The organism is Modestobacter versicolor (genome assembly GCF_014195485.1).
In the GTDB taxonomy this organism is placed as follows: Bacteria; Actinomycetota; Actinomycetes; order Mycobacteriales; family Geodermatophilaceae; genus Modestobacter; species Modestobacter versicolor.
In genome coordinates, this window is sequence record NZ_JACIBU010000001.1 from 3101175 (window position 1) to 3216517 (window position 115343).

Here is a 115343-nt window from a genome sequence, read left to right on the forward strand (position 1 = left end):
TCCGGGGTCGACATGGGCGGGGTCGCCTCCGGGATGGTGCCGAGCTTCGCCGGCAGCGACAGCCTGCTGCTGGCCACCGGCATCCTCGGCGCCACGGTCATGCCGCACGTCATCTACGTGCACTCCGCGCTCACCCCCGGCCGGTACGGCGACGCCGTCACCGCCGGGAAGACGCACACCGGACGGCGCCGCCTGCTGCGCGCCCAGCGGCTCGACGTGCTGCTGGCGATGGGCCTGGCCGGGCTGGTCAACGCCGCGATGCTGGTCATCGCCGCGCAGCTGTTCACCGGCGACGCCTCGATGGACTCGCTGGAGGCCGTGCACGCCGGGCTCGGCGACCAGCTGGGCACCGGTGCCGCGCTGGCCTTCGCGCTGGCCCTGCTCGCGTCCGGGTTCGCCAGCTCCTCGGTCGGCACGCACGCCGGCCAGGTCGTGATGGCCGGGTTCCTGCGCAAGCACATCCCGGTGCTGGTGCGCCGGCTGGTCACCCTGGCCCCGGCGCTGCTGGTGCTGGGCCTGGGCGGCGACCCGACCACCGCGCTGGTCTGGTCCCAGGTGGTGCTCTGCTTCGGCATCCCGTTCGCGCTGGTGCCGCTGCTCTGGCTCACCTCACGCAAGGACCTGATGGGCGGGTGGGTGAACCGGCGGGTCACCACGCTCACCGGGTCGGTCGTCGCCGCCCTGATCATCGGGCTCAACGGCTACCTGCTGACCAGCACCTTCCTCGGCTGAGCGTCAGATCGGGACGACCGGGCCCTCCGCGCGGGGGAAGAGCGGGAAGCGGCTGACGATGCCGTGCCGGGCCAGCGCCTCGTGGAGCCCGCCCGCCGCCTCGACCACCTCCGGGTGGATCATCACGTCGATCCCGTCGTCGCGGGGCGACGTGCTGGTGACCGCGGGGTGCTCCGTCAGCAACCGGCCCGCCTCCTCGAACACCTCTCCCGGCGGGAACGGCACCGAGCGCACCTCGACGGTGAACGGGGCGCCGGCGTACCGGTCGACGACCGCTTGGACGGCCGCCGGAACCGGGCCGTGCCAGCGGAGGTACACCTGGGTGCGGTCCAGGCTGATCCCCGGCCCGCCCGAGTCCGGGGAGTCCCCCGCGGCGGCCCGCAGGCGGTCGACTGCCTCGATCATCGCCATGGTCACCGGCGGGGCCTCCAGGCTCTCCAGCAGCTCGTCAGGCAGCGGTCGGACCAGCTCCTCCGGGGCCCGCACCGGCTCCGAGGGCATCGGTCGCAGCTCGACGTACCGCGGGGTGCCCGCGGGGCCGCCGGGACGCTGCCCGGGCTGCTGCGCACACGCGGCCAGCCCCAGGAGGGCGGCGGACACCGCCGCGCAGCGCACCAGCCGGCTCGTCACGCCCGGGATGCTGCTGGTCAGGCCGTCGCCCGGCCACCGATCGGACGGATCCGTGACCGAACGGAGACCAGCGCACCGATGAGAAGCTGGCGCACCCGCCGTCTCAACGGGTGACCCCACCGGCACGGCCGGTCCTGACGCTGAGGAGCACTGCACATGGGCGCCATCAAGGTCCACGAGTTCACCACCGTCGACGGCGTGGTCGACGTCCCGATGTGGACGGTCGACTACGGCTTCCCCGACGACCTGTCCGCCTCGATCGGGCAGCTCACCGGGTCCTCGGCGGGCATCCTGCTCGGCCGCACCACCTTCGAGATGTTCGCGCCCGCCTGGTCGACCCGCACCGTCGAGGACGACCCGGGCGCACCGTTCTTCAACGACACCCGCAAGTACGTCGTCAGCTCGACCCTCACCGACGCCGAGTCCGTCTGGCGGAACTCCACCGTGCTCGGCGGCTACTCCGCCGACCGGGTCCGCGCGCTCAAGGGCGAGGTGGACGGCGACCTGTACGTCAGCGGCAGCGCCACGCTGGTGCGCGCCCTGCTGGCCGACGGGCTGGTCGACGAGCTGCACCTCTACGTCTACCCGCTCGCCACCGGGACGGGGATCCGGCTGTTCCCCGAGGGGACCGCGCAGCAGCTGTCCCTGGTGGGGGTGGAGAGCCTCAGCAACGGGGTGGCGCACCTGACCTACGGACCGGCCGCCGCCTGACGGCTCACTCCGGGGCGACCTCGGCGGACAGCGGGAAGGCGCTGGCCACCCCGGCCAGCGCCTGCTCCGCGCCGCCGGCCGCCCCGGCCACCGCCGGCGGCACCAGCACCTCGATGCCGTCCCCCTCCGGCCGGGCGGTGGCCGCCTGGACGACGTCCGGGTGCTCCCGCACCAGCCGCTCGGCCTCGGCGCGCAGGTCGCCGGGGCGGAAGGCGGTGGGCTGCACGGTCACCGTCACGCCCTCGGCCGAGTCGACGACCTGCCGGACGGCGGCCGGGAGCTCGCCGGACCAGCGGACGGTGAGCCGGCTGCGGTCCAGGCTCAGCCCCGGGGTGCCGAAGTCCGGCGAGTCGCCCGCGGCGGCCGACAGCCGCTCCAGCAGGTCGTAGACCTCCGCCCGGGTGCCCGGGTAGACGACGTACTCGCCGTGGCCCAGCCCCGGCGCGGCGGGCGCCGTCCTCTTCGCCGACCCCTTGCGCGCTGCCATGCCGCCATCATCCAGGCTGGGCGCCATGGAGATCGCAGGAGCACGGATCTGGGTCACCGGCGCCTCGACCGGGATCGGCGCGGCGCTGGCCCGCGAGCTGGCCGACCGCGGGGCGCGGGTGGCGATCAGCGCCCGCAGCGCCGACCAGCTCGCCGAGGTGGCCGGTGACCGGATGGCCGTCGTCCCGGTCGACGTCACCGACCGGGCGGCCACCGTGGCCGCGGGCCAGGCGGTGCGGGACGCGCTGGGCGGGCTGGACGTCGCGGTGCTCAACGCCGGCACCTGGTCGCAGTTCCACGTGGAACCGTGGGACTCCTCGCTGTTCGCCGACCACCTGCAGGTCAACCTGATGGGCGCGGTGCACACCATGGAGGCCGTCGTCCCGCGGATGCTGGCCGAGGGGCGCGGCCGGGTCGTCGGGATGGCCTCGGTCGCCGGCTACCGCGGGCTGCCGGGCTCGGAGGCCTACGGGGCCGGCAAGGCGGCGCTGCTCAACCTGCTCGAGGCGCTGCGCGGGTCGCTGGGGCCGCGCGGCGTCGTCGTCCAGACGCTGTCGCCGGGGTTCGTGCGCACCCGGATGACCGACCGCAACCGCTTCCCGATGCCGTTCATGGTCGAGCCGGAGGCCGCCGCCCGGACCATCGCCGACGGCATCGCCCGGGACAAGGCGGAGATCGTCTTCCCGGTGCCGATGATGCTGGTGATGAAGGCCGCCCGGCTGGTGCCGACCCGGGCCTGGACCGCGCTGACGGCGACGATGGCCCGCCGGGGCCTGCACGGCGGGCCGAGCCGCCGTGCAGACCCCAGGTGAGGCGCTGGACTGGCCCCCTCGCAGGGACCCGGCCCGAGCGGAGCGAGGGTCGGGGGGCGAGGGGGTCCTTCTTCAGTCGCGGGGGCCGCCGGCGACGTAGATGACCTGACCGGAGACGAAGCCGGCGCCCTCGCTGCAGAGGAACGACGCGGTGTGCGCGATGTCCTCGGGCTGGCCGACCCGGGCGACCGGGATCTGCTTGGCGGCCATCTCCTTGAACTGCTCGAACGGCACGCCCACCCGCTCGGCGGTCTGCGCGGTCATCTCGGTCTCGATGAAGCCCGGCGCGATCGCGTTCGCGGTGACGTTGTAGCGGCCCAGCTCGATGGCGAGGGTCTTGGTGAACCCCTGCATGCCGGCCTTGGCCGCGGAGTAGTTGACCTGGCCGCGGTTGCCCAGCGCCGAGACGCTGGACAGGTTCACGATCCGGCCGTACTCGGCCTGGACCATGTGCTTCTGGGCGGCCTTGGTCATCAGGAACGCGCCCCGCAGGTGCACGCCGAGCACGGCGTCCCAGTCCTCGACGCTCATCTTGAACAGCAGGTTGTCCCGGGTGATCCCGGCGTTGTTCACCAGCACGGTGGGGGCGCCGAGCTCCTGGGCGACCCGCTCCACGGCGGCGTTGACCGACTCCTCGTCGGCGACGTTCGCGCCCACGGCCAGCGCCTCGCCGCCGGCGGAGGTGATCGCCTCCACGGTGCCCGCGCAGGCCGCCTCGTCGAGGTCGAGCACCGCGACCTGCATCCCGTCCTGGGCGAACCGCCGTGCGACGGCCGCGCCGATCCCGCGTGCCGCTCCGGTGATGATCGCCGTCCGCTGCTCTGCCACTGCGTCTCCTCGTCGAGTTCGCCAGCGGGCCGCCGCGGATCCCCGCCGCGGCCCGTCTTCCTGGCTCACTGCATAGCACCAGGCGCCCGGACGGCGCGCACCCGGCCGGTCGGCGGCAGGATCGGCGCGTGGCCTACCTCCTGCTCGCCTGCGCCATCGCCACCGAGGTCGCGGCGACCTCGCTGCTGCCGAGGACGGCCGGGTTCACCGTGCTGCTGCCCAGCCTGGCGGTGGTGGCCGGCTACGCGCTGTCGTTCGTGCTGCTGTCCCAGGTGGTGAAGACGGTGCCGGTGGCGGTGGCGTACGCGATCTGGTCGGCAGCCGGCACCGCGGCCGTGGCGGCCATCGGCGCCACCTTCCTCGGCCAGCCGCTCAGCCCCTGGCAGGTGGCCGGCCTGGCGCTCGTCATCACCGGCGTCGTGCTGCTCCAGCTCGGCGGCGCCACCCACTGACCGGAGACACCGGTCGAGGATGAGGTGTGAGTCACAGGTTGGTCGAGGTTTGGCCCGCTCCTGCCGGGCCAAGACAGGGGTTCGCCGTTCGTCGGTCAGCGGCCAGAGTGCGAGGAGACGTGGTGACGGGCGAGTCGGCGGGCCTGGCGTGGCCGTCGTCCCCACCGCCGCCGGCGGTCGACGGCTGGAGCTGGGAGCTCGAGCACGTCGCGCAGCTGCCCGGGGTCCGCGCCCAGCTGCGCCGGGGCCTGGCCCAGCACTCCGCGGGCGACCCGGTCGCCACCGAGCGCGACGAGGCCGTCGTCCTGGCCTTCGACGAGATGGCCTCCAACGCCCTGCGGCACGGCGGTGGGGGTGTCCGCGCCCGCGTGCAGCAGACACCCGACGCGTGGCTGATCGAGGTCCGGGACTCCGCCCCGCAGACGCCGCCCCGGCCGGCGGTCGGCCGCGACCCCAGCCAGGGCGGCCTCGGGCTCTACCTGATCGCCGAGATGGCCCACGACCACGGCTGGCACCTCACCGAGGGCCAGAAGGGCGTCTGGGCGCTGCTCCCCCGCCGCTGACTCAGGGCGTCGGCGGCACGACCTCCGGCCCGGCCTCCGCCGGGCGCGGCCCGTCCTCCCAGTGCAACCGGACGGCGACCAGCGCGACGTCGTCCTCCGAGCCCCGCGGTCGCATCCGGGTCAGCACCTGGTCGCAGAGCTCCTCCAGCTCCAGCTCCCCGAGCTCGGCGAGCAGCTCGGCCAGCCGCGCGACGCCGTCGTCCAGCGGCAGGTCCGGCCCCTCGACCAGGCCGTCGGTGTACATCAGGACCGTCGCTCCCCGGCTCAGCACGACCACGTGCTCGCGGCGGACGGCGAGCGGGTCGACGCCGAGCATCAGGTCCGCCCGCTCGGTGGCGAGAACCTGCACGTGGCCGTCGGGGTGCAGCACCAGCAGCGGTGGGTGGCCGGCGTTCGACCAGCGCAGCCGGGTCTCCCCGCGCTCCCGGTCGACCGCCTCCTGCTCCAGCCGGGCCACCGCCGCGGTGGCCAGGGTGTGCACCTGCAGCCCCTCCATCGCCCGGTCCAGGGCCGCCAGGACGGCGGCCGGGCCGTTCCCGCCGCTGTAGGCGATCCCGCGCAGCAGGCTGCGCAGCTGGCCCATCGCGGCCGCGGCGACCGTGTCGTGGCCGACGACGTCGCCGATGGCCAGCACGGTGGCCCCGCCCGGCTGGAGGAACGCGTCGTACCAGTCGCCGCCGACCTGGGCGGCCTGGACGGCGGGGACGTAGCGCACCGCGACCTGCGAGTGGTCGGGCTCGGGCGGGTCGGTGAGCAGGCTGCGCTGCAGCTCCTCCGCCATCCGGCGCTGCTGCTCGTGCAGCGCGGCGCTGTCCAGGGCCAGGGCGGCCCGGTCGGCGACCTCGCGCAGGGTGGCCCGGTCGACGGCGTCCATCGGGTCGCGGCCCTTGTCCCGGTACAGGCTCATCGCGCCGAGCACCCGGCCGCGGGCGACCAGCGCCAGGGCGACCGCCGTCCCGGGGTCCAGCTGCCAGTAGACGTCGCGCGCCGGCCCGTCGGGCAGCCCCCGGCCGACCGCGGCGGCGACGTCGGGCACCACGACGACCTCGCCGGTGGCCAGCGCGTCGACGATCGGCGCCGTCGAGTTCAGCGCCCCCAGCCGGACCCGGGCGTACTCGGCCGCCACCGGCCGGAGCTCGGGGTCGGCGTGCCAGCTGCCGACGTCGTGCAGCCGGCCGTCCTCCCCCACCAGGCTGGCGATCGCCCAGTCGGCGAGCTCGGGGACGACGGCGTGCAGCAGCTCCTGCAGCGCCCCGTGCCCGCCGCGCCGGTCGATCAGCGCGGTGGAGAGGGTGTCGGAGACCCGGGCGATGAGCGCCAGCCGGCGGGCGTCCCGCCGGGCGGTCTCCTCCGCGCGCCGGCGCTCGGTGATGTCCAGGAAGTAGACCGACAGGCCGTCGGGGGCCGGCCACACCCGCAGCTCGTACCAGCCGTCCAGCGGCGGCGGGTAGTAGGCCTCGAACACGGTGGGCCGGCCGGTCTCCCGCGCGGCCCGGTAGTGCTCCTCGAACGGGCTGCCGACGGCGGCCGGGAACAGCTCCCAGATCGACCCGCCCAGCAGCTCTTCCCGGGACCGCCCCAGCAGCCGCTCGGCCTCGGCGTTGACGTAGCTGAAGGTCCAGTCCTCGGCGAGGGAGTAGAAGGCCGCCGACATCGACTCCAGCACCCGCGCCACCTGCGCCTCGCCCTCCCGGCGCCGGGTGGTGTCGTAGGCGGCGCCGAGCATCCGCACGCCGGCACCGCGCTCGTCGGGCAGCACCCGGCCCCGGCTGACCATCCAGCGGGTGCCGCCGGTGGGCAGCTGGACGCGGTACTCGACCTCGAAGTCGCCGCACCGGTCGATGGCGGCCTGCAGCACGTCGCCGACCCGGGTGGCGTCGTCGGGGTGCAGCCGGTCGGTGAAGGCGTCGATGCTCGCGGAGAAGCCGTCGGCCCCGTACCCGAACAGCTCCAGCAGCCGGTCGTCCCAGGCCAGCCGCCCGGAGACCAGGTCCCAGTCGAAGCTGCCGATGCCGGCCGCGTCGATGGCCAGGCCCCAGCGCAGCCGGCTGGCCTCGAACTCGGCGGTCAGCGCGGCCAGCTCCAGCTCGGTGGCCACCGGCATCGCCAGCTGGCCCAGCAGGACGACGTCGCCCTCGGTCCAGGTCCGGGGCTCGGGGCCGAAGACCGACAGGACGCCGATCACGTGGTCGCGGGCGGGGTCGACGAGCGGGACGCCGAGGAAGGCGACCGCGGCGCCCTCGCGGACCAGGGCCAGCTGCGCCGTCCGGGGGTCGGCGCGGGCGTCGCTGACGGCGAGGGGCGCCCGGTCGGCCGCGACCAGGCCGCTGAGGGTGTCGCCCGGGGGCAGCACGGTGCCGAGGGGACGCACGTGCGGCCCGGTGCCGCCGGCCATGGTCTGCACCTCGCCCACGACGGCGACCCCCGCCGACGGCATGCCCAGCAGGGCGGCTGCCAGGTCGGTCAGCCGCTGCAGGCCCGGGGAGCCGACCGCCGTCGTCGCGACCCGGCGGGCCGCGGCGAGCCGCTCGGGGTCCAGCCGCACCATGACCCCCTGCTCCCGTGGTCGTCCGGTGCGGGGGTCCTCCCCGCGCGTGCCGACCCGATCATGCCTGGTCCGGTCAGCGGCCGACGGCGTAGCCCTGCATCCCGCGCGGGTTGGCCGCGGCCCGCAGCACCCCGGTCTCCGGGTCGATCGACACCGCCGACAGCCGGCCGAGCGACCAGCCGTCGGAGACGGTGACGGTGTGCCCGCGGCGGCGGAGCTCGGCGATGGTCTGCTCGCCGAGCCGGTCCTCCACGACGATCTCGCCCGGCGTCATGTCCCTCGGGTAGAACGAGGACGGGAAGCTCGTCGTGTGCCAGGCCGGGGCGTCGATCGCCGCCTGCAGGTCCAGGCCGCCGAGCACGTGGGCCAGCCAGAAGCAGAGCTGCCACTGCTCCTGCTGGTCACCGCCGGGCGTGCCGAAGGCGAGGGTGGGGACGCCGCCGCGCAGCGCGAGCGACGGGGTGAGCGTGGTGCGCGGGCGCTTGCCCGGGAGCAGCGAGTTGGGCAGGCCCGGCTCGAGCCAGAACATCTGCGCCCGGGTGCCCAGCGCGAAGCCCAGCGACGGGATCACCGGCGAGCTCTGCAGCCAGCCGCCCGAGGGGGTGGCCGAGACGATGTTGCCCCAGCGGTCGACGACGTCGACGTGGCAGGTGTCGCCGCGGGTGGTGCCGCGGGTGTCGACCGTGGGCTCGCCGACCCCGGCGATCGTGCCGGCCGCGGGGCGGAGCCCGGCCGAGGCCTCCGTGACGAAGGCCGGCAACCGCGGCGGGCGCCCCCCTGGCGAGCCGGGCCGCAGCTCGGTGCTGGCCCGGTCGCTGATGAGCGCCCGCCGTTGCTCGGTGTAGGTGGCCGACAGCAGGTCGTCCACCGGTGCCGCTGCCGTGTCGCCGTACCAGGCCTCGCGGTCGGCCATCGCCAGCTTCACCGCCTCGGCGCTGGCGTGGACCAGGTCGGCGTCGGCGGTGCCCGACGCGTACCCGGACCCAGCACCCGCCGCCGGGTGGCCGTCCAGCATCGCGAGCGCCTGGAGCAGCGCCGGGCCCTGGGACCACGGCCCGGCCTTCGCGAGCGTCCACCCACGCCAGTCGAGGGTGACCGGCGGCTCGTACGTCGCCTGCCAGCTGGCCAGGTCCTCACCCGTGAGGAAGCCGCGGTGCGGGCGACCGGAGTCGTCCATGACCGGGGAACGGGAGAACTCGTCGATCGCCTCGGCGACGAACCCCGTGTACCAGGCCGCCAGGGCCGCGTCGATCTGCGCCTCTCGGGAGGGTCCGCGCGCTGCGTCGAGCAGTCGGCGGTAGGTCGAGGCGAGGACCGGGTTGCGGAACAGGCGGCCGGCGGTGGGGGGTGCTCCGTCGGGGGCGAGCCAGGTGGCGGCCGAGGTAGGCCAGTGGGTACGGAAGTGCTCGGAGACCGAGGCGACGGTCGCGGCGACCCGCGGGAGGAGCGGGTGGCCGTGCTCGGCGTACTCGATGGCGAAGCGGAGGACGGCGTCCAGCGGCAGGGTGCCGTGGTCGCGCAGGAGGGTCAGCCAGGCGCCGAGGGCGCCCGGCACGGTGGCGGCGAGGAGCCCGGTGCCCGGGACGAGGTCGAGCCCCAGCTGGCTGTAGGACTCGATCGTCGCTGCGGCGGGGGCGACCCCCTGACCGGACAGGACGACGGGGACCCCCGCACCGGTGGCTGCCCGCGGGCTCCGGGCGAAGAGGACGGGGACCTCGCCCCCGGGGCCGTTGAGGTGCGGTTCGACCACCTGCAGCGTGAGGCCCGCAGCGACCGCGGCATCGAAAGCGTTGCCACCGGCCTCGAGGGTCGCCATGCCCGCTGCGCTGGCGAGCCAGTGCGTCGAGGCGACCATCCCGAAGGTGCCGGCGAGTTCCGGGCGCGTGGTGAACACGAGGCCACCCTAGGGACAGCGCACGCCCCCAGCCCGAGGAGCGACCGGCGGTGCGCCCGCTGCCAGGACTGCTGGCGGGCCGGGCGGGGTGCCGTGGGCGTGCTGGGCAGCTCCCGCACCGGCACCGGCCCGTCGTCGTCCGGGGCTCTGTGCCGGAGGTCGATGTCCGAGTGCCGGAGGTCGGCGGCGCGGCGCGGCCGGTCCGCCGGCTCGGGCAGCGGCGGCAGCGTCAGCCCGTAGACCGTCGGCGCGACGGGCCGGTCCCAGCTCAGCCGGTCGCCGTGCGTGCCACCGCCCCAGCCCGCGGCCTGCCGGGCGAGACCGCGCAGCCCGGTGACCAGCGACCGCACCGGTGCGGTCAACCGCGGCGCCGGGGGAGCCAGCCGGGCCCGCGTGCGCAGCAGGTCGACGGAGAAGTCGGTGGCGAACTCGATCGCCGCCTCGAGCTCGTGGTCGACGGGACGGGCGGCGGCCCGGCCGGACGGCGCGACGGGCGCGGCCGGGACGGCGGGCCGGGCGGGGAGGGACGCCGGGGTGGACCGGTCCGCACCGCCGCCGAGCCGGTGGACCCGCAGCGGTGTCGCCCGCCAGGCCAGGTGGGCGCCGTCCGGGCCGGCACCCCAGGTGGCGATCCGGCGGCCCAGCTGCTGCCAGCGGGAGGGCGCGGGCGGCGCGGGGACGGCGGCCGGCGCGCGGGTCGCGGCCCGGGACGGCACGCTGCCCGGGTCGACGCCCAGCACCCCGACGGCCAGGCCGAACGCCAGGCCGCGAGCCAGGTCACCGGTGGTGTGCGCCTCGGCCGGCTGCACCGGTCCGGTGCCGAACAGGCCGGGGCGGCCGGCGGTGCGGGAGGCGGGCACGTCGGTACGCCCGACCGCTGCCGTCTGGATCGCCATGTTCCGCCCTCCCGGGAAGTAGTCGCCGCGGCCGGGGAAGGGACCGCGGGCAAGGAGAAACCTAGGGACGACGGCGCCTCCGGACCCGTTCCCGGGACGCTCCGGTCCGGCCGCGTGACCGAACCGTTGCCCGACCCCCTCGCAGCGGTCGACGACCCACCCGTCACACCGGTCACATGTCGACACCCACCGGGGAAACCGCAGGTCGCGCCCCTGGTCCGGGGTCGATGACCTCGGCGGACCGGGCGACGCACCGGCGTGTCGCGTGCGTCTGGTGGGATGTGGGCATGGCCGCCACCCCGCTGGTGATCGACACCGACCCCGGCATCGACGACGCGCTGGCCCTGCTGCTCGCCCTGGCCAGCCCCGAGGTCGACCTGCGCCTGGTGACCACCGTGCACGGCAACGTCGACCTGGCGCAGACCACGGAGAACGCGCTGCGGGTGCTGCACCTGGCCGGCCGCTCCGACGTGCCGGTGGCGGTCGGGGCGCGCAGCTCGCTCGTCGTCCCGCAGGCCGAGCGGGCCGGGCACGTGCACGGGACGGCCGGGCTGGGCGGCGTCGTCCTGCCGGCGTCACCGGCCGCCGTCGACCCGCGGCCGGCGGTCGTCGCGCTGGCCGAGCTGCTGCTGACCAGCGAGGAGCCGGTCACCGTGGCGGCGATCGGCCCGCTGACCAACATCGCCCTGCTGCTGGCGGTCTACCCCGACGCCGCGGCGCGGATCGGCCGGCTGGTGGTGATGGGCGGCTCCGCGGCCCGCGGCGGCAACGTCACCGGGGCCGCCGAGTTCAACGTCTGGGCCGACCCGGAGGCGGCGGCGGTGGTGTTCTCCTCCGGCCTGCGCACGGTGATGGTGGGCCTGGACGTCACGCTCCCGACCGTGCTGACCGCCGAGGGCATCGCCCGGTTCGCCACGGCGGGGCCGGTGGGGGCGCAGGCCGCGGCCGTCGTCGCGCAGTACGTCGACCACGCCCGCACCGCGTACGGCATCGACGGGGTCGCCGTCCACGACGCCCTGGCGCTCACCGAGGCGATCGTCCCGGGCACGCTGCGCACGGTCCGCCGCGACGTCGTCGTCGACACCGGGCACGGTGCCGGACGGGGGCAGACGCTGGTCGACCGGCGGGCCCCCTCGGACGCCGTCACCGCGGTCGAGGTGGCCGAGGGCGTCGACAGCGAGGCGGCCGTGGAGTTCCTGGTCAGCCGGCTCGCCGCGTTCGGCTCCGGGGCGGGCACGTCCGGGGGGCGGTGAACCGTCCCCCCATGGGAGGACGATCGACCAGGACGGGTTCCGGAACCGGACTCCGGGAACCGAGGATCGGCACGCAGGACCCGTCGAGCACACGGCGGGGACCAGGCCGGGTGGCGAGGACGCCCCCGCGAGGAGGACTCATCAACACGGTCAGGTCGGGAGACGACGCGGCACCGTTCCAGGTGACGCTGGTCGACGGGCCCGAGGAGGGCCAGGTCGTCGCGCAGGTGCGCGGCGAGCTCGACGCCGCCGGCAACCCGCTGCTCCAGCAGACGCTGCTCAAGGCGCTGCGCCGGGCCGGACGGCTGCTCACCCTCGACCTGTCCGGCGTGACCTTCTTCGGCTCGGCCGGCGTCACGGCGCTGGTCTGGCTCAGCCAGCACCCCGAGGCCGAGGGCAAGCACGTCAAGGTGGTCGCGACCAGCCGGATCGTCACCGGCCCGCTCGAGCTGACCGGCCTGCTGGACCGGCTCGACGTCCAGGGCATGCCCGGCGAGCCCCCGCGCCCCGGCGACCCGAGGACCCCCTCCGCCGGCTGAGCGACGGCGCCCCGATCGGACCCCCGTGGTGCACGAGACCGCGGTGTCGGCCACGATGGGTGCCGGCGGACACCCGGCGGGAGGAGGACCTCGATCGTGAGCGCACTGGTCTGGCCCTCGGCAGCGATCCCGCAGGAGGACGGCGACGTCTGGCGGTGGGAGCTGCCGACGGTGCACGACGCCTCCCGGGTGCGGATGGACCTGCGCGCGCGGCTGGCCCACCCCTCGCTCGCCTCACGGTCGACCGAGGACGCCCGCGAGGGGCTGCTGCTGGTCTTCGAGGAGCTGTCGTCCAACGCGCTGCGGCACGGCGGCGGGGCGGTCGAGGCGCTGATCGTCGCCGTCCCCACGGGCTGGCTGATCGTGCTCACCGACGGGGCGCCCGACGCGCCGCCCCGCCCGGCCGTCGACCGCGACCCCGCCTTCGGCGGGATGGGGCTGCCGATGGTCGCCCAGCTGTCGGTCGACTACGGCTGGTGCAGCGAGCCCGGCCGCAAGCACGTCTGGGCCCGGCTTCCCTCCGGGATGACCGTCGCCTCGGTGCCGCAGCCGCGGTCGTCGTCCGGCCCGGCCGCCTAGCGAAGGACCCGCCGGCGTGCACCGTCCACCTGCTCCACCTGCACGAAGCCCTCGGCGATGGACGGCGGGACCAGCCGGGCCGCGGTGCTGAACAGCCCGACGTCGGGCACCCTCGCGCGGCCGGTGCGGGCGTCGTTGCGACGCCGGCAGACCTCCAGCGGCGTGTCCAGGACGACCGCACGCACCGGGACGCCGGCCTCGCGGGCCAGCTCCACCAGCGGGGCGCGCTCTCCCGGAGCCGGGTTGGTGTTGTCGACGACGACGCTCCGGCCCGCGGCGAGCAGCTCGGCGACGACGCGGTGCTGCCGCTCCTCGCGACGCCGGGCGTTGGGCCAGTGGTCCTTGCTGACGACCACGTGCGTCCCGGCCAGGTGCTCGGCGACCCACGTCGACTTGCCCGACCCCTGCAGCCCGACCATCACGACGAGCTCCTGCACCGGCCGCGCGCCCACTCCTAGGCGGCGCGCACCGGGCGGACCGGCGCGCTGACCTCGTCATCCTCGGCCCGCCGGGGGGCGGGGTGCTCCACCAGCGCCAGCACCCGGCCGGCCATGAACCGGGCGGTGCGCACCGGTGTGCCGCCACGGGTCACCTCCGTGACCTCGACGACCCCGCGGCCGTGCGTCGTCTCCACCCGGCGGCCTGCCCGGGTGGCCTCGATCTCGTAGGTGCGGCTGCTGCCGCCGGCGTCCACGACGACCTCGACCCGATCACCCTTCACAGCGTCCTCCCCGTCCTCGTCCCCACCAGGTTGAACACCCCCTGGGGGTACCGGATTCCGCAGGTCAACGGTTCAGCGGGGGCCGGAGCGGGCACGGTGGAACAGTTGCCCGCGACCAGAGGAGGACCCCCGTGTTCCCGGCCGAGAACATCCGCGACTGGCGTCTGAAGGACGTCGTCGACCCCGACGGCAGCAAGATCGGGTCGCTGGAGTCGGTGTACGTGGACACCACCACCGACCAGCCGTTCTTCGCCGCCGTGACCACCGGCTTCATCGGCCGGCACAAGCTCACCTTCGTGCCGCTGACCAACGCCACCGTGGCCCCCGGCCACATCCGGGTGACGGTCAGCAAGGACCTCGCGAAGAACGCCCCGTCCATCGAGACCGACGGCGAGCTCTCGATCGAGGACGAGCCGGCCGTCTTCGAGCACTACGGGCTGCCGTACACCCCCGGCGTCCGGCGCCTCGCCCGCCGCTGACGCCCCCGTTCCGAGGATCACCGCGAGCCTGCGAGTGGTGAGGAGAACGGGGTCCGTCCTCAGTTCCTCCGGGCGGTGAACGCGCCGGCTGCGTCCCGCAGGCTCTTGGTGGGGCGCAGCCACGCGCCGTCGACCGGCAGGGCGTCGAGCCGGACGCGGTCCAGCGGCGCGGCGAACGCCCCGGGCACGTCCTCGATGTCGACGAACTGCAGCAGCTCGGAGCTGATCGCGTAGCCGGCGACCTCGCTGAACGCGACGACGACGACCTGGGTCCCGGCGCGGGCGAGGTCCTCCAGCGGCTCGGCGAAGTTGCGGCCGTCGCCGGAGAAGACCACCAGCCGGCGCAGCTCGTGGCTGTGCGCCCGCACGCTGATGTGGTCGAGCATCGACTGGTCGATGTCGTCGTCCGGCTGCAGCTTGGGCCGGGCGAAGACCGCGTAGCCGAAGCTGCGCAGCGCCTCCACCCAGCGCTGCAGCGAGGTGGCGTGCTGCGGCGGCACGTTGGCGAAGACGCAGGCCTCCACCTCCGGCTGCTGCGCCGCACCCGGTTCCTCGGCGCCGTCGACGAACCAGGCGGCGATGGCGTCGAAGCGCGGCCGCGAGGCGGCGGTCGGCCGGGCCCCGATCACGTTCGCCAGGGTCATGTCGATGTTGGGCGCGTCCCAGACCAGCAGGTCCAGCGCCTGCCGGGGAGCACCGTCGGCCGGGAACGCGCCCGCGTCGTACCCGTCGGTCGTCATCGTCTCCACGGCTGGGCTCTCGGTCACCGGGTCAGTGTGCCGGTCGGTCGGGGTGACCGCGGGACTGGTCGCCCGGCGGCGCCGTCGGCGGTCGGTCACCCGGCGCGCCCGGCCGGGACCACGGCGGCCCGGTCGACCAGCTGGGCCACCGGCGTCCCGGGCGGCAGCGTGCCCAGCACCGCGCCCCAGTCGCCGCCCAGCCGGGTGGCGCAGAAGGCGTCGGCGACGGCGGCCGGCGCGTGCTGCAGCAGCAGCGCGGCCTGCAGGCACAGCGCGAGCCGACCGGCGATCCGGCGGGCCCGCAGCGGGAGCTGGTCCGGGTCGCCGAGCTCGGCGGCGAGCTGTGCGAGCGCGGCGTCGTACCGCGGGTCGGCACCGCGGGCGAGGTCCAGCTCGGCGGTCACCGCGGCCAGTGACGCCGACCCGGACCCCAGCGCGCGGAGCACGTCCAGGGCGATGACGTTGCCCGAGCCCTCCCAGATGGAGTTGAGCGGCGCCTGGCGGTAGAGCCGCGGCATGCCCGACTCCTCCACGTAGCCGTTCCCGCCGAGCACCTCCAGCGCCTCGGCGACCGCGGTGGGGGTGCGCTTGCAGACCCAGAACTTCGCCACCGCGCCGGCCAGCCGCAGGTAGTCGCGCTCGCCGGCGTCCTGGGCGGCGGCCAGCCGGACGGCGAGCGCGGTCGCCGCCTCGCTCTCCAGCGCCAGGTCGGCCAGCACGTTCTGCATCAGCGGCTGGTCGGCGAGCAGGGCGCCGAAGGCCCGGCGGTGCCGGGCGTGGTGCACCGCCTGGGTGAGCGCCGCGCGCACGGTCGCCGCCGAGCCCAGCACGCAGTCCAGCCGGGTGGTGGCGACCATCTCGATGATCGCCGGGACGCCGCGGCCGGGCTCGCCCACCAGCCACCCCGTCGTCCGGTCGAACTCCACCTCGCTGGAGGCGTTGGACCGGTCGCCCAGCTTGTCCTTGAGCCGCTGCAGGGCCAGCGGGTTGCGCTCGCCGCCGGGCAGCACCCGCGGCACCAGGAAGCAGGAGACCCCCTCGGCGGTCTGCGCGAGCACCAGGAAGAGGTCGCTCATCGGCGCGGAGGTGAACCACTTGTGCCCGGTCAGCGACCAGCTGCCGTCACCGTTCGGCGTCGCCCGGGTGGTGTTGGCGCGGACGTCGGAGCCGCCCTGCTTCTCTGTCATGCCCATCCCGGCGACCAGGCCGCGCTTGGTCTGCGGGTCGGCCAGCCCGAACTGGTACTCCCGGCTGGTCAACCCGGGCTCGAGCGCCTCGGCCAGGTCGGGGGCGCGGCGCAGCGCGGGGACGACGGCGTAGGTCATCGTGACCGGGCAGCCGTGGCCCATCTCCACCTGCGTCCAGCCCAGGTAGCCCACCGCGCGCCGCACGTGCGCGTGCCGGTCCCCGGCCGCCTGGTCGGCCCACGGGACGCCGGCCAGCCCGTGCCCGACCGCGGTGCCCATCAGCTCGTGCCAGGCCGGGTGGAACTCCACCTCGTCGACCCGGTGCCCGTACCGGTCGTGGGTGCGCAGCCGCGGCGGGTTCTCGTTCGCCAGCCGGCCCCACTCCTGCGCCTGCTCGCTGCCGGCGAGCGCGCCCAGCTCCGCGAGCGAGGCGAGCGCGGCCGCGTCGGCGTGCCGCAGGCAGGCCTCGGACAGCGCGGCGTCCCCGGCGATCGGGTCGTGGCCCACGAGCGGCGGGGCCTGGTTGGTCACCTCGTGCGTGACGCTCATGGACGCACGGTACGAGACCCCGGTCAGCTCGCGGTGCGGACCGTGACCAGCCGCTTGAGCGCCAGCAGGGCCAGCGGGGCGTAGCCGACCACCAGCGGCCCGAAGCCGCTGATCCGGAGGCCGGCGGTGGTGCCGCCGTCCGGGGCCGGGCTCACCCAGTGCACCAGCCCGAGCCGGGTCGGGCCGACGACGACCTGCCAGACCCACCGGCGCTGCACCTCGGACACCTCGTCGACCACGAAGGGCACCGAGGTGCCGATCGGGTCGTACACCCGGCCGGTCACCCCCTGCTCGATCCGGTCGGCCGACGCCTCCACCCGCTTGATCTGCGGCGACCACCCGGACCATCGCGAGGGGTGCAGGTAGCGGTCCCACACCTCGGCCGGGTCGACCGGGCCGGTGGCGTGCAGCGTCAGGGAGGTCACCGGACGGGGGTGCCCGCCCGGGTGCCTCTCGACACCCGGGCGGGCGGGGAGCCGGGATCCGCCCCCGAGGATGACCCCGGCCGATGTGCGGTCGAGGCCCCGCCCCCCGTGCACGGGGCCCCGACCGGTACAGGGGTGGTCGACCGGGCCGAGGACGGTGCGTCGCTGCGGCCGGGACCACCGGTCTGGTGTTCCGGAGGTGGTGGCGACCCGCGCTGCCCGGGGGCGCGCAGGGGTCACCGCTCTCGCTGGTGCGAGAGGCAGGTGCGGCGGGGGCTCAGGCGCGCAGCGGCGCGCCGGCCGGGGCCGGACCTGCGGGAGGGGCCGTCAGGCGGGGGAGACGGAGGGCTCGGTGTCCGAGCCGTCCTGGAGGGTCTGGAGCGGGGCGCTCGAGACCAGGTCGGCCAGCGAGGGCTGGACCGGGGGTGCGGGGAGCGTGGCGAGCACCAGGGCGCCGCCCGAGCGGGAACCGTCGGACGGCGCGGCCGGAGCCGGGGGGACCGACACCGGCGTGACCAGCGGCCGGTCGGGCACCTGCGACGGCGCCGGGACGGACGATCCGGCCTGCACCGGCTCGGTCGGGGTCACGCCCGCGGCGGTGCCGGGGCGCGGGCCAGCGAGCTCGTGCGGCCGGGCGCCGGCCGGGGTCACCGGCCCGGTCGCCGTGACCGGGGAGGGGGCTGCGGTGAGGTCCGCGGGCCCGGCCGGGACGACGAGCGGCGGGACGGGCTGGGCAGCCGGGGCCGGCGCGGGCTCGACCGTGGTGCGGACGGGCTGGACCGCAGCCGGGACGACGGGGGTGCGGACGGCGCCCTGCACCGGGGCCAGGACGGCGACGGCGGGGGCCACGACCGGGTCCGGCGCGTGCGCGGCGGGCGCCAGGACCGGGCGCACGGCGTCGACCACCGGCGCGACGACGGGGGCTGCTGCCTCGGTCACGGGCGCCACGACCGGGGTCACGGCGACGACCACCGGGGCCACCGCGCCGGTGACCGGGGCGGCCACGGGTGCGACGGTCTCGACCACGGGCGCGACCACGTTCTCGGTGACCGGCGTGACCACCGGCGCCAGGGCCTCGACCACGGGTACGACGACCTGCTCGCTCACCGGCGCCACGACCGGGACGACCACCTCGGCCACCGGCACGACCACGTCGACCACGGGCGCGACCACGTTCTCGGTGACCGGCGCGACGACGGGGGCAACGACCTCGGCCACCGGCGCGACGACCTCGGCGACGGGCTCCACGACCGCTTCGACCACGGGTACGACGACCTGCTCGGTCACCGGTGCCACGACCGGTGCGACGACCTCGGCCACCGGCGCGACGACCTCGGCGACGGGCTCCACGACCGCTTCGACCACGGGCACGACGACCTGCTCGGTCACCGGTGCCACGACCGGTGCGACGACCTCGGCCACCGGCGCGACGACCTCGGCGACGGGCTCCACGACCGCTTCGACCACGGGCACGAGGACCTGCTCGGTCACCGGTGCCACGACCGGTGCGACGACCTCGGCCACCGGCGCGACGACCTCGGCGACGGGCTCCACGACCGCGTCGACCACGGGTACGACGACCTGCTCGGTCACCGGTGCCACGACCTGTGCGACGACCGCGGCCACCGGCGCGACGACCTCGGCCGCGGGCTCGACGACCACCTCGGTGACCGGCTCGGTGACCGGCTCGGTGACCGGGGCGATCTCCGTCACCGGCTCGACCACGGCCTCCACGACCGGAGCGACCTCGGCCGGGACGACCTCCTCGACGACCGGGGCGACCTCCTCGACGACCTCGGCCACGGGCTCGACGGCGTCCTCGACGACCGGCGCGACCTCCTCGGCCGGCACGACCTCGTCGACCGGTGCGACCTCGTCGACCACCTCGACGACCGGCTCCACCGTCTCCGCGACCGGCTCCACCGCCTCCGCGACCGGCTCGACGGCCTCGACGACGGGCTCCACGGCCTCGGCAGCGCCCTCGACCACCGGCTCGGCAGGTGCGGTGACGGTCGTGACGACGCCGTCCACCGGCGCCAGCAGGCCGGGCTCGGCCGCGGACGCCCCGCCGGCCGCGAGCCCGATCGCCAGGTAGCCACCGGCGGTGCAGCCCAGCGTCACCAGGACGCGACGGGGCCACGAGCCGGGGACCCAGCGGCGTGCCACACGGAGCCGGTTCCCACTCACACCCGTCCGCAATCACAGCCGGGTGGTTCTCGGTGCGCCGTCACCCTCCGCCAGGAGAGGTCGACGCACCGACCTGTTCCACGTGGAACCGGTCAGGCGGGCGGACCGCCCAGCAGCAGCTGCCGGAGCAGGTGGACGGCGTGCGCCGTCGTCCGCTGCCGGATCGAGTCCCGCGACCCCATCAGGACCACCGACTTCGCGACCTCGCCGTCCGGACCGACAGCGGCCAGGTGGACGGTGCCGACCGGCTTCTCGGCGGTGCCGCCGCCCGGTCCGGCGATGCCGGTCAGCCCGATTCCCACGTCGGAGCCGAACCGGCTGCGCGCACCCTCGGCCAGTGCGCGGGCGACCTCGGGGCTCACCGCACCGGCCTGGGCCAGCGTCGCGGCGGGCACGTCGAGCAGCTGCTCCTTGGCGCTGTTCGCGTAGGCCGCCACCCCGCCGAGCACCCACGCCGAGGAGCCCTCGACCGCGGTCAGCCGGGCGGTGAGCAGCCCGCCGGTGCACGACTCCCCCACCGCGACCGTCCAGCCGCGGTCCGCGAACGCGGTGGCGACCAGCGCGTCGGCGGTGGGCCCGTCGCTGAACAGCGTGTCCCCGAAGTCGGCGGTGACCGCCTGCTCCAGCCGCCCGTAGGCCGGCTCGGCGCCCGCGTCGTAGCGGGTGACGATCTCCAGCTCGCCGTCGCGGAGGCAGGTGGTGACCTCCAGCCCGGCCAGCTCGTCGTCGACCCGGCGCAGGGTGGCCGCGAGCTCCGACTCCGGGGTGCCCCACAGCCGCAGGGTCCGCTGCCGCAGCTCGGTGGCACCGGCCAGCGCTGCGCGCACCGGGGCGGAGTCGACGGCAGCGGGCCACATGCCCTGCAGCTCCGACGGCGGCCCGGGCAGCACCAGCACCGGCGGCCCGCTGCGCCCCTCGGCCACCGGCACGACCAGCCCCGGCGCCGTCCCGACCGGTTCCAGCACGGTCGCCCCGGCGGGCACCTGCGCCTGCTTGCGGACGCCGGCTGCGGTCGCTCCCGGGTCCATCCGCCAGCCGCGGCGGGCGGAGAGCCGGGCCACCACGGCTGCGATCCGCTCCTCCAGCGCCTCGTCGACGATCGAGGGCCGGCCCTGGAAGTCGCCGACGACGGCCGCGGTGAGGTCGTCGGCGGTCGGCCCGAGGCCCCCGCTGGTGATGACCAGGTCGACGCTGCCGGCCAGGAAGCCCAGCGCCGCGCGCAGGTCCTCCGGCCGGTCGCCGACCACGACGACCGACCCGACGTCGACCCCGCGGGCCCGGAGCGCCTCGGCCAGCCAGGGGCCGTTGCGGTCGCTCACCCGCCCGGTGAGCACCTCGGTACCGGTGACCACGATGCCCGCACGCACTGCCACGGACCGACCCTAGGGGGCGGCGCCGCTACGGTGGCATGCCCCTGCCTGCCGTCCGGACCCCCGGCATCCACTGCCGGGGCCGCACCCCGACGCCCGCCACCAGGAGGACAGATGAGCTCCCCGCACCCGCCGATCCCCGAGCCGCAGCCGCACACCGACGGCGACGACCCGCGGACCCAGTCGATTCTGCTCCCGCCCAGCCAGCGGCAGGAGACCCTGGACCCCTCGCCGGCGGAGGTGCCGGCCGGTGAGCCACCGACCCAGCCGGCGCCCGGGTGGACCCCGGCCGCCGCCCCCGGCCAGCCGCTGCCCGGCCAGCCCGGCCCGGGCGCCGGTCAGCACGAGCAGCCGACCGCCCACCAGCCGGGGTACTACGACCCCGCGTCGTCCACGCAGGTGACCGGGCCGGTCGACTTCGTGCCGGGGTTCACCCCGGAGGCCGCGCACGGCAGCAGCGCGGCGAGCCCGCCGCCGTCCCCGGGGCCGTCCACCTCCGTCGGCATGCCGGCGACCCCTCCTCCGGGGCAGCGCCGCTCACCGCTCGCCGCGCTGCAGGGCGCCGGCCGCCACGGCAGCGCGCTGCTGCCGCTGGGCCTGGGCGTGCTCGCGCTGGTGCTGCTGCAGGTGGGGCTGGCCCTCGACTTCGGCAACCAGTCGCTGTGGGAGGTCGTCCCGACCTGGTCGGCCTTCGCCACGCTGGGCGCGCTGCTGGTGCTGGTCCCGGCGGTCGCCGCGCTGACCGGCCGGCTGCCGGCCCGGACCGCCTGGCGGGCCGGTGCGGTCGGCCTGGCGGCGCTGGCCGCCGCGTGGGTGCTGGTGGCGCTGCCGCTGGCCGCCAGCGACCGCGGGTTCTGGCTGACGGCCGCCGTCGCGGCAGCCGGCGCCGCGCTGTGGCTGGCCCCCGGACGCGACGAGTGAGCGGCGGGCGCAGCTGGTTCCTCGGGGCCGCCGTGCTCGCCGTGGCCGCGCTCGGCCTGCCGTGGTCCGGTCAGCTGGCCGGCGCCGCGCACCCCGCTCGGGTCGCGGTCGTCGCGGGGCTGCTGCTCGCCGTGGTCGGCCTGCGCACCGGTCGGGAACGGCTGCTCGCCGCGGCCGCCGGTGCGGGCGCCGTCGGCGTGCTGCTCGGCGGGGTGGACGCGTCGCCGGGTCGGCTCGCGCTGGCCGGCGCCGTGGCGTGCCTGGCCCTCGGTTGCCGCGCCACCGGCCTGCCCCTGCTGCCGCGCCGGGCCGTCAGCCGCTGACCGCGCTGTGCCCGGCCGGCAGCCGGCTGCGGCCCGCCTCGGCGGGGCGCGGCCGGTCCTGCGGGTGGGCCCGGACGGCGAGCAGCGCGACGTCGTCCTCCACGGCCCCCTCCAGCGCGCCCAGCAGCCGGTCGCAGACCTCCTCCAGCGGCAGCCGGCCCACCCGGCCGACCTCGGCGACCAGCCAGGCGAGCCCGGCGTCCAGCGAGGACCCCCGCCGCTCGACCAGGCCGTCGGTGTAGAGCAGCACCGTCGCCCCGGCGCGCAGCTCGGCGACGTGGTCAGCGCGCGACGCCGAGGGGTCCAGGCCCAGCAGCAGGTCCGGCTCGTGCTCGAGCACGGACACCTCCCCCTCCGGCGAGACCAGCAGCGGTGGCGGGTGGCCGGCGTTGCTCCAGCGGAGCAGCCGCACCCCCCGGGCCTCCTCCGCCGGCCCCTGCTCGATCGTCGCCAGCACCGCGGTGGCCAGCGTGTCGACCGCGAGGTCGCACATCGCCCGGTCCAGCGCGGTCAGGACGGCGGCCGGTGGCTCCTGCAGGCTGTGCGCCACCCCGCGGAGCACGTTGCGCACCTGGGCCATCGCCGCCGCGGCGTGCCGGTCGTGCCCGGTGACGTCGCCGATGACCAGGGCGGTGCGGCCGTCGCCGAGCAGGAAGGCGTCGTACCAGTCGCCGCCGACCTGGGCCTGGGACGCCGCGGGGAGGTAGCGGACGGCGATCTCCAGGTGGTCGGGCTCCGGCGGCTCGGTGAGCAGGCTGCGCTGCAGCGCCTCGGCCATCCCCTGGACGGCGGCGTGCCGTTCCTGCTCGGCCTGCCGGGCCCGGATCCGCTCCAGCGCCTGGGCGCACTGCGCGGCCAGCGCGACCAGCAGCTCCAGCTCGCCCTCGTCCAGCGTCCGCGGCCGGTCCCAGGCGACGCTGAGCGAGCCGATCCGCCGCCCGCCGCTCTCCAGCGGCACCGCCGCCCAGGCCTGCCCGACCGTGTCGGCCATCAGCGCCGCCCACTCGGCGGAGAACGCGAGGCTGGCTGCGGTGTCCGGCAGCAGCACCCGCTGCCCGGTGCGGGCCGCCACGCAGCCGGGGTAGCCGGCCTCGAGGGGCAGCAGGGTGTCCGCACCCGCCTGGGCGGCACCCAGGTCCTCCGTCAGCACGATGCGCAGGTGGTCGCCCTCGCGGACGCCGACCGCCCCGCCGATCGCGCCGAGGCCCACCAGACCGCGGTGGGTGACCACCCGGGCCAGCTCGTCGAGCGTCTCCGCCTCGCCGAGGGCCAGGGCGACCGCGGAGAGGGCGGCCAGCCGGCGGGCGGTCTCGGCCTCCGCCTCCCGCGATGCCCGGAGCTCGGCGGCTCGGGCGAACAGGTCGCTCTCCACCTCGAGCACGCGGCGCCGCCACTTCTTGCCGGTGCCGCTCGGGTGCCCTGCCTGGGCCTGCTCGCGGACGTAGTCGGTGATGTCCTCGGCCCGCTGGAGCACGTACCGGCACCCGCCGGCCGCGTCGAGCACCGGGACGCTGATCAGGCTCCAGAAGCGCTTGACGAAGCCCCCGGCACGGTCCGGGATGTCGTACTGCTGCACCGGCATGGTGTGCGGCCGGCCGGTGTCCCTGGCCCGCAGGATCGCCGCGCGCACCTTGGCCGCCCCGCCGTCCGGCTCGTGGTCGTTGGGGTTGCCCGGGAAGGCGTCGAAGAGGTCCCGGCCGACGAGCTCGGCCAGCGCCCGGCCCGTGCTGGCCAGGAAGGCGTCGTTGGCGTCGGCGATCACCAGGTCGGGCGTCAGCACCAGGTAGGGCGTCGGCATCGCCCGGAAGACGGCGGTGTGGTCGATGCGGGCCGCGCTCGGGCCGGCTGCGTGCTCCGGCTCGTCCGCTCGCGTGACCACGGCCCCTCACGACCAGCGAGGTCCGCCGCCACGGTGCGGCGGCCCTGTCGGGCTGGACGATACCGGCGCGCGGGCCCGACGGGCCCGGCGAGCTCAGCGCAGCGTCGTCGCGGCGGTGCTGGTCGGCGTGGCCGTCGTGGTGGGGGCGGTGGTCACCGGGGTGCCGCCGTCCTCGTCGTCGTCGTCGTCCTCGTCCGGCTCGTCGGTCTCCACCGGCTCGGTCTCCACGGGCTCGGTGGTCACCGTGGGGGTCGGCGTGGCGGTCGGGCTGGGGGTCGGCGTGCTGGTGGTCGCCCGCGGCGTCGGGCTGGCCGACGGCGTCGCCTTCTCCGGGGACTGGACGACGGCCTCGGCCGGCGCGCGCGAGGAGCCGCCCGCGGAGCTGCTGCGCGGCTCGGCGGCGGCCGCGTAGCTGACCAGCACGGTCTGGCCGGGCTGCAGCCGGACCGACAGCGGCGCGACGTCGACGACGGTGCCCGGGGACACCTCGTCGGTCTCGACGGCCTCCAGCTGCACCTGGAGGTCCATCGCCTCCAGCTGGATGCGCACGGCGTCGACCGGGCGGCCCACGTAGTCGGCCCGCTCCAGCACCAGCTCGTCGGCCGCCGGGGACGCGGTCACCTGGAGCGTGGAGGCGGTGGTCGCCGGCGGCGCGGTCGGGGTCAGCGCCTGGAGCACGCCCGCGGCGAGCCCGGCGCCGACCAGCAGCGCCACGAGCGGCACCAGCAGCCGGCCGACCCGGCCCTGCGGCGCCGGGCGGGGCGGGCGCCGCGTCTCGCCGGTGGCCGGGGCCGCCCCGGCGAGCGCCGCGGCGTCGGGCAGCAGCCAGAAGCTCTGCGTGTCGGTGCGCTGCACCGGCGGCAGCTGCCGGCCGGCGAGCACCTCGTCAACGGCGGCCACGAACGCCGCGCCGTCCGGGTAGCGCTGCGCCGGGTCCTTGACCAGGGCGTGCTCGATGAGCGTGCGGATGCCGGCCGGGACCTCGTCGGGCAGCGGGTCGGGGGTGTCGCGCAGGTGCCGCAGCGCGATGGTGACCGAGTTGTCGCCGTCGAACGCCCGCCGACCGGCCAGGCACTCGTAGCCGACCATGCCCAGGGCGTAGACGTCGCTCGCCGGGGTGGCGTGCGCGCCGGCCGCCTGCTCCGGGGAGAGGTAGGAGGCGGTGCCGATCACCTGGCCGGTCTGGGTCAGCGGCACGCTGCCCGCCGACCACGCGATCCCGAAGTCGGTGATCTTGACGGTGCCGTCCCAGCGGACGAGCACGTTGCCCGGCTTCACGTCCCGGTGGACGACGCCGGCCTCGTGGGCGACGGCCAGCGCGGCGGCGGTCTGCCGGAGCAGGTCGAGCGTGCGGTCGGGGGTGAGCGCGCCGCCGCGGGCGAGCAGGGAGGACAGCGACTCGCCCTCGACCAGCTCCATGACCAGGTAGGCGAGGTGCTCGCCCGACCCGTCGATCGCCGGCTCCTCGCCGTAGTCGTAGACGGCGGCGATGTTCGGGTGGCCCAGCGCCGCGGCGTGCTGCGCCTCGGCCCGGAAGCGGGCCAGGAAGAGCTCGTCGCCGGTGTACTCGCTGCGCAGCACCTTGACCGCGACCGGGCGGCCGAGCAGCTGGTCGTGCGCCCGCCAGACCTGGCCCATGCCGCCGGCGGCGAGCAGGGCGCGCAGTTCGTAGCGGTCGGCGAGGATCTTCCTCGCTGGCTCCACCACGTCGCGCCGTCCCCTCGTCCTGCCTGCTCGTCCGGTGCACACCCGGGCCGGCCGGCGCTGGCTGGACGCTCCGCGTGGGTGATGCCCCGCGAGGGCGTTCGTACACATGCGTTCGGACGGCTGGGTGACCCTAGCCGCCAACGTCACCGTGTGACGGACTGTTCCCGCGCGAGCTGACGACCTGCCTCGGCGAGCCACCGCGCGGGCTCGGCCATCGCCGCCGGGACGTCCCCGGCCAGGTCGGTGAGGGAGACCGCCCGCTGCACCGGCAGCTCGCCGTCGGCGTCCACCCGGCCGGCGACGACGGTGACCGGCACCCCGGCGCGGCCGGCCCGCTCGACCAGCTCGCCGACGACCTTGCCGCGCAGCGACTGGGCGTCGAACTGCCCCTCCCCGGTGACCACCAGGGCAGCGCCGGCCAGCGCGTCGTCGAGCCCGGCGGCCGCGGCCACGGCGGCAGCCCCGCTGACGAAGTCGGCACCCCAGCAGGCGGCGAACCCGTACGCCGTCCCCCCGGCCGCACCCGCGCCGGGCGCCGCCCGGTCGCCGCCGAGCAGGTCGGCCAGCCGGGCGAGCGCAGCGTCGAGCTCGGCGACCTGCGCCGGGGAGGCGCCCTTCTGCGGTCCGAACTGGCCGGCCGCGCCCAGCGGGCCGAGCAGCGGTGCGGTGACGTCGACCAGGCACTGGACGCCGCCGGGCGGCGGCGGGGTGAGCCCGCCGAGGTCGACCCGGTGCAGCCGGGCCAGCGCACCGCCGCCGGGCGGCAGGTCGGCGCCGTCGGCGTCCAGGAAGCGGGCGCCCAGCGCGGCCAGCGCGCCGGTGCCGCCGTCGGTCGTGGCCGACCCGCCCAGCGTCAGCAGCACCCGGTCGACGCCCGCGGCGACGACGGCGGCCAGCAGCTCGCCCAGCCCCCGGGTGGTCGCGCCCAGCGGGTCGGGGCGCTCGAGCAGCGGCAGCCCGGCCGCCCGGGCCATCTCGACCACGGCGGTGCCGTCGGGCAGCAGCAGCCAGGCGGCCTCCATCGGCCGGCCGTCGGGACCTGTCACCTGCGCGCTCCGCCAGCACCCCGGTGGGAGGTCGTGCCCGAGCGCCTCGAGCGTGCCCTCGCCGCCGTCGGCCAGCGGGAGGGTGAGCACCTCGTCGTCCGGGCGCACCTCGCGCCAGCCGGCGGCCAGCGCGTCGGCGGCCTCGGCCGCCCCCAGCGTGCCCTTGAAGGAGTCCGGCGCGATGACCACGCGCATCGGCTGCTGGGCGTCGGCGACCATGGGCCGAACCCTAGGGCCGCGCCGTTCCGCCCGTCAGCCGGTGCGGGCCGGCCGGATCACCGCGACCAGCAGCGCACCGAGCAGGGTGAGCACCGCCCCGCCCAGCGCCGCCCGGTCCCAACCGGCCAGCAGCTCCACCGGGGTGCCCGAGCCGGCCACCAGGACGACGACGGTCACCCCGACCGCGGCGCCGAGGTAGCGCGCGGTGTTGTTGGCGCCGCTGCCCATCCCGGCCTGCGCGGGCGGCACGTGCGCCACCGCCTCCCGGCCCAGCGCGGCGTTGGCGGCCCCGTAGCCGACGCCCAGGACGACGAGCCCCGGCAGCAGCCGGGCGCCGGAGGAGCCCGCGTCGAGCACCGCGTACGCGCCCAGCCCCACCGCGCAGACGGCCAGGGCGATCGCCAGCAGCACCCGGCCGTCCAGCCCGGGCACCAGCCGGACGGCGAGCGCGGTGGCGGTGCTGACCGCCGACCACACCAGCACCAGCAGAGTGGCGCTGAGCAGGCTCTCGCCCAGGCCGCGCTGGAGCACCGTGGGCACGTAGGAGCTCAGGCCCACCACCGTCGCGCCGGTGACGAACGCCCCGACCGTGGCGGCCAGGAAGCCGGGGATGCGGAACAGCCGCAGGTCGATCATCGGCGCGGTCTGCCGCAGCTCGGCGGGGACGAAGGCAGCCAGCAGTGCGACGCCGAGCACGAGCAGGACGGCGACCGAGGGCTGCCCCCACCCGCCGCGGGACTGCACCAGGCCGGCGAGCAGGGCGCTCATCCCGCCGGCGAGCAGCACGATCCCGGCGAGGTCGACCCGCCGGTCGGCGCGGCCACCGGACTCGGCCAGCGTCCACCGCGCGACGCCGGCCAGCAGCACGGCCGCGGCGGCGGTCGCCCAGTACGTCGTCCGCCAGCCCTGCCCGTGGTCCAGCGCGACGGTGACCAGGCCGCCCAGCCCGGTGCCCGCCCCGACGCTGGCGCCCCAGACGGCGGCCGCCCGGCTGCGGGCGGGGCCCGGCGGGAACGCCGCCCCGATCAGGCCGAGGGCGCAGGCGAGCACCGCCGCGCCACCCACCCCCTGCAGCAGCCGGCCGGCGATGAAGACGCCCGGGGAGCCGGACACCGCGACGAGCACCGCACCCAGGCCGAGCACGACCAGCCCGGCGGTGAAGACCCGGCGCCGGCCGAGGTCGTCGGCGAGCACGCCGGCGGTGAGCAGCGCGGTGGCCAGGCCCACGCTCATCGCGCTGAGCAGCCACGCCTGGGCGCCCGGTCCGGCGTCCAGGGCCACCGTCGTCCGGACGGCGGTGGCCAGCGGCGTGACGAAGGTGATCAGCACCAGCAGCGTGGCCAGCGACGCCATGAGCAGGGTGCGGACCTGCTGCGGGGTGGCCCGCAGGACCGGCGTGGCAGCGGCGACGGCGCTGGGCATGGGTCCCCCGACGGGATGGTTTGACGATCGAACCGAGAGGCGGACGTTAGCGGTCGTCGGTTTGATGTGCAAACCTGGAGGTGTGACGCTGGTGTCGGAGCTGCCCGGACGCTTCTGCTCGATCGCCGCCGCCCTGGAGGTGGTCGGCGACCGCTGGTCGCTGCTCGCCGTCCGCGAGGTGTCGCTGGGCAACCACCGGTTCAGCGAGATCCTCGCCGGCACCGGCGCCCCCCGGGACCGGCTCTCCGCCCGGCTCAAGGCGCTGGTCGAGGCCGAGGTGCTGGAGCGGCGGCAGTACTCCGACGCGCCCCCGCGGTTCGACTACCACCTGACGCCGGCCGGCAAGGACCTCCTGCCGGTGCTCCGCTCGCTGATGGCCTGGGGCGACCGCTGGGCGGTGGAGACCCCGCCGGTGACGCTGCTGCACCACGACCACGAGCTGCAGGCGACGACCACCTGCGCGGCCTGCGGCGAGCGGGTCCGCGGCGCCGACGTGCACCGGCGGTCCAACACCGCCTGACCGGTCAGCTCGCCGGCGGCCCGTAGATCCCGGTGCCCTGAGCGGCGGCGAGCCGCGCGTCCTCCGGCCGGACGACGTCGAGCTGGGTGCTCTCCGGCGGCAGCACCGCCTGCCACAGCCAGTCGGTCGCCACCCGCAGCCGGTTGGCCATCGCCGGCAGGGCGTACAGGTGGTAGGCGCGGGTCACGAACTTGGCCAGCGGCCCGGTCAGCGGCACCCCGAGCGGCTTGGCGACGGCGTCCCGGCCGCCCAGGTCGGCGACCAGGCCGAGGTCGCGGTGCCGGTAGGGCCTCGCGGTGCCCACCCCCAGGCTGGCGGCGATGTTCCGGCCCAGCGCCGTGCCCTGCCGCTGGGCGTGCTGCGCGGTCGGCGGGGTGTCCGGCGGGGTCGCCGCGGGCAGCGCCGCGGCGAGGTCGGGCACGGCGGCGGCGTCGCCGGCCGCCCAGACGTGCGGCACCCCGGGCACCGAGAGGTCGGCGTCGACGACGACCCGGCCCTTGCGGGTGGGTAGGTCGAGCCCGGCGACCAGCGGGCTGGGCGCCACCCCGGCGCCCCACACCAGCGTCCGGGTGGCGACGACGGTGCCGTCGGTGAGGGTGACGCTGCGCGCGTCGGCCGACGCCACGCTCACCCCGAGCCGGACGTCGACGCCGCGGTCGTGCAGCAGGTCCAGGGCGAGGCGGCCGAGCTCCGGGCCGAGCTCGGGCAGCACCGTCGGGGCCACGTCGACCAGGATCCAGCGGATGTCCTCGGTGCCGGTGCGGTTCCAGCGGCGCTCGATCGTGCGCAGCCAGCGCTGGGTCTGGGCGACGAACTCCGTCCCGGTGTAGCCGGCCCCGACCGCGACGACGGTGAGCCGTTCCCGGCGCCGGGCGCGGCCCTCCTCGGTGTCCGGCTCGGCGTCGGCCGCGTCCAGCTGGTGCATCAGGTGGTCGCGCAGGTAGACCGCCTCGACCAGCGTCTTCAGCCCGCGGGCATGCTCGGCGACACCGGGGATGTCGAACTGCCGGGTGACCGAACCCGGCACCAGCACCAGCCGGTCCCAGTGCTCCTGGTGCACCTCCCGCGGGCCGGAGGCCGGCGCGGAGGTCACCGTCACGGTGCGGGCGGCCAGGTCGGCGCCGGTGACGTGGCCGAGCACCAGCCGCACCCGCGGCAGCGCGCGCCGCAGCGAGACGGCGATGTGCCGGGCCTCGATGACACCGGTCGCCACCTCGGGCAGCAGCGGGCTGTAGAGCAGGTAGTCGGTGGGGTTCACCAGCACCAGCTCGGCCTGCTCGGGCGCCAGGTGCCGGTGCAGGTGGCGCAGTGCGTAGAACCCGGCGAACCCGCCGCCGACGACCACGATGCGGGGAGTGCCCTCAGCCATGGTGACCAGCCTGGCCACCGGGCACCCGTCCCGTCCAGTCAGGAGAAGAGCGCGCGACCCCACCAGTCGTCGTCCCCGGTGACGCCCGGCGGGCAGGCGAACACCGCCGAGGAGGTGTGCTGGATGTACTCGTTCATCGCGTCCGTGCGCAGGTTCCGCTGCACCTGCACGAAGCCGGTCTCCGGGTTCCGCTGGTAGGCGATGAAGAACAGCCCGGCGGCCAGCCGGCCCAGCCCGTCGGAGCCGTCGACGAAGCTGTAGCCGCGCCGCAGGATCGCCGTCCCGGAGTTGGTCGGGTGGGCGAGGAAGACGTGCGAGGTGGGCGGGACGGCGAACTCGCCGTCGACCTGCTTGGTGAAGTCGACCGGGTCGAACTCCGCCCGCTGGCCCAGCGGCGCCCCCGCCTTCTTGGTGCGGCCGATGGTGGCCTCCTGCTCGGCCAGCGTCGAGGTGTCCCACGGCTCGATCCGCATCCGGATCTTGCGGGTCACCACGTAGGAACCGCCGGCCAGCCAGTCCGCGCCCGGGTCGCCGTCGGCCACCCAGACGAACTGGTCCAGCGCCTTCGGGCTCTCGGCCTTGAGGTTGTCGGTGCCGTCCTTGAAGCCGAACAGGTTCCGCGGGGTGGCCTGCGCGCTGGAGGTGGACGACGTCCGGCCGAAGCCCAGCTGCGACCAGCGGACGCTGACCACGCCCGCCCCCAGCCGGACCAGGTTGCGGATGGCGTGCACCGCGACCTGCGGGTCGTTGGCGCAGGCCTGCACGCACAGGTCGCCGCCGCTGATCGCCTCGTCGATGGCGTCGCCGGGGAAGCTCGGCAGCGGGGCCAGCGGCGCCGGCCGGCGCGCGGCCAGCCCGAAGCGGTCGACGCCGTCGGCGGTCGTGAACAGCGTCGGCCCGAAGCCGACGGTCAGGGTCAGCCCGCTGGCGGGCAGGCCCAGCGCCTCACCGGTGTCGTCGGGGACGTCGTACTGCCCGCCGCCGACCGCGCCGACCTCGCCGGCGTCCTGCCCCGCGGTCATCCGCCGGGCGGCCGCCGTCCACGCCTGCAGCACCTCGACCAGCTCGGCGCGGTCGTCGGTGATGACGTCGAAGGCGACGAAGTGCAGCCGGTCCTGCGCCGGGGTGACGATCCCGGCCTGGTGCGCGCCGGTGAACGGGACCGCGTCGTCGGCGGCGGCGCCGGCCGGGGCGGCCGGCTCCTCGGCCGTGGCCCGCCCGATGACCCCGCCGGCGGCACCGGCGGCGATGACGCCGGCGGTGCCGGCGCCGGCGAGGCCGAAGAAGCGGCGGCGGGACAGACCGTCAGTGCTCATGCAGGCTCAGGACTCACTCTCCGGCGACGACCGAGGCCACCTGGCTGACCGACTCGGTCAGGGCGGTGATGCTGTCGCTCAGGCCGCGCAGCTGCTCTTCGGTCAGCTGGTCGTAGAGGGTCCAACCGTCGCCCGATCGGTACTGTTCCAGCTCCGCCTCGGTCGCGGCGAACCGCTCGTCGATCTCGGCGACCAGGTCGGCGTCGTTCTCCTCCAGGTAGGGGCGGAGCGCCTGGACGGCGGCCTCGGAGCCCTCGAGGTTGGCGGCGAAGTCCCAGAGGTCGGTGTGCGAGTACCGGTCCTCCTCGCCGGTGATCTTCCCGGTGGCGATCTCGTCGAGCAGCGCCTTGGCACCGTTGGCCAGCTGCAGCGGGTCGAGGGTGACGTCGTTGGCCAGCGCCACGATCTCCTCGACGTCGGCCTTCAGCTGGTCGGCGTAGGGGCCCATGTCGGAGACGTCGCCGGTCTCCCACAGCGCCTTCTCGATCCGGTGGAACCCGGTGAAGTCCTCACCCTCGGCCTGGTCGCCCTCGCGGCCGTCGATGATCGGGTCGAGGTCGCCGAAGATCTCCGCGACCGGCTCGATCCGCTCCCAGTAGGTGCGCGAGACCGGGAAGAGCGCCTTGGCGCCCTCGATGTCGCCGGCCTTGACCGCGTCGGTGAAGGCGGTGGTCTGCTCCAGCAGCGCGCCGGTCTGCGACTGCACGTAGCGCTGGTAGTCGACCCCGGCCTGGGCGAGCGTCTCGTCCTCGGACAGCGTGGAGGCCTCGCCGGAGACGGTGAGGTCAGAGCGGATGCCGTCGCCGACCATGCCCGGCTTGCAGGCGGTCTCGTACTCGCCGGCCGGCAGCTCGACCCGCAGCTCGCGGGCGACGCCCGGGGCGATGTTCTCCACCTCGCCCATCACCCGGTCGCCGTCGGCGTAGACGTAGAACTCCGTCACCTTGCTGCCGGAGTTGGTGACGGTGAACTGGTGCACGCCGGCGTCCAGCTCGGTGGTGGCGACGTCGCAGGCGTCGTCGCTGGCGGCCACCGCGATGTCGTCGGCGGCAGCCGACGAGCCGCCGGAGGAGGGGTCGTCACCGCCGCAGGCGGCCAGGGTGACGGCGGTCAGCCCGGTGAGGGTGGCGAGGGCGAGGCGCTTACGCGCGGGCTTGGACATGCGGGGTGTTCTCCGAGACGACGTCAGGGGCCGGCGCCGGGGCGGCGGCCGGGGTCGAGCGGGTGCGGGCGGGGAGCAGGAACAGCACGAGCACCGGCACCAGGTACGCCAGCCAGGCGACCGTCTCCAGCACGCTGGGCTGCGGGGTGATGTTGAACAGCCCGGCGGCCAGCGCGCCGTACCAGCTGGTGGGGTCCAGCCAGCCGCTGGCGTCGAAGGCGAGGGTGGACAGGCCGGGCAGGACGCCGGCCTCCTGGAAGTCGTGCACCGCGTACTTGAAGATCCCGGCGGCGACCAGCACGAGCAGGGCGCCGCTGACCATGAAGAAGCGGGAGAGGTTGATCCGGATCGCCCCGGCGTACAGGCCGACGCCCACGACGACCGCGGTCAGCAGGCCGGCACCCAGCCCGAGCAGCGGGGAAGACGAGGTGGCGCCCTGGGCGGAGGCGAAGAAGAGCAGCGTCGTCTCCAGGCCCTCGCGGGCGACGGAGAGGAAGGCGATGCCGACGACCGCGCCGACCCCGAGGCCGATCGCGCCGTCCAGCCGGCCGCGCAGCTCACCGGAGAGCCGGCGGGCGGTGCGGCGCATCCAGAACACCATCCAGGTGACCAGCGCGACGGCGAGCACCGAGGTGATCGCGTCGAACAGCTCCTGGCCGGGGCCGCCGAGCACCGTCGTGGAGACGTAGCTGAGCGCCCAGCCGAACCCGATCGAGAGCGCGGCGGCCGCGCCCACACCGGCCCAGACCGGCAGCAGGTGCTGGCGGCGGCCGGTCTTCACCAGGTAGGCCACGAGCACGCTGACGATGAGGACCATCTCCAGGCCCTCACGCAGACCGATGAGGTAGCTGGCGGTGAACACCGGCCCCATGGCTGCACCTCCGGACACAGCAGGATCCCTGCGTCCGGTGACGAAGGGCAGGCTCACCTTAGGCGCGCGATCCGGTTGCGTACACACCGGGTGACCGGGACCACTCATCGGTCCCCGGCCCGCGCTCCGGCGCCGGCCCCTGCTCGGCATGATGGCGGCAGGTCCGGCGGGCGACGGTGCCCGGCGGGGAACCGAGGAGACGATGAGATGAGCGACGTCCCGGACCGGGTGGGGGTCATCGGCGGCGGCCGGATGGGCGCCGGCATCGCGCAGGCCTTCCTCCTCGCCGGCGCCCGGGTGGAGGTCGTCGAGGCCGGCGACGAGGCCGCGGAGGCCGCCCGCGGCCGGGTGGCCGAGGGCCTCGAGGAGTCCGCCCGACGCGGGAAGCTCACCGGCGACGTCGCCGACGTGCTGGCCCGGCTCTCGCTGGTCGACTCCCCGGCGCAGCTGGCCGGCGGCACCGGCCTGGTGGTCGAGGCCGTGCCGGAGTGGGCCGACCTGAAGGTCGCCGTGCTCACCGCCGCCGAGGCGGTGCTGGGGCCGGACGCCGTGCTGGCGACGAACACCTCGTCGCTGTCGATCACCGAGCTCGCGGCGGCGCTGCAGCGGCCGGCCCGGTTCCTCGGCATGCACTTCTTCAACCCGGTGCCGGCGTCGAAGCTGGTCGAGGTGGTGGTCGCCCCGGAGACCGCCGAGGACGTCGTCACGGCCACCCGGGGCTGGGTGCGCGCGCTGGGCAAGACCGACGTCGTGGTGCGCGACTCCCCCGGCTTCGCCTCCTCCCGGCTGGGCGTGCTGCTCGGCCTGGAGGCGATCCGGATGCTCGAGGAGGGCGTCGCCGACGCCGAGGCGATCGACGCGGCGATGGAGCTGGGCTACCGGCACCCGATGGGCCCGCTGCGCTCCACCGACCTGGTCGGGCTGGACGTGCGGCTGGCCATCGCCGAGCACCTGGCCGGCACGCTGGGCGAACGGTTCAGCCCACCGCAGCTGCTGCGTGACAAGGTGGCGGCCGGGGAGCTGGGCCGCAAGACCGGCCGCGGCTTCCACGACTACGCCCAGGACTGAGAGGACGACGATGTCCGAGCCCACCGTCACCCGCAGCGACGCCGGCGGGGTCGCGACGCTGACCCTGCAGCGCCCCGCGCTCTCCCACCAGCTGCGCACCGAGCTGATGGACCACGTGCAGGCGGTGGCCGCGGACGGGTCGGTGCGCGCCGTGCTGCTCACCGGCAGCGGCCGGGCCTTCTGCGTGGGGCAGGACCTCGCCGAGCACGTCGAGGTGCTCCGCGGGAACGCGGAGAGCTCCCTGTCGGTGGTCGAGGCCGAGTACAACCCGCTGATCCGGGCGCTGGCCGCGCTCCGGGTGCCGCTCGTGGTCGGCATCAACGGCGCCTGCGCCGGCGCCGGGATGGGCATCGCGCTCGCCGGTGACCTGCGGGTGGCGGCGGCCGGGGCGAAGTTCACCACCGCGTTCGCCGGCATCGGGCTGTCCAGCGACTCGGCGCTGGCCTCCCGGCTGGTGCACTGCGTCGGCGGGTCGCGGGCCACCGAGCTGCTGCTGTTCCCCGAGCCGTTCACCGCCGAGATGGCCGGCCACTGGGGGCTGGTGCACCGGGTGGTGCCGCCGGAGCAGGTGCTGGCCGAGTCGCAGGCGCTGGCCGCCCGGCTCGCGACCGGACCGACGCTGGCCTACCGGGCGATCAAGACCGTGCTGGCCACCGCCGCGACCGACTCGCTGGAGGACACCCTGGCGCTGGAGGCGAGCCTGCAGACCGAGCTGGGTGGGAGCGCCGACCACCGCGAGGCGGTGGAGGCGTTCCTGGCCAAGCGCCCCGCGGAGTTCACCGGCAGGTGACGCCCGGCGTTCCACGTGGAACGCCGGGCGGTCGGCTCAGAGCTGGCCGGGCACGAGGGCGATGTCGCTCACCTGCCGGTCGCGCGGGAAGGTGCCCTCCGGCGTGACCCGGCCGGTCAGCAGGGAGACCTCGTAGAGGCCGTAGCGACCACCCACCTGCAGCACCAGGTAGGGGAAGAGCTCGACCGCGCTGCCCCGGCGGACCTCGCTGTAGATGTCGAAGCCGGCGTCACCGGTGGCGTCCACGCCGAGCTTGCCGGTGGCGGCGAGCAGGCCGGCGTTGGCCGGGGACTGGATCACGACCTGGTCCAGCACCGTGTCGACGTCGAAGAGGGTCGTGGCCGTGGCCGGGTCCGCGTCGTTGTTGGTGTACGCGGCACCGGTGACCCCGGTGGCCGTCGTCGGCGTGGTGGCCGGCGGGGCAGCCGGGTAGCTCAGCACGCCGTCGGTCGACGTGCCGCCCTGCGCGCCCACGTCGTGCCGCAGGTTCTGGCCGGCGTCGCTGACGATCCGCAGCCGGTCGACGACCGGGTTGAAGTCGATGTCGAAGGCGGTGCCGGAGAGCGCGACGCTGAGCTGGGAGACCTTGGTGGCCGTGGCCCCGGCGATCGTGTAGACCCCGCCCTTGTCGCCGACGCCGTAGAGCAGGCCGTTGGCCGGGCGGTGGTCGATGCCGACGAGCCGGCCGTCACCGACCAGGCCCTGCACGACGCCCAGGTCGCGGGCCCGCTCCGGGCGATCGGTGTCGAAGGAGACGAGCCGCTTCCCGTCGGGGGTCAGGCCGATCGCGGCCAGGTTCTCCCCGTCGTGCCGGCCGTCCGAGGACTGCCCCCCACGCGGGGCGTCGCCGTCGGCGAGGGCCGCCGGGGCGGTGGCCGCCATGAACCCGAGCACGGCTGCTCCGGCGATGATGCGGGTGCGCTTCGAGGACATGGCTGACTCCGTCGTCTGGCAGGTGCCGGAGGTGGACGCTGCGTCCGTCCGGCGCGGGGCCGGGAGGGCCCTGCGACGAGGAGTACGGGGCTCCGCCGCCCGGCGTTCACACCGGGCGGCGGGTCCGTCTCAGTCCCCGGTCAGCGGGCCTGGGTGGTGCAGGCCGGGCAGACGTCGGTGCCGGTGGCCGGCCACGCCCGCTCGGTGCTGACGCGGGCCAGCGACCCGCAGACGGTGAGCTCGCAGGCGCCGTCCAGGTCGGCGACGGTCCGGTGCACCTCGACGGCGTGCCACAGGGCAGCCGTCGGGCCGTGCGCGCGGCTGCGGGCGGCGACGAAGGTGGTGGTGGTCGTGGTCACACCCTGGTTGTCGGCACCGCCGGCGTGCCTGGACAGCCGTCCGGCAGTGCCTCACCCGTCCGGGTCACGCCCCCGGGTCCACCCGCATCCCCGCCGCCGTGGCACCGTGCCGGTGTCGTCCCGCTCCCCGAGGAGGCCCCGGTGCAGCTCACCAAGCACGGCCACGCCTGTGTCGTCCTGTCCGACGGAGACCGCCGGCTGGTGGTCGACCCCGGCGCCTTCACCGCCGACGACGCCTGGGCCGGCGCCACGGCCCTGCTGGTCACCCACGAGCACGTCGACCACTTCGTCCCGGACAAGGTGCGCGCCGCGCTCTTCGCCGACCCCGCGCTGGAGCTGTGGACGAACAGCTCGGTGGCCGAGCAGCTCGCCGGCCTGGGCTCCCGGGTGCACGTGGTCGGCGACGGCGACCGCTTCACCGCCGCCGGGTTCGACGTCACGGTGCACGGCGAGTGGCACGCGGTCATCCACCCGGAGATCCCGCGGGTGCGCAACGTCGGCTTCCTGGTCGAGGGGCGGGTCTTCCACCCGGGCGACGCCCTCACGGTGCCCGACGTCGCCGTCCCGACCCTGCTGCTGCCCGCGCACGCGCCGTGGTCGAAGACCGGCGAGCTGATCGACTACCTGCGGGCGGTGGAGGCCCAGCGGGCGGTGGCGGTGCACGACGGCCTGCTCAACGACACCGGCCTGACGCTGCTCCGGGGGCTGTTCGGCGAGCGCGGCCCCGGGCAGCCCACCCCCTACGCGCGCCTGGCCCCCGGGGAGTCGATCGACGTCTGACCCCGGTGGCCGTCGGCGGTGCGCCGGGTCCCCAGCTCGGCCAGCCGCGCCTCGTAGTCGCGGCAGCGGTCCCGCTCGGTGGCCAGCGCCCGCTCCGCCTCGACCCGCGCCGAGACGTCGGTCTGGATGCCGATGTACTGGACGACGGCGCCCGAGGCGTCGGTGACCGGGGTGAGCGAGCAGTCGTTCCACCAGGTGCTGCCCTCGGCCCGCAGGTTGAGCAGCACCTCCTGGACCGGCTCCCCCGCCGCGACGGCCGCCCGGATCCGCCCGACGGCAGCGGGGTCGGTGTCGGCGCCCTGCAGGAAGCGGCAGTTGCGGCCGAGCACCTCGCGCGCCCGGAAGCCGGACAGCTGCTCGAACGCCGGGTTGACGTAGACCAGCGGCTGGTCGGGCAGCCGCAGGTCGACGATGGTGACGCCCGACCCCACGGCGGCCAGCGCCCGTTCCAGCAGCGCCTCGCCGGGGTGGCCGGCCCCGCTGCCGGCGAGCAGCTGCCGCGCGGCGGCGACCGCCGGGGCCGAGGACGGCGCGGCTCCCGCCTCGGCGCCGCTGCGCGGGGCGACCCGGGACAGCAGCGCGTGCGCGGCCCGGACGACGGTGTCCCGCTCGTAGGTCAGCGCGAAGGCGAACCGGCGGTCCATGTCCGGGCCGTCGTCACCGAGGTCGCGGGCCAGCAGCGCCGCGCTGAAGTGCGGGCTCAGCACGACGATGTCCCACTCGCCGCGCACCGGGTCGTCGGGCGCGAGGTGGGCGCCGCGGAGCCCGGGCAGCGGCTCGACCGGCAGGTCCTCACCCAGGGCGGCGACGAAGCCGACCCGCTCGACCAGGTCGCGGTAGCGCTGCCGGGTCGCCGGGGTGACGTGCCGCGCCTCCTGGAAGGCGGCGGCGACGACGCAGGTCTCGCCCAGCCGCATGGCCTGGCGCTCCAGCTGCTTGCTCAGCTCGATCAGCAGCGCCTTGGGCGCCTCCCGCACCGCCACCTCAGACGGCAGGCAGGCGAACGGCGAGATCATCGCCGCGTCGGCGTCCGACGGCCGGGCGTCGGGCAGCCGCAGCGCGCCGGTCCGCTGGCCGGGGACCGCGCCCGGGCCGGGGCGGCCGAACAGCCAGCCCTGGCCGAGGGTAGCGCCCAGCGCCCGCGCCATCGTCAGGTGCCGGCCGTCCTCGATGCCCGCGGCGAGCACCACGGCACCGGTCGACTCCGCGTAGGCGTTGACCGCGTTCATGATCTCGGCGATGGCCGGACCGGGGCGTTCCTGCACCAGCCGCAGGTCGAGCTTCACCACGTCGGGGCGCAGCAGCGGCATGAAGGCCAGCGACAGCGACTCGGCGCCCACGTCGTCCAGCGCGACGGCCCAGCCCAGCTCGCGCACCCGGGCCACCGTGCGCAGCAGCTCGGCCGGCCGGGCGGCCAGCGCCCGTTCGGTGATCTCCAGGACCACCTGCAGGCCGTCGGGGAAGCGGTCGGCGGGGTCGAACATCGCCGCCAGCGGGGCGTCGTCCAGCGCGTCGGGCTCGACGTTGACGAAGACGGTGAGCGGGGCGAGCAGGCCCTGGTCGACGGCGCCACGCAGCGCGGCGGCCCGGCAGGCCTGGTCCAGCTCGGTCAGGCAGCCCTCGGCGCGGGCGGCGGCGAACAGCGCGTCGGGCGAGCGCAACACGCCCTCGGGCCCCCGCGCGAGGGCCTCGTAGGCGACCACCCGGCCGCTGTCCAGCTCGACGATCGGCTGGAACACGCTGGTCACCGCGCCGTCCCGGATCGCGGTGCGGGCCGCCGACGCGGGTGCGTCCTGGATCTCCTCCACGTCGCCCCCATCGGACCCGGGCACCCCGCTCTGGAGTCTGACAGCATCCAGGTGACACCAACGGGTGAACGCCCGCGAGCGGAGCCCCCGCGGCGCCCACCGCACGAGCACGGACTGGGGGCGACGACCATGCAGAGCACCGGCTGGGAGCTGCCCACCTGGGCCCCGCTGCCGGCGCGCCCGGACCCGGACTTCGACGAGCTGGCGCGGCGGCTGGCCGCCGAGCTGCAGGTCCACCGCGCGCTCGTGGTGCTCGTGTCCAAGGGCGGCCAGGTGTACCCGGGCGCGTACGGGCTGCCCGAGCCCTGGGAGTCCCGCCGGTCGATGCCGCTCGCCCAGTCGATGAGCCTGCGGGTCGTCGCCTCCGGCACGCCGTTGGTGCTGCGCGACGCCCGGCTGGACCCCGATCTCGCCGACCGCGTGGGGGTCCGCGAGCTGGCTGTGGTCGCCTACGCCGCCGTGCCGCTCACCGACGTCCACGGCCACCCGATCGGCGTCCTCTCGGTCTCCGACGAGCGGCCCCGCGACTGGACGGCGGCCGAGCTGGCCGCGCTGCGGCTGGCGGCCGCCGAGGCCAGCCGGCGGCTGCAGTTCCGGGCGCTGGAGCTGGCCGAGCGCGAGGCGGCCGCCGCCGCGGCACGGGCCGACGATGCAGCGCGCAAGGCAGCCGCCGCCGCGCAGCGGGCCTTCGTCGAGGCCGAGGCGGCCGCCGACCGGGCGCGGGTGGTGGCCCGGCTCAGCCAGGAGCTGGTGCCCGCCGAGAGCCTGCTGGACGTGCTGCGGGCCGTCGACCGGTTCCTGCGGTCGCCGCTGGGCGCGGTGGTCGCGCTGCTCGGGGTCTCCGAGGCCGGCTGCGACGACCTGCAGGTCTGGGCGCTGGCGGCGGGCGCCCCGCCGTCCAACACGCCGCGGGCCGGCCTGCAGCTCACCGACGCGCACCCGCTGGCCGCGGCCGTGCGGGAGCGCCGGCCGGTGCCGGTGACCAGCCGCGCCGCGGGCGAGGCGGAGTACGCGGGCCTGGTGCGGGCACCGACGGGTGGTGCGCAGACCTCGCTGTCGGTGCCGATGGTGCTGGGTCAGCACAGCGCGTCCGGCGGCCTGCTGGTGGGCTGGGGGCTGCCCCGGGAGGTCGACGCGCCGCTCGAGGAGGTCGTCGTCGACCTGGCCCGGCACGTGGGTCACGCGCTGGACCGGGTGCTGCTGCGCGACCAGCGCCTCGCCCTGGGGGCGCCCTCGGCACCGCTGTCGGTGCCGGCCTGACCGGTGGGGTCAGCGACCGCCGACGGAGACCTCGAACTCGACCTGGCTGACGTCGGGCCGCAGCCGGGAGAAGCTGTGCACCAGCGGGTGGCCGGCGCTGTCGCGCACCGTCGTCCGGACGACCAGCAGCGGCGACCCGGCGATGACGTCGAGGATCTCCGCCTCGTCGGCGGCCGCCGTGCCGACGTCGACGACCAGCCGGGCGTGGGCGAGGTCGGCCTGGTACTCGCGGCGGAGGAACTCGTACAGCGACCCGTGGCCGAAGTCCTCGGTGGCCGCCTTCGGGTACCGGTCGGCGGCGAGGAAGCTGCGCACCACGTGGTTGGGCAGGCCGTCGACGCTGCGCAGCCGGACCAGCTCGACCACGTCGTCGGCGGTGCCGATGGTCAGCTCGGCGGCGATCGGCGGCGCGGCCGGGACGACGCGCTGGGCGAGCACCGTGGTGCCGACCTGGGCGCCCTGCTCGGTCATCACCGAGTGGAACCCGGCGATCCGGTGCACGAAGCTCTCGCGGTACTCGTGGCGGATGCCCGGGCGGCTGACGAACGTGCCACGGCCCTGCTCGCGGACCAGGTGACCGTCGGCGACCAGCCCGTCGACCGCCCGGCGCAGGGTGATCCGGCTGACGCCGTACTCGGCGCACAGCACCGGTTCCGGGGGGAGGAGGGTGTGCTCGGGCAGCGCGGACGCGCGACGCCGCAGCGCCTCACGGACGGCGAGGTACTTGGGCCCCGCCTCGACAGTCGCCACGCCCAGAAAGGTACTGCACCAGGAGACGTCTATACGTCATGACGTACGGTTCAGCTGCCCGACCCCCCTTTCGGAGGAGAGCACGTGCACATCGGAGTGCTGACCGGCGGCGGCGACTGCCCCGGCCTCAACGCCGTCCTGCGGGCCGTCGTCCGCACCGCGGAGAAGGAGTACGGCAGCACCGTCGTCGGCTTCCGGAACGGCTGGCGCGGCCTGCTCGAGGACGACGCCATGGTGCTCGACCGGCCCGTGGTCAACGGGCTGCTGACCCGCGGCGGCACCGTGCTGGGCTCGGCCCGGGTGGCGCCGCAGAAGCTGCGGGACGGGCTGGGCCGGATGCGCGAGGTGCTCGACGCCCACGGGGTCGACGCGCTGCTGCCCATCGGCGGCGAGGGGACGCTGACCGCAGCGGCCTGGCTGGCGTCGGAGGGCGTGCCGGTGATCGGCATCCCGAAGACCATCGACAACGACATCCACGGCACCGACCTGACCTTCGGCTTCGACACCGCGGTCAGCATCGCGACCGACCTGATCGACCGGCTGCACACCACCGCCGAGTCGCACCAGCGGGTGCTGCTGGTCGAGGTCATGGGCCGGCACGCCGGCTGGATCGCGCTGAACGCCGGGCTCGCCTCCGGGGCGCACCTGACCATCACCCCCGAGGAGCCCTTCGACATCGAGGAGGTGTGCCGGCTGGTGACCGCCCGGTTCGACCGGGGCCACCGGCACGTCATCGGGGTGGTCAGCGAGGGCGCCACGCCCAAGCCCGGCACCATGCCGCTGCGCGACGGCGGGCTGGACGAGTTCGGCCACCGGCGGTTCACCGGCGTCGCCCAGCAGCTGGGCGAGGAGCTGGAGCGGCGCACCGGCAAGGAGGTGCGGACGACGGTGCTCGGCCACGTGCAGCGCGGCGGCACCCCGACCTCCTTCGACCGGGTGCTGGCCACCCGGTTCGGCCTGCACGCGGCGATCGCCGCCCACGAGGGCCGGTTCGGTCAGATGGTGGCCCTGCACGGCACCGAGATCGGGCTGGTGCCGCTCGCCGACGCCGTCGCCGAGCTGAAGACGGTGCCCAAGACCCGGCTCGCGGAGACCACCGCCTTCACCGGCTGACGAAGGACCCCCTTGCCCCCCACCACTCGCAAGCTCGCGGCGGGGCCCTGCAAGGGGGCCGGGACGGGGGCCGTCAGCGGCGGGGGCGGACCGGGTCGCCGGGCTGGAGCTCGATGACGGTGACCTCCGGGCGCGCGCCCACCCGCATCGGCGGCCCCCAGTAGCCGGCGCCGGCGGTGACGTAGAGCTGGGTGTCGCCCTGCTGCGACCAGCCCTCGACGGCCGGCTGGTCGAGCAGCACGGCGTAGTCGAAGGGCCACAGCTGCCCGCCGTGGGTGTGCCCCGACAGCTGGAGGTCGACCCCGGCCGCCCGGGCCTGCTCGACCTGCACCGGCTGGTGGGCCAGCAGGACGACGGGGACGTCGTCGTCCCGGCCGTCCAGCGCGGCGTCCAGGTCGGCGCCGTGCCCGGGCAGGCCGGAGGCGGCGGCGGTGCGGTCGTCGATGCCGGCCAGGTCGAACGACGCCCCACCCCGGCGGATCGGCACCCGCTCGTTGCGCAGCACGTCGATGCCCAGGGTCGGCAGGTGCGCCAGCCACCCCGCGGTGTCGACGAAGTACTCGTGGTTGCCGGTGACGAAGAAGACGCCCTGGTCGCTGACCAGGTCGGCCAGCGGGGCAGCGTCCTCGCGCAGCTCCTCGACGTCGCCGTCGACCAGGTCGCCGACGATCGCGACCACGTCGGGCCGCTGGGCGTTCACCGTCTCGACCAGCCGCTCGAACCGGCGGCCGCCGTAGGTGGCCGACAGGTGCCCGTCGGAGAAGGTGACGATCCGCAGCCCGGCCAGCGCCGGGTCCAGCCGGGGGATCCGGATGGGCACCCGGCGGACCACCGGCGCGGAGTTGGCCAGCGCCACGCCGGTGCCCGCCACCCCCACGGCCACCACGCCCGCCCCCAGCGCGAGGAAGCGCCGCCGGGAGAGCTGGGTCTCGGCCGCCCGGGCCGCACCCGCCTCCCGGCTGCGGCGGAACAGGCGCAGCGCCACCCGGATCGGCTCGGTCGCCAGCACCGCGAGGAAGAGGTAGAACGCCAGCCCGAGCCAGGTGTAGCCGACCCAGTCCAGCGGCGCGGCGACGCCCATCGGCACCCGGCCCCGCAGCACCACCGCCAGCGTGGGCAGCAGGGCCAGCACGGCGGTGAGCAGGGTCAGGCGCCGCCGGGTGCGGCCGGGCCGGGTGGTGCCGCGGACCAGCCGCCACCACAGGTAGCCGTGCAGCAGCGCCATCGCCAGCAGCACGACGACACCGAAGCCGAGCACCTCGATGAGGGTCACCGGCTGCTCCGCGGGCTCCCTCCGCCTACTTCGTCGACGTCCGGAGCACCGGGCGCAGCTGCGGCCAGCGCAACCAGAACTCGCGCTCGGCCTGCTCGCCCCGGGCCTGCTCCAGGGCGTGCAGCCGGCCCCAGGTCCAGGCGTTCTCCCCGGCGGCGAAGGCCTGCAGCCCCAGCTGGGTGCACAGCGGGCGGGTGACGAACGTGTCCTGCCGGTCGCCGAGCACCTCCTGCACGCCCTTCAGCGCGCTGACCAGCTCCGCGACCGGCCGGCCGAGCACCGGCACGGCCGCCTCGGCGGTGTAGCGCACCCGCTTGGCGGCCTTGCGCACCTCGTGCAGCGCCTCGGGGTCGTCGCTGTCCTGGGCGGCGTCGACCGCGTGCCGCAGCCGCTTGGCGGTGTGCGCCACGACCTCGCGCAGCACCTCGTCGGCGGGCCGGACGGCGTCCTCGGTGAGCGGCGGCTCGGCGACCAGCGCGTCCAGGTCGTCGCGCAGCTGCAGGTACTCCGGGGAGCTGAGCGCCTTGCGCGCCCGCACGTCACCGGCCTGCTCGTCCTTGAGCGCGGCCTGCTGCAGCCGGGCGGCGACCGGGCCGAGCACCAGCTCGACCGGCTGGGCGGCGACCAGCTCGCGCAGGTGGGCCAGCGCGACCTCGGCGTCCCGGGCCGGGGACAGCGCGGTGCCGACCGCGGCCAGCTCCTCGCGCAGCGGGTCGGTCTGCGAGCGGTCGAGCACCGGCCGGAAGGCGGCCAGCGTGCTGCGCAGCCGGCGGCAGGCGACCCGCACCTGGTGCACGCCGTCGGCCTGCCCGGTGCGCACCATCAGGTCGGCGTCCTGCAGCGCCCGCACCTGCAGCTGCAGCGCGGCGCGCACCACCTCGCCGGCCGGCGCGCTGGAGGTCCGGCCCTGCTCGGCCTTCCGCTTCTTGCCCTTCTTCGCCTTCTTGCCCTTCTTCGCGCCCTGCTCCTCGCGGGCCGCGGCCGGCGGGAGCTCGGGGCCGACCACGGCGGCCAGCCGGTCGGCGAGCACCCGGGTCAGCTTGGACGGCGCGTCGGCGGGCTGGGCGCCGGCCGCGACCACGGTCGTCGCCAGCGCGGCCAGCACCTCGTCGTCGCCGTCGACCAGCTCCACCTCGACCTCGCGCCAGACGGTGACGACGGCGGCCTCGCCCGGCTCGGCCGGAAGTGCCGTGCCGGTCACGTGGTCGTCGGCGACCTCGGCCAGCACGCGGCCCTCGGCGTCGACGAGCTCGGTGACCACCCGGCGGGTGCGCAGCAGCGCCACCTGCCCGGTGGGCGCGCGGCGCACGATGCCCAGCACCGGCTCCAGGACCGCCTTCGGCGGGGTCTTCGCGGCCCGGCCCAGCGGGGAGTGCAGCTCCCGGCGGGCACCGGCCACCGGTGGCAGCTTCACGTGCCACCCGGCGTCGGCGCCCCCGGTGCGGCGCCGCAGCGTCACCTTGGCGCGGGCCAGCCGCAGGTCGGCGGTGTCGTAGTAGGCGGCCTCCAGCTGGTGCTCGACCGGCTCGCGGACCTCCGCCACGCCCGGCACCCCGGTCAGGTCGGGGAGCACGAACGTCTCGTCGACGTCGAACTTCCGCTCGATCTCCAGATGCTGCACAGCCACGCGTCCACTCCTCGTCCATGGGCCGTTCACCTCAGCCCGTCGGTCCAGGGTCTACCCGACGGAGATGAACAGCCACGTGGGAGCGCGCGTCGCGGGCCGCACAGCCGGGGTCGGCAGGATGGCGGCGTGCTCCTCTCCCGTCGCGCTGCCCTGGCCCTCGCCCTCCCCTGGGCCGGCTGGGCGGCCGCCCGCGCGGCCGGTGCCGACCGCGGCTTCCCGCTGGTGCCGGCGATGGCGTTCACCCGGTACGCGGCCGGCACCAGCGTCCTGCCGGTGGCCGTCGCGGCGCTGACCCGCTCCCGGGCCGCGGCGCTGGTCGGCGGCGGAGCAGCGGCCGTGCTGGCCGGGTCCGTCCTCGGGCCCACCGTGCTCGCCGGCACCCGCCGGACCGTGGACGCCGGACCGCAGGGCCGCCCGCTGCGCGTGGTGACGCTCAACATGCTGCACGGGCGGGCCGACCCGGCCGCCGTCGTCGCGCTCGCCCGCGGCACGGACGCCGACGTGCTGGCCCTCTCCGAGGTCACCCCGGACGCGGTCACCGCGCTGCTGGGCACCGGCGTCGCCGACCTGCTCCCGCACGCCCACGTCGTGCCGGCCGCGGAGGGCCGACCGCCGGGCGGGGGCGGCGCGCTGTGGACCCGGCTGGAGGTGCTGTCCCGCAGCGTGGTGCCCGGCCGCTTCGGGCAGCCCGCCGTCCGGCTGGCGGTGCCCGGTGGAGCCGACGTCGAGGTGACCGCCGTGCACACCCACCCGCCGTCCCGGTCGACCCGCCACGTCCTCCGCTGGGAGGAGGACCTGCGGCTGCTCCCGGAGCCCGAGGACGACGTGCTCCGGGTGCTGGCCGGCGACTACAACGCGACCCCGGACCACACGGCGTTCCGGCGGCTGCTCCGCCGGGGCTGGGTGGACGCCGCCGCGGCCACCGGGCAGGCGCTGCGCCCGACCTGGTCGCTGGAGCACGCCCGGCTGCCCCGGTTGAGCCTGGACCACGTGCTCGTGGACCCGCGGATCGGCGTGGCCGGCTTCCAGGTGGTGCACGTGCCCGGGAGCGACCACCGGGCCCTCGTCGCCGACCTGCGGCTGCCACCGGGCTGAGCCGGGGAGGAGAGCCCCGGGCGGCGGGTTCCGCACCACCGCCGCCCGGGCCCCTCGGGCATGCCCGCATCGACGCGATGTGCACGCAGGGCGTGTTACGTCTCTGTGAACCGGCGTGTCGCCGCGCGCGGGGTCACGTTCTGCGAACGGGTCCGGACAGCGCGTCGGGTCAGTCGACCCGGACGTCCTCCTGGCCGACCACCGAGACGACGTCACCGCGGTGCAGCTGCCGGCCGCGGCGCTCCTCGGGCTCGCCGTTCACGGTGACGTCGCCGGAGGCGAGGACGTCCTTCACCTGGGCGCCGGAGGGCACGGCGTCGACCAGCTTCAGCAGCTGGCCCAGCCGGATGGACTCCTCGCCGGGACGGATCTCGATGGTGCGCACGTCGTCGATCCTCCCCCGGTCAGGCCGGGGCGACGACGTCGCCCACGGCGAGCTCCCCCGGCCGGGCGACCAGCGCGCCGACCGCCAGCGCCCCGCCGAGCTCCCGGTGGATGGTCTTGAGCACCCCGGTGTCCCGGCCGATGCCGCCGGCCTGCGGCCGGGTGGTCATCACGCAGCGCGGCACCCGCCGGACGACGTCCAGCTCGGCGGTGCCCGCCCGCACCCGGGAGCCGACCAGCGCGTCCTCCCCGGCACCGGCCAGCAGCACGTTGGCCCGGAAGCGCCGCCGGTCCCAGCTGCCCAGCGACCCGGTCGACAGCAGGGTCACCCGGGCGTCGGCGTTGTCGTGGAAGGCGCCGTCGGCTCCGGCGAAGGGGTTCCACCGGCCGCCCTCACCCTGCTCGTCGTCGGCCGGGTCCTCGTAGCGCCGGGCGCCGGAGACCTCGGCGGCCGGGCGCAACGCCACCGGCCGGCCGGCCCAGCCGGAGAGCACCGCGTCGTCGCGGGTGACCGTGCCGTCGGGGAGCACGACCTCGGCCCGCCCGTCGGCCCGCAGCCGGCCGGTCGCGAACAGCAGGTCCGGCACCCGCCGGGCGGTCAGCCCGAAGCCGGTCGCCACGTCGAACAGCGCCCAGCCGCGGTCGCCGGCGATCCCCTCCGGACCCAGCTCGGCGCGGTCCAGGCGCTCGCCCTGCAGCGACTTCACCGGGAACCGCCACAGCTCCAGCACCCGCAGCTCCGCGGTCACGCCGGCGTCCACCCCAGGGTCCAGGTGCCCGACCAGGTCTCCCCCGGCTCCAGCACGACCAGGTCGGCGCCGTCGGCCAGCGCGTTCGGCGGGCAGGTCATCGGCTCGACCGCCAGGCTCCGCCGCTGCTGCCCGGCCGGCAGGGTGTCGCCGGAGAAGACCTGCAGCCACGACCACGACCCGTCGACGGCGAGCTCCAGCGCCCCGGCCGGGCCGCTGAGCCGCACCCTGGCCCAGCCGTCGTCGTCCCGGACCAGGTCGGTCACCGGGTCGTCGAGCCGGCGGTCGCCGATCCGGCCGACGGCGCCGTCGAACGGCCGGTTCTCGCCGGTCGGCAGGCCGCCGTCCACGACCATCGCCGTCCGCGCCGGGACGGTCAGCGACGCGTCGGCCAGCCCGCCGTCGGCGTCGGCGCCCACGTGCAGGTAGGGGTGCATGCCCACGCCGAACGGGGCCGCGGCGTCACCGGCGTTGCGCACCCGCACCGTGACCGTGAGGCGCCCGGGCGCGAGGTCGTAGTCCAGCGCGGCCGCGAGCCGGAACGGGTAGCCGGCCCGGGGCTCGACGACGGCGCCGACGGTCACCCCGGCCGGCCGCTCCGCGAGCACCGCGAACGGCTGCGCCGAGACCAGCCCGTGCACCGCGTTCGGGGAGGCCGGGCTGACCACGTCGAGCTGCAGGTCGCGGCCCGCCCACCGCCAGCTCCCGCCGCGCAGCCGGTTGGGCCAGGGCAGCAGCACGCCACCCCGCCGTCCGGCCGGCACGGTGCCCGAGGCGTAGCCGTCGAGCACGTGCCAGTCGCCGGTGACCAGCTCCCGCAGACCGCCGCCGCGCAGGTCGACGGCGAGCCGGGTGTTCCCCAGCGACACCTCGGCGTCCCGGGGCTCGGTGGGCGGGAAGGGCGGGTCCAGCGGCATGGGTCCTCCTCGGCAGGCTCGCGGACAGCTCACCACAGCGGCCCGCCGCGCGTTCCACGTGGAACCTGGCGAACTGGTGACAGACGTCAGTGGTCCGCGGGGTCCGGCGGCGCCAGACTGGTGCCAGCGACCGACCGAGGAGTCCGGAATGCCCGAGTCCCACCTGCGCGCCTCCGATGCCGACCGTGCCGCGGTCGCCGACGTCCTGGGCGGCCACATGTCCGCCGGCCGGCTCACCGTCGCCGAGTACGACGAGCGGCTGGCCCGCGCCTACGCCGCCCGGACCTACGGGGAGCTGGCCGAGCTGACCGCCGACCTGCCCGCTCCCGCGCCGACGGCCCCGGCGCAGGAGACCGCCCCGGCTCCCGCCCCGGGGGCCTGCGGCGGCCAGGACTGGTCGCGGTACTGGGCGCACGGCTGGTCCGGCGGCTGGACGGGCGGCTGGGCCGGGAGCACCGGCCTGCGCGCCGCCTGGGCCAGCTGGCTGACCACCGCGGTGATCGTGGTGGGCATCTGGGCGCTCAGCTCGGCGGCGTCCGGCGACCTCCTCTACCCCTGGCCGGTCTGGGTGATCGGGCCGTGGGGCGTCGTGCTGCTCGCCCAGTCCCTGGGTGCGGGCCCCGGCCGCGACCGGCAGCCGGCGCTGCACGGCGGGGCACCGCACCGGGACCGATGACCGAGGGCTCCCGGGCCGCGGAGTTCCTGGGGCTGTTCAACGAGGTCGAGCAGCACCTGCGCAGCTCGCTCGGGCGGGCCGACCACGAGTCGTTCAGCAGCCTGGCCAGCGCCTACGCCGAGCGCACCCGCCTGCCGCGCAGCGTGCTGCGCGACCTGGGCACCTTCGCCGAGCTGCGCAACGTGATCAGCCACCAGCGCTACTACGACGGCCGGCCGATCGCCGACCCGGCGCCCGGGGTGCTCGAGCACCTGGGCCAGGTGCGCGACCTGCTGCTGCGGCCGCCGACCGTGCTCAGCGTGCTGGCCGGCCGGGCGGTGGTGTCGGTGCGGGCCGACGACCCGGTCCGCGCGGTGCTGCACCAGGTGCGCACCCTGGACTACTCGCAGTTCCCGGTCTACGACGACGCCGGCTGGGCCGGGCTGGTCACCACCAACGCGATCGCCCGCTGGTTCGCCCGGCAGGTGGACGACGACGAGGTGACCACCGGCGAGGAGCCGGTGGCCGCGGTGCTGGCCTGCGCCGAGGACCAGGACGCCGCCCTGCACGTGCCGCGGACCACCACCGCCGCGGAGGCGATCGAGCTGCTCGGCCGGCCGCTGGCCCACGGGCCCCGGCCGCGGGCGCTGGTGGTCACCGACTCCGGCCGGGAGGGCCAGGCGCCGCTCGGGGTGGTCGTGGACGAGGACCTGTCCGCGCTGCACCGGGCGCTGGACGTCCCCGCCGCGCCGGGCCGCCGGCGCTGAGCCACCGAGCCCGACGGCCGCGCCCGGGACCGACCCCGGACGCGCGAGAGCGCCGGGACCCTGGGGGTCACCGGCGCTCTGGAGCCCTCCGGGGAGGGGACCGCGGGTGGGCAAGGGGGGAGTTGAACCCCCACGTCCTCTCGGACACACGGACCTGAACCGTGCGCGTCTGCCATTCCGCCACTTGCCCTGGCGAGGAAGAACAGTAGCAGCCGGCAACCGGCACCCTGCCCCCACCCCCGCCCCCCGCTCCGGCGCGCCCCGCCACCGCCGGCGCTCCCGCTGGTAGACAGTGCCCGGGACGCCGGACGGACGAAAGTCGTCCGGGGCGTCCTGCGCTTCCCGACCGGTCCGGCGACCCTCCCCCGGTTACGATCAGCGCTCAAGGCAGTGGGAGGTCAGCCGAAACGCGAGGGAGCGACTGTGGGTGTGCTGCAGCGCTTCGAGCGACGCCTCGAGGGCATGGTCGGTCTGGCGTTCGCCCGGGTCTTCAAGGGCAAGGTCCACCCGGCCGAGATCGCGCACGCCCTGCAGCGCGAGGCCGACGAGCAGCGCTCCGTGCTCAGCGGCGGCCGCGTGCTCTCCCCCAACCTGTTCGTGGTGAGCCTCGGCCCGGTCGACTTCGACAACCTGGCCGAGTGGTCCGAGCAGCTGGCCGGCGAGCTCGCCGACATGGTCGCCGAGCACATCGAGGCCGAGGGCTACCAGACCTTCGGCGACATCGAGGTACGCCTGGAGCGCGACGAGGAGCTGCGCACCGGCGTGTTCGAGGTCGCCTCGCACGTGGCCGGCGCCGGGGCCCCGCACCGCGCCGAGCCCGCCGCCCCGCCCGTACCCCCGGCCCCGCCCGGCCTGCCCCCGCTCCCGCCGCTGGCCGGGATGCGCGCGCACGCCACCGACACCGGCGCCCAGGACCCGCCCGTCGTCGGCCGGCCCGGCCAGCGGGTGTCCCACGTCCTGGTCGTCGACGGCCCGGGCACCAAGCACGTCCTGGAGCCGGGCAGCAACGTGCTCGGCCGCGGCACCGAGGCCGACATCCGGCTGCCCGACACCGGGGTGAGCCGCAAGCACGCCGACGTCCAGCTGCACGGCGGCACGGTCACCGTCGAGGACCTGGGCTCCACCAACGGCACGCTGGTCAACGGCCGCCGGGTGGCCAGCCAGGACCTCGCGGACGGCGACGTCATCAGGATCGGCCACTCCGTGCTGGTCTACCGGCAGGACGGCTCGTGATCGAGGCCGCACAGCAGCCGGGGGTGGTCGGCTGATGGCGGAGATCGTCGTCCAGGCCTTCCGCTTCGGGTTCCTGCTGCTGCTGTGGCTGTTCATCTTCGCGGCGTTCCGCGTGGTCCGCGCCGACCTGTTCGGCGGTCGCGCCGGCCGGGTCGCCTCCGTCCCGCCCCGGGCCGCCGCGGCCGGCCGCAAGCGCGGCGCACGCGGCCCCCGCCACCTGGTCGTCACCGCGGGCCCGCTCTCGGGCACCCGCATCACCCTCGGGGAGCAGGCGATCCTGATCGGCCGTGCCGACGACTCCACGCTCGTGCTCACCGACGACTTCGCCTCGTCGCGGCACGCGCGCCTGACCAACCGCACCGGCCAGTGGTACGTCGAGGACCTCGGCTCCACCAACGGCACCTACCTCGACCAGCAGCGCGTGCAGGGCCCGCTGCTGGTCGCCCCCGGCCAGCCGATCCGGATCGGGCAGACCGTGCTGGAGCTGCGCTCATGACACTCGTCCTGCGCTACGCCGCGCGCTCCGACCGCGGCCTCATCCGCGGCACCAACCAGGACTCCGTCTACGCCGGCCCTCGACTGCTCGCCGTCGCCGACGGGATGGGCGGCCACGCCGCCGGCGACGTCGCCAGCAAGGTGGTCATCGCCGCGCTGGAGCACCTGGACGACGACGCCCCCTCCGGCGACCTGCTGCAGGCGCTGCGCCAGGCGGTCTTCGACGGCAGTGAGCACCTGCGCGAGGTCATCCGGGAGGCGCCGCACCTGGAGGGCATGGGTACGACGCTCACCGCCGTCCTCTTCGCCGGCGGCCGGCTGGGGCTGTGCCACGTCGGCGACTCCCGCGCCTACCTGATGCGCGACGGCGAGCTCGCCCAGATCACCCACGACGACACCTTCGTGCAGACGCTGATCGACGACGGCCGGATCACCGAGGAGGAGGCGAACAGCCACCCGCAGCGCTCGCTGCTGCTGCGCGCCCTCAACGGCCAGGACGTCGAGCCCGACCTGTCGATGCGCGACGCCCGCGCCGGCGACCGCTACCTGCTCTGCTCCGACGGTCTCTCCGGCGTCGTGACCTTCGAGACGCTGGCCTCGGCGATGCGCGACCCCGACCCGCAGGCCACCGCCGACCGGCTGATCGAGCTGGCGCTGCGCAGCGGCGGGCCGGACAACATCACCTGCATCGTCGCCGACGTCGTCGAGGACGACGGCCGGGGCGCCCTGATCGAACCGGTGGTCGACGGTGCTGCCGGTGACAACCGCGGCCAGCGGGACGTCGACCCGCGCTCGGCGGCCGGCCGGGCCGCGCTGGCCGACCCGCAGCCGGCGCAGCAGAGCTCGCCGGCGGCCAGCAGCTCCCCGCCGCCGCGCCGTCGCCGGCCGGCCCGCACCGCGCTGATCGCGCTGGCCACCGTCGTCGTCCTGGGCGCCGCCGCGATCGGCACCTACCTGTTCGTGATGGACCACTGGTTCGTCGGGGTGGCCGAGACCGCCGACGGCGACGAGGTCGCGGTGTTCCAGGGGGTCGACGCCTCCATCGTCGGCATCGACCTGTACCGGCTGGACCGGTCCACCGGGCTGGCGACCAGCGACCTCACCCAGGCCGCGCGCAGCCGGGTCTCCGGCGGGATCGACGCCAGCGACCGCGCGGACGCCGAGCGCATCCTGGCCAACCTGCGCGAGCAGCAGCTCGAGCCGTGCCGGCCCGCGTCGAGCACCGCCGCCAGCACGACCTCCGCCGCCCCCTCGGGCGCGACCACCCCGGCACCGGCCCCCGGCGCACCGACCACCGCCGCCGACCCGGCCGCCACCGGTGCCCCCACCCCTCCCGCACCGACGACGACGGGCTCGACGACGAGCACGGGGCGGTCCAGCTCCGGTGAGCCGGGAGTGGACTGCCGGGAGGCCGACTGATGGCCGGCCGCCTGATGACCCCCCGAGCAACCGGTCGAGCGACCGGGCGGACCCGACGGTGACCGGTCCCGGGACCGACCCGCGGGCGGCCGCCGCCGGCACCACGCCCGTCCCGACCAAGCGCGGCACCGAGCTGCTGCTGCTGGGCTTCGCGGTGCTCATCACCCTCGCCGCCCAGTGCATCGTCGACCTCACCGTGACCGGCTCGCTGAGCCCGGAGCTGGCCACCTTCGGCACCTGGTTCACCGCGCTGTGGGCGATCGCGCACGTCGTCGTCCGCCGGTTCGCGCCCTACGCCGACCCGCTGCTGCTGCCCTGCGTGGCGGTGCTGATGGGCCTGGGGCTGACGATGATCCACCGGCTGGACATCGCCGGTGACCAGCTCGGCGGCAACAGCAGCGGCGAGGACGCCCCGGTCCAGCTGCTGTGGGCCACGGTCGGCCTGGTGCTCTTCGTGGCCGTCGTGGTCGTCGTCCGCGACCACCGGGTGCTCGCCCGGTTCGCCTACACGCTGGCGCTGATCGGCCTGGTCCTGCTGGCCATCCCGGCGGTGCTGCCCAACTCCGAGATCAACGGCGCGAAGCTGTGGATCCGGGTCGCCGGCTTCTCCATCCAGCCCGGCGAGTTCGCCAAGATCTGCCTGGTCGTCTTCTTCGCCGCCTACCTCGTCGACAAGCGCGACGTGCTGGCGCTGGCCAGCCGCCGGGTGCTGCGGCTCGAGCTGCCCCGCGGGCGCGACCTCGGGCCGGTGCTGCTCGCCTGGGTGGCCTCGATCCTGGTGCTGGTCTTCGAGCGCGACCTGGGCAGCTCGCTGCTGCTGTTCGGGATCTTCGTGGTGATGCTCTACATCGCCACCGAGCGGGCCAGCTGGCTGGTCATCGGCGTGCTGCTCTTCGCCGGCGGCGCGTTCGTCGCCTACCAGGCGTTCAGCCACGTGCGGGTGCGCGTGGACACCTGGCTGGACCCCTTCGCCTACGTCGACACCGGCGGCTACCAGATCGTCCAGTCGCTGTTCAGCCTCGGCACCGGCGGGCTGTTCGGCGCCGGCCTCGGCGGCGGGCGCCCGGACCAGGTCCCGGTGGCCAAGAGCGACTTCATCGCCTCGGCGATCGGCGAGGAGCTGGGCCTGTTCGGCCTGGTCGCGGTGATCGTGCTCTACCTGGTGCTGGTCGAGCGCGGGCTGCGCACCTCGCTGGTGGTGCGCGACGGCTTCGGCAAGCTGCTGGCCGCCGGGCTCTCCTTCGCCGTCGCCTGGCAGGTGTTCGTCGTCCTCGGCGGTGTCACCGGCCTGCTGCCGCTGACCGGCCTGACCACCCCGTTCCTCGCCTACGGAGGCTCGTCGCTGGTCGCCAACTTCGGGCTCGTCGCGCTGCTCGTGCGGATCAGCGACGCCGCCCGCCGCCCGGCCGCCGTTCCCCAACCGACCCCACCCAAGCTGGTCGACGCCCCGACCGAGGTGGTCCGGCCGTGAACGCCCCGCTGCGCAAGGTCGCCATCAGCGTGCTGGTGCTGTTCACCCTGCTCATCGTCAACGTGAACGTCATCCAGGTGGTGCGCGCCGAGTCGCTGCGCGAGAACCCGCGCAACACCCGGGTGCTCACCGAGGAGTACGACCGCGAGCGCGGTGCGATCGTCGTCGCCGGCAACGAGATCGCCTCCTCGGTCGAGACCGACGACGCGCTGACCTACCTGCGGCAGTACGCCGACGGCCCGCTGTACGCGCCGGTGACCGGCTACTACTCGGTGATCTTCGGCAAGCGCGGCATGGAGGACGCCGAGAACGACGTGCTCGCCGGCACCGACGACCGGCTGGCGCTGCGCCGGCTCGGCGACCTGTTCACCGGCCGCGACCCCTCCGGCGGCAACGTCGAGCTGACCCTGGACCCGGCCGTGCAGCAGGCGGCGATGGAGGGCCTGGGCGACGCGACCGGTGCCGTCGTCGCGCTGGACCCCTCGACCGGCGCCGTCCTGGCCCTGGCCAGCACGCCGACCTACGACCCCAACCAGCTGTCCAGCCACGACCCGGCGGCGATGCGCGACTACCAGGCGTCGATCACCCCCGCGGAGGGCTCCGGCGACGCCGACCCCACGGTCAACCAGGCGACCTCCCAGCGCTACCCGGCGGGCTCGATCTTCAAGGTGGTGGTCTCCGCGGCGGCGCTGGCCAGCGGCGACTACACCCCTGAGTCGGTGCTGGCCGCCCCGCAGCGGCTCACCCTGCCGGGCACGAGCACCGAGCTGCGGAACTTCGGCGACGACCCCTGCAGCTCCTCCGGTGAGCAGTCGCTGATCGACGCGCTGACGATCTCCTGCAACACCGCCTTCGCCCAGCTGGGCATCGACCTCGGCGAGGACGCCGTGCGGGACATGGCCGCCGGCTTCGGCATCGACGGCGAGGGCTTCGACATCCCGCTGCCGGTGGCCGGCAGCCAGATCGGCGACATCGCCAACGACGCCGAGCTGGGCGTCACCTCGATCGGCCAGCAGGACGTCGCGCTCACCCCGCTGCAGGCGGCGATGATCGCCTCCGCGGTGGCCAACGACGGCCGGCTGATGAAGCCCCGCCTGGTCGACTCCATCCAGGCGCCCGACCTCACCGTGGTCGACCAGACCGACCCCGAGGAGCTCGGCCGGCCGTTCTCCGCCGAGGTGGCCGACGACCTGACCGAGATGATGACCAGCGTCGTCGAGAACGGCAGCGGCCGCCGGGCCCAGATCAGCGGCGTCACGGTCGCCGGCAAGACCGGGACGGCGGAGACCGGCACCGACGCGCCGGACCACAACTGGTTCATCGGCTTCGCACCCGCCGACGACCCGCAGATCGCCGTCGCCGTCTTCGTCAAGAACGGCGGCGGCACCGGTGGCGACACCTCGGCCCCGATCGCCCGGTCCGTCATCCAGGCCTTCCTCGACAGCCAGGGAGCCGGGGGCTGATGGCCGTCCACGTGGGCAGCGTGCTGGCCGGCCGCTACGAGATCACCGCGCCCATCGCCACCGGTGGCATGGGCGAGGTCTGGAAGGCCCGGGACCGCACGCTGGGCCGCACCATCGCGGTCAAGGTGCTCAAGAGCGAGTACACCGGCGACTCCAGCTTCCTCATCCGCTTCCGCAACGAGGCCCGGCACACCGCGGCGCTGTCGCACCCCAACATCGCCTCGGTCTACGACTACGGCGAGACGACCGTCGAGGGCCAGCGGCTGGCCTACCTGATCATGGAGTTCGTCGAGGGCAAGCCGCTGGTGACGATCCTGGCCGAGCGCGGCCGGCTCACCCCCGAGCAGACCCTCGACGTCCTCGGCCAGGCCGGTGACGGCCTCTCCGCCGCGCACGCCGCCGGGATGGTGCACCGCGACATCAAGCCGGGCAACCTGCTGGTGCGCCCGGACGGCGTGGTGAAGCTGACCGACTTCGGCATCGCCTACGCCCGGGACGCCGCACCCCTGACCCGCACCGGCATGGTCGTCGGCACTGCCCAGTACCTCTCCCCGGAGCAGGCCCAGGGGCACGTGGTCACCGCCGCCTCCGACGTCTACTCCCTCGGCGTGCTGGGCTACGAGTGCGTCGCCGGCGTGCGGCCCTTCGACGGCGAGTCGCAGGTCGCCATCGCGCTCGCCCAGATCAACCGGCCCCCGCCGCCGCTGCCCGCCGACGTCCCCCGGCAGGTGCGGGCGCTGATCGAGCGGGCGCTGGCCAAGGACCCGGCAGCCCGGTTCCCCGACGGCGGCGAGTTCGCCGACGCCGTCCGGGCGGTCGCGGCCGGTGGGCTCGTCCCCCCGCCGACCGCGATGACCACGGTGATCGGTGGCGACGACACCGCCACCTCGATGATCCCGGCGACCGGCGGGCCGGCCACGGCACCGCGGACGATGCCCCCGCTGCACGGCCCCCCGGTCGACGGCGACGATGGCGACCGCAGCTGGGACGACGACCCGGCCGGCGACCCGCGCACGCGCCGGCGCACCCGGCTGGTCTGGGCCGCGGCCGCGCTCACCCTGCTCCTGCTCGTGGCCGGCGGCATCGCGGTCGCGCTCTCCGGGGGCGACGACGACCGCGGCGGCACGGCGTCGCCCAGCGCCTCGACCTCCGCGCCCTCGGTGGCCCCGGCGACCACGAACGCGACCGGCGGCATCGACTTCGACGTCCGGGCCTACGTCGGCCGGGACGCCGATGAGGTGGCGCTGGAGCTCGAGGGGCTGCAGCTGGTGGTCCTGCGCGAGGAGGCGGACGACGAGCAGCTGGTGGCCGCCGCGCAGCAGCTCGACGAGAACACCGTCGTGACCGCCGACCCCGCGCAGGGCACGTTCGCGCCGGGCACGGAGATCACCCTGTTCGTCACCGGCGCCCCGTACACCCCCGAGGACGGGGAGGACGGCGAGGACGGCGAGGACGGCGGGACCGAGCCCACCGAGGGCGAGACCGGTGCCCCGACCTCCGCGGCACCGACCGGTGGCGGGGGCGGCGGCGGTGGCGCCCCGGCCCCCAGCAGCACCTCGACGTCGCGGACGTCCACGGTGCCGTCGTCGCCCGTCGTGACGACGCCCACCACCCCGCCGCCCGCGACGACGACGGTCAGCACTCCGCCTCCGGAGACCACGACAGCGGCTCCGCCGTCGGACCCCGACCCGAACGCCAGCGTGGGCTCGGGGACCCTGCAGAACGGGTCGACGCAGCTCGTGGGCACCGAGTGACACACCCGCCCCGCGCACCCCGCGTCGCGCCCGGGAGGCGCCGTGCCAGCGATTAGGCTCCCGGACGGCGTGGCCCAGCCCACCCCAGCCGACCGTCGCACAGCCCGAGAGGACCCCCGATGACCACGCCCTCAGTGCTCGGTGAGCGCTACGAGATCGGCGGGGTGCTCGGCCGTGGGGGGATGGCGGAGGTGCACCGCGGGCGGGATCTGCGGCTGGGCCGGGAGGTCGCGGTCAAGGTGCTGCGCCAAGACCTCGCCCGCGACCCGTCGTCCCAGGTCCGGTTCCGCCGCGAGGCGCAGGCCGCGGCCTCGCTGAACCACCCGGCGATCGTCGCCGTCTACGACACCGGCGAGGACCGCACCGCCAACGGCGCCACCCCCTACATCGTCATGGAGTACGTCGAGGGCGAGACGCTGCGCGACGTGCTGCGCCGCGAGGGGCGGCTGTCCCCCGACCGCGCCATGTCGCTCACCGCCGACATCTGCGCTGCGCTGGACTTCAGCCACCGCAACGGCATCGTGCACCGGGACGTGAAGCCCGGGAACGTGATGATCACCCCGCAGGGCACCGTCAAGGTGATGGACTTCGGCATCGCCCGCGCGGTCTCCGACTCGGCCGCCACGATGACCTCGACGGCCGCCGTCATCGGCACCGCCCAGTACCTCTCCCCCGAGCAGGCCCGCGGCGAGGGCGTCGACGCGCGCTCCGACGTCTACTCCGCCGGCTGCCTGCTCTACGAGCTCGTCACCGGGACCCCGCCGTTCACCGGTGACTCCCCGGTCGCGGTGGCCTACCAGCACGTGCGCGAGGACCCCCGGACGCCGTCGTCGATCAACCCGGAGATCCCGCCGGAGCTCGACGCGATCCTGCTCAAGGCGATGAGCAAGAACCCGGCCAACCGCTACCAGTCGGCCGCGGACATGCGGGCCGACCTGCTCCGCGCCGTCGCCGGCCAGCGGGTCGAGGCGACGCCGGTGATGAGCGACGCCGAGAAGACCACGATCATCGGCGCGACCCCCGGCGGGTACGGCTACGCCGAGGACTGGGACGACGACGAGCAGGCCGCCCGGAAGAAGAAGCGGAACCGGGTCATCGCGCTGGTGGTGGGCGCGCTGGTGCTCATCGGCGGCGCCGTGGGCATCGCGCTGGCCCTCAGCCAGGGTGACGACGACCCGCCGCCGGTCACCCAGGTGGCCGTGCCGGTCATCGCCAACAGCACCCAGGACGAGGCGCGGGCCGCCCTCGCCCGCGTGGGGCTGGAGGTCGGCACCGTCTCCACCGAGGCCAGCTCGACGGTCCCGGTGGACCGGGTCATCAGCTCCGACCCGGCCGCCGGCACCGAGGTCGACGAGGGCACCACCGTCGACCTGGTCGTCAGCGCCGGCCCGAACACCATCAACGTCCCGCAGGTCGTCGGGCTCACCCGCGACCGCGCGGTGAGCAACCTGCAGAACGCCGGGTTCACCGGTTCGATCAGCTCCGAGCAGGTCGACTCCCTCGAGCCCGAGGGCCAGGTCGTGTCGATCGACCCGGGCGAGGGCACCGCGGCCGCGCCGGACGCCAGCTTCACGCTGGGCGTCTCCACCGGCACCGTGAGCATCCCGGCCGACCTGGTGGGCAAGTCCCCGGTCGAGGCCCGCGCCCAGCTGGTCGCCCTCGGCATCGCCTCCAGCGACATCACCGAGGTGAACGCCGAGACCGCCGACGTGGCGCCCGGCCTGGTCGCGGGCACCCAGCCCGGTGCCCGGTCCTCGGTCGCCGCGGGCGACGAGGTCACCCTGCTGGTGGCCGTGGCGGTGCCCGTCGACACCCCGACGACGTCCGCGCCGTCCACGCCGCCCTCGTCGTCCGCGCCGCCCGCCCCGTCGAGCAGCCCGACGACGACCACCGGCTGACACCGCACACGACGACGAGGGCCCCTCCCGGGCGTACCGGGAGGGGCCCTCGTCGTCGTGTGCGGGGCTACACCGTGGCGACAGTCAGCCGGCGGGCGGACGCGGCGGCCGCCTCGACCAGGGCCGGGTCCGGGGCGAGCCCGCAGCTGGTCAGCCAGTTGGCGAGCAGCTGGTGGCCGCCCTCGGTGAGCACCGACTCGGGGTGGAACTGGACGCCCTCGATCGGCAGCTCGCGGTGCCGCAGCGCCATGACGATCCCCGACGGGGTCCGGCCGGTCACCTCGAGCTCGGCGGGGACGGTGTCGGACTCCACCGCCAGCGAGTGGTAGCGGGTGGCCGTGAACGGCGAGTCGAGGCCGGCGAGCACGCCGACGCCGTCGTGGACGACCTGGCTGGTCTTCCCGTGCAGCAGCTCCGGCGCGCGGCCCACGACGCCCCCGAAGGCCTCGGCGATGGCCTGGTGGCCCAGGCACACGCCCAGCACCGGCAGCCCGGCCTCAGCCGCGGCCCGCACCATCGGGACCGTCACGCCGGCGTCCACGGGCGTTCCCGGGCCGGGGGAGAGCAGCACCCCGGCCACGTCGAGGTCGGCCAGCTCGTCGATCGTCACGGCGTCGTTGCGCCGCACCAGGCTGGGCACGCCGAGCTGGCCCAGGTACTGGACGAGGTTGTAGACGAAGCTGTCGAAGTTGTCGACGACGAGCACCGGTCGCGGGGCGTCGGGGAGGGCCACGTGTCAGGTGTACACGGCCGCCCGCCGTTACGTCACACACACCTCCCCGTCCGGGGTCTGCAGGGGAGAGCGTCGCTCGCCCGTCGGTGCTGCCAACAACGACCGTCTCGATCCCGCGGCTCAGCACCCCGACCGGACAGCGCACGAGCGGCGGATCTCCCGACCATCGTCACCGCCCACCCTTGACTGGGTCGCTCAAGGACACGGCCGCCGCAAGCGCACAGAGGACGACGCTAGATCGTTAAGAGTCCCGCGCCTTGCGCAGCGCGGACCACCTCACACCAACGACCAACAGCCCTCCCATGGCGAGGCCGCCCAGCGCGGCGACAAGGGCTGGGCGCGCGTCGACGACGATGGCGACGGCCGCGGCGACCGCAAACACCAGCGATCCGCCTGCACGCAAGCGCAGGTCGACCATCGGGTCCTCAGGCCTCCACCAGCTCATGGCCGGTCACCTTAGGTTGCCTGCACTCCGCCCGACCCATCGTGGCGTGCGCAGGGCACGTGGGCCGACCAGTGAGCCCCGTCAGGCTGGATGGCGACGTGCGCTCCGGGGACAGCGCCTACCACCGCTGCGACGAGCGAGTCGGCTTTCAGGCGGGATCTGCCCGCCCGCCGTTCCGTCACACACACCTCCCCGTCGGGGTCCTCAGCCGGCGCGACCGGCGTACTGCATCTCCAGGGTGCCCTCGTAGGCCGGCAGGTCGACCTCGCGCTCGTCGGCGACCTCGTAGGTGAGCCCGTACAGCTGGACGTACTGCTTGAGCAGCTGGACCTCCGCGGAGGCGGCGAGCTGCCGGCGCATCTCGTCGGCGTCACCGACCGCGGTGACGACGAACGGCGGGGAGTACTTGCGGCCCTGCAGCAGCAGGGTGTTGCCCACGCAGATCACCGCGCTGGTGCTGATCAGGCGCTGGCCCATGATCGCCACCCCGTCGGCCCCGGCCGCCCACATCGCGTTGACCACGCCCTGGACGTCGGACTGGTGGATGACCAGGTCGTCACCGGTCGCGCCGGAGGGCAGGTCGGCGCCGTCGCCCTGCGGTGCGTCGTCCAGCCGGACCGTGAGACCCGGGCCGCTGACCGGGGTGAGCCCGGCGGAGGCGAGCCCGACGGCGCCCTCGGCCGACGCCTCGGCGACCGCGCCGTTGCGGCTGGCCGCCTGGTCGGTGAGCTCCTGGACCTGCTGCTGGAGGAGGGCCAGCTCGTCCTGCTGCCGGGCGACCGCGTCGTCGCGCTGCTCGATGAGCCCGGACAGCTGGGAGCTCTCCCCGGCCCGCAGGTCGGTGCCGAGCGCGGTGCGGCTCGAGGTGGCGAAGAGCAGGCCGGCCACCAGGGCCACCACGGGGACGAGCACCGACCAGAGCGACGGGCGCTGCAGGCGTGGGGTCCGCGGCATGGTCACCTCCTGGCTGGCGTCCGCGGCGGGCGCGTGCACACCCGGCCCCGGAGGGTGACGCGCGGCTGCCACGGGGCAGGTCTGCCCGGCCTGCAGCTTAGGCTGGTGGCAGTTCACGCCGGGGCGACAGGCCACCGGCCCGGGAGGGAGTCCGCACGGTGCCCAAGTCGAAGGTGCGCAAGAAGTCGGTGTACACACCGCCGGAGGGCGTCCTGCCCTCGCGCGCGGCCCGCGCCAAGGCTGCGGAGCCGAGCCCCCGCTGGTACGCCGCCCTGATGGTCGCGCTGATGCTCATCGGGCTGCTGTGGATCGTCGTCTACTACGTGGCCGGCGACCGGATCGGCTTCATGGTGTCGCTGGGCGCCTGGAACTTCGCCATCGGCTTCGGCGCGATGGTCGCCGGACTGGTGATGTCGATGCGCTGGCGCTGACCGCGCCGGCACGACCCGTTCGTCCACAGGCCCCTGTCCCGCTCCGGGACGGGGGCCTGTGTCGTCCCCGGGGACGTGCGGTGACTCCCGGCCGCCCACGGTCACCGACCGGACGAGTCGACAAGGGGTCAACGTGCAGGTCAGCGCTGCGACCGGCACCGAGGGCGAAGATCGACTGTGCACAGCGCCCGCGTCCGTCCACAGGCCGCTGGATCGGCCGTCCTCAGGGTTGTCCACGACATGTGGAGTGCGGCGGGTGGTCGTCACCGCTCTGACCTGCACGGACACCCCGCGTGTGACCACTGTGGCGGGAACGGCACAGCGGTAACTACATCGCTGGAACTTCGTCCCCAGCTGTGTACACACCTGTGGGTAAACGTGGACGGCGAAGCCCCGCCAGAGCCCCTTACTACCCCCCGGCCCGGAGCGCAAACGGCCAGCGTGACGGGCCGGTCCGGCGCGTTCCCGGGCGTGTTGTCGACATCGGGCACGGGTCGTCGACGACCCGGACATGCCACAGCCCCCGTCGGTGGGGACGGGGGCTGTGGACGGACGCACGTCAGGAGGAGACGAGCTCCAGCAGGGTCGCGTTGGCCATCCCGCCGCCCTCGCACATCGTCTGCAGCCCGTAGCGGGTCCCCGACGCCTGCATGTGGTGCACGAGCGTGGTCGCGATCCGGGCACCCGAGGCGCCGAGGGGGTGTCCGAGCGCGATCGCGCCGCCGAGCGGGTTGACCCGGTCGAGGTCGGCCCCGAGGTCGTGCTGCCAGGCCAGCGGCACCGGGGCGAAGGCCTCGTTCACCTCGAGGACGCCGATGTCGGCCAGTGGCACCCCGGACCGCTCCAGCAGCTTCCGGGTGGCCGGGATGGGCGCGGTGAGCATGATGACCGGGTCGTCACCGGCCACCACCGTGGTGTGCACCCGCACGATCGGCGTCAGGCCGAGCTCGCGCGCCTTCTCGGAGGTGGTGACCAGCAGCGCGGCCGCCCCGTCGGAGATCTGGCTGGCGTTGCCGGCGCTGATCACGCCGTCGGCCTGGAACGGCGTCTTCAGGCCGGCCAGCTTCTCCAGGGTGCCCCCGGCGCGGATCCCCTCGTCGGCGGTGACGACGCCGTCCGGGGTGCTCACCGGGACGATCTGCTCGTCGAAGGCGCCGTCGGCCTGCGCCTTGGCCGCGCGCTCGTGCGAGCGCAGCGCGAACTCGTCGAGCTGCGTGCGGGAGAAGCCCCAGCGGACCGCGATCATCTCGGCGCCGACGCCCTGGTTGGGGGCGACGCCGTCGTAGCGGTCCAGGAAGCGGGGACCCAGCGGGCGCCCGGCCGACCCGTCGCCGACGGAGGAGCCCATCGGCACCCGGCTCATCGACTCCACGCCGCCGGCGACCACGACGTCGGCCTGGCCGCTGACCACCATCGCCGCGGCGAAGGCCAGCGCCTGCTGGGACGAGCCGCACTGCCGGTCGATCGTCGTGCCCGGCACCGACTCGGGCCAGCCGGCGGCGAGCACCGCGACCCGGCCGATGTTGTACGTCTGCTCCCCGACCTGGCTCACGCAGCCCCACAGGACGTCGTCGACGTCGGCCGGGTCCAGCCCGGTGCGCTCGACCAGCGCGGTGAGCACCGTGGCGGACAGGTCGGCGGCGTGGACGCCGGACAGGCCCCCGCCGCGCCTGCCCACCGGGGTGCGGACGGCGGCACAGATGACGGCATCACGCATGGACCCACTCCTCGCTCGGCGGCACTGCCTGTGCCGCGATGCTAGGCGCCGCGGCCGGGTCCACCAGGGGGTGCTGACAAGCTGGGCGGGTGCAGTGGTCGCCCCGGTCCGGCGAGGTGGTCGCGACCGCGGTCGTGGGCCTCGGTCTGGCGCTCGCCGTCGTGCTGGTCGACCCGGTCGGCCGGGTGCTGCTCGGTGGGGCCGCGCTGCTGCTGCTCGGGCTCGCCGCGCACGACGCCCTGCTGCGCCCGCGGGTGCGGGCCGACGGTGCCGGGGTGACGGTGCGGGGGCTCACCCGCGCCACCACGATCCCGTGGCCGCGCCTGCGGGCCCGGCTGCGCACCCAGCGGCGGTGGGGCGTCCGCACCCGCACGCTGGAGCTGGAGGACGCCGCGGACGACACCGTCCTGCTGGTGCTGGGCCGCCGCGAGCTGGGCACCGACCCGGAGGTCGTCGTCGAGGCGCTGCACGCCGCCGGCGCAGGCGGCTGACGTTCAGCCGATCCCGGCGAAGACCAGCACGAGCAGGACGGCGGTGAGGGCGGCCGTCCCGCCGATGGCCGCCGGCCGGGACCGCCGGGTGAGCACCAGCACCGTGGCTGCCGCAGCGCCGCCCACCAGCCCGCCGAGGTGGCCGATCAGCGAGACCCCGGGCAGGAAGCTGATCACCAGGTTGATGCCGAGCAGCGTCAGCAGCCCGCGGAGGTCCTGCTTCTGGTGCAGCAGGACGACGCCGAAGGCGCCCATCAGGCCGTAGATGGCGGTCGAGGCCCCGGCGACCTGGCCGAACGGCTGGCCCAGCAACTGGATCGCGGCGGCGCCGCCGACGACGGCCACCAGGTAGACGGTCAGGTAGCGGACCCGGCCCATCAGCCGCTCCAGCTCCGACCCGAAGATCAGCAGGGACACCATGTTCAGCGCCAGGTGGAACACCCCGTAGTGCAGGAAGGCGGCGGTGAACGGCCGCCACCAGTCGCCCATCTCGACGAACACGGGCACCTGGGCGAGCCGCTGGAACAGCTCGGCCCGGTAGTTCTGCAGCGGGTCCTGGCCACCGATGCCGGTGAGCACGGCGGTGAGCAGGAACATCGCCACGTTGATCCCGATGAGGGTCAGCGTGACGGGCCCCCAGCGCCGCCCGGCCAGCCGCAGGCCGGTCGTGCGGCGGGGCTGGCGGACCCCGGCGTTGCCGGCGGAGACGTCGTCGGGGCACTGGAAGCCGACGGAGGCCGGTGTCATGCACTCCGGGCAGATCGGCCGTCCGCAGCGGACGCAGCGGATCCCGGTCGGCCGGTCGGGGTGCCGGTAGCAGGTGGCCGGAGGTGCCGGCTGCGGTCCACCCGCGCCGGCACCCCCGGTGCCCTCCGTCCCGTCAGGTGCGGTCAGCTGCGCTGCACCTCGACGGAGGTGATCACGACGTCCTCGACCGGGCGGTCGCCCCGGGCGGTCGGGGTGGTGGCGATCGCGTCGACGACCTGGCGGCTGGCGTCGTCGGCCACCTCACCGAAGATCGTGTGCTTGTTGTTCAGGTGCGGGGTGCTGGTGACGGTGATGAAGAACTGGGAGCCGTTGGTGCCGGGGCCGGCGTTGGCCATCGCCAGCAGGTAGGGGCGGTTGAAGGCCAGGTCGGGGTGGAACTCGTCGCCGAAGCGGTAGCCCGGGCCGCCGGTGCCCTGACCGAGCGGGTCGCCGCCCTGGATCATGAAGCCGTCGATGACCCGGTGGAAGACGGTGCCGTCGTAGAGCTTGGCGGTGGTCTTCTCGCGGGTGCGCGGGTCGACCCACTCGCGGGTGCCCTCGGCCAGCTCGGCGAAGTTGGCGACCGTCTTGGGGGCGTGGTCGGGGAACAGGTCGACGGTGATGTCGCCGCGGTTGGTGTGCAGGACGGCGCGCCGTGCGGCAGGAGTCTGTTCAGTCACGGGCACCACTCTCCCACTCGCCGGCCGGGGAGGTGCCGGGCACCCGGTGGGCGGGCGCTGCGCGGTGCGTGGAGACGAGGGGAATCGAACCCCTAACCCCCGCCTTGCAAAGGCGGTGCTCTGCCAATTGAGCTACGTCCCCGGGGGTGGCGCGGTCCGGCCGCGCCGCCGGTTCAGGAGGAGCGCGGGGTGCTGACCGCTCCCGGGCCGCGGGTGGCCTCGGCCCAGAGGTCGGCCTCGCCCTTGCCCGCCCCGCGCTTGCGGACGGCGACCACGGCACTGGCAGCGAGCGCTGCCACCGCCAGCTTCTTCAGCACGCGGGACCTCCTCCATCGGTGGTGGTCACCGCGGCTCCGGTGACCGCTGCGGGCGACCGGGGAGCGGGAGACCGGGCCCCGGAGGGCGCCGGTCGTCCCGCCGTCGGTGCACGGGTGGGCCTGGGAGGACTTGAACCTCCGGCCTCATCCTTATCAGGGATGCGCTCTAACCGCCTGAGCTACAGGCCCGTGGACCGAGGAAGAGCTTACCTGGCCCCTTCCCACCCCCCGACGCGGGGGGAGGCGACGTGCTGGAACGGCCCCGCTGCAGGGGCCCGCCGCGAGCTCGCGAGCAGTGGGGGGCAGCGGGGTCCTTCGTCAGTCGCGCTCGGCGAGGGTGACCTCGAGGCCACCGACGAGGTCCGAGCAGAGGTTGTAGACGAACGCGCTGACAGTCGACAGCGCCGTCAGCAGCACGATGTTCACCGCGCCGATGACCGCGGCGCCGCCGAGCACGATCTTGGCGTTGATGACGTCACCGGTGGTGGCCTCCTCGCCCGACGAGCTGCCCAGCTGCCCGATCAGGTCGTTGAGGGTGTCGAAGACGCCGAGCTGGCCCAGCACGCCGTAGAGGATTCCGACGGCGACCATCCACACGCAGAAGAGCGCGATGGACAGCACCAGCGAGATCTTCAGCGCCGACCAGGTGTCGATGTGCCGGAGCTGCAGGCGGGCCCGCCGCGGGCCCTTCCCGGCGCCGCGCACCTTGCCCGGGCGGGCGGCGGCGTCCGCCGCGGGGCGGGCACCGGCCGCCGTGCGGGACCCGGCCTCGGTGGCCCGGGCCGCCGCGGGGCGGGACGGCTGGTCGGCCGGGCGCGCGCCGGCCGGGGGGAGGGTGACCGCCTGGGTCTGGTCGACGGGCAGCTGGCCGGCCTCCGCCGCGCTGCTGCGCGACCCCACGGCCCGGCCGACCCCGGTGGAGGGCGGCACGGGCGGAGCGGGGCTGGTGACCGGGCGGGCGCCGTCGTCGGCCGGGCGGGACGCCGGCCGGGGGGCCGCGCCGGTGGGACCGAGGGGGGTGACCGGGTGCGCTGCCGGCGGCGCCGGGGCGGCGGCCGCCTGGGTCATCTCGGCCGGGGACGGCTCGGCAGCCTTGGTCGGGGCGGCCTTGGCCACCACCGGCTTGCCGGCGGCGGGCTGGACGTCCGCGACGTCCGCGGTCGGCTCGGCTGCTGCCCGGGACGACGAGCGCTTCCCGGCCGGCGCCGGCTCGGCCGCCGCCGGGGTGGCACCCGCTCCGGACGGCGTGCCGCGGGGGGCGGTCGCAGAACCGCTGGCCGTGGCCCCGGCGCCCGCGTCGTCCACCGGGCCGGCGGCCTCCGGCACCCCGTCGGACGTCCCGGACCCGTCACGGGTCCCGGTACGCACCGAACTGCGCGCCCGGTCGCTCATCCCAGTCTCCTGTCCCCCAGCGGCCCTCGCCGCGTCGCTGCACCCACCGGACCGCCGTCGCTCGAGGCGACGGGGGTCCGGTCACTGCCGTGATCGTCGCGCAGACCCGGGCGGGGACGGCGTCGTCCGCTGCCCTGGTCTGGCATCCGCCCCACCCTAGGCGTCGGGCTCGTCGTTGTCCGTCGTACGCGCGATAGCCACGATGGACACGTCCTCCGGCAAGTTCATGAGCTTGACGCCCATGGTGGCCCGGTCGCGGGTGTGCCGCACGCCGTTCACCGGGGTGCGGATGACGCCGCCTCCGGAGGTGATCGCGTAGAGCTCGTCGCCGAGCACGACCGCGAGCGCCCCGACCAGCGCGCCCTTGCGCGCCTTCGGGTCGGCGGTGAGCACGCCCTTGCCGCCGCGGTTCTGCTCGGGGTAGTGCTCGATGCCGGTGCGCTTGGCGTAGCCGCCCTCGGTCGCGACCAGGACGTCGACGCCCTCGGTGACGACGATCATCGACAGCAGCTGGTCGTCGTCGGAGAGCGAGATGCCGCGGACGCCCTCGGTGGCCCGGCCCATCGGGCGCAGCTGCGCGTCGTCGGCCTTGAAGCAGATCGACATCGCCTTGCGGGTGACCAGCAGCAGGTTCTGCTCGGGGCTGATCAGCGCCGCGCCCACCAGCTCGTCGTTCTCCCGCAGGTTGATGGCGATGACGCCGCCGCTGCGGGGGGAGTCGAAGTCGGTGAGCCGGGTCTTCTTCACCTGACCGCGGGCGGTGGCCAGCACCAGGTACGGCGCCACCGAGTAGTCCTTGATCTGGATGACCTGGGCGATCTTCTCGTCCGGCTGGAAGGCCAGGATGTTGGCCACGTGGGCGCCGCGCGCCGTGCGGGCCGCCTCGGGGAGCTCGTAGGCCTTGGCCCGGTAGACCCGGCCCTTGTTGGTGAAGAAGAGGATCCAGTCGTGGGTGGAGCCCACGAAGAACTGCTGGACCAGGTCGTCCTGCTTGAGCTGGGCCCCCATGACGCCCTTGCCGCCGCGCCGCTGCGACCGGTACAGGTCGGCCTTGGTGCGCTTGGCGTAGCCGGTGCGGGTGATCGTGACGACCACCTGCTCCTCGGCGATGAGGTCCTCCATCGAGACGTCACCGTCGTTGGCCACGAACTGGGTGCGCCGGTCGTCGCCGTACTTCTCGACGATCTCGGCCAGCTCGTCGTGGACGATCTGCCGCTGCCGCTCGGGGGAGTCGAGGATGGCCTGCAGCTCGGCGATGCGGGCCTCGATCTCGGCCAGCTCGTCGAGGATCCGCTGCCGCTCCAGGGCCGCGAGCCGGCGCAGCTGCAGGTCCAGGATCGCGACGGCCTGGATCTCGTCGACGTCCAGCAGCTCCATCAGCCCGGTGCGGGCGGCCTCGGCCGACTCGCTGCGGCGGATGAGCGCGATGACCTCGTCGAGGTGGTCCAGGGCCTTGGCGTAGCCGCGCAGGATGTGCGCGCGCTCCTCGGCCTTGCGCAGCCGGTAGCGGGTGCGCCGGACGATGACCTCGATCTGGTGGGTCACCCACAGCCGGATGAGCTCGTCGAGGCGCAGCGTGCGGGGCACCCCGTCGACGATCGAGAGCATGTTGCAGCCGAACGTCGTCTGCAGCTGGGTGTGCTTGTAGAGGTTGTTCAGCACGACCTTGGCGACGGCGTCGCGGCGCAGCGTGATGACCAGCCGGCGGCCGACCCGGTCGGAGGACTCGTCGGCGATCTCGCTGATGCCCTGGAGCCGGCCGTCCTTGACCGCCTCGGCGATCGACTCGGCCAGGTTGTCCGGGTTGACCTGGTAGGGCAGCTCCGTGACGACGAGCTGCACCCGGCCCCGGCTGTCCTCCTCCACGGTGACGACGGCGCGCATGCGCACCGAGCCGCGGCCGGTGCGGTAGGCGTCCTCGATGCCCTCGCGGCCGACGATCAGGCCGTGGGTCGGGAAGTCCGGGCCCTTGACCCGCTCCATGCACGCGGTGAGCGCCTCCTCGGGCTCGGCGTCCGGGTGCTCGAGCACCCAGAAGACGGCCGCGGCGACCTCGCGCAGGTTGTGCGGGGGCATGTTCGTGGCCATGCCGACGGCGATGCCGGCCGAGCCGTTGATCAGCAGGTTCGGGATGCGCGCCGGCAGGACCAGCGGCTCCTGGTTCTTGCCGTCGTAGTTGGGCTGGAAGTCGACGGTCTCCTCGTCGATGTCCCGGAGCATCTCCATGGCCAGCGGGGTGAGCCGGGCCTCGGTGTACCGCATGGCCGCGGCCGGGTCGTTGCCCGGCGAGCCGAAGTTGCCCTGGCCGTCGATCAGCGGGTAGCGCATCGACCAGGGCTGGGCCAGCCGCACGAGGGCGTCGTAGATCGACGAGTCACCGTGCGGGTGGTAGTTGCCCATGACCTCGCCGACCACGCGGGCGCACTTGACGGTGGCCCGGTCGGGGCGGAAGCCCTGGTCGAACATCGCGTACAGCACCCGGCGGTGGACCGGCTTGAGGCCGTCCCGCACGTCGGGCAGCGCGCGGCCGACGATGACCGACATCGCGTAGTCGATGTAGCTGCGCTGCATCTCCTGCTGGAGGTCGACCGGCTCGACGCGGTCGCGGCTCGGTGTCTCTGTCACGTCTGGTTCTCCACAAGTCGATGCACAGCGGTGGGTAACGGACCCCCGTGCCCCCCACCGCTCGCGAACTCGCGGCGGGCCCCGGCACGGGGGCCGCCGGGCGGGGGGCGCGGAGTCCCTCTTACACGTCGAGGAAGCGGACGTCCTTGGCGTTGCGGGTGATGAAGCTGCGGCGGGCGACGACGTCCTCGCCCATCAGGATGCTGAACAGCTCGTCGGCCGCGGCGGCGTCCTCGATGGTCACCTGCTGCAGGATCCGGGTCGCCGGGTCCATGGTCGTCTCCCACAGCTCCTTGGCGTCCATCTCGCCCAGGCCCTTGAAGCGCTGGATGGCGTCGTCCTTGAGCTTGCGGCCGTTCTCGGCCCCGAGCTTGAGGGCGCCTTCCTTCTCCTTGTCGGTGTAGACGTACTCGTCACCGATCTTGCCGCCCCACTTGATCTTGTACAGCGGGGGCATGGCCAGGTAGACGTAGCCGCCTTCGACCAGCGGGCGCATGAAGCGGAACAGCAGCGTGAGCAGCAGCGTGCGGATGTGCTGGCCGTCGACGTCGGCGTCGGCCATCAGCACGATCTTGTGGTACCGGAGCTTGGTGACGTCGAACTCGTCGTGGATGCCGGTGCCGAAGGCGGTGATCATCGACTGGACCTCGGTGTTCTTGAGGACCCGGTCGATGCGCGCCTTCTCGACGTTGATGATCTTGCCGCGGATCGGCAGGATCGCCTGGAACATCGAGTCGCGGCCGGACTTGGCCGAACCGCCGGCCGAGTCGCCCTCGACGATGTAGACCTCGGAGTTGCGCGGGTCGGTCGAACGGCAGTCGGCCAGCTTGCCCGGCAGGCCGCTCACCGACAGCAGGTTCTTGCGGGCCAGCTTGCGAGCGTCCTGCGCGGCACGGCGGGCGCGGGCGGCGGAGGCGGCCTTGGTGATGATGGTCTTGGCCTCGGCCGGGTTGGCCTCGAACCAGTGCCCGATCTGGTCGTTGCAGACCTTCTGCACGAAGCCCTTGACCTCGGTGTTGCCGAGCTTGGTCTTCGTCTGGCCCTCGAACTGCGGGTCGCCCAGCTTCACCGAGATGATGGCCGCCAGGCCCTCCCGGATGTCGTCGCCGGTGAGCTTCTCGTCCTTCTCCTTGAGCAGCTTCTTGTCGACCGCGTACTTGTTCACGATCGAGGTCAGCGCGGCCCGGAAGCCCTCCTCGTGCGTGCCGCCCTCGTGGGTGTTGATGATGTTGGCGAAGGTGTGCACCGACTCGGAGTAGGCGTCGGACCACTGCATCGCGACCTCGACCGACATGGCGGTGTCGTTCTTGCCGACGCCGTCGGCGCTGAAGCCGATGACCGAGCGGTGGATCGCGGTCTTGCGGCGGTTCAGGTAGGTGACGTAGTCGACCAGGCCCTGCTCGTACCGGTAGGTGACCTCGGTGGGCTCGAACGCCTCGTCCTCGTGGCCCGCGGTCGGCGCCGCCTCGGCCAGCGACGCCTCGTCGCCCAGGCCGGTCTCGGCCTTGCTCTGCCCGGGGCGCTCGTCGCGCAGGATGATGGTCAGGCCCTTGTTGAGGAAGGCCATCTCCTGCAGCCGGCGGTTGATCGTGTCGAACGAGTAGTGCGTCGTCTCGAAGATGCCGCCGTCGGCCCAGAAGGTGATCGACGTGCCGCGCTTGTCGGTGGTGCCGACCTGCTCGAGCGGGCCGGGCTTGGCCTCGTTGTACGTCTGGTGCCACTCGTTGCCGTTGAGCCAGATCGTGACGTCGAGCCGGGTGGACAGCGCGTTCACCACGGTGACGCCGACGCCGTGCAGACCGCCGGAGACGCCGTAGCTCTTGCCGTCGAACTTCCCGCCCGCGTGCAGGACGGTCATGATCACCTCGACGGTGGGCCGCTTCTGCACCGGGTGCATGTCGACCGGGATGCCACGGCCGTTGTCCTCGACCCGGACGCCGCCATCGGCCAGCAGGGTCACCTTGACGGTGTCGCAGTAGCCGGCCAGCGCCTCGTCGACGGCGTTGTCCACGACCTCCCACACCATGTGGTGCAGGCCGCGCTCGCCAGTGGAGCCGATGTACATGCCGGGGCGCTTGCGCACCGCCTCGAGGCCCTCGAGGACGGTGATGGAACTGCCGGAGTAGGCGTTCTCGGTCTGGGGCGCAGCGACCACGTGGGGCCCTTCTCTTGCGCAGCCGGCGAGCCGGGCGACCACGTCGACGACAGCGTCGACCGGCGCAGGACGGCTCTCAGGGGGCTGCTGGCGGTGTGTCCCCTCCAGAGTACCGGGTCCGTACAGCCTGGGGCCGCCGTCCACGCCCTGACGCGGCGCGAGAGCCCCTCCCGGCACACGCGCCACCACCCGTGTTGCCCCCCGGGTCGACACGCCGTCCTCGGGCCGCTGACGGTGGCCCCGTCCAGGGGGCGAGGGGGCCCTCCGTCAGTTGACCGGGCCGCCCGAGGTGAAGCGCTCCGGGTCGAGCGCCGGGACGCCGGGACCGGTCCGCCGGTTCACCAGCACCGTGACCACCCACAGCAGGACGCCGATCGCCAGCAGGATGCCCGCGATGCGGTACTGCTCGGAGGGCCGGCCGGCCCACGGCGTGGCGAGGAACGCGCAGGCCAGCGCCCCGACCACCGGCAGCACCGTGGGGGTGCGGAAGTGGTCGGCGTCGACGGGGTCGCGGCGCAGCACCAGCACCGCGGCGTTCACGACGGTGAAGACCAACAGCAGCAGGAGCGCGGTCGTGCCGCCGAGTGCGGGGACCGCGCCGACGAAGGTGATCAGCCCGAAGGCCAGCGCGGTGGTGAACAGGATCGCCGTCGTCGGGGTGCGCCGCTTCGGGTGCACCCGGCCCAGCAGCGGCGGCAGCACGTGCTGGTTGCTCATGCCGTAGACCAGCCGGCTGGCCATCAGCATGTTGATCAGCGCCGAGTTGGCGACGGCGAACATGGTGATGACGCCGAACAGGCCGATCGGGAAGCCGGGGGCGCCGGCCTCGACCACCTGGAGCAGCGGGGTGTCGCCCTGGCTGAGCGCGTCGGCGGGCACCAGCGCGATCGCCGAGATGGACACGAGCACGTAGATGAGGCCGGTGGCCAGCAGCCCGGCCAGCAGCACCTTGGGGAAGATCCGCCGCGGCTCCTTGCACTCCTCGGCCATGTTGACCGAGTCCTCGAAGCCGACCATCGCGAAGAACGCCAGGCCGGTGGCGGCGATGACCCCGCCGACCAGCGAGCGCTCACCGGTCTCGAACTCCGTCACCCGGGAGAAGTCGCCCTCCCCGCCGCCCAGCGCCCAGACGCCGACCCCGATGACGATCAGCAGGCCGGTGAGCTCGACGCAGGTGAGCACCACGTTGGCCTTGACGCTCTCGCCGACGCCGCGGTGGTTGACCAGCGCGACCAGGGCCATGAAGCCCAGCGCGATCAGCGTGATGCCGATGCCCTCGGAGAAGCCGAGGCCGAGCACCTCCGCGGCGTTGGCGCTGAACGCCCGGGCCGCGGTGGACGCCGAGGTGATGCCCGAGCTCATCACGGTGAAGGCGACCAGGAACGTGACGAAGTGGATGCCGAAGGCCTTGTGCGTGTACAGCGCCGCGCCCGCGGCCTGCGGGTACTTGGTGACCAGCTCCAGGTAGCTGAACGCCGTCACCAGGGCCACCAGGAAGGCGACCAGGAAGGGCAGCCAGACGACGCCGCCGACCTGCGCGGCCACCTGGCCGGTCAGCGCGTAGATGCCGGTGCCCAGGATGTCGCCGACGATGAAGAGCAGCAGCAGCCCCGGGCCCATCACCCGCTTGAGGCTCGGCTGGCCGGTGCTGGACTCCTCGTCGGTGCGCACGCTCTCGGCCATCGCACTGCCTCCCGGGTCTGTGGTGGCAGTGATCGTGCTGCGTCCGGGTCCGGCTGTCGACCTGAGTGACGACCACGTTCCACGTGGAACGCCGGCACGTGACGGTCTGGAACGGCGCCGCTGCAGGGGCCCGCCGCGAGCCTGCGAGCGGTGGGGGGCAGCGGGGTCCTTCAGACCAGCAGCTGGGCGGTGGCGAGCTCGCGGTACAGCGGGTCGGTGTCGACCAGCTCGGCGTGGGTGCCGACCGCGACGACCCGGCCGCCGTCCAGCACCACGATCTGGTCGCTGTCGATCACGGTGGACAGCCGGTGCGCGACGACCAGCAGCGCCCGGTCGGCGGCGGCCGCGGCCAGGGTGTCGCGCAGCAGCTGCTCGTTGCGGGCGTCGAGGCTGGCGGTCGGCTCGTCGAGCAGCAGCAGCGCGGGGCGGGACAGCAGCGACCGGGCGATGGCCAGCCGCTGCCGCTCCCCGCCGGACAGCAGCACGCCGTCGTCGCCGACGGGGACGTCGAGCCCCAGCGGCGAGCGCGCGACGACCGCGGTGAGCCCGACGTCGGCCAGCGCCTGCCACAGCTGGGCGTCGTCGGCGTCCGGGGTGGCCAGCAGCAGGTTCTCCCGCACGGTGCCGGCGAGCACCGGTGCCTCCTGCTCGACGTAGCCCATCCGGGCCCGCAGCGCCGCCCGCGGCAGCTCACGCACGTCGGTGCCGGCCCAGCGGACGGCGCCCGACGTCAGCGGGTAGAAGCCCTCCACCAGGGCGAGCACGGTCGACTTCCCGGCTCCCGACGGGCCGACCAGCGCGGTGCGGCTGCCGGCCGGCACGGTGAAGGAGACCCCGTCCAGCACCGGTGTGCCGTCCGGGTAGCCGAACCCGACGCCGTCCAGCTCGAGCAGCGGCACCGGGTCGCCGGCCCGCGGCACCCGCAGCACCGCGCCGGCGGCGGGGCGCTCGGCGACCTCGTCGTGCTCGGGGTCGAGGGCCAGCACCTCCTGCACCCGGGCCAGCGCACCGAGCCCGGTCTGCAGCTGGGTGTAGGAGCCGATCACCTGCCCCAGCGGCATGACCAGCAGGAACAGGTACAGGATGAACGAGACCAGGTCGGCGACGGCGATCGAGCCGGTGGCGACCCGGTAGCCGCCCAGCCCGAGGACGGCGAGGAACGCGCCCTGCACGGCGATCGAGCCGGCGGGGGAGACCAGCGCCTCCAGCCGGGCGACCTGCACGCCGGCGCGGTACGCGCGGTCGGCGCTCACGCCGACCGTCTCGACCTCGCGCGCGGTGGCACCGCTGGCCCGGATGGTGCGCACCGCCGACAGCGCCCGCTCCACCGCGGCGCTCATCGCACCGACCTGCTCCTGGGCCTGCCGGGACAGCCCGCGCACCCGGCGGGCGGCCAGCACCGCCGTCGTCACGCCCACGCTCACCGCCGCCACGGTGACCAGCAGCAGCCAGACGTCGACCAGGGCCATCGCCACCAGCGCCCCGACGCCGACGACCAGCGAGCCGGCCAGGTCGACCACCCCGCTGGTGACCGTGGCGCGCAGCAGGGTGGTGTCCGAGCCGACCCGGGACATCAGGTCCCCGGTCCGCCGCCGGTCGTACTCGGCGACCGGCAGCCGGAGCAGCCGGTCGGTGAGCAGCCGGCGGGTGCTGAGCACCACGCCCTCCGCCGTCCGCTGGAGCAGGTACTGCTGGCCGGCGCCGAGGAACGCGCCGGCGACCAGGACGACGACGAGCAGCAGCACCCCGGGCAGGACGGCCCCACCGGAGCCCACCGCGCCGATCACCCGGCCCACGAGCGCGGGCTGCGCCAGCGCGGCGGCGGCGGAGACCAGGGAGAGGAGCGCGGCCGCGGCGAGCGCCCGGCGGTGCGGGCGCAGCAGCGGCAGCAGCTCCCGCAGCCCCGCCGACGGCGCCTCGGCCTCGGTGCTCAGGACGTGCCTGCCCGGCGGCCGGTCAGGGCGCCGCGGCCAGCGCGGCGACCACCCCGGCCAGCAGCCGGGCGTGGTGCTCGACCAGCTGCGGCCGGTTGCCGTCGGGCCGGATCGCGGCGACGAAGCCCGCGGCCGACCACAGCTCGTCGCCGTCGTCGGTGCCCAGCAGCGACTGGCGGACCACCGGGTCCTCGACCAGCCGGCGCACCTGCGGTCCGTCCTCGGCGGCCAGCAGCACCCAGCGGCGGTCGAACTCCGGGTCCGGGCTCGGGATCTGCAGCAGCCCGCCGGTGCCGTGCCGCCACATCCGCGCCGGGGAGAGCCGGAAGCCGGGCACCGCCCCGAGCACCGGGGCGGCGGTGATCGCGTGCGTGCTGAGCCAGGAGCGGCCCATCGGGGAGGCGACGTCGAAGGCGACCAGCTCCAGGCCGTTGCCGCGGCCGCGCATCACCCGGCTCGGGCGGTCCTCCTTGCCCGGCCGGACCGGTGCGCTCTGCAGCAGCGGCAGCAGCGCCTCGTCCTCGGGGGCCGTGCCGTCCGACAGCACCCAGCCGACCTGCTGCGCCCAGGCCTGGGTGGAGAACGGGTCGGCCGGCGGGACGGCGATCGTCTCGTGCTCCGGCCGGATCCCGCTCCAGTCGACCGACGACTGCGACGTCGTCGGCCGCTGCTGCGGGGGCTGCTCGCCGGGCTGCTGCTCGGGACCGGCCGGCGGGCGGGAGCCGAAGAGGCCGCCCAGCCCGCGCCGCGGCGGCGCCGCCTGCTCCGGCGGGACGTCGGACTGGCGCTGCTCGGCGACCGGCGGCTGCCACGGCGCCGGGGCCTGCGCAGCGGGCGGGGCCGGCCGCTCGGGCTCCACGGCCGGCAGGTCCCAGCCCGGCGGTTGCCAGGCGTCCGGGGTGCTCGCCCCGGCCGCCGGGGGTCCGGCCGGCGGGTCGGCCGGCGGGGTGTCGCTGCCGCCGCCCAGGTGGGCCGGCTCCTGCCAGCCCGACTGCCCGTCGGCCCGGCCGTCGTCGAAGCCGTCTCCGTCGCGGTCGCGCGGGGTGCTCATCGCCCGGTGCTCCTCATCGTCCTGTCGCTGCTCGGTCAGCCGTAGGTGTCGCGCGGTCCGCGGCCGCGGACCGTGCGCGGGCCCTTCTTCCAGCTGGGGGCCGTCGGACCGACAACGCGCAGCTTGGTCACGACGTCCCCGCCCACCCCGGCGCGCAGCCGGCCCAGGATGCTCGGTGCCAGCAGCCGCAGCTGGGTGGCCCAGGCCGTGGACTCGGCGACGACCAGCAGCTCGCCCTCGTTGAGCGACTCCGGCCGGCAGTGCGCGGCGATGTCCGGGCCGACCAGGGTGTCCCAGCGGCCGAAGACCGCGCCCACCTTGGTCCGCGCCGTCCAGTCCTGCTGGGTGACCAGGGCGTCGACCAGCGACCCGAACAGCTGCGGGTCGTCGGCGCCGGGGCCCGGCCCGGTCCAGCGGCGGCGCGGGCCGGCGACCCGGCGCCGGGTGGGCTGCGGCCGGGCAGCCGACGCGGCCCGGGCGGCCTCCAGCGCCGCTCGGGCGATGTCCGAGGGTCGAGCCGGCCGTTCCTCAGCCACCGTCCACCTCCGTGCTCCCGTCGTCCCCGTCGCCGCCGTCGCGGGGCAGGACCGCCAGCGTCCCAGCTGCGACCTGCACGCGGGTGCCGCGCAACGCCGCGGGGACGTCCTCAGCGACGGCGGCGGTGATCAGGGTCTGCTCGGCGCTGCCGGCGACCTCGGCCAGCGCCGAGCGGCGGCCGGCGTCCAGCTCGGCGAAGACGTCGTCCAGCACCAGGATCGGGTCGTCGCCCTCGTTGCGGAGCAGCGCGAAGCAGGCCAGCTTCACCGCGAGGGCGAACGACCACGACTCCCCGTGGCTGGCGTAGCCCTTGGCCGGGGCCGGCCCCAGGTGCAGCACGAGGTCGTCGCGGTGCGGGCCGACCAGGGTGATCCCGCGGTCGACCTCGTCCTTGCGCCGCTCGGCGACCCGGTCGCGCAGCGCGGCGGCCAGCTCGGCCGCACCGGGCAGCGGCCGGGCCGGGTCGATCGGCGCGCCGTCACCGGCCAGCGGCACCGTCGAGCTGTAGCCGAGCGCCGCCCGGTCCGCGCCGGGGCCGGCGACCGAGGCGTAGGAGTCCGCGACGTAGGGCGCGAGGTCGGCGACCAGCCGCAGCCGGGCCTCGAGCAGCTGCCCGCCGAGCTCGGTGAGGTGGCCGTCCCAGACGTCCAGCGTGGCCAGCGCGTTGCCGCGGGCCAGCTTCGCCGTCTTGAGCAGGGCGTTGCGCTGCTTGAGCACCCGGTCGTAGTCGCTGCGCACCCCGGCCAGCCGCGGCGTGCGGCTGACCAGCAGGTCGTCGAGGAACCGCCGGCGCTCGGCCGGGTCGCCGCGCACCAGGGCGAGGTCCTCGGGGGCGAAGAGCACGGTCTTCACCAGCCCGAGCAGCTCGCGCGGCCGGGTCAGCGGCGCCCGGTTCACCCGCACCCGGTTGGCCCGGCCGGGGTTGATCTCCACCTCGACGAGCAGCTCGCGCTCGTCCTTGCGCAGCGCGGCCCGCACCACGGCCTGGGTCGCGCCGTGGCGCACCAGCGGGGCGTCCGCGGAGACCCGGTGGCTGCCCAGCGTGGCAAGGTAGCCGACCGCCTCGACCAGGTTGGTCTTGCCCTGCCCGTTGCGGCCGACCAGCACCGTCGGGCCGGGCGTCAGCGCCAGGTCGGCCAGCTCCCAGCTGCGGAACTGGCCGACCTGCAGGTGCCGGAGGTACACCGCTCAGCGCGCCGGCGTCATGCGGGCTTCTCGGCCTCCTGGGCCTGGATGGCGTGCACGGCGTGACCGCCGAACTGGTTCCGCAGCGCGGCGACGGCCTTCATCGTCGGGGAGTCGTCCTGGCGGGAGACGAACCGGGCGAACAGCGAGGCGGAGATCGCCGGCATCGGGACGGCGTTGTCGATGGCCGCCTCGACGGTCCACCGGCCCTCGCCGGAGTCCTCGGCGTAGCCGGTGATCCGGTCCAGGCCCGGGTCCTCCTGCAGCGCGCGGACCAGCAGGTCCAGCAGCCAGGAGCGGATGACGGTGCCCTGGGTCCAGGAGGCGACGACGCCGGGGACGTCCTCGATGAGGTCGACCTTCTCGAGCAGCTCGTAGCCCTCGCCGTAGGCCTGCATCATCGCGTACTCGATGCCGTTGTGGACCATCTTGGCGAAGTGGCCGGCGCCGACCGGGCCGGCGTGCACGAAGCCGGCGCCGGGGTCGGCCGGGCTGCCCTCGGCCACCTCGGCCGGCGGCTTGAGCGCGTCGAACACCGGCTGGACCTTGGCGACGTCCTCGGCGGACCCGCCGACCATCAGCGCGTAGCCGTTCTGCAGGCCCCACACGCCGCCGGAGACGCCGGCGTCGACGTAGCCGATGCCCTTGGCGGCCAGCTCGTCGGCGTGGACCTTGTCGTCGGTGTACTTGGAGTTGCCGCCGTCGACGACCACGTCGCCGGGGCTCAGCAGCTCGCCCAGCTCCCGCACGGTGGCCCGGGTCGGGTCGCCCGCGGGCACCATCACCCACACCACGCGGGGGGCCTGCAGCGCCTCGACGAGCCCCTGCAGGCTGTCGACGTCCCGCTTGCCCGGCGAGTGGTCGTAGCCGACCACCTCGTGCCCGGCGCGGCGGATCCGCTCGGCCATGTTGCCGCCCATCTTGCCCAGCCCGACCAGCCCCAGCTGCACGTCCGCTCCCTCAGCTCTCGATGTCTCGCTCGTGTGCCGCGGTCGTCCGCGGCAGGTCTCGGTGGGGGCGCGCTGCGCTGCGGGGCCCCGGTGGACCCGGTTCCCCGGGCCACTCGCCGGCCACCATCGTGCTCGCCCGGTTCTCGACCCGCACCATCGGCCCCGCTGCAAGGGCCCGCGCCGAGCCCGGTGACGTGCTGGGTCCTCGATCAGCCGGGGAGGCGCACCGGCATGATCAGGTAGCGGTAGCTGCCGGCCCGCTCGGCCGGCCGTCCGCCGTCGCCCTCGTCACCCGAGGGCTCCTCGACGCCGGAGAGCACCGCGGGCTTGAGCGCGGTGGTGAAGTCCATCCGGGCCCGGTCGGTGTGCACCGCGGCCAGCCCGTCGAGCAGGAACGTCGGGTTGAAGCCGATGGTCAGCGGGTCGCCGTCGAACTCGACGTCGCAGCGCTCCTCCGCCTGGCCCTCGTCGTCGGTGCCACCGGCGCGCAGCGTCACCTGGCCGGAGGTGAACTCGCAGCGCAGCGGGGTGCCCCGCTCGGCGACCAGGGCCACGCGCTTGGCGGCGTCGGTGAACAGGCCCACCGGCAGCGTGGCGAAGGACGAGGACTCGCTCGGCATGATCGCGCGGTACTTGACGAACTCGGCGTCCAGCAGCCGGGTGGTGGTCTGCCGGTCCTTGCCGGACAGCCCCAGGATCCCCTCGCCCGAGCCGCCCGACGAGAGCGACAGCGTCACCTCGGGGCCGCTGGTCAGCGTCTTGGCGGCGTCGGCCAGCGTGCGGGCCGGCACCAGGACGGCGGCGGACAGGCCCGGGGTCTCCGGGCGCCAGGCGAACTCGCGGACGGCGAGCCGGTAGCGGTCGGTGGCGGCCAGGGTGACCAGGTCGTCCTCGATCTCCAGCCGGACGCCGGTGAGCATCGGCAGGGTGTCGTCGCGCCCGGCGGCGACCGCGACCTGGCTGACCGCCTCGGCGAACGCGTCGCTGTCGACGGTGCCGGCGGTGGAGGGCAGCGAGGGCAGCGACGGGTAGTCCTCGACCGGCAGCGTCGGCAGGCTGAACTTGGCGTTTCCGCAGCTGATCGCCAGCCGGGCGCCCTCGGCGACGACGTCGACCGGGTGCGGCGGCAGGGCCCGGGTGATCTCGGCGAGCAGGCGTCCGGGCACCAGCGTCCGGCCGCTCTCGGTCGACTGGACGTCGACCTCCGAGCGCGCCGACACCTCGTAGTCGAAGCCGGACACCGACAGCTGGTTGCCCTCGACCTCCAGCAGGATCCCGGCGAGCACCGGCACCGACGGCCGCGGCGGCAGGCTGCGCGCCGTCCACGCCACGGCCTCGGCGAGCACCTCACGTGCCACCCGGAACTTCATCTCGTACCCACCCTGTGCTCGTCTGCGCCGGCTCGTCCGGTGCGGTGTGCGGCGCCCATCCTCTCCCGAGGGACCCCCTGCCTGACCAGCCCCATCTGCGAGAGCACTGCTCTGTCGCAGCGTCCCCACCCAGAGTGTGGTTCGAGAACACCCTGGGAGAAGTACTTCATCTTCCTCATCACGGCTGTGGGTTCTGGGGAACGGACCACTTCCTGCAGGTCAGTCCCCGGATGGCCCTGTTGGCCCGCTGTGGGCCGCTGACCCTCCGCCTGTGTCGACACGTGGACAACTCGACCGCCGTGCACCGTCACCGTGCTGTCTCCACCTGCCATCCCCCCTCCACTCGCAGGCTCGTCCCCACACCGTGCGCAGCGAGCCGGTCGTCCACCGTCATCGGTGGGCGACTTGTGGACACGGCGGGGACGGCGGTGGGCGGACGCGGGCCCGGGGCCTGCGCCGTCCCGTCGACGTGCGGCTGAGCTGCCGGTCGGCCCTGCGGACAGCCGCACGGACCGGTAGTCCCCAACCTGTGCACAGAACTGGGGACAAGGCGACAATCGAGGGACCCCGTCGCCCGCCCACCAATTGCGCGCCCGCGGCCGGCCCCTGCGGCGGGGGCCGAGGCGGACCTACGACCGGGCGCGGCTCTTGATCCGGGCGGTCAGCTCGGTGACCTGCGTGTACGTCGCCCGGCGCTCGCTCATCAGCCCGGTGATCTTCTTGACCGCGTGCATGACCGTGGTGTGGTCCTTGCCGCCGAAGGAGGCCCCGATCCGGGGCAGCGACAGCTCGGTGAGCTCCCGGCACAGGTACATGGCGATCTGCCGGGCGTTGACCAGCGTGCGGCTGCGGTTGCTGCCCTGCAGCTCCTCCATCGTCACGGAGAAGTACTCCGCGGTGGCGGCCATGATGATCGCCGCGGTGATCTGCGGGCCCTGCTCGTCGCTGATCAGGTCCTTGAGCACCAGCTCGGCCAGCGCGAGATCGACCGGCTGCTTGTTCAGGCTGGCGAAGGCGGTGACCCGGATCAGCGCGCCCTCGAGCTCGCGGATGTTGGTCTGCACCTTGCTGGCGATGAACTCGAGCACGGCGTCGGGCGCCTGCAGCCGCTCGCCCCACGCCTTCTTCCGCAGGATCGCGATGCGGGTCTCGAGGTCCGGCGCCTGGACGTCGGTGATGAGCCCCCACTCGAAGCGGGTGCGCAGCCGGTCCTCCAGCGTCGTGAGCTTCTTCGGCGCCCGGTCGGAGGTGATGACGATCTGCTTGCTGGCGTTGTGCAGCGTGTTGAAGGTGTGGAAGAACTCCTCCTGGGTGCGCTCGGCGCGCTCCAGGAACTGGATGTCGTCGATCAGCAGGAAGTCGATGTCCCGGTAGCGACGGCGGAAGTCCTCGGCCCGGCCGGAGTGCACCAGGTTGATGAACTCGTTGGTGAACTCCTCGGTGCTCACGTACCGCACCCGCACGTTGGGGAACATCCGGGCCGCGTAGTGCCCGATGGCGTGCAGCAGGTGGGTCTTGCCCAGCCCGGAGTCGCCGTAGATGAACAGCGGGTTGTAGGCGCGCGCCGGCGCCTCGGCCACCGCGACCGCGGCCGCGTGGGCGAACCGGTTGCTGTTGCCGATGACGAAGCTGTCGAAGACGTACTTGGCGTTCAGCCCCGGGTCGAGCCCGGCCGGCCGCCGGTCGGCGAACAGCGGGACGGCGCCCTGGCCGCGCCCCTGCCGGTCGGCCGGACGTCGGTCGTCGGCGGGCCCGCGGCCGGGCTCCCCGGCGTCGTCGGACTCCCGGTCCCACGGGGCCAGCCGCGGCTGGACACCGACCCCGGCGCCGCTGTCGGACCCCGACCACTCCCCCGGGCCGTCCGCGGAGGCCTGCCCGCGGGACCAGTCGCGCCCGTCGCCGGACTCCGGCAGCCAGGCCTCGGCGCGGGCGGCGTCGGCACGCACCCCGAAGGCGCTGCGCCCATCGTCCACCCGGTCGCGATCGGCGCGGTCCTCGGCGGCCCGGTCGTGCGCGGCACGCTCGCGGGCGGCGAGCTCCTGAGAGGCGCGGTCGTGGTCGATGCGGTCCTGGGCGAGCCGGTCCTGGGCGCCGCGCTCGTCGGCCGTCCAGTCCGGGGACTGGCCGACCGGGCCCGGGCGCTCGCGGTCGAGCGGGGCCCAGCGGCGGTCGTCGGCGTCCTCGACCCGGCGCGGCGGGGTGACCGGGGCCGGGTCCGGCTGCGCCGGGACGTCCTCGAGCTGGACGGCGACGCGGATGGCGCGGCCGAACTCGGCAGACAGCGCCTCGGCCAGCTGCATCCGCATCCGCGACTCGAGCACGGTCTGGGTGAACTCGTTCGGCGCGGCCAGCACGGCGGTGTCCTCGACCAGGCCCAGCGGGCGGGTCAGGTTCAGCAGCGCGTTCTGCTGCGGGGACAGGCTGGTGGCGAGCCGCTCGCGGATCTGGTCCCAGACCGTCGCCAGGTCGACCGTGGAGTCGGCCATCGACTGTGTCCCTTCCCGTGCCTTCTCATCAGTGCTCCGCAGCTGCCGTCCACAGGTGGGGACGGGTGCGCAGGCCCCGCTGGATCCCCCGTCCGGTCCCCAGCTGTGGACCGCCGTGGGCAGGTGTGTCCACAAGAGTGTCCACAGTCTGTGCACGCCCGGCGACACGTGGTCCGGCTGCCGGGGGTGCCGGCCGCCGGATCGGGCGTCGTCGCTGGTCGGCGCCCTGTGCGGACGTCGGGGGAAGGAGTGCTGGACCGCCGGGACGACGGGCGGACCGGACGAACAGGCCACCAGGAGTCCAACGCGGAGCGACGGGGACGCTAACAGCTCCATCCACAGCCCGGCAACGACGCCGACCAGCGGGGCCGCACCGGCCGCGGCGTGTCCCTCCGGAGAGCGGTGGGGAGAGGGTGCACCATGGACGGTCCGGCCAGTGCCGCCGGCGCCGCCGCGGCCCGCCGCAGTCCTCCGTGCGTCTCGGCTATGCTGGTCGGAGTCTGTGCACAGGTCCTGGTGGACTCCCCCGCTCCGTGGGGTGCCACCCCGGGCCCGGGCACGGCAGACCAGCCTCGGGTACGGGTGCCGGTCGGGAGGCCCTCGAACGCCGGGCCGACGACCTGCCCGTCCCCGCGTGTGCGGTGCCCGCCCGGGTCCGCGCCGCACCGACGTCGTCAGCAGTGGGAGTCCCTCGTGAGCAAGCGCACGTTCCAGCCGAACAACCGTCGCCGGTCCAAGACCCACGGCTTCCGGCTGCGGATGCGCACCCGTGCCGGTCGCGCCATCCTCGCCGGCCGCCGGCGCAAGGGTCGCGACAAGCTCTCCGCCTGAGGTGCTGCCCGCGCAGGCACGCCTGCGCCGGCGGCCGGAGTTCACCGCGGTGGTGCGGTCCGGCCGGCGTGCCGGGCGTCCGACCCTGGTGCTGCACTACCTCCCCGAACGGCCCGTCGCCCGGTCCGGGGGTCCGCTGGACCCCGAGGCCGGGCCGCGGGCCGGTTTCGTGGTCGGCCGGTCGGTCGGCAACAGCGTCTGCCGGCACCGGGTGACCCGTCAGCTGCGCCACCTCGTGGGTGCGCAGCTGCACCGGCTCCCCCCGACGGCCGACCTCGTGGTCCGGGCCCGTCCCGAGGCCGCCGATGCCGGCTCCGCCGTGCTCGGCCGCGACCTGGACAAGGGCCTGGACCGGCTGCTCGGCGACCGCGCCCCCCGGGCACCCCGGCCGTGAGCGCCTCCCCCGCCCGCGCGCTGCTGGCCGCCGTCCGCTTCTACCAGCGGGCGATCAGCCCGGCGTTCCCGCCGCGGTGCCGGTTCCAGCCCAGCTGCAGCGCCTACGCCGCCGAGGCGATCGAGGTCCACGGTGCGGGGCGGGGCAGCTGGCTGGCCGTACGCCGGCTGGCCAAGTGCGCACCCTGGCACCCGGGCGGGGTCGACCTGGTCCCGCCGCGGGCGGGCACCGCCGGTCCCACCGGAACCGCAGAGCAGACCCACTCGTCGTGCACAGCGGCGCCGGGCCCGAACCCCCCACCGGTGCCGGCGGGAGACGACGACCGTCGTCCCCACCGTGCCACCCCGCCGGCCCCGCGCCGGTCAGCGCAGCAGGAGGCTGGCGTTGCTTGACTGGATGTACACCGCGATCGCGTGGGTGATGAAGCAGTGGCACGCGCTGTTCAGCACCTTCCTGGACCCGGCCGGGGGCATCACCTGGGCGCTGTCGATCGTCTTCCTGGTCATCACCATCCGCATCCTGCTGTTCCGGCTGTTCGTCAAGCAGGTCAAGTCGCAGCGGGCGATGCAGGAGATCCAGCCGGAGATCCAGAAGCTGCGCAAGCAGTACGGCGCTGACAAGCAGGGCTTCAGCCAGGCGATGATGGCGCTGCAGAAGGAGCGCGGGGTCAACCCGCTGGCCGGCTGCCTGCCGCTGCTCCCGCAGATCCCGGTGTTCATCGCGCTGTTCCACGTGCTGCGCCGCCTCGCCCCGGGCAAGGACGGCCTCTACAGCTGGGACGACGCCCTCACCGACCAGGCGTCCAAGGCCGACCTGTTCGGTGCGCCGATCTCCTCGTCGTTCAACATGACGGGCGAGAAGGCCGACGCCATCCTCGCGCTGCCGGGCGTCACCACCACCAGCATCCGGATCGTCGCCTTCGCGCTGATCGTGATCATGTGCGCGACGACCTTCTTCACCCAGAAGCAGATCCAGAAGCGCTCCGGCCCGGTCGAGGGCCAGGCAGCCATGGTGCAGAAGCTGCTGCTCTACGGCATGCCGCTGAGCCTCTTCGTCTCCGGCTTCTTCTTCCCGATCGGCGTGCTGCTCTACTGGTTCACCAACAACCTGTGGACCCTGGGCCAGCAGTTCTACATCCTGAAGAAGCTGCCGCCGCCCGGGTCGCCGGCTGCCCTGGCCAAGGCCGGCGCCGACAAGCCGCAGATCGACCCCAAGACGCTCGCGCCCAAGCCCGGCGCCAAGCCGGTGCGCCCCAAGCCCGGCCGTCCGGCCACCGCCGCCCCCACCTCAACGGTGAGCACCGACGGTTCAGCGGTCGACGCCCCGTCGGTCGACGGCACGCCGGGTGACGGCGTCGTGGGCGCGACCGAGGGCGCTGCCGGTGGCTCGGCCAACGGCCGCCCGGCCGGCGGGGGCAACCGGCCGCGCACCGGGTCGACGGGCAGCCGTTCGGCGCCCGGCCCGGCCAACCGCGGCAAGCGCAAGCGCCGCTGACCGGCGCGGGCACCCGGGCAGCGCCCGCGGCGTGCCCGCCCCTCGACCACCGGGCACACCCCGGCCGCCTGCACGACTTGGAGGACCCCGTGACTGCACCCAACGACCACACCGACACCGTGGCGACGGCTGAGGCCACCTCGGACGCGGTGCTGCCGCAGACCGGTGGGACGGGCGACCCCGCCCTGCCCGATGCCGACCCGGCCTCGTCCGACGCCGTCGTCGAGCCGGTCGACCTCGAGGACGAGGACGACGAGGAGGACGACGACGCCGAGGAGGGTGAGGGCCTGCTCGTCCGCGAGGGCGACGTCGCCGGCGACTACCTCGAGCGGCTGCTCGACATCCTGGACGTCGACGGGGACATCGACCTCGACGTCGAGGGCGACCGCGCGTCGGTCGCCGTGGTCGGCGGCCAGCTCAAGACGCTGATCGGACCGGACGGCGCCACGCTGGAGGCGCTGCAGGAGCTCACCCGGCTCGCGGTGGCCCAGTCCACCGGGGTGCGCAGCCGGCTGATGCTGGACATCGGCGGGTTCCGCGCCAAGCGCCGGGCCGACCTGACCAGCCTGGCCTCCGCCGCCGCCGAGCGGGTGGCCGAGAGCCGCCAGCCCGAACGGCTGTCGGCGATGAACCCCTTCGAGCGCAAGGTCGTGCACGACGTCATCGCCGCGGCGTCCGGCGTGCACAGCGAGTCGGAGGGCGAGGAGCCGAACCGCCGCGTCGTGGTCCTGCCGGACGCGTGACGCCGCCGGTCCCGCCCGAGGGCGAGGCAGTTCCGGAGGTTGTCGTTCCGGAAGTGCCCGCCCTGGCGTCCGCCGTCTTCGGCGAGGCCACCGAGGCCGTCGCCCGGTACGTGGCCATGCTCGCCGGTGACGGCGTCGTGCGCGGGCTGATCGGCCCGCGGGAGGTCCCGCGGCTGTGGGACCGGCACGTGCTGAACAGCGCTGCCCTGGCCGAGGCGGTACCGCAGGGTGCCCGGGTGGTCGACGTCGGCAGTGGCGCCGGCCTGCCCGGCATCCCGCTGGGGCTTGCCCGGCCGGACCTCACGCTCACCATGGTCGAGCCGATGGCCCGGCGGGTGGAGTTCCTGCAGGACGTCGTAGAGGCGCTGGAGGCTCCGTGGCGGATCGTTCGCGGGCGGGCGGAGGAGCGCTCCGTCGTCCGTGCGGTCGGACCGGTCGACGTCGTCACCGCTCGGGCGGTCGCCCCGCTGCCCCGCCTCGTCGGCTGGTGCCGCGGGCTGCTCGCTCCCGGGGCGCAGCTGATCGCCCTCGTCGGGGCCAAGGCGGCCGCTGAGGTGCCCTCCCTGGTGCCCGAACTGGAGGCGGCCGGCATGCGCGACGTCCACACCCGGGCTGTCGGTGTCGAGCTCGGTGCGGCAGCCACTACCGTGGTGGTCATGACGCGCGGAGGAACACCACGACCTGCGCGCTCGGCGGGTTGAGCGGTCGCGTTCCACGTGGAACACAGGCACCGTTCCACGTGGAACAGACCGTGAGGAGGAAGCACCGATGACGGACCCGGGCGAGCGGCTGCGCAACAGCCTCGCCGCCGACCAGGCAGTCACTGCTGACTTCGACAGCCCGATCGCCATGGAGGCGATGCGGGCGACCCGCGTCCTGCACGCGGCGGACCAGGACCCCTTCCCCGCCCCCGGGCGCATCCGGGTGGTCACCATCGCCAACCAGAAGGGCGGCGTCGGCAAGACCACCTCGACCGTCAACCTGGGGGTGGCGCTGGCGATGTACGGCCTGCGCACCCTGGTGATCGACCTGGACCCCCAGGGGAACGCGAGCACCGCCCTCGGGGTCGAGCACACGGTGCGGACGCCGTCGATCTACGACGCCCTGGTCGGCGACAACACGCTGGCCGAGGTCACCCACCCGACGACTGCCAGCCCCAACCTGTTCTGCGTGCCGGCGACCATCGACCTGGCCGGCGCGGAGATCGAGCTCGTCTCCGTCGTGGCGCGCGAGCACCGTCTCCGCCGCTCGATCGAGGCGTACCTGCACGAGCTCCCCGCCGAGGAGCGCCCGCACTACGTCCTCATCGACTGCCCGCCGTCGCTGGGTCTGCTGACGCTGAACGCGCTGGTGGCCGGTGACGAGGTGCTCATCCCCATCCAGTGCGAGTACTACGCGCTGGAGGGCCTCGGGCAGCTGCTCTCCAACATCGACCTCGTCCGGCAGCACCTCAACCCGGGCATCTCGGTGAGCACCATCCTGCTCACCATGTACGACGGGCGCACCAAGCTCGCCGACCAGGTCGCCGACGAGGTGCGCAACCACTTCGGCGAGCTCGTCCTGAAGGCCGTCATCCCGCGGAACGTCCGGGTGAGCGAGGCGCCGGGCTACGGCCAGTCGGTGCTCACCTACGACCCGGGTTCCCGGGGGTCGACCAGCTACGTCGAGGCCGCCCGCGAGTTCGCCCACCGGGGTGTCGGCCTGCCCCAGGTGGTCGCACCCCCGAAGGCCGCCCCGCCACCGCCGGTGGCCGCTCCCCCGCCCGCCATGGGCCCGCCGTCCGTCGCCGCCCTGGTACTCGGCGAGCCGGTCGCCGGCCCGGCCCAGCGCGGACGGCACGCGACGTGACCGTCGTCCGCACCCTGACCACCGCCCGGCCGCACCTGCGGTCCCCGGGCACCTGCGAGGAGGACCAGTGACGAAGCGCGGCGGTCTCGGCCGGGGCCTGGCGGCCCTCATCCCCACCAGTGCACCCGCTCCGACGGCGACCCCGGCGGCGCGTGCCGCTGAGGCTGCTGAGGCGGCTGGTGCTGCTGCGGTCGAGCAGACCGGGGCAGCGCCGCCGGCCACCGACGCCGGCCGCACGGCGTCGGTGCACGAGCTCCCCGCGCGGGTGCTCGAGGAGGTCGCGGGCGTGCCCGGCGCGCAGCTGCGCGAGGTCCCGGTGGGCGACGTCGTCCCCAACCCGAAGCAGCCCCGGCAGGTCTTCGACGACGAGGCGCTGGAGGAGCTCACCCACTCGGTGCGCGAGTTCGGGTTGCTCCAGCCGATCGTCGTCCGCGAGGCCGCGGACGGTACGTACGAGCTGATCATGGGCGAGCGCCGGCTGCGCGCCTCCCGGGCCGCGGGCCTGGCGACGGTGCCGGCGATCGTCCGGGACACCACCGACGACGCCATGCTCCGCGACGCGCTGCTGGAGAACATCCACCGCGTCCAGCTCAACCCGCTGGAGGAGGCCGCCGCCTACCAGCAGCTGCTGGAGGAGTTCGGCGCCACCCACGAGGAGCTGGCCAGCAAGATCGGCCGCAGCCGCTCCCAGGTCACCAACACCATCCGGCTGATGAAGCTGCCGGTGAAGGTGCAGACCCGGGTCGCCGCCGGCGTCATCTCCGCCGGCCACGCCCGTGCGCTGCTCGGCCTGCCCGACGCCGAGGCCCAGGACGCGCTGGCGACCCGGATCGTCGCCGAGGGCATGTCGGTGCGGGCCACCGAGGAGGCGGTCGCGATGGCGGTCGCGGAGAGCCCGACGGCTGCCCGCCGGTCGTCCCGCAAGATCACCGCGCCGGGGGTCGAGGACCTGGCCGGCCGGCTGTCCGACGTCTTCGAGACGAAGGTCAAGGTGCAGATCGGCCGCGCCAAGGGGCGCATCGTCGTCGAGTTCGGCTCGGTCGACGACCTGCAGCGGATCGTCGGGATGATGGCCCCGGACATCACCGGGCGCTCCACGCCCTCCTGAGCAAGGGCCTACCGCCCGTTCCGTCACTGACGGAACGGGCGGCTCACTCGCCGGGGTGCGCGGCGCGGGTGAGCAGCCGGCCGAGGACGTCCCCGAGTCGGTAGCCGGCGGCCTCGACGGCCATCGGGAACATCGAGGTCTCGGTCAGGCCCGGGGAGACGTTCACCTCGAGGAAGTGCACCTCGCCGTCCGGCGTGACGATGGCGTCGGTGCGGGACAGGCCGGCGAGCCCCAGCACCTCGTGCACCCGCAGCGCCACCTCGCTCGCCCGCGCGGCCACCTCGTCGGAGACCCGGGCCGGCGAGTGGTACTCGGTGAGCCCCGGGGTGTACCGCGAGGTGTAGTCGAAGACGCCGGACTCCGGCGCGATCTCCACGGCCGGCAGCGCCTCCGGGCCCTCGCCCAGGTCGATGACCGACAGCGCGAGCTCCACCCCGTCGACGAAGCGCTCGACCATGACCGTGTCGCCGTAGGCGAAGCAGCTGACCATCGCGGCCGGGAGGTCCTCGACCCGGCTGATCTTCTGCACGCCGAGGGACGAGCCGCCGGAGGCGGGCTTGACCATCAGCGGCAGCCCCAGCCGGGCGACGATGAGGTCCAGCACCGCACCGGCGCCCAGCTCGCGGAAGGTGCTGTGCGGCAGCGCGACCCAGTCCGGCGTCGACACCCCGGCGGTCCGGACCACCGACTTCGCCGCAGGCTTGTCCCAGGCGAGCCGGCAGGCCGCGGCGGGCGAGCCGACGTAGGGCACGCCGGCCAGGTCGAGCACCGCGCGCAGCGCGCCGTCCTCGCCGGTGGCCCCGTGCAGGGCGATGAAGACGGCGTCGACCGGAGCCGCGGACAGCCCGGGCAGCAGCTCGGCGTCGGCGTCGTGCAGCTCGGCCTCGAGGCCCGCACGGGTGAGCGCCTCGACGACCTGGCCACCGGAGTTGATGCTCACCTCGCGCTCGAAGGTCAGCCCGCCGGCGAGCACCAGGGCGCGCAGCGGCTCCTTGCGGGGGGTGTCCACCGGTGCGGCGGCCGGCTCGCTCATGGCTGCTGGTCCTCGTCTGCGTGCGGCGGGGTGCCGCTGTTGGCCGGCCCGATGACCGGTGCGGAGTAGGGGGCGGGCGGCACCGGGCGGGCCGGGACCGCCCGGAACGTGCCGGTGTCGACCGCGTCGAAGGTGGAGTGCAGGTCGAGCTCGGCCTCGATCACCCGGGCCAGCCGGCGCACGCCCTCCCGGATCCGGTCCGGCTCGGGGTAGCAGTAGGAGAGCCGCATGTACTCGCGGCCCTGCCCGTCGGCGTAGAAGCCGATGCCGGGCACGTAGGCGACGTGGGCGGCGACCGCGCGCGGCTGCATGAGCTTGGCGTCCAGCCCGTGCGGCAGCTTCAGCCACACGTAGAACCCGCCGTCCGGCCGGGTCCAGGTGGTGCCGGGCGGCATCAGCGCGGTGAGCGACTCCAGGGTGGCGTCCCGGCGCTCCCGGTACAGCTCGGTGAAGACCTTGATCTGCTCGCGCCAGGGCTGGGTGTCCAGGTACCGGGCGACGGCGTACTGGGTCAGCGACGGCGGGCAGAGCACCTGCGCCTCGGTGGCGAGCACCAGCTTCTCGCGCACGGCCAGCGGCGCCAGCACCCAGCCGACCCGCAGCCCGGGCGAGAACGTCTTGGAGAACGAGCCCAGGTAGATGACCCGTTCCTCGTTGCGGGCCCGCAGCGCGCGCATCGGCTCGTGGTCGAAGCCGAGCAGGCCGTACGGGTTGTCCTCGATCACCAGCAGGTCGTACTGGTCGGCGATCGCGATGATCGCGTCGCGCCGCGGCTCGGACAGCGTGACGCCGGCCGGGTTGTGGAAGTTGGGCACCGTGTAGAGGAACTTGACCCGGTCGCCGCGGGCGCGGCACTCCAGCAGCGCCTGCTCCAGCGCCTCGGGCACCAGCCCGTGCTCGTCCATGGCCACGTGCCGGACCTGCGCCTGCGCGGCCTGGAACACCCCGAGCGCGCCCACGTAGGACGGCGCTTCGGCGAGGATGACGTCGCCGGGGTCGACGAAGACGCGGGTGACCAGGTCCAGGCCCTGCTGCGAGCCGACGGTGACGACGACCTCGCTGGCGCGGGCGTCGGTGATCCCCTCGAGGGCCATGACGTCGCAGATCCGCTCCCGGAGGCGGGGGTCGCCCTGCCCCGATCCGTACTGCAGGGTCTGCGCGCCCATCCCGGAGACGAGCTCGCCGATCATCGAGCCGACCGCGTCCAGCGGCAGCGCGGTCACCGCGGGCATGCCGCCGGCGAGCGAGACGACCTCCGGGCGGCTCACCACCGAGAACAGCGCCCGGATCTCCGAGCTCTTCATCCCGTGCGTGCGTGCTGCGTACCGGTCTGCCAGGGGGTCCAGCCGCGGGTGCCGCGGGGAGACGTGCGGGGACGCACTGGAGGAGTACGCCCCGGCCTGACCGGTTCCGACCGCGGGGTCGGGCACAGGAGGGGTCACCCCGGGGAGTCTACGGCGCATCCCGCCCGGTGGTCCCGCTCAGCCGGTGGGCGAGCTCAACCGGGGCGGCAGCAGGAAGGTGCCGGTCGGCGGGTCCGCCTCGGCGGGCAGGAACAGCCGCTGGACGGCCGCGACGACCGCCTGGGCGACCGTGCTGCGCAGCCGGGCGTCGAGCAGCAGCAGCCGGTCGACCGGGTGCGAGAGGTACCCGCAGTCGATCCGGACGGCGGGCATCCGGGTCATCCGCAGGATGTCCCACGTCTTGGGGTGCGACCCGCAGTCGAGCATGCCGGTGCGCGCGATGACCTCGCGGCGGACCAGGTTGGCGAACTGCTCGCCGACCGTGGAGCTCGCCCCGGAGCCGGTGCCGTAGTAGTAGCTGGCCACGCCCCGGGCGTGCGCCGAGCCGTGCGCCTCCATGTGCAGGGAGAGGAACAGGTCGGCGCGGGTCTCGTTGGCGAACGCGGTGCGCTCCCCGACGACCGGGTCGCCGGTGCGGCCGCGGGTCAGGTAGACGGTGGCACCGGCCGCGGCCAGCCGCCCCTCGATCCGGGAGGCGAGGTCGAAGACCAGGTCGGACTCGGTGGTCTCCCCCGCGGTGTACCCGGTGTCCTCGCCGCCGTGGCCGGGGTCGATGACGATGACCCGGCCGATCAGGTGCGAGCCGGACTCGACCATCGACGCGCTCTGCCGGAGCAGCTGCGGGCGGCCACCGGTGACCCGCCGGCCCAGCTGCTTGAGCGCCCGGAGGGTCGCCGGGCCGCAGGTGCCGTCGGCGGTCAGCCCGTAGTCGCGCTGGAAGTTGCGCAGCCCCTGCTCGGTCTCCGCGCCCAGGATGCCGTCGGCCCGACCGGCGTCGTAGCCCAGCTCGAGCAGCAGCTCCTGCAGCCGGCGGACGTCGTCACCGCGCGCCGGGCGCTCGGGGTCGTAGCGGAGCAGCCGGTCGCCGAGCGACCACCGCGCCTCGTGCAGCGCGCGGTAGGTCTCGTCGCCGACCCGGCCGTCGACCGAGAGCCCCCGCACCTGCTGGAAGTGCCGGACGGCGAGCTCGGTGGGCTGGTCGAACTCCGCCGCGGGTGCGGCCGGCTGCGCCGGGTCGCCGTCGAGGAGGCCGAGGGAGCGCAGCACCGCCTGCACCTCGGCCACGGCGGGGCCGGTGCTGCCGGGTCGCAGGACGTCCATGCGGAGGTGATCGCTCCTGTCGTCTCGGTCGGGTGACGGGTGTCGCTCACCGACGATTGTGGCTGGTGTGCGCCAGTGGTGCGCGCACCGGGTGACCGGAGGCCCGTCAGCGGGCGGGGACGACGAAGCCCGCCGGTCCGGCAGGACGGGCGGGCCTCATCGATCACGTACCTCGGGGGAGCGGCCGGCGGTCGGCCGGCCGGTCGCTCAGAGGTAGTCGGACAGGTCGGACAGGATGGCGCCCTTGGGCTTGGCGCCGATGATGCTCTTGACCGGCTTGCCGCCCTGGAACACCGTCATGGTCGGGATCGACATGACCTGGTAGTCGCGGGCGATCTGCGGGTTCTCGTCGATGTTCAGCTTCGCGATGGTGAGCTTGTCCTTGTGCTCGGCCGCGATCTCCTCGAGCACCGGGGCGACCATCTTGCACGGCCCGCACCACTCGGCCCAGAAGTCGACCAGCACGGGCTTGTCGCTGCCCAGGACGTCACTGGCGAAGCTGGCGTCGGTCACGGTCACGGTGTTGCCTGCCATGGAGTGCTCCCTGTGGTTGCTCGGTGGTCCGCCTGGAGAACAGGCGGGGAGGTGGATCTATGCCGCGTGCGGGCGCGGCGGCCGGGTGGTGCTCAGCGCTCGTCGAAGGTCTCGGCGAGCCAGCGCTCGGCGTCGATCGCGGCGGCCGCACCGGTGCCGGCCGAGGTGATCGCCTGCCGGTAGATGTGGTCGACGACGTCACCGCAGGCGAAGACGCCCTCGATGTTCGTGCGCGTGGTCGGGTGGTCGACGACGACGTAGCCCTCGTCGTCCAGCTTCAGCTGGCCGACGAACAGCTCCGTGCGCGGGTCGTGCCCGATCGCGACGAACAGCCCGGTGACCGGCAGCTGCTCGGTCGCGCCGGTGGCGACGTCGGTCAGCTCGACCGCCGCCACGGTCTGCTCGCCGTGGACGTCGGTGACCTGCTTGCCCAGCGCCCAGCGGATCTTCTCGTTGTCCAGAGCGCGCTTCTGCATGATCTTCGAGGCGCGCAGCTCGGGACGGCGGTGCACCACGGTGACCGACTTGGCGAAGCGGGTCAGGAAGGTGGCCTCCTCCATCGCGGAGTCGCCACCGCCGACGACCACGATGTCCTGGTCGCGGAAGAAGAAGCCGTCGCAGGTGGCGCAGGCCGACACCCCGCGGCCGAGCAGGCGCTGCTCGTTGTCCAGGCCGAGGTAGCGGTACTTGGAGCCGGTGGCGACGATGACCGCGTGCGCGAGGTGCACCTCGTCGCCGACCTTGACCACCTTGGGGTCGGCCGTCAGGTCGACCTCGGTGACGTCACGGGCGACGAGCTCGGCACCGAAGCGCTCGGCCTGGGTGCGCATGTCGTCCATGAGCTGGGGGCCCTGGATGCCCTCGGGGAACCCGGGGAAGTTCTCCACCTCGGTGGTGGTCATCAGCGCGCCGCCGAACTGCGAGCCCTCGAACACCAGCGGGTGCAGGTTCGCGCGGGCGGCGTAGGTCGCGGCCGTGTACCCGGCCGGACCGGACCCGATGATGATCAGGTCGCGGATCCCGTCGTGCTCCGCCGGCGGGATGGCGGGCGGGCCGTCGGTCGAGACCGCGGGGCCGGGAGTGGGCTGGTCGTTCGTCACAGGCGGCACAACCGACAGGGTAGGGGCGCTATTCCACGGTGTCCCACGGGTCGCCCGTGAGCCGGAAGGCCGGGATCAGCCCGCTGCGGTGACCGTGACCTCGGCCAGGTCGGCGCCGAAGCCGTCGTCGTTGGCGACCAGCCCGGTCACCCACACCAGCACGTAGCGGGTGGAGACCGGCTCGGCGAAGGTGAGCTCGTCGGTGCCGCTGAGCTCGGCGTCGGTGGCGACGGTGAACGCGTCCAGGTCGCCGTCGGGCGTGCCGCCGGTGCGCACCTCGACCGTGGCGCCGGGGGTGGTGGTGGTCAGGGTGACGCCGGCCAGCGACTGCTCGCTGCCCAGGTCGTAGACGATGCCCACGCCGGGCTTGAGGTTCCCGAAGTCGGCCGAGCCCCGGTAGTTCAGCGTCGACCAGGTGGTCGTCGGGTCGCCGTCGAAGGTCAGCGGGACCTCGTCGTCGTTCTCCGGCTCGCCGTCGCCGAACGGGTCGAACACGCCGGCCGAGGCGATGGTGGCCGGCGCACCGGCCGCCGGGGCCGAGCTGGACGCCGGACCGCCGGTCGTCGCGCTGCCGGACGGCGGGGTGGAGCCGGCGCCGTCCTGGTCGACGTTGCCGGCGACCGAGAGCACGTTGTTGCCGAACCAGAGGGCGGCCGCGATGACCAGGGCCAGCGCCATGACCAGCACCCCGGCGACGGCGAACCGGCGGCGGGCGGTGGTCGGCGGCCCGTCGTCGTCGGCCGGGTCGTCCTCGGCGGCGAAGGTCTCGCCCCAGTCGAGGTCGTCGTCCTCGTCGGCGGGGGCCGGGGGGCGGGCCGAGAGCGGGCGGGCCAGCCCCGCGCCGGGGACCGGCGGCAGGGTGTTGCGGTCCAGCCGCACGGGCTGCTCGCCGTCGGGGTCGTCGCGCCGGGCCTCCTCGGCGTCGACGAGGTCGCGGCGGTCGCGCAGCCGCCGCATCCAGCCGCTGTCGGTGAAGCCGTCGGGCCGCACGGCGTCCTGCGGGCCGGTGCCCGCGCCGGCACCGGGCCGGGGGCGCTCGGCCAGCAGCGAGGCCATGGTGCTGACGTTGGACAACCCGGTGGCCGGGTCGGTGGAGCGGGCCCGGCGGACCAGGGCGGCCAGGTCGGGGGAGCTGATCACGGTGGGGCGCGCGCCGGGGAGGTCGGACCGCTCGCCGGTGAGGCACAGCTCCAGCAGCGCCCCCAGGGCGGCGATGTCGCCCTTCTCGGTGCCGCTGGCCGCCGGCACGGACAGCAGGCCGACCAGCCCGCCCGGGCGCAGCACGACGTGCTCGGGGGTCAGGCCGCCGACGGCGAGCCCCACCCGGTGGGCCTCGGCGACGCCCTCGGCGAGCCGGCGCACCAGGGCCCGGGCCTCGCGCTCGGGCAGCGGGCCCTCGGTGGCGAGCCGGTCGGAGAGCCGGGTGCCCTCGATCCACTCGTTGACCACGTAGGCGGCGCCACCGGGCTCGGTGCCACCGGTGCCCTCGGCGGCGTCGTAGACCATCGAGAGGGCCGGGGTGGCCAGCCCGCCGGCGGTCAGGGCGCGGGTGATCCACTCCCGGGCGGCCGGACCGCCGGGGGTGTGCACGCGCAGCGCCACGTCACGGTTGAGCACCCGGTCGCGGGCGCGCCAGGAGCGGATGACGCCGGTCGGCGTCTCCTCGTCGGGGGCGACCTGGTCCAGCGGGCGGTAGCGGTCGGGCAGCCCGGTTGTCGTCGACGTCACGGACGCTGCCGACCCCCTGCTCGCTCACTGCCGGGGACGGCGTCCCCGGGTCAGGCGGCGCACGCCCCGGTCACCGTGACCGCCCGAGCCGCGCCCGGACGCCGGTCAGCGCGGCCCGGACCTCCGGGACGCCGACCACCACGGCACCCGCGACCACCGCGCTGCCGATGACCACGGTACCGAGGAGGACCGTCCCGAGCGAGCCCGGTACCGACGTCCCCAGGGAGCGGCCGGCCAGCGACACCGCGGCCCACCCCAGCACGGCCGCCACCGCGGACACCAGCGCCATCCGCGCGACCGTCCGGCCGGCGTCCGGACCGCTGCGCACGCCCAGCTTGCGGCGCAGCGCGATGCTGCCGGCCAGCCAGCCCATCAGGTAGGTCGTGCTGGTGGCGATCATCAGCCCGGCGACGACGTCCTCGGGCCCGACCAGCGCCGGGACGAGCAGCAGCAGCGGCACCCGGACGGCGACCATCGCCAGCTGGATGAAGGTGGGGGTGCGGGCGTCCTTCATGGCGTAGAACACCCGCAGCTGCAGCAGGGTGACCGCCATCGGCAGCAGCCCGAACGCGCCCCAGGCCAGGGCGACGCCGATCGCGCGCGCCTGGTCGACGCTGGTGTTGCCGTAGCCGAAGGCCACCGTGGCGACCGCCGGGCCCAGCACGACCAGCAGCGCGGTGACCGGGAGCAGGCCGGTCGCCGAGAGGCGGGTGCCCAGGGTCAGGTCGGCGACCACGCCGTCCAGGTCGTGCCGGGCGGCCGCGCGGCTCATCCGCGGCAGCAGGGCGGTGAGCAGCGCGACGCCGATGATCCCGTAGGGCATCTGGAACAGCAGGCTGGCGATCGCGAAGGCGGCCGAGCCCAGCCCCTCCGCGCGGCCGGCGGCGTTGGCCACCCGCATGGCGACGATGACGCCCACCTGGCTGATCGCGGCGTAGGCGACCACCCAGAGGCCCAGCGAGCCGACCTCGGCCAGCCCGGTGCCGCGCAGCGCGAACCGCGGGCGCAGCGGCACCCCGGCCTTGCGCATCAGCGGCAGCAGCACGATCGACTGGACGGCGATCCCCGCCGTGGTGCCGATGCCCAGCAGCCAGACCTGGTACTCGCTGATCGTGACCTCGGTCAGCTCGCCCGGCCCGCTGGCGGCGATGAACAGCAGGCCGGTGGCGATGACGACCACGTTGTTGAGCACCGGGGCCCAGGCGGGGGCGCCGAAGACGCCGCGCGAGTTGAGCACCGCGGTGACCAGCGCGCCCAGGCCGTAGAAGACGATCTCGACCAGCAGCAGCCGGGCCAGCCAGTTGGCCAGCGCCACCTGCTCGGCGTTCCCGGAGATGTCCGACAGCCGGGTCAGCAGCGGGGCGGCCAGCACGGCGAGCCCGGTGATCACCAGCAGCCCGGCGGTGGCGACGGTCATCAGCCGCTGCGCGTAGCCGACGCCGCCGTCCCGGTCGCGTTCCTGGGCCTGCACCAGCAGCGGGACGACGACGGAGGACAGCACCCCGCCCAGCAGCAGCTCGTAGACCAGGTTGGGCAGCGTGTTCGCGGTGTTGTACGCGTCGTTGACCAGGCCGACGCCGAGCGCCGCGGCGATCACCACGGTGCGCAGCAGCCCGGTGAGCCGGCTGACCAAGGTGGCCACGGCCATGGTCCCGGCCGCGCGCAGGATGCCGCCGCTCGCGCCGGGGGCGCCCTCGCGGAGCTCGGTGGCCGCCTCGTCCTCGTCCTCGGCCGGCTGGACGACCGGGAACGCCGGGATCAGCTGGGTGTCGTCGGGGCCCGGCACGAACCGGCGCACCCGGGTGGGCGGGGGCACCGGTGGCAGCACGGTGCGCCGCCGGGGGGCCTCGGCGACGACGGGAGGGGCGACGAGAGGGGCGACGGGAGGGGCGACGGGTGGCGCGACCGGGGGTGCGACGGGGGGCGCGGCCGGGGGGGCCGGGACCACCGCGGGCCGGGAGCCGGTCGGCGGGGGCACCGGCGGCAGCGGGCGGGGCCGGGCAGCCGGCACCGCGGGCCGGGCGCCGGTCGCCGGCCGCGAGGCGGGGGGCACCGGCGGGCGCCCGGCGGCGGGTGGCGCGGGCACGTTCTTGTACGGCGGCGGGGGCAGCGGCACCGCAGGCCGCGGCCGCCCGCGTGGCGGGTCGGCCTGCTGGTCCTCGCGCGCGCCGGCCCCGGGGCCGCCGGTCACACCGGGCTCCGGGTGGGCGGCACCGCGGAGACGCCGTCGAGCAGCGGGTCGGCCTCGGGCTCGCCGCGGCGGCGCTTGAGCACGAACCGGACCGCGCGGCGCAGGAAGAGCAGGCCGAGCAGCGCGGCCGCGCCGATGGTGATGCCGAGGGTGATCGGCCCGTAGGCGGTGCTCTTGACCTGCATCTGCACGTCGTCGCCCAGCGGCTCTCCGCCGGGCGTCGTCAGCCGGGCGGTGACGGCGAAGCCACCGGACTGCCGGACGTGCGCGGGCACCTGCAGGGTGGTCCGGGAGGAGGGCTCCAGGGTGGTGACGCCGATGTCGTCGGTGGTGAGCCCGACGTTGCCGCGCGCCTGCAGCTCCAGCCGCACGTCGACGGCGAAGGGCAGGTCGTTCTGCACGGTCAGCACCAGCGGGGCGTCGCTGGAGGCCAGGCTGTACGTGCCGTCGACCGGCGCGAGCAGGGTCACCTGGTCGCGCAGCTGCGCCACGGTGTCCCGCAGGTCGGCGGCGGAGGCGGCGAAGCCCTCGGGGTCGGTGCGCCACTGCGCCGAGCCGGCCCGGGCGATGGCGGCGTCGTAGCCGGCCAGCACCGCGTCGGTGTCGCCGACGACGGCGTCGGCGAAGTCGTCGCGCACCCGCATGGTCTCGGTGATGCCGGCCAGCCCGTCGGCCGGCAGCCGGGCCCCGGTGCTGTCGCCGGCAGCCAGGTCACCGGCGGCGACCGACGGCCCGTCGGCCAGCGCGTCCAGCGAGCCGGCGGCCAGCCAGGGCTGGGTCGCGGTGTCGGAGATCATCGCCGCCACGGTCGCCGGGTCGGGGTCGACCCGGCGGGGCGGGGTGACCAGCACGGTCTGCGGGGTGCCGGGCTCGCGCGCGGCGAGCTGACCGGTCAGCGCCGCCAGCTCGGCCAGGTAGCGCTGCTCGACCAGCCGGCCGTCGCCGGACCCGGGCGTCGCGTCCGCCACGACGTCGGTGAGCCGGCTGTCGGCGACCAGCACCGAGATGTCGCCGCCGGCGGTGGTCAGCGTGCTGCGTGCGGCGGCCGGCTCGCCCCCGCCGCCGACGGCGAGGTCGCCGTCGGTCAGCGCGGTGTCGGGCAGCACCACGGTCTCGACGCCGCCGGCCTGCAGCGTGTCCAGCGTGGGTGCGGACACGGTCGTGCCCGCCGGCCAGGCGAGGTCGGTGCGCGGGTCGACGCCGAGGACCTCGCGGACGACCGCGGCCCCGGCGCCCGGGCCGCCCTCGGCACCGGCCGGTGCGCCCTCGCCCGCCGGGGTGCCGGCGTCGTCGCCGTCCGCCGGCTGGCGCGCGGTGCCCGTCGGGAGGCTGCGGGTGACCGCGGCGGCCTGGCCGGCGGTGACCAGGGCGTCGGCGTCGACGTCGGCGTAGCCGAGCGCGACCACCGGCAGCTCCCCGGCGAGCCGGCGCAGCCGGTCCAGCAGGTCCGCGGCGTCCTCGGTGCCGGAGCCGTCGCCGCCGCCGGCGCGGTAGGGGCCGGCGGCCATGACCGACAGCTCCTCCAGCAGTGCCGGGTCGACGGCCAGGGTCACCGGGACGGCGGGGTCGCCGTCGGCCGGTGCGGCGCCACCGGTGCGCGGCAGCTGCTCGAGCACCTCGACGGCCCGGTCCAGCCGGCCGCCGTCGGTGACCTCGTCGGCCAGCTCGTCGTCGGTGAAGGCGCCGGTGGCGTCCCGGTGCGGCCGGTCGGTGATCGGCCACAGCCAGGCGACCGTGGTGCGGGCGGCCGGGATCGGCTGCTCGAGGACCAGGTGGGTGGACTGCTGCCCGACGCGCTCGGGGGTGCCGCCGGTCGGGGTGCCGTTGAGGTTCACCAGCAGCGGGTAGACGCCGTCGGCGGTGAGCTGCAGGACGTCGGCGGTGGTCGTGTACGTGAAGGTCACCGAGTCGCCGGGCTCGAGCTCGCCGGGCACCTCCTGGAACTCGGTGGTGGCCACCGAGGCGTCGCCGGGGTCGGTGAGGTCGTCGACGAACTGCCGGCGGCTGGTCAGCACCTCACCGCGCTGCACCCGCACGGCCAGGTCGGAGTAGGTCTCCGTGCTGTCGTTGACCAGCGTGACGCCGACCTCGATCGGCGAGCCCGGGGTGACCGTGCGCGGTTCGAGCCGGTTCACCGTGACCTGCACCGGCCGGCCGTCCGTGGAGCTGTCGACCGCGGGTGCGGCCTGCGCCGGTGCGGCCGGCAGGGCGCCGAGCAGCACGGTGCCGAGCACCAGCAGCGACGGGAGCACCCCGCCCCGGGCGGCGCAGGACGGCGGCGTCGCGGCGGAGGGGGTCCGGGGGCGGCCGTCGGCGCGGCCGGCGGCCCGCCGTGTCACGCGCTGTCGGCCAGCAGGCCCGGCGCGCGCTCCACCAACGCGCGCTCGTCGGCGTAGGCCAGCCGCCCACCCAGCTCGGTCAACGGGACCCAGGCGACCTCGGTGACCTCCACGTCGGCGTCGGAGAGCACGCCGCCGACGGCCCGCAGCAGGAAGTGGTGCACCGTCTTGTGCACCCGGCGCCCGTCCGCGACGAACCAGAAGTCGATGATCCCGAGCGGGGCGACGACCTCGCCGATGATCCCGGTCTCCTCCGCGACCTCGCGGACGGCGGTGTCCTCCGGCGTCTCGCCCTCCTCGATGTGCCCCTTGGGCAGGGACCAGAGCAGGCGGCCACGGCGGTCGGTGCGGCCGATCAGTGCGGCGCGGGGGCCGGTCCCGTCGTCGTCGGCGACCACCAGGCCGCCGGCGGAGGTCTCGTCGACCCGGCGCAGGCGGCGGCCGGGGCGCTGCCGCCCGCCCGTCCCAGCCATGCCAGGAGGGTAGCGCGCGCAACCGCACTACCCTCGACCGTCGTGTCCGTAGAGCCGCCGCGTCGTCCCCCCGCCCTGCCCGTCCCCCCGGCGGTGCAGCAGACGGTGCGCGAGCTCGTCGAGGTCTCCCCCGTGCTCGTCGAGCTGGGCGAGCGCTTCACCGCCGCCGGCTTCCAGGTGCACCTGGTCGGCGGGTCGGTGCGCGACGCCCTGCTGGCCGCCGGGTCGGCCGGGGCGGAGCCCGCCCGCCCGGTCGGCGACCTGGACCTGACCACCGACGCCCGCCCCGAGCAGACCCTCGAGGTGCTGCGCGGCTGGGCCAGTTCCACGTGGAACACCGGCATCGCCTTCGGCACCGTCGGCGCCGAGGTGCGCGGCGAGCGGGTGGAGATCACCACCTTCCGGGCCGACCGCTACGACCGGGAGTCGCGCAACCCCGAGGTGGCGTGGGGCAGCTCGCTCACCGAGGACCTGGCCCGCCGGGACTTCACGGTCAACGCGATGGCGGTCTCGCTGGGGCCCGACCGCGCGGTCACCGACCCCTTCGGTGGGCTCGGCGACCTGCTCGCCCGCCGGCTGCGCACCCCCGGGGCGGCCGTCGACTCCTTCGCCGACGACCCGCTGCGGATGCTGCGCGCGGTGCGCTTCGTCGCGCAGCTGGGGCTCACCCCGGACGACGAGGTGGTGGCGGCGATGACCTCGCTCGCGCCCGAGCTGGGCCGGATCACCGCGGAGCGGGTGCAGCACGAGTTCTCCCGGACGCTGCTCAACCCCTCCCCCCGCGCCGCGCTGGAGCTGTTCGTCTCGACCGGGCTGTCCGACGTCGTGCTGCCCGAGCTCTCCGCCCTGCGGATGGAGATCGACGAGCACCACCAGCACAAGGACGTCTACACGCACTCGCTGACAGTGCTCGACCAGGCGATCGAGCTCGAGCGCGCCGACCCCGAGGCACCCTCGCCGGACCTGGTGCTGCGGCTGGCCGCGCTGCTGCACGACATCGGGAAGCCGGCCACCCGCCGGCACGAGGCCCGCGGCCGGGTCTCCTTCCACCACCACGAGGTGGTCGGCGCCAAGCTGGTGCGCAAGCGGCTGGCCGCCCTGAAGTACCCCAAGGACGTCATCGAGGCGGTCTCCCGGCTCACCTTCCTGCACCTGCGCTTCCACGGCTACGGCCGCGGGGAGTGGACCGACTCGGCGGTGCGCCGCTACGTCACCGACGCCGGTGACCTGCTGCCCCGGCTGCACAAGCTGGTCCGGTCGGACTGCACCACCCGGAACCGGAAGCGCGCCGCGTCGCTGTCGGCGACCTACGACTCGCTCGAGGAGCGGATCGCCGAGCTGTCGCAGGCCGAGAACCTCTCCCGCATCCGGCCCGACCTCGACGGCAACCGGATCATGGAGCTGCTGGAGATCGGCCCGGGCCCGGAGGTCGGTCAGGCCTGGCGGTTCCTCAAGGACCTGCGGTTGGAGCGGGGGCCCTTGGCGCCCGAGGAGGCCGAGGCCGAGCTGCTCACCTGGTGGCGCGGCCGCTCCTGAGGGGCCGGCGGGGGTGCCGGTGCGGGCTCGGCGGCGTGCGGTGACTCCAGGGAGTGGCCGGGCCGCCGGCTCCAGCGGGTGAAGGCGACGGCGGTGAGCAGGTAGCCCCCGCCGATCGCCACCAGCAGCGCCAGGCTCACCCCGGACTCGGGCAGCAGCAGCGCACCGGCCAGCAGCGACGCCACGAAGGTGACGTTGAACAGGGTGTCGTAGACGGAGAAGACCCGGCCGCGGAAGTCGTCGTCCACCGACTCCTGCAACGTGGTGTCCACGCAGATCTTGATGCCCTGGGCGACGAAGCCGAGGGTCAGGACGGCGGCGACGACGGCCGGCGGCTCGAACAGCCCGCCGAGCACCAGCTGGCCCACCCCGGCGAGCACCAGCAGCCCGGTCACCCACGGCGCCTTGCCCCAGCGGCGCACCGCCCACGGGGTGACCGCGGCGGCCAGTAGCGTGCCGGTGGCGCCGGCGGCCAGCACCTCGCCCAGCCCGGCGAGGCCGCCCCGGAAGAGGCCGGTGCTGCCGGTGAAGGTGTTCCGGTACAGCAGCAGGGTCATCAGCGTCAGCACGCCGTAGAACAGCCGGTGGGCGGCCATCACGGTGAGCACCGCGGTGGCCGGACGGTGCTGCACCATGTGCCGGGCGCCGGCGACCATCCCGTGCAGGACGTCGCGGGCGCTCACCGTGGCCGCCAGGGTGAGGTGGTCGGGGCCCAGGTACGGGCGGGAGAACCCGGAGACGACCCAGGCCGCCGCCAGGTAGGGCAGCGCCGAGCCCAGCGCCAGCGCGGCGTACCCCCCGGAGCTGGAGTCGGCCAGGCCGGTGACGCCGATGGAGACGCCGCCCCCGAGCACGGCGGCCACCGCGCCGGCCGTCGTCGACAGCGCGTTCGCCGACACCAGCGACGGCTCGTCGGTGACGTGCGGCAGGCCGGCCGACAGCGCGGAGAGCACGAACCGGGTGACCGAGAAGACGGCGAGCCCGGCGACGTAGAACATCGTGCCCTGGACGCCGCCGAGCACCAGCGCGGCGACGACGGCGACCAGCACCGCCCGCACCACGTTGGCGACCAGCAGCACCTGCCGGCGGCTCCACCGGTCCAGCCACACCCCGGCGAACGGGCCGACCAGCGAGTACGGCAGCAGCAGGACGGCGAAGCCCGCCGCGACGCCCATCGGGTCGGCGGCCTGCTGGGGGTTGAACAGCACCGTCCCGGCCAGCGCGGCCTGGAAGACGCCGTCGCCGAACTGGGAGGCCAGACGGGTCAGCAGCAGCCTCCTGAAGTCCCTGCGGACCAGGAGGTGGCGCACGGTCGTGGGCGCCTGCTGCACCCCAGCCACACTACGAGCCGGGCCGCGCCGTCGCCCCTCCGCTCCGGACCTGATGCACACTGGAGGCGATGAACCCGGTGCCCTCGTCACCCGACCCCGAGCGTCGGCCCGCAGCCGGACAGGCCGCAGGCCGAGGCCGGCGGAACGCCGTCCCGGCCCTCTCGGTCGGGTGCCTCGACGACGTCCGGCCCGGGTCGCTGCTGGTCGCGATGCCGAGCCTCACCGACCCGACCTTCGCCGGGGCGGTCGTCTACGTGCTCGACCACTCCGGCACCGGCACGATCGGCGTCGTGCTGGGTCGGCCGAGCGAGGTGCGGATCGGCGACGTCCTGCCCGGGTGGTCCGAGCTGGCCGTCGAGCCGGGCGTCTTCCACGTCGGCGGGCCCTGCGAGACCGACACCGCGCTGTGCCTGGCGACCCGCGCCGGTGACGGCCCGCTGGACCCGGACAGCGGGCTCCGGCCGGTGGCCGGCCGGGTGCACCTGGTCGACCTGGACGGCGACCCGGAGCTGCTGGACGGCGAGATCGAGGGCCTGCGGGTCTTCGCCGGGTACGCCGGCTGGTCGGCCGGGCAGCTGGCCGGTGAGCTCGCCGAGGGCGCCTGGGCCTGCGTCACCGGCGACCCCGCGGACGTGCTCGCCGCCGCGGACGGGCCCCAGCTGTGGCGCTCGGTGCTGCGCCGCCAGTCCGGCCGGCTCGCGGTGCTGTCGACCGCACCGGCCGACCCCTCCGCCAACTGACCGGACCGGCCCGCGTGTCGCTGGTCGGCAGCCCCGGGAGCTGGTAGGAAAGAGCCTGCAGGAGGGGGCGACCTGGGGAAGAGGCCGCCCCCTCCTGTGCTCATCTCACAGCCCCAGCGCGGCGGCGATCTCCGGGTGCGCGGCGAGGTCGACGGCGTCGGTGTCGGCCGGCAGGGTGATCTCCCGCTGGCCGTGGTCGTCGAGGGTGATGGTCACCCGGAAGTCCTGCAGCGTGGTCGCGTACTGCACCAGCAGCCGGCTGTCCGCGGCCACCGTGACCTCCGCGCCGGTCCCGCTGCGGAAGACCGACGCCAGCTGGCCGTTCACCGACTGGGTGCCGCCCCAGGTGTAGGCCTCGAAGGACCGCGGGTCGTCCGCGGAGCGGGCCGACAGCCGGGTCACCATCTGCACCAGCACGTCCAGCAGCGACGCGGTGCCCGTGGCGTCCGTCGCCGCGATCGGCCGGCGCGCGTAGCCGGCCGCCGGCAGCCCCGCCGCCGTGACGGCCTCGGCCAGACCCGGCACGTCGCCCTGCCACAGCTCGCTCTCGGTGAAGAACAGCGTGCGGGTCTCCTCGGGCTGCCCGTCGCTGTAGGTGGTGACGGCCTGGGCGCGGCCGGTGGACCGGCTGAAGTCGACCTCGCCGGTCAGGGTCAGCAGGGCGCCCTCGGCGAAGGGGGCGCTGACCTCGAAGTCGGCGCCGCCCTCCTGGAGGTCGTTGTAGAGCACCTCGGCCAGGACGGCCGCCTCCTCGGAGGTGACCGCGTCCCCGGGCCGGCGCTCGGTGGGCTCGTCGCCGCTGCAGCCGGCGAGGACCGCGACCAGGGCGGCGACGGCGGAGAGCACGACCAGCCGCAGCGGACCGGGACGGCGGGAGGAGCGCATGCCCAGAGCGTAGGAGGCGCGGCCTCCCGGGCCGGGACGCACGACGGCCCGCCGCCCTGCCGGAGCAGGGAGGCGGGCCGTCGTCCTCGTTCAGCGCTCCAGGTCGCCCCGGATGAACGCCTCGACGGCGTCGCGCGCCTCGCTGTCGCTGTACTGCTCCGGCGGGCTCTTCATGAAGTAGGAGGACGCCGAGAGGATCGGGCCGCCGATGCCGCGGTCCTTGGCGATCTTCGCGGCGCGGACGGCGTCGATGATGATGCCGGCCGAGTTCGGGGAGTCCCAGACCTCGAGCTTGTACTCGAGGTTCAGCGGCACGTCACCGAACGCGCGACCCTCCAGGCGGACGTAGGCCCACTTGCGGTCCGAGAGCCACGGCACGTGGTCCGACGGGCCGATGTGCACGTTGCCCTTGCCCATGTCGCGGTCGACCTGGCTGGTCACCGACTGGGTCTTGGAGATCTTCTTGGACTCCAGGCGCTCGCGCTCGAGCATGTTCTTGAAGTCCATGTTGCCGCCGACGTTGAGCTGCATGGTGCGGTCCAGCTGCACCCCGCGGTCCTCGAAGAGCTTGGCCAGCACCCGGTGGGTGATGGTGGCGCCGACCTGGCTCTTGATGTCGTCGCCGACGATCGGCACACCGGCGTCGGTGAACTTCTGCGCCCACGCGGGCGTGCCGGCGATGAAGACCGGGAGGGCGTTGACGAAGGCGACCTTGGCGTCGATGGCGGCCTGCGCGTAGAACTCCGCGGCCTGCTGGGAGCCGACGGGCAGGTAGCAGACCAGGACGTCGGCGCCGGACTCGCGCAGCGCCGTCACCATGTCCACCGGGGAGTCGTCGGACTCCTCGACGATCTCGCGGTAGTACTTGCCGAGCCCGTCGAGGGTGGTGCCGCGCTGGACGGTGACGCCGAGCGGCGGCACGTCAGCGATCTTGATGGTGTTGTTCTCGCTCGCGACGATGGCCTCGGAGAGGTCGCGGCCGACCTTCTTGGCGTCGACGTCGAAGGCGGCGACGAACTCGATGTCGGACACGTGGTACTCGCCGAAGCGGACGTGCATCAGCCCGGGGACCGATGCCGACTCGTCGGCGTCCCGGTAGTACTCGACCCCCTGGACGAGCGAGGCGGCGCAGTTGCCGACGCCGACGATGGCGACCTTGACCTTGGGCATGGACTGTCTCCCTCCGGCGGACCCGTGGGCCCGGACGATGTGTGCGATCACGTGCGGGTGGTGCTGTTCAGGTGGTGCTGGTCTCGCTCGGTGGTGCGGTCGGTGGGGGCGTCTGCTCCGCCCGGGCGGCTGCGGCGCGGGCGTCGTCCCGCTCGCTGTCGATCAGCTCGGTGAGCCAGCGGACCTCGCGGTCGACGGAGTCCAGACCGTGGCGCTGCAGCTCGAGGGTGTAGCGGTCGAGCTTCTCCTGGGTGCGGCGCAGCGAGTCCATCAGCCGGTCGCGCTGCCGCTCGACGGTGCGCCGCCGGCCCTCGAGGATGCGCAGCCGCACGTCGGCCGCGGTGTGCCGGAAGAAGGCCAGGTGGACGCCGAAGCGGCCCTCGTCGTCGTAGGCCTCCGGGCCGGTGTCGCTGACCAGGTCGTGGAAGCGCTCCTTGCCCTCGGCGGTGATCGTGTAGACGACCTTGCCGCGCCGGCCGGTCAGCGCCGGGGCGTCGGCCGGGAGCAGCGACCGCGGGGTCGGGTCGTCGCTGGCGATCAGCCCGGCGGCCTGCAGCCGCTTGAGCGCCGGGTAGAGCGACCCGTAGGAGATCGAGCGGAGGCCGCCGAGCACCGCGGCGAGCTCCTTGCGCAGCTCGTAGCCGTGCATCGGCGACTGCTGCAGCAGCCCGAGGATGGCGAACTCGAGCACGTCGCCACCTCCTCGTTCGCCCGGCGTTCACCAGGTCGATGTATCGAGACGATACATCGGTGACGTGTCCGGACCGCAAGTCCGGCGGGCTGCCCAGCGGTCGCCCAGCGGGCGCACACCCGCCGTCCACCGGCCACCCAGCGGCCGGGACGGGTGCCGTGTCGACATCGGAGGAGGCCCAACGGGCGGCCTCCGGTGCGTACATTGGCGGCCGTGCCCGGACGACGGTCGGTGGTGGACTACGCGCTGCAGCGGCGCGCACTCATCGCCGAGGTGCACGCGGGGCGGACCGGTCTGCTCGAGGTCTGCGATGCGAGCCCCTACCTGTCCCGGGCGGCGAAGTACCACGGGGAGCCGACCGACTCGCCGTGCCCGATCTGCCGCCGGGAGAGGCTGACGCTGGTCAGCTACGTCTACGGCGACGGGCTGGGCCCGGTGTCCGGGCAGGCGAAGACCGGGCCGGAGCTGGCCCGGATGGACGCTGCGCAGGACGAGTTCTCCGTGTACACGGTCGAGGTGTGCCGCGGCTGCGGCTGGAACCACCTCGTCACCTCCTACGTGCTGGGCGCCGAGCTGGTGCCCGGCCGGGCACCACGCAAGACCCGCCGCCGGGCGGCGACCGAGTAGTCGCCGTCGGACCGGCTCCTGCCGGACCGCGATGCCGCCTGCCCGCCGCGGCGCACAGCTGAAGACGTCACCCTGGGTGCACCGGACGCGCGACCACGCTGCTGCCCGACCACCCACGACCTGCAGGAAGGGGCCACCGAGTGCCTCCCCACGACGAGACCGCCCGGGTCGGCTCCGCCGGCTCGGTGCGCCGCCCACCGGCCGCCCGCGCCACGAGCAGCGGCGGTGCGGGCGGCGCCCGCCGGCCGACCGTCAGCGGCAAGGCCCGCAGCTCGGCGTCCGCGCCGGGCCGCGCGCCGGCCCGCTCCGGTGGGGGCGGCGGCGGCCGACCGCCGGTGAAGCCGCCCACGGGCGGCAGCCGGCCGGGGGGCAGCGGAAAGGGCCGCCCGCCCGGTGGTGGCGGTGGCGGCAAGAAGAAGCGCACCGCGAAGCAGAAGCGGCGCCGCTGGCTGAAGATCATCTCCGGGACGATCGTGGGCCTGATGGTGATGCTCGGCGTCTTCGTCGGCGTCGTCTACGCCTCGACCGAGGTGCCGTCGCCGGACTCGATCACCAACAAGCAGACGACGATCATCTACTACGCCGACGGCGTCACCGAGATGGCGCGGCTCTCCGACGAGAACCGGATCAACGTCCCGCTCTCCCAGGTCTCCGAGCCGGCCCGCAACGCGATCCTGGCCGCGGAGAACCGGAACTTCTACAACGACCCGGGCATCTCCTTCACCGGCATCGTCCGGGCCGCCTGGAACAACCTGACCGGCGGCTCGACGCAGGGTGGCTCGACGATCACCCAGCAGTACGTGAAGAACGCCTTCCTGAGCTCGGACCAGACGTTCAGCCGCAAGTTCAAGGAGCTCTTCCTCGCGATCAAGCTCGACAACGAGTACACGAAGGACGAGATCCTCGAGAACTACCTGAACACCATCTACTTCGGCCGCGGCGCCTACGGCATCGAGGCGGCGGCCGGCACGTACTTCGGGGTCAAGGCGGCCGACCTGACCGCCGAGCAGGGCGCCGTCCTGGCGGTGCTGGTGCGCAGCCCCAGCTACTACGACCCGGCGAACAACCCCGAGGAGGCCGCCGACCGCTGGGGCCTGGTGCTGGACGCCATGGTCGGCGAGGGCTGGCTGGACTCCGCGGCCCGCGCCCCGATGGTGTACCCCGGCGTGCTGCCCAACACCGGCAACACCAACGGCACGCCGCCCGGGCCGGAGGGCTTCATCGTCAACCTGGTGAAGAAGGAGATGCGCGAGCACGGCTACGACGACATCGAGGCCGCCGGGCTGCGCATCACCACCACGGTCAACAAGGGCTACCAGGACGCCGCCGTCGCCGCGGTGAACGACGTGATGACCGGCGAGAACGAGGACGGCACGCTGCGCCAGGCGCTGGTCTCGGTCGACCCGAAGACCGGTGGCGTGCTCGCCTACTACGGCAACGCGCAGAGCAGCAGCCAGGACCCCGCCGTCGACACGACCGACTACGCGCAGGCGCTCAAGCAGCCGGGCTCGTCGTTCAAGCCGTACACGCTGGCGACCGCGCTGCAGAACGGCTACAGCGTCGACACCCGGCGGGACGGCACCTCGCCGCAGGAGTTCCCCGACCGCGAGCAGCCGGTGCGCAACTCCGGCAACGCGCAGTGCGCCAACTGCACGCTCAAGGAGGCGATCACCCGGTCGCTGAACACCACCTTCTACGGCCTCGCCTACGAGGTGGGCGCGGAGAACGTGGCCGCGACGGCGCGGGCGGCGGCCGGCATCCCCGAGGTGTGGCCCGCCGACGACCCGACGGCTCCCGTGGGGGTCGCCGGCTTCGAGTCGCTGAGCATCCCGACGACCAACGACACCGGTGGGGCGATCGGCATCGGCGAGTACCCGGTGCGGCCGATCCAGCAGGCGGTCGGCTTCGCCACCTTCGCCGCCGGCGGGGTCTACCACCCGGCGCACTTCGTCGCGACCATCGCCGACAGCGCGGGCACCGTGCTCAAGACGATCGACGGCAGCGCCGGCGCGAACCAGGTGATCCCGGCCGACGTCGCCAGCGACGTCACCTTCGCCATGGAGGACGTCGCCTCGACGTCCAAGCGCGCGCTCGACGGCAACCGCCCGGTGGCCAGCAAGACCGGCACCCAGGGCATCGACGCGGTGAACAACTCCGACGCCTGGATGGTCGGGTACACGCCGTCGATCTCCACCGCGGTGTGGATGGGCACCCAGGGCATCGCGCCGATCGAGAACGCCGCGGGCGGGATCATCTACGGCTCGGGGCTGCCCGGTGCGATCTGGCAGCAGTACATGGACGCCGTGCTGGCCGGCACCCCCGAGGAGCCGCTGCCCAGCAAGGCGCTGATCAAGGGCGACCCGGAGCTGAGCGTCCCGGAGGAGACGGAGGAGGCGCCGGCAACCACCTCCGAGGCGCCGGCGCCGGTCACCAGCCGGGCTCCCGCGCCGACCAGCCAGGCCCCGGCCACCACCAGCGAGGTGCCGGTTGAGACGACCGAGACGGTGCCGGTGACGCCGACCGTGCCGGTGCCCTCGCCGTCGACCGCGGCGGGCCGGCCGACGTTCAGCATCCCGGTACCGGGAGGACCGCCGAACGGCTGAGGCCAGCAGGCAGACTGACCGCGTGAGCGGAACACCGACGGGCCCGTCCGTCCCGGCCGACCGGCCGGGGGGCGGGCCCGCGGTGTCCGCGCCGGCGCGGCGGCCGGTCACGGAGGTGCCCCAGGTCGCGGCTCCGCCGTGGCCGGACCGGGTGGTGCCCAGCTGGACCGACCCGGTGGTGGTGCAGGCCAGCGAGGCCGTCGGTGGCCCGTGGGGCCGGCACGCGGTCACCGGCCGGGCGCTGTTCTGGACGCCGCTGCGGGTGTGCCTGCTGTTCACCGTGCTGGTGCTCAGCCTCGCCTGGACCAAGCAGGCGCCGTGCTCCGACGGCAACTGGACGGGCTCCAAGCAGTACACGCACCTCTGCTACAACGACGCCGTCCCGCTGTTCGGCATCCACGGCCTCTCCACCGGCGACGTCCCCTACCTGGACTCCCCCGTCGAGTACCCGGTGCTCACCGGCGGGCTGATGCAGCTGTCCGCGGTGATCGCCCGCGGCTACGACTCCCTGGCCGCGGGCATCGGGCCGCTGCCGGACGCGGTGCCGGTGCAGACCTACTACGTGGTCACCTGCCTGCTGCTCTCGGCGCTGGCCCTGCTGGTCACCCGCGGCGTGCTCGGGCTGACCGGCCGGCGGCCGTGGGACGCCGCGATGATCGGCCTGTCCCCCGTCCTGCTGGTGCACGCCTTCACCAACTGGGACCTGCTGGCCGTCGCGCTGACCACGCTGGGCATGTGGGCCTGGGCGCGCCGGCACCCGGCGGTCGCCGGCGTGCTGCTGGGGCTGGGCATCGCGGCGAAGCTCTACCCGGTGATGGTCGTCGGCGTGCTGTTCGCGCTGTGCCTGCGGGCCGGGCAGCTGCGGCCCTGGCTGACCACGGCGCTCACCGCAGGCCTGGCCTGGCTGGTGGTCGACCTGCCGATCGCCGTCCTGGCGCCGGAGAACTGGGCGCGGTTCTTCACCCTCAACGACACCCGCCCGGCCAACCCGGAGAGCATCTGGGCGATCGTGCTGCACTGGTGGCCCGGCTTCCTGGACGGGCCGCTGGCCGAGGGCGAGAGCCCCACGGTGCTCAACGCGACCGTCGCCGTCCTGCTGGTGCTGGCCGCGGCCGGGGTGGTCTGGCTGGCGCTGGCCGCACCGCTGCGCCCGCGGGTGCCGCAGCTGGCGTTCCTGCTGATCGCGGCGTTCCTGCTGCTCAACAAGGTCTACAGCCCGCAGTACGCGCTCTGGCTGCTGCCGCTCGCGGTGCTCGCCCGGCCGCGCTGGCGCTCGCTGCTGCTCTGGCAGGCCACCGAGGCCCTGGTCTGGGCGCTGACGATGCTCTACTACCTGGGCGGGGACAACCGCGGCGTCGACGTCGAGTGGTTCTACCTCGCCGTCGGGCTGCGCGACGTCGCCCTCGTCGTCCTGATGGCGCTGGTCGTGCGGGACGTCTGGCAGCCCGACGCCGACCTGGTGCGGCGCAGCTGGCCGGGCACCGACGACCCCGCGGGTGGCTTCCTGGACGGCGCCCGGGACGTGCGCACCCTGCGGCGGCGGGCTCAGCCGGCGAGGGCCTCGCGCAGCAGGGAGATCTCCTCGGCGTGACCGGCGGCGTCGCCCGGGGTCTCCAGGACGACGGGGGCACCGGCCGCGCGGGCGACGCCGACCAGCAGCTCCAGCGGGATCTCCCCCGAGGTCAGCGGCGCGTGCCGGTCCCGCCCCGAGCCCGCCGGGTCGCGGCTGTTGTTCAGGTGCACCAGGTCGATCCGACCGGTGACCGCCCGGACGTCGTCGACCACCCGGGCGAGGTCCCAGCCGGCGGCCCAGGCGTGGCAGGTGTCGAGCACGAAGCCGGCGCCGAACTCGCCCACCGCCTCCCACAGCCGCGCGACGGCGTCCAGCTCGCGGGCCATCGCGTTGTCGCCGCCCGCGGTGTTCTCGATCAGCACGGGGATGCCGAACCCGCCGTCCTCGGCCTGCCGGGCGAAGGTCTTGCGCCAGTTGTCGACGCCGGCCGCGGGATCGTCCTTGGCCAGCACGTGACCGCCGTGCACGACCATGCCGCGCGCGCCGACCGCCGCCGACGCCGCGGCGTGCTGGCCCAGCAGCTTGCGGCTGGGGATCCGGATCCGGTTGTTGGTCGAGGCCACGTTCAGCACGTACGGGGCGTGCACGAACACCGCGACGTCGGAGGCGAGCAGCGGCTCGGCGTCCGGGCGGGGCCTGGGCGCCTTCCAGCCCTGCGGGTCGGCGAGGAACACCTGGACGGCGTCGGCGTCCATCTCCGCCGCGCGGGCCAGCGGGCCGCCGTCCAGCAGCTCGTTGTCCTCGGTCAGACCCGGTCCGACGTGCACGCCGATCAGCTGCTCAGCCACCCCGGCGACCCTAGTCGGGCGCACCTCCCCGCCGGGCGGGCGTATCGCGGAGCGCCTAGGGTCGTTGACCCCGTGACGGGGAGCACGTCCGGCGGGTGACCGGCGGGCGCGAGCGGGAGGGGTGGGCGTGCAGGGTCGCATGCGCAGCGGTGGGGTCGGCCGGACGGCACGGCGGGCGGTCGCGGTGGCCGTGCTCGGCGCGCTGGCGGTGCTGACCGGCTCCGTGTTGTCCGCTCCGGTCGCCGGCGCGGCGCCGACCGCCACCGTCGAGGTCAGGGACCTGACCCCGCCCCTGGTGAGCATCGACCCGGGCGGCACGGTCACCTTCGTCAACCTGGTCCAGGACAAGACCGTCCAGGTCGGCGGCGGCGGGCTGCTCCCCTCGCTGGTGACCGTCGTGGTGCACACCGACGTCGCGCTCACCCTCCCCTCCGGCCAGCACCCGCTGAAGCCGGGCGAGTCCTGGGCCGAGCGGTTCGACCGCAGCTGCCTGGTCGGCTGCGCCATCACCTACACCTACCGGGCCGAGGTGCCGGGCAGCTCGGTCGTCGGCTCGCTGCTGAGCACCGTGACCGGCAAGGCGCTCGCGACGCTGCCGCAGAGCCAGGTGGTCGGCTACGACGGCCAGCAGACCACCGTCACCCTCGGCGTCCCGACGCCCTTCCTGGTCAACACGATCGTGCCGCTGCCCAACCTGCCCTCGGTCGACCTGCCGCAGCTGCCCGCGGTGACGGTCCCGGTCCCCGGCGCACCCGTCCCCGGCGTCCCGGCGCCGGAGCTGCCGGCCACCGAGCAGCCCGCCGGTGGGGGCACCGAGCAGCCGGCCGCCGTCCTGCCGCCCCCGGTGGGCGGCACGGGGTACGCCTACGGCACCCCGAGCGGCGCCGCCCAGCTGTCGCCGACCTCGGCCGCCGGCACGGCGTTCGACCCGTCCCGTCTCGGGGTGCCCGGCTCGGTGGCCGGCGCGGGCCCGGCGTCCGCCAGCGGGGGCTCCGGCAGCGGGGGCCTGGCCGGTGGACCGGACGGCTCCGGTGCGCCGACGTACGGTGCGCTGGCCGGTCTGGGCAACCCGCTGGACGAGAGCGGCGAGGACGTCTCGGTCGCCTCGGACGACGCGGCGCTGCCGGCCCCCGGGCTGAGCGTCCCGGCGCTGCTGGCGGTCATCGCGCTGGCCGGCACCTCGTCGGCGCTGGTCAAGGTCCGCCGCGCCCGGCGTCCCTGAGAGCCGCGCTGGTAGCCTGTGCGGTGCGCGTCCCGACCGATGCCCGCTCCTGCGGGTCACCGACGGGACGTGCGACGCGTGTACGACCCTCCTGCTGCAGATGTACTGCGGCCGCTGAGACCAGAGGAGGTGGGGTTCTCCGTGCGTCACTACGAACTGATGATCATCCTCGACCCCGAGCTCGAGGAGCGGACCATCGCTCCCAGCCTGGACCGGTTCCTGACCGTCGTCACCAACTCCGGTGGCACCGTCAAGACCGAGATCTGGGGCCGCCGTCGGCTGTCCTACGAGATCAAGAAGAACGTCGAGGGCATCTACGCCATCGTCGACATCCAGGCCGAGCCCGCCGCCGTGGCCGAGCTGGACCGCCAGCTCAACCTCAACGAGTCGGTGCTCCGGACCAAGCTGATGCGCCCCGAGGCCCACTGACCATGGCCGGCGAGACCGTCATCACCGT

Annotated in this window: 105 protein-coding genes and 3 tRNA genes (2 of these 108 cut by a window edge); 45 read left to right on the forward strand and 63 right to left on the reverse strand. The window is 75.0% G+C overall.

The genetic code is table 11. The features are described from left to right. Positions 1-732, forward strand: partial view of an Nramp family divalent metal transporter gene (locus tag FHX36_RS15150; RefSeq protein WP_181428756.1) — the 3' portion only. Its footprint begins 561 nt before the window's first position; only the last 732 of its 1293 coding nucleotides appear in the window; its start codon lies beyond the left edge, outside the window; the stop codon is at positions 730-732. A gap of 3 nt (positions 733-735) precedes the next feature. Here the strand turns inward: FHX36_RS15150 and FHX36_RS15155 are convergent, their stop codons facing one another. Continuing rightward, the gene (locus FHX36_RS15155) at positions 736-1362 is read right to left on the reverse strand and encodes a hypothetical protein (RefSeq protein ID WP_146251582.1); all 627 of its coding nucleotides are present in this window, start codon (positions 1360-1362) and stop codon (positions 736-738) included. Between the two features lie 156 nt (positions 1363-1518). Between FHX36_RS15155 and FHX36_RS15160 the strand changes: the two genes are divergently transcribed. Then, positions 1519-2073 (forward strand): dihydrofolate reductase family protein, encoded by a 555-nt coding sequence (locus FHX36_RS15160; protein ID WP_110552172.1) that lies wholly within the window; start codon positions 1519-1521, stop codon positions 2071-2073. 4 nt (positions 2074-2077) lie between these two features. Here FHX36_RS15160 and FHX36_RS15165 read toward each other — a convergent pair whose 3' ends face one another. Continuing rightward, positions 2078-2560 carry a hypothetical protein gene (locus FHX36_RS15165; protein WP_110552171.1) on the reverse strand — a complete coding sequence of 161 codons (483 nt, stop codon included), beginning with the start codon at positions 2558-2560 and terminating at the stop codon, positions 2078-2080. Between the two features lie 25 nt (positions 2561-2585). Here FHX36_RS15165 and FHX36_RS15170 point away from each other — a divergent pair, with 25 nt between their 5' ends. Then, positions 2586-3371, forward strand: coding sequence for an SDR family NAD(P)-dependent oxidoreductase (locus FHX36_RS15170; RefSeq protein ID WP_110552170.1), 786 nt, complete (start codon positions 2586-2588; stop codon positions 3369-3371). A 72-nt stretch (positions 3372-3443) separates the two neighbouring features. Here FHX36_RS15170 and fabG read toward each other — a convergent pair whose 3' ends face one another. Beyond that, positions 3444-4199: a 3-oxoacyl-ACP reductase FabG gene (gene fabG / locus FHX36_RS15175; protein ID WP_110552169.1), complete on the reverse strand. Its 756-nt coding sequence runs from the start codon at positions 4197-4199 to the stop codon at positions 3444-3446. Between the two features lie 128 nt (positions 4200-4327). Here fabG and FHX36_RS15180 point away from each other — a divergent pair, with 128 nt between their 5' ends. Then, entirely contained in the window at positions 4328-4651 is a 324-nt protein-coding gene (locus FHX36_RS15180; RefSeq protein WP_110552168.1) for a DMT family transporter, read from the forward strand. 122 nt (positions 4652-4773) lie between these two features. Continuing rightward, positions 4774-5214, forward strand: a complete 441-nt coding sequence (locus tag FHX36_RS15185; protein ID WP_110552167.1) for an ATP-binding protein — start codon at positions 4774-4776, stop codon at positions 5212-5214. 1 nt (position 5215) lies between these two features. Here FHX36_RS15185 and FHX36_RS15190 read toward each other — a convergent pair whose 3' ends face one another. Both FHX36_RS15190 and FHX36_RS15195 read right to left on the reverse strand, forming a co-directional pair. Next, complete coding sequence (locus FHX36_RS15190) at positions 5216-7762, reverse strand: SpoIIE family protein phosphatase (RefSeq protein WP_183513865.1); 2547 nt, start codon at positions 7760-7762, stop codon at positions 5216-5218. A 73-nt stretch (positions 7763-7835) separates the two neighbouring features. Continuing rightward, complete coding sequence (locus FHX36_RS15195; protein ID WP_110554362.1) at positions 7836-9656, reverse strand: gamma-glutamyltransferase family protein; 1821 nt, start codon at positions 9654-9656, stop codon at positions 7836-7838. Between the two features lie 1183 nt (positions 9657-10839). Between FHX36_RS15195 and FHX36_RS15200 the strand changes: the two genes are divergently transcribed. The 3 genes from FHX36_RS15200 (at position 10840) to FHX36_RS15210 (ending at position 12923) form a co-directional block, all read left to right on the forward strand. After that, on the forward strand, positions 10840-11805 hold the full coding sequence (locus FHX36_RS15200; RefSeq protein WP_183513866.1) for a nucleoside hydrolase: 966 nt from the start codon (positions 10840-10842) through the stop codon (positions 11803-11805). Between the two features lie 182 nt (positions 11806-11987). Then, a complete protein-coding gene (locus FHX36_RS15205) occupies positions 11988-12344 on the forward strand; it encodes an STAS domain-containing protein (protein ID WP_181428879.1) in 357 nt (118 codons plus the stop codon). Positions 12345-12440: 96 nt separating this feature from the next. After that, positions 12441-12923 carry an ATP-binding protein gene (locus FHX36_RS15210; protein WP_110553474.1) on the forward strand — a complete coding sequence of 161 codons (483 nt, stop codon included), beginning with the start codon at positions 12441-12443 and terminating at the stop codon, positions 12921-12923. On the opposite strand, the gene FHX36_RS15215 is transcribed toward FHX36_RS15210, so the two are convergent. Further along, complete coding sequence (locus FHX36_RS15215; protein ID WP_258372947.1) at positions 12920-13360, reverse strand: ATP-binding protein; 441 nt, start codon at positions 13358-13360, stop codon at positions 12920-12922. The two genes, FHX36_RS15210 and FHX36_RS15215, sit on opposite strands and share 4 nt — an antisense overlap. A 17-nt stretch (positions 13361-13377) precedes the next feature. Next, positions 13378-13644: a hypothetical protein gene (locus tag FHX36_RS15220; RefSeq protein WP_110553473.1), complete on the reverse strand. Its 267-nt coding sequence runs from the start codon at positions 13642-13644 to the stop codon at positions 13378-13380. A gap of 131 nt (positions 13645-13775) precedes the next feature. Between FHX36_RS15220 and FHX36_RS15225 the strand changes: the two genes are divergently transcribed. Further along, on the forward strand, positions 13776-14123 hold the full coding sequence (locus FHX36_RS15225) for a PRC-barrel domain-containing protein (RefSeq protein WP_110553472.1): 348 nt from the start codon (positions 13776-13778) through the stop codon (positions 14121-14123). 59 nt (positions 14124-14182) lie between these two features. On the opposite strand, the gene FHX36_RS15230 is transcribed toward FHX36_RS15225, so the two are convergent. The 5 genes from FHX36_RS15230 to FHX36_RS15250 all read right to left on the reverse strand — a co-directional run bounded on the left by FHX36_RS15230 (position 14183) and on the right by FHX36_RS15250 (position 20584). Next, a complete protein-coding gene (locus tag FHX36_RS15230; RefSeq protein WP_110553477.1) occupies positions 14183-14890 on the reverse strand; it encodes an NYN domain-containing protein in 708 nt (235 codons plus the stop codon). Positions 14891-14958: 68 nt separating this feature from the next. Then, positions 14959-16599, reverse strand: coding sequence for an acyl-CoA dehydrogenase family protein (locus FHX36_RS15235; protein ID WP_110553471.1), 1641 nt, complete (start codon positions 16597-16599; stop codon positions 14959-14961). Positions 16600-16622: 23 nt separating this feature from the next. After that, positions 16623-17024: an SRPBCC family protein gene (locus FHX36_RS15240; protein WP_110553470.1), complete on the reverse strand. Its 402-nt coding sequence runs from the start codon at positions 17022-17024 to the stop codon at positions 16623-16625. 327 nt (positions 17025-17351) lie between these two features. Next, positions 17352-19190, reverse strand: coding sequence for a hypothetical protein (locus FHX36_RS15245; RefSeq protein WP_183513867.1), 1839 nt, complete (start codon positions 19188-19190; stop codon positions 17352-17354). Between the two features lie 113 nt (positions 19191-19303). Then, positions 19304-20584 carry a competence/damage-inducible protein A gene (locus FHX36_RS15250; protein ID WP_110553373.1) on the reverse strand — a complete coding sequence of 427 codons (1281 nt, stop codon included), beginning with the start codon at positions 20582-20584 and terminating at the stop codon, positions 19304-19306. A 111-nt stretch (positions 20585-20695) separates the two neighbouring features. Here FHX36_RS15250 and FHX36_RS15255 point away from each other — a divergent pair, with 111 nt between their 5' ends. Together FHX36_RS15255 and FHX36_RS15260 are read left to right on the forward strand one after the other, a co-directional pair. Continuing rightward, a complete protein-coding gene (locus FHX36_RS15255) occupies positions 20696-21502 on the forward strand; it encodes a hypothetical protein (RefSeq protein WP_183513869.1) in 807 nt (268 codons plus the stop codon). Further along, positions 21499-21825 carry a hypothetical protein gene (locus FHX36_RS15260; RefSeq protein ID WP_110553375.1) on the forward strand — a complete coding sequence of 109 codons (327 nt, stop codon included), beginning with the start codon at positions 21499-21501 and terminating at the stop codon, positions 21823-21825. The genes FHX36_RS15255 and FHX36_RS15260 overlap by 4 nt, the downstream gene beginning before the upstream one ends. Here FHX36_RS15260 and FHX36_RS15265 read toward each other — a convergent pair. The 4 genes from FHX36_RS15265 to FHX36_RS15280 form a co-directional block, all read right to left on the reverse strand. After that, complete coding sequence (locus tag FHX36_RS15265; RefSeq protein ID WP_110553376.1) at positions 21815-23704, reverse strand: SpoIIE family protein phosphatase; 1890 nt, start codon at positions 23702-23704, stop codon at positions 21815-21817. The two genes, FHX36_RS15260 and FHX36_RS15265, sit on opposite strands and share 11 nt — an antisense overlap. A gap of 93 nt (positions 23705-23797) precedes the next feature. Then, positions 23798-25411 carry a protein kinase domain-containing protein gene (locus FHX36_RS15270; protein ID WP_343056629.1) on the reverse strand — a complete coding sequence of 538 codons (1614 nt, stop codon included), beginning with the start codon at positions 25409-25411 and terminating at the stop codon, positions 23798-23800. 143 nt (positions 25412-25554) lie between these two features. Continuing rightward, entirely contained in the window at positions 25555-26676 is a 1122-nt protein-coding gene (locus FHX36_RS15275; protein WP_246405495.1) for a glycerate kinase family protein, read from the reverse strand. A gap of 33 nt (positions 26677-26709) precedes the next feature. After that, a complete protein-coding gene (locus tag FHX36_RS15280) occupies positions 26710-28098 on the reverse strand; it encodes an MFS transporter (RefSeq protein WP_110554259.1) in 1389 nt (462 codons plus the stop codon). Between the two features lie 91 nt (positions 28099-28189). On the opposite strand from FHX36_RS15280, the gene FHX36_RS15285 reads away from it, so the two are divergent. Further along, on the forward strand, positions 28190-28618 hold the full coding sequence (locus FHX36_RS15285; protein WP_258373061.1) for a winged helix-turn-helix transcriptional regulator: 429 nt from the start codon (positions 28190-28192) through the stop codon (positions 28616-28618). A 4-nt stretch (positions 28619-28622) separates the two neighbouring features. Here FHX36_RS15285 and FHX36_RS15290 read toward each other — a convergent pair whose 3' ends face one another. From FHX36_RS15290 to efeU, 4 genes are read right to left on the reverse strand one after another with little or no spacing between them, the layout of a single operon-like run. After that, the gene (locus FHX36_RS15290) at positions 28623-29987 is read right to left on the reverse strand and encodes an NAD(P)/FAD-dependent oxidoreductase (RefSeq protein WP_183513872.1); all 1365 of its coding nucleotides are present in this window, start codon (positions 29985-29987) and stop codon (positions 28623-28625) included. Positions 29988-30025: 38 nt separating this feature from the next. Beyond that, positions 30026-31303 (reverse strand): iron uptake transporter deferrochelatase/peroxidase subunit, encoded by a 1278-nt coding sequence (efeB, locus tag FHX36_RS15295; protein WP_110552728.1) that lies wholly within the window; start codon positions 31301-31303, stop codon positions 30026-30028. Positions 31304-31316: 13 nt separating this feature from the next. Further along, the gene (efeO, locus tag FHX36_RS15300) at positions 31317-32465 is read right to left on the reverse strand and encodes an iron uptake system protein EfeO (RefSeq protein WP_110552729.1); all 1149 of its coding nucleotides are present in this window, start codon (positions 32463-32465) and stop codon (positions 31317-31319) included. Next, on the reverse strand, positions 32446-33336 hold the full coding sequence (gene efeU / locus FHX36_RS15305) for an iron uptake transporter permease EfeU (RefSeq protein ID WP_110552730.1): 891 nt from the start codon (positions 33334-33336) through the stop codon (positions 32446-32448). Before efeU ends, efeO begins: the two co-directional genes overlap by 20 nt. Positions 33337-33543: 207 nt before the next feature. Here efeU and FHX36_RS15310 point away from each other — a divergent pair, with 207 nt between their 5' ends. Both FHX36_RS15310 and FHX36_RS15315 read left to right on the forward strand, forming a co-directional pair. Next, entirely contained in the window at positions 33544-34404 is an 861-nt protein-coding gene (locus tag FHX36_RS15310; RefSeq protein ID WP_110552731.1) for a 3-hydroxyacyl-CoA dehydrogenase family protein, read from the forward strand. Positions 34405-34414: 10 nt separating this feature from the next. Continuing rightward, the gene (locus FHX36_RS15315; RefSeq protein ID WP_110552732.1) at positions 34415-35194 is read left to right on the forward strand and encodes an enoyl-CoA hydratase-related protein; all 780 of its coding nucleotides are present in this window, start codon (positions 34415-34417) and stop codon (positions 35192-35194) included. A 36-nt stretch (positions 35195-35230) separates the two neighbouring features. On the opposite strand, the gene FHX36_RS15320 is transcribed toward FHX36_RS15315, so the two are convergent. Both FHX36_RS15320 and FHX36_RS15325 read right to left on the reverse strand, forming a co-directional pair. Beyond that, positions 35231-36127: a DUF4394 domain-containing protein gene (locus tag FHX36_RS15320; protein WP_110552733.1), complete on the reverse strand. Its 897-nt coding sequence runs from the start codon at positions 36125-36127 to the stop codon at positions 35231-35233. 140 nt (positions 36128-36267) lie between these two features. Further along, entirely contained in the window at positions 36268-36486 is a 219-nt protein-coding gene (locus FHX36_RS15325) for a hypothetical protein (protein WP_110552734.1), read from the reverse strand. 141 nt (positions 36487-36627) lie between these two features. Here FHX36_RS15325 and FHX36_RS15330 point away from each other — a divergent pair, with 141 nt between their 5' ends. Beyond that, positions 36628-37266, forward strand: a complete 639-nt coding sequence (locus tag FHX36_RS15330) for an MBL fold metallo-hydrolase (protein ID WP_110552735.1) — start codon at positions 36628-36630, stop codon at positions 37264-37266. Here the strand turns inward: FHX36_RS15330 and FHX36_RS15335 are convergent. After that, positions 37227-39074, reverse strand: coding sequence for an EAL domain-containing protein (locus FHX36_RS15335; protein ID WP_343056630.1), 1848 nt, complete (start codon positions 39072-39074; stop codon positions 37227-37229). The genes FHX36_RS15330 and FHX36_RS15335 overlap by 40 nt on opposite strands. A 129-nt stretch (positions 39075-39203) precedes the next feature. Between FHX36_RS15335 and FHX36_RS15340 the strand changes: the two genes are divergently transcribed. Continuing rightward, a complete protein-coding gene (locus FHX36_RS15340) occupies positions 39204-40334 on the forward strand; it encodes a GAF domain-containing protein (RefSeq protein ID WP_183513873.1) in 1131 nt (376 codons plus the stop codon). A gap of 9 nt (positions 40335-40343) precedes the next feature. On the opposite strand, the gene FHX36_RS15345 is transcribed toward FHX36_RS15340, so the two are convergent. Next, positions 40344-41084 carry a GntR family transcriptional regulator gene (locus FHX36_RS15345; protein ID WP_110553205.1) on the reverse strand — a complete coding sequence of 247 codons (741 nt, stop codon included), beginning with the start codon at positions 41082-41084 and terminating at the stop codon, positions 40344-40346. Between the two features lie 84 nt (positions 41085-41168). On the opposite strand from FHX36_RS15345, the gene FHX36_RS15350 reads away from it, so the two are divergent. Further along, the gene (locus FHX36_RS15350) at positions 41169-42197 is read left to right on the forward strand and encodes an ATP-dependent 6-phosphofructokinase (RefSeq protein ID WP_110553206.1); all 1029 of its coding nucleotides are present in this window, start codon (positions 41169-41171) and stop codon (positions 42195-42197) included. 73 nt (positions 42198-42270) lie between these two features. On the opposite strand, the gene FHX36_RS15355 is transcribed toward FHX36_RS15350, so the two are convergent. Both FHX36_RS15355 and FHX36_RS15360 read right to left on the reverse strand, forming a co-directional pair. Further along, on the reverse strand, positions 42271-43470 hold the full coding sequence (locus FHX36_RS15355) for a metallophosphoesterase (RefSeq protein ID WP_220036016.1): 1200 nt from the start codon (positions 43468-43470) through the stop codon (positions 42271-42273). A 25-nt stretch (positions 43471-43495) separates the two neighbouring features. Next, positions 43496-45097, reverse strand: a complete 1602-nt coding sequence (locus FHX36_RS15360; protein WP_110553207.1) for a CYTH and CHAD domain-containing protein — start codon at positions 45095-45097, stop codon at positions 43496-43498. A gap of 126 nt (positions 45098-45223) precedes the next feature. On the opposite strand from FHX36_RS15360, the gene FHX36_RS15365 reads away from it, so the two are divergent. Continuing rightward, the gene (locus tag FHX36_RS15365) at positions 45224-46192 is read left to right on the forward strand and encodes an endonuclease/exonuclease/phosphatase family protein (RefSeq protein ID WP_110553208.1); all 969 of its coding nucleotides are present in this window, start codon (positions 45224-45226) and stop codon (positions 46190-46192) included. 169 nt (positions 46193-46361) lie between these two features. Here FHX36_RS15365 and FHX36_RS15370 read toward each other — a convergent pair whose 3' ends face one another. Genes FHX36_RS15370 through FHX36_RS15380 form a run of 3 tightly spaced genes read right to left on the reverse strand, consistent with a single transcriptional unit; the run spans position 46362 to position 48242 of the window. Beyond that, positions 46362-46577: an RNA-binding S4 domain-containing protein gene (locus tag FHX36_RS15370; RefSeq protein ID WP_110553209.1), complete on the reverse strand. Its 216-nt coding sequence runs from the start codon at positions 46575-46577 to the stop codon at positions 46362-46364. A 19-nt stretch (positions 46578-46596) separates the two neighbouring features. Then, the gene (locus tag FHX36_RS15375) at positions 46597-47325 is read right to left on the reverse strand and encodes an MOSC domain-containing protein (protein WP_258372893.1); all 729 of its coding nucleotides are present in this window, start codon (positions 47323-47325) and stop codon (positions 46597-46599) included. After that, positions 47322-48242: an aldose epimerase family protein gene (locus FHX36_RS15380; RefSeq protein WP_183513874.1), complete on the reverse strand. Its 921-nt coding sequence runs from the start codon at positions 48240-48242 to the stop codon at positions 47322-47324. Before FHX36_RS15380 ends, FHX36_RS15375 begins: the two co-directional genes overlap by 4 nt. A gap of 148 nt (positions 48243-48390) precedes the next feature. Between FHX36_RS15380 and FHX36_RS15385 the strand changes: the two genes are divergently transcribed. Both FHX36_RS15385 and FHX36_RS15390 read left to right on the forward strand, forming a co-directional pair. Next, on the forward strand, positions 48391-48918 hold the full coding sequence (locus FHX36_RS15385; RefSeq protein ID WP_110553034.1) for a DUF1707 SHOCT-like domain-containing protein: 528 nt from the start codon (positions 48391-48393) through the stop codon (positions 48916-48918). Beyond that, positions 48915-49664 (forward strand): CBS domain-containing protein, encoded by a 750-nt coding sequence (locus tag FHX36_RS15390; protein WP_110553035.1) that lies wholly within the window; start codon positions 48915-48917, stop codon positions 49662-49664. The genes FHX36_RS15385 and FHX36_RS15390 overlap by 4 nt, the downstream gene beginning before the upstream one ends. A gap of 107 nt (positions 49665-49771) precedes the next feature. Here FHX36_RS15390 and FHX36_RS15395 read toward each other — a convergent pair. Then, positions 49772-49854 (reverse strand) — tRNA-Leu (locus FHX36_RS15395). A 233-nt stretch (positions 49855-50087) separates the two neighbouring features. Here FHX36_RS15395 and FHX36_RS15400 point away from each other — a divergent pair. The 7 genes from FHX36_RS15400 to pknB all read left to right on the forward strand — a co-directional run bounded on the left by FHX36_RS15400 (position 50088) and on the right by pknB (position 59397). After that, a complete protein-coding gene (locus tag FHX36_RS15400) occupies positions 50088-50897 on the forward strand; it encodes an FHA domain-containing protein (RefSeq protein ID WP_110553036.1) in 810 nt (269 codons plus the stop codon). A 34-nt stretch (positions 50898-50931) separates the two neighbouring features. After that, the gene (locus tag FHX36_RS15405) at positions 50932-51393 is read left to right on the forward strand and encodes an FHA domain-containing protein FhaB/FipA (protein ID WP_110553037.1); all 462 of its coding nucleotides are present in this window, start codon (positions 50932-50934) and stop codon (positions 51391-51393) included. After that, positions 51390-52811, forward strand: coding sequence for a PP2C family protein-serine/threonine phosphatase (locus FHX36_RS15410; protein ID WP_110553038.1), 1422 nt, complete (start codon positions 51390-51392; stop codon positions 52809-52811). The genes FHX36_RS15405 and FHX36_RS15410 overlap by 4 nt, the downstream gene beginning before the upstream one ends. A gap of 58 nt (positions 52812-52869) precedes the next feature. Continuing rightward, on the forward strand, positions 52870-54282 hold the full coding sequence (locus FHX36_RS15415) for an FtsW/RodA/SpoVE family cell cycle protein (protein ID WP_110553039.1): 1413 nt from the start codon (positions 52870-52872) through the stop codon (positions 54280-54282). Further along, on the forward strand, positions 54279-55745 hold the full coding sequence (locus FHX36_RS15420) for a peptidoglycan D,D-transpeptidase FtsI family protein (protein WP_110553040.1): 1467 nt from the start codon (positions 54279-54281) through the stop codon (positions 55743-55745). Before FHX36_RS15415 ends, FHX36_RS15420 begins: the two co-directional genes overlap by 4 nt. Continuing rightward, on the forward strand, positions 55745-57499 hold the full coding sequence (locus FHX36_RS15425; protein ID WP_183513876.1) for a protein kinase domain-containing protein: 1755 nt from the start codon (positions 55745-55747) through the stop codon (positions 57497-57499). The genes FHX36_RS15420 and FHX36_RS15425 overlap by 1 nt, the downstream gene beginning before the upstream one ends. Before the next feature lie 119 nt (positions 57500-57618). After that, entirely contained in the window at positions 57619-59397 is a 1779-nt protein-coding gene (gene pknB, locus FHX36_RS15430; protein ID WP_110550310.1) for a Stk1 family PASTA domain-containing Ser/Thr kinase, read from the forward strand. 67 nt (positions 59398-59464) lie between these two features. Here pknB and FHX36_RS15435 read toward each other — a convergent pair whose 3' ends face one another. Further along, the gene (locus FHX36_RS15435) at positions 59465-60130 is read right to left on the reverse strand and encodes an aminodeoxychorismate/anthranilate synthase component II (RefSeq protein WP_110550311.1); all 666 of its coding nucleotides are present in this window, start codon (positions 60128-60130) and stop codon (positions 59465-59467) included. 649 nt (positions 60131-60779) lie between these two features. Beyond that, the gene (locus tag FHX36_RS15440) at positions 60780-61529 is read right to left on the reverse strand and encodes a DUF881 domain-containing protein (RefSeq protein ID WP_110550317.1); all 750 of its coding nucleotides are present in this window, start codon (positions 61527-61529) and stop codon (positions 60780-60782) included. A gap of 158 nt (positions 61530-61687) precedes the next feature. Here FHX36_RS15440 and crgA point away from each other — a divergent pair, with 158 nt between their 5' ends. Next, complete coding sequence (crgA, locus tag FHX36_RS15445; RefSeq protein WP_110550312.1) at positions 61688-61960, forward strand: cell division protein CrgA; 273 nt, start codon at positions 61688-61690, stop codon at positions 61958-61960. 559 nt (positions 61961-62519) lie between these two features. On the opposite strand, the gene FHX36_RS15450 is transcribed toward crgA, so the two are convergent. Then, complete coding sequence (locus FHX36_RS15450; RefSeq protein ID WP_110550313.1) at positions 62520-63677, reverse strand: thiolase family protein; 1158 nt, start codon at positions 63675-63677, stop codon at positions 62520-62522. Between the two features lie 89 nt (positions 63678-63766). Between FHX36_RS15450 and FHX36_RS15455 the strand changes: the two genes are divergently transcribed. After that, positions 63767-64168, forward strand: a complete 402-nt coding sequence (locus FHX36_RS15455) for a PH domain-containing protein (protein WP_110550314.1) — start codon at positions 63767-63769, stop codon at positions 64166-64168. A 3-nt stretch (positions 64169-64171) separates the two neighbouring features. Here the strand turns inward: FHX36_RS15455 and FHX36_RS15460 are convergent, their stop codons facing one another. From FHX36_RS15460 to dnaA, 16 genes are all read right to left on the reverse strand, one after another. Continuing rightward, positions 64172-64915, reverse strand: a complete 744-nt coding sequence (locus tag FHX36_RS15460) for a rhomboid family intramembrane serine protease (RefSeq protein ID WP_110550315.1) — start codon at positions 64913-64915, stop codon at positions 64172-64174. A 143-nt stretch (positions 64916-65058) separates the two neighbouring features. After that, positions 65059-65595, reverse strand: coding sequence for a peptidylprolyl isomerase (locus FHX36_RS15465; RefSeq protein WP_110550316.1), 537 nt, complete (start codon positions 65593-65595; stop codon positions 65059-65061). Between the two features lie 69 nt (positions 65596-65664). After that, positions 65665-65737, reverse strand: a tRNA-Ala gene (locus FHX36_RS15470). 31 nt (positions 65738-65768) lie between these two features. Then, positions 65769-65912 carry a DLW-39 family protein gene (locus FHX36_RS15475; protein WP_181428593.1) on the reverse strand — a complete coding sequence of 48 codons (144 nt, stop codon included), beginning with the start codon at positions 65910-65912 and terminating at the stop codon, positions 65769-65771. A 115-nt stretch (positions 65913-66027) separates the two neighbouring features. Then, positions 66028-66101, reverse strand: a tRNA-Ile gene (locus FHX36_RS15480). A gap of 129 nt (positions 66102-66230) precedes the next feature. Then, entirely contained in the window at positions 66231-67238 is a 1008-nt protein-coding gene (locus FHX36_RS15485) for a DUF3566 domain-containing protein (RefSeq protein WP_343056632.1), read from the reverse strand. A gap of 222 nt (positions 67239-67460) precedes the next feature. Then, on the reverse strand, positions 67461-69929 hold the full coding sequence (gene gyrA, locus FHX36_RS15490; protein ID WP_110553041.1) for a DNA gyrase subunit A: 2469 nt from the start codon (positions 69927-69929) through the stop codon (positions 67461-67463). 121 nt (positions 69930-70050) lie between these two features. After that, positions 70051-72084: a DNA topoisomerase (ATP-hydrolyzing) subunit B gene (gyrB, locus tag FHX36_RS15495; RefSeq protein ID WP_110553042.1), complete on the reverse strand. Its 2034-nt coding sequence runs from the start codon at positions 72082-72084 to the stop codon at positions 70051-70053. 267 nt (positions 72085-72351) lie between these two features. Then, the gene (locus FHX36_RS15500; RefSeq protein WP_110553043.1) at positions 72352-73767 is read right to left on the reverse strand and encodes an APC family permease; all 1416 of its coding nucleotides are present in this window, start codon (positions 73765-73767) and stop codon (positions 72352-72354) included. Between the two features lie 170 nt (positions 73768-73937). After that, positions 73938-75701 carry an ABC transporter ATP-binding protein gene (locus FHX36_RS15505; protein WP_221203782.1) on the reverse strand — a complete coding sequence of 588 codons (1764 nt, stop codon included), beginning with the start codon at positions 75699-75701 and terminating at the stop codon, positions 73938-73940. Between the two features lie 22 nt (positions 75702-75723). Then, on the reverse strand, positions 75724-76752 hold the full coding sequence (locus FHX36_RS15510) for a hypothetical protein (protein ID WP_183513877.1): 1029 nt from the start codon (positions 76750-76752) through the stop codon (positions 75724-75726). A 35-nt stretch (positions 76753-76787) separates the two neighbouring features. After that, a complete protein-coding gene (locus tag FHX36_RS15515) occupies positions 76788-77288 on the reverse strand; it encodes a DciA family protein (protein ID WP_183513878.1) in 501 nt (166 codons plus the stop codon). Next, positions 77281-78474, reverse strand: a complete 1194-nt coding sequence (gene recF / locus FHX36_RS15520; protein WP_183513880.1) for a DNA replication/repair protein RecF — start codon at positions 78472-78474, stop codon at positions 77281-77283. The genes FHX36_RS15515 and recF overlap by 8 nt, the downstream gene beginning before the upstream one ends. Positions 78475-78491: 17 nt before the next feature. Further along, positions 78492-79595 carry a phosphogluconate dehydrogenase (NAD(+)-dependent, decarboxylating) gene (gene gnd, locus FHX36_RS15525; protein WP_110551692.1) on the reverse strand — a complete coding sequence of 368 codons (1104 nt, stop codon included), beginning with the start codon at positions 79593-79595 and terminating at the stop codon, positions 78492-78494. 38 nt (positions 79596-79633) lie between these two features. Beyond that, the gene (dnaN, locus tag FHX36_RS15530; RefSeq protein WP_110551693.1) at positions 79634-80794 is read right to left on the reverse strand and encodes a DNA polymerase III subunit beta; all 1161 of its coding nucleotides are present in this window, start codon (positions 80792-80794) and stop codon (positions 79634-79636) included. Positions 80795-81423: 629 nt separating this feature from the next. Beyond that, a complete protein-coding gene (gene dnaA / locus FHX36_RS15535; protein WP_146251554.1) occupies positions 81424-83280 on the reverse strand; it encodes a chromosomal replication initiator protein DnaA in 1857 nt (618 codons plus the stop codon). Positions 83281-83973: 693 nt separating this feature from the next. Between dnaA and rpmH the strand changes: the two genes are divergently transcribed. The 8 genes from rpmH to FHX36_RS15575 all read left to right on the forward strand — a co-directional run bounded on the left by rpmH (position 83974) and on the right by FHX36_RS15575 (position 89698). Next, complete coding sequence (gene rpmH, locus FHX36_RS15540; protein ID WP_056296149.1) at positions 83974-84111, forward strand: 50S ribosomal protein L34; 138 nt, start codon at positions 83974-83976, stop codon at positions 84109-84111. A gap of 1 nt (position 84112) precedes the next feature. After that, positions 84113-84505: a ribonuclease P protein component gene (gene rnpA / locus FHX36_RS15545; RefSeq protein ID WP_110551694.1), complete on the forward strand. Its 393-nt coding sequence runs from the start codon at positions 84113-84115 to the stop codon at positions 84503-84505. Further along, positions 84502-84897 carry a membrane protein insertion efficiency factor YidD gene (yidD, locus tag FHX36_RS15550; protein WP_110551695.1) on the forward strand — a complete coding sequence of 132 codons (396 nt, stop codon included), beginning with the start codon at positions 84502-84504 and terminating at the stop codon, positions 84895-84897. The genes rnpA and yidD overlap by 4 nt, the downstream gene beginning before the upstream one ends. A 4-nt stretch (positions 84898-84901) precedes the next feature. Then, positions 84902-85999, forward strand: a complete 1098-nt coding sequence (gene yidC / locus FHX36_RS15555) for a membrane protein insertase YidC (protein WP_110551696.1) — start codon at positions 84902-84904, stop codon at positions 85997-85999. A gap of 89 nt (positions 86000-86088) precedes the next feature. Next, a complete protein-coding gene (locus FHX36_RS15560) occupies positions 86089-86742 on the forward strand; it encodes a Jag family protein (protein WP_110551697.1) in 654 nt (217 codons plus the stop codon). Positions 86743-86795: 53 nt separating this feature from the next. After that, positions 86796-87443: a 16S rRNA (guanine(527)-N(7))-methyltransferase RsmG gene (rsmG, locus tag FHX36_RS15565; RefSeq protein WP_181428717.1), complete on the forward strand. Its 648-nt coding sequence runs from the start codon at positions 86796-86798 to the stop codon at positions 87441-87443. A 67-nt stretch (positions 87444-87510) separates the two neighbouring features. Continuing rightward, positions 87511-88590 (forward strand): ParA family protein, encoded by a 1080-nt coding sequence (locus tag FHX36_RS15570; RefSeq protein ID WP_110551699.1) that lies wholly within the window; start codon positions 87511-87513, stop codon positions 88588-88590. Positions 88591-88657: 67 nt separating this feature from the next. Next, a complete protein-coding gene (locus FHX36_RS15575; protein WP_110551700.1) occupies positions 88658-89698 on the forward strand; it encodes a ParB/RepB/Spo0J family partition protein in 1041 nt (346 codons plus the stop codon). Positions 89699-89741: 43 nt separating this feature from the next. Here the strand turns inward: FHX36_RS15575 and FHX36_RS15580 are convergent, their stop codons facing one another. From FHX36_RS15580 to FHX36_RS15620, 9 genes are all read right to left on the reverse strand, one after another. Next, entirely contained in the window at positions 89742-90731 is a 990-nt protein-coding gene (locus FHX36_RS15580; RefSeq protein WP_110551701.1) for a D-alanine--D-alanine ligase family protein, read from the reverse strand. Next, positions 90728-92035: an aminotransferase-like domain-containing protein gene (locus FHX36_RS15585; RefSeq protein WP_246405497.1), complete on the reverse strand. Its 1308-nt coding sequence runs from the start codon at positions 92033-92035 to the stop codon at positions 90728-90730. The genes FHX36_RS15580 and FHX36_RS15585 overlap by 4 nt, the downstream gene beginning before the upstream one ends. Positions 92036-92212: 177 nt before the next feature. Next, positions 92213-93355 carry an N-acetylmuramoyl-L-alanine amidase gene (locus FHX36_RS15590; RefSeq protein WP_110551702.1) on the reverse strand — a complete coding sequence of 381 codons (1143 nt, stop codon included), beginning with the start codon at positions 93353-93355 and terminating at the stop codon, positions 92213-92215. Positions 93356-93562: 207 nt separating this feature from the next. Next, a complete protein-coding gene (gene trxA / locus FHX36_RS15595; RefSeq protein WP_110551703.1) occupies positions 93563-93889 on the reverse strand; it encodes a thioredoxin in 327 nt (108 codons plus the stop codon). A 92-nt stretch (positions 93890-93981) separates the two neighbouring features. Then, positions 93982-94998: a thioredoxin-disulfide reductase gene (gene trxB, locus FHX36_RS15600; protein WP_220035886.1), complete on the reverse strand. Its 1017-nt coding sequence runs from the start codon at positions 94996-94998 to the stop codon at positions 93982-93984. Positions 94999-95064: 66 nt separating this feature from the next. After that, positions 95065-96717 carry a protein kinase family protein gene (locus tag FHX36_RS15605; RefSeq protein WP_183513881.1) on the reverse strand — a complete coding sequence of 551 codons (1653 nt, stop codon included), beginning with the start codon at positions 96715-96717 and terminating at the stop codon, positions 95065-95067. A 70-nt stretch (positions 96718-96787) separates the two neighbouring features. Next, on the reverse strand, positions 96788-98533 hold the full coding sequence (gene murJ, locus FHX36_RS15610) for a murein biosynthesis integral membrane protein MurJ (protein ID WP_258373067.1): 1746 nt from the start codon (positions 98531-98533) through the stop codon (positions 96788-96790). A 371-nt stretch (positions 98534-98904) separates the two neighbouring features. After that, positions 98905-101247, reverse strand: a complete 2343-nt coding sequence (locus FHX36_RS15615; RefSeq protein ID WP_183513884.1) for a DUF6049 family protein — start codon at positions 101245-101247, stop codon at positions 98905-98907. After that, positions 101244-101720 (reverse strand): NUDIX hydrolase, encoded by a 477-nt coding sequence (locus FHX36_RS15620; RefSeq protein ID WP_110552361.1) that lies wholly within the window; start codon positions 101718-101720, stop codon positions 101244-101246. The genes FHX36_RS15615 and FHX36_RS15620 overlap by 4 nt, the downstream gene beginning before the upstream one ends. Positions 101721-101762: 42 nt before the next feature. Between FHX36_RS15620 and FHX36_RS15625 the strand changes: the two genes are divergently transcribed. Then, the gene (locus tag FHX36_RS15625; protein WP_258372740.1) at positions 101763-103256 is read left to right on the forward strand and encodes a CCA tRNA nucleotidyltransferase; all 1494 of its coding nucleotides are present in this window, start codon (positions 101763-101765) and stop codon (positions 103254-103256) included. Here the strand turns inward: FHX36_RS15625 and FHX36_RS15630 are convergent. After that, a complete protein-coding gene (locus FHX36_RS15630) occupies positions 103154-104587 on the reverse strand; it encodes an MFS transporter (protein WP_110552360.1) in 1434 nt (477 codons plus the stop codon). The genes FHX36_RS15625 and FHX36_RS15630 overlap by 103 nt on opposite strands. A 209-nt stretch (positions 104588-104796) precedes the next feature. Between FHX36_RS15630 and FHX36_RS15635 the strand changes: the two genes are divergently transcribed. Further along, positions 104797-105327, forward strand: coding sequence for a YqgE/AlgH family protein (locus tag FHX36_RS15635; RefSeq protein ID WP_110552362.1), 531 nt, complete (start codon positions 104797-104799; stop codon positions 105325-105327). A gap of 105 nt (positions 105328-105432) precedes the next feature. Here FHX36_RS15635 and FHX36_RS15640 read toward each other — a convergent pair whose 3' ends face one another. The 3 genes from FHX36_RS15640 to FHX36_RS15650 form a co-directional block, all read right to left on the reverse strand. Further along, entirely contained in the window at positions 105433-106212 is a 780-nt protein-coding gene (locus FHX36_RS15640; protein ID WP_110552359.1) for a hypothetical protein, read from the reverse strand. Between the two features lie 90 nt (positions 106213-106302). Continuing rightward, entirely contained in the window at positions 106303-107382 is a 1080-nt protein-coding gene (locus FHX36_RS15645; RefSeq protein ID WP_110552358.1) for an inositol-3-phosphate synthase, read from the reverse strand. A 67-nt stretch (positions 107383-107449) separates the two neighbouring features. After that, the gene (locus tag FHX36_RS15650; protein ID WP_110552357.1) at positions 107450-108073 is read right to left on the reverse strand and encodes a PadR family transcriptional regulator; all 624 of its coding nucleotides are present in this window, start codon (positions 108071-108073) and stop codon (positions 107450-107452) included. 213 nt (positions 108074-108286) lie between these two features. Between FHX36_RS15650 and FHX36_RS15655 the strand changes: the two genes are divergently transcribed. The 3 genes from FHX36_RS15655 to FHX36_RS15665 all read left to right on the forward strand — a co-directional run bounded on the left by FHX36_RS15655 (position 108287) and on the right by FHX36_RS15665 (position 112894). Further along, entirely contained in the window at positions 108287-108700 is a 414-nt protein-coding gene (locus FHX36_RS15655) for a DUF5318 domain-containing protein (RefSeq protein WP_258372738.1), read from the forward strand. A gap of 140 nt (positions 108701-108840) precedes the next feature. Next, positions 108841-111303 carry a transglycosylase domain-containing protein gene (locus FHX36_RS15660; RefSeq protein ID WP_183513886.1) on the forward strand — a complete coding sequence of 821 codons (2463 nt, stop codon included), beginning with the start codon at positions 108841-108843 and terminating at the stop codon, positions 111301-111303. A 115-nt stretch (positions 111304-111418) separates the two neighbouring features. After that, positions 111419-112894: a glycosyltransferase family 87 protein gene (locus FHX36_RS15665; RefSeq protein ID WP_258372737.1), complete on the forward strand. Its 1476-nt coding sequence runs from the start codon at positions 111419-111421 to the stop codon at positions 112892-112894. Here the strand turns inward: FHX36_RS15665 and FHX36_RS15670 are convergent. Continuing rightward, entirely contained in the window at positions 112849-113664 is an 816-nt protein-coding gene (locus FHX36_RS15670; RefSeq protein WP_110552353.1) for a deoxyribonuclease IV, read from the reverse strand. The genes FHX36_RS15665 and FHX36_RS15670 overlap by 46 nt on opposite strands. Before the next feature lie 139 nt (positions 113665-113803). Between FHX36_RS15670 and FHX36_RS15675 the strand changes: the two genes are divergently transcribed. From FHX36_RS15675 to FHX36_RS15685, 3 genes are all read left to right on the forward strand, one after another. Next, complete coding sequence (locus FHX36_RS15675) at positions 113804-114886, forward strand: hypothetical protein (protein ID WP_183513887.1); 1083 nt, start codon at positions 113804-113806, stop codon at positions 114884-114886. Positions 114887-115027: 141 nt separating this feature from the next. Further along, positions 115028-115315 carry a 30S ribosomal protein S6 gene (rpsF, locus tag FHX36_RS15680; protein WP_110552526.1) on the forward strand — a complete coding sequence of 96 codons (288 nt, stop codon included), beginning with the start codon at positions 115028-115030 and terminating at the stop codon, positions 115313-115315. Positions 115316-115317: 2 nt separating this feature from the next. After that, positions 115318-115343: the 5' portion of a single-stranded DNA-binding protein gene (locus FHX36_RS15685; RefSeq protein ID WP_110552525.1), read on the forward strand. 472 nt of this gene lie beyond the right edge of the window; the window shows 26 of its 498 coding nt (coding positions 1-26); the start codon lies at positions 115318-115320; its stop codon lies beyond the right edge, outside the window.

What these genes read in the sequence shown, in the direction of transcription:
- FHX36_RS15450 (WP_110550313.1), bottom strand. Translation starts at nt 63,677, where the DNA reads ATGCGTGATGCCGTCATCTGTGCCGCCGTCCGCACCCCGGTGGGCAGG.
- FHX36_RS15315 (WP_110552732.1), top strand. Translation starts at nt 34,415, where the DNA reads ATGTCCGAGCCCACCGTCACCCGCAGCGACGCCGGCGGGGTCGCGACG.
- efeU (WP_110552730.1), bottom strand. Translation starts at nt 33,336, where the DNA reads ATGGGGCCGGTGTTCACCGCCAGCTACCTCATCGGTCTGCGTGAGGGC.
- dnaA (WP_146251554.1), bottom strand. Translation starts at nt 83,280, where the DNA reads ATGGCCGACTCCACGGTCGACCTGGCGACGGTCTGGGACCAGATCCGC.
- FHX36_RS15390 (WP_110553035.1), top strand. Translation starts at nt 48,915, where the DNA reads ATGACCGAGGGCTCCCGGGCCGCGGAGTTCCTGGGGCTGTTCAACGAG.
- FHX36_RS15200 (WP_183513866.1), top strand. Translation starts at nt 10,840, where the DNA reads ATGGCCGCCACCCCGCTGGTGATCGACACCGACCCCGGCATCGACGAC.
- FHX36_RS15255 (WP_183513869.1), top strand. Translation starts at nt 20,696, where the DNA reads ATGAGCTCCCCGCACCCGCCGATCCCCGAGCCGCAGCCGCACACCGAC.
- FHX36_RS15385 (WP_110553034.1), top strand. Translation starts at nt 48,391, where the DNA reads ATGCCCGAGTCCCACCTGCGCGCCTCCGATGCCGACCGTGCCGCGGTC.
- efeO (WP_110552729.1), bottom strand. Translation starts at nt 32,465, where the DNA reads ATGTCCAAGCCCGCGCGTAAGCGCCTCGCCCTCGCCACCCTCACCGGG.
- FHX36_RS15570 (WP_110551699.1), top strand. Translation starts at nt 87,511, where the DNA reads ATGACGGACCCGGGCGAGCGGCTGCGCAACAGCCTCGCCGCCGACCAG.
- FHX36_RS15425 (WP_183513876.1), top strand. Translation starts at nt 55,745, where the DNA reads ATGGCCGTCCACGTGGGCAGCGTGCTGGCCGGCCGCTACGAGATCACC.
- FHX36_RS15510 (WP_183513877.1), bottom strand. Translation starts at nt 76,752, where the DNA reads ATGAGCACCCCGCGCGACCGCGACGGAGACGGCTTCGACGACGGCCGG.
- FHX36_RS15645 (WP_110552358.1), bottom strand. Translation starts at nt 107,382, where the DNA reads ATGCCCAAGGTCAAGGTCGCCATCGTCGGCGTCGGCAACTGCGCCGCC.
- FHX36_RS15380 (WP_183513874.1), bottom strand. Translation starts at nt 48,242, where the DNA reads ATGCCGCTGGACCCGCCCTTCCCGCCCACCGAGCCCCGGGACGCCGAG.
- FHX36_RS15290 (WP_183513872.1), bottom strand. Translation starts at nt 29,987, where the DNA reads ATGGCTGAGGGCACTCCCCGCATCGTGGTCGTCGGCGGCGGGTTCGCC.
- FHX36_RS15235 (WP_110553471.1), bottom strand. Translation starts at nt 16,599, where the DNA reads ATGAGCGTCACGCACGAGGTGACCAACCAGGCCCCGCCGCTCGTGGGC.
- FHX36_RS15590 (WP_110551702.1), bottom strand. Translation starts at nt 93,355, where the DNA reads ATGGACGTCCTGCGACCCGGCAGCACCGGCCCCGCCGTGGCCGAGGTG.
- FHX36_RS15620 (WP_110552361.1), bottom strand. Translation starts at nt 101,720, where the DNA reads ATGGCTGGGACGGGCGGGCGGCAGCGCCCCGGCCGCCGCCTGCGCCGG.
- yidC (WP_110551696.1), top strand. Translation starts at nt 84,902, where the DNA reads ATGTACACCGCGATCGCGTGGGTGATGAAGCAGTGGCACGCGCTGTTC.
- FHX36_RS15280 (WP_110554259.1), bottom strand. Translation starts at nt 28,098, where the DNA reads ATGCCCAGCGCCGTCGCCGCTGCCACGCCGGTCCTGCGGGCCACCCCG.
- FHX36_RS15275 (WP_246405495.1), bottom strand. Translation starts at nt 26,676, where the DNA reads ATGGTCGCCGACGCCCAGCAGCCGATGCGCGTGGTCATCGCGCCGGAC.
- FHX36_RS15640 (WP_110552359.1), bottom strand. Translation starts at nt 106,212, where the DNA reads ATGCGCTCCTCCCGCCGTCCCGGTCCGCTGCGGCTGGTCGTGCTCTCC.
- FHX36_RS15580 (WP_110551701.1), bottom strand. Translation starts at nt 90,731, where the DNA reads ATGAGCGAGCCGGCCGCCGCACCGGTGGACACCCCCCGCAAGGAGCCG.
- FHX36_RS15170 (WP_110552170.1), top strand. Translation starts at nt 2,586, where the DNA reads ATGGAGATCGCAGGAGCACGGATCTGGGTCACCGGCGCCTCGACCGGG.
- pknB (WP_110550310.1), top strand. Translation starts at nt 57,619, where the DNA reads ATGACCACGCCCTCAGTGCTCGGTGAGCGCTACGAGATCGGCGGGGTG.
- FHX36_RS15160 (WP_110552172.1), top strand. Translation starts at nt 1,519, where the DNA reads ATGGGCGCCATCAAGGTCCACGAGTTCACCACCGTCGACGGCGTGGTC.
- FHX36_RS15635 (WP_110552362.1), top strand. Translation starts at nt 104,797, where the DNA reads ATGCCGAGCCTCACCGACCCGACCTTCGCCGGGGCGGTCGTCTACGTG.
- FHX36_RS15500 (WP_110553043.1), bottom strand. Translation starts at nt 73,767, where the DNA reads ATGGCCGAGAGCGTGCGCACCGACGAGGAGTCCAGCACCGGCCAGCCG.
- FHX36_RS15165 (WP_110552171.1), bottom strand. Translation starts at nt 2,560, where the DNA reads ATGGCAGCGCGCAAGGGGTCGGCGAAGAGGACGGCGCCCGCCGCGCCG.
- FHX36_RS15405 (WP_110553037.1), top strand. Translation starts at nt 50,932, where the DNA reads ATGGCGGAGATCGTCGTCCAGGCCTTCCGCTTCGGGTTCCTGCTGCTG.
- FHX36_RS15460 (WP_110550315.1), bottom strand. Translation starts at nt 64,915, where the DNA reads ATGACACCGGCCTCCGTCGGCTTCCAGTGCCCCGACGACGTCTCCGCC.
- FHX36_RS15410 (WP_110553038.1), top strand. Translation starts at nt 51,390, where the DNA reads ATGACACTCGTCCTGCGCTACGCCGCGCGCTCCGACCGCGGCCTCATC.
- FHX36_RS15190 (WP_183513865.1), bottom strand. Translation starts at nt 7,762, where the DNA reads ATGGTGCGGCTGGACCCCGAGCGGCTCGCCGCGGCCCGCCGGGTCGCG.
- FHX36_RS15320 (WP_110552733.1), bottom strand. Translation starts at nt 36,127, where the DNA reads ATGTCCTCGAAGCGCACCCGCATCATCGCCGGAGCAGCCGTGCTCGGG.
- dnaN (WP_110551693.1), bottom strand. Translation starts at nt 80,794, where the DNA reads ATGAAGTTCCGGGTGGCACGTGAGGTGCTCGCCGAGGCCGTGGCGTGG.
- FHX36_RS15585 (WP_246405497.1), bottom strand. Translation starts at nt 92,035, where the DNA reads ATGAAGAGCTCGGAGATCCGGGCGCTGTTCTCGGTGGTGAGCCGCCCG.
- FHX36_RS15340 (WP_183513873.1), top strand. Translation starts at nt 39,204, where the DNA reads ATGCAGAGCACCGGCTGGGAGCTGCCCACCTGGGCCCCGCTGCCGGCG.
- FHX36_RS15440 (WP_110550317.1), bottom strand. Translation starts at nt 61,529, where the DNA reads ATGCCGCGGACCCCACGCCTGCAGCGCCCGTCGCTCTGGTCGGTGCTC.
- efeB (WP_110552728.1), bottom strand. Translation starts at nt 31,303, where the DNA reads ATGAGCACTGACGGTCTGTCCCGCCGCCGCTTCTTCGGCCTCGCCGGC.
- FHX36_RS15310 (WP_110552731.1), top strand. Translation starts at nt 33,544, where the DNA reads ATGAGCGACGTCCCGGACCGGGTGGGGGTCATCGGCGGCGGCCGGATG.
- FHX36_RS15675 (WP_183513887.1), top strand. Translation starts at nt 113,804, where the DNA reads ATGCGCAGCGGTGGGGTCGGCCGGACGGCACGGCGGGCGGTCGCGGTG.
- trxA (WP_110551703.1), bottom strand. Translation starts at nt 93,889, where the DNA reads ATGGCAGGCAACACCGTGACCGTGACCGACGCCAGCTTCGCCAGTGAC.